At 33.9% G+C, this 115,343-nt stretch carries 101 protein-coding genes, 2 pseudogenes and 1 CRISPR repeat array (1 of these 104 running past the window's edge); of the genes and pseudogenes, 35 read left to right on the forward strand and 68 right to left on the reverse strand.

Going from position 1 to position 115,343, the window contains the following annotated elements:
• Positions 1 to 87: 87 nt before the first annotated feature.
• The 3 genes from D9R05_RS15520 to D9R05_RS11480 form a co-directional block, all read right to left on the reverse strand.
• Positions 88 to 240, reverse strand: a complete 153-nt coding sequence (locus D9R05_RS15520) for a hypothetical protein (RefSeq protein ID WP_162984965.1) — start codon at positions 238 to 240, stop codon at positions 88 to 90.
• A gap of 17 nt (positions 241 to 257) precedes the next feature.
• Positions 258 to 1,811, reverse strand: coding sequence for an IS1182 family transposase (locus D9R05_RS11475; protein WP_240463040.1), 1,554 nt, complete (start codon positions 1,809 to 1,811; stop codon positions 258 to 260).
• 229 nt (positions 1,812 to 2,040) lie between these two features.
• Complete coding sequence (locus D9R05_RS11480) at positions 2,041 to 2,535, reverse strand: hypothetical protein (protein WP_121667376.1); 495 nt, start codon at positions 2,533 to 2,535, stop codon at positions 2,041 to 2,043.
• A 192-nt stretch (positions 2,536 to 2,727) separates the two neighbouring features.
• Here D9R05_RS11480 and D9R05_RS11485 point away from each other — a divergent pair, with 192 nt between their 5' ends.
• Positions 2,728 to 4,305, forward strand: coding sequence for an IS1182 family transposase (locus D9R05_RS11485; RefSeq protein WP_240463042.1), 1,578 nt, complete (start codon positions 2,728 to 2,730; stop codon positions 4,303 to 4,305).
• An 80-nt stretch (positions 4,306 to 4,385) separates the two neighbouring features.
• Here the strand turns inward: D9R05_RS11485 and D9R05_RS11490 are convergent, their stop codons facing one another.
• From D9R05_RS11490 to D9R05_RS11510, 5 genes are all read right to left on the reverse strand, one after another.
• On the reverse strand, positions 4,386 to 5,228 hold the full coding sequence (locus tag D9R05_RS11490; RefSeq protein ID WP_121667377.1) for a hypothetical protein: 843 nt from the start codon (positions 5,226 to 5,228) through the stop codon (positions 4,386 to 4,388).
• Between the two features lie 174 nt (positions 5,229 to 5,402).
• Positions 5,403 to 6,026 carry a hypothetical protein gene (locus D9R05_RS11495; protein WP_121667378.1) on the reverse strand — a complete coding sequence of 208 codons (624 nt, stop codon included), beginning with the start codon at positions 6,024 to 6,026 and terminating at the stop codon, positions 5,403 to 5,405.
• A gap of 30 nt (positions 6,027 to 6,056) precedes the next feature.
• Entirely contained in the window at positions 6,057 to 7,013 is a 957-nt protein-coding gene (locus D9R05_RS11500; RefSeq protein WP_121667379.1) for a DUF1259 domain-containing protein, read from the reverse strand.
• A gap of 182 nt (positions 7,014 to 7,195) precedes the next feature.
• Positions 7,196 to 7,513: a type II toxin-antitoxin system RelE/ParE family toxin gene (locus tag D9R05_RS11505; RefSeq protein ID WP_121667380.1), complete on the reverse strand. Its 318-nt coding sequence runs from the start codon at positions 7,511 to 7,513 to the stop codon at positions 7,196 to 7,198.
• The gene (locus D9R05_RS11510; protein ID WP_113966733.1) at positions 7,513 to 7,746 is read right to left on the reverse strand and encodes a hypothetical protein; all 234 of its coding nucleotides are present in this window, start codon (positions 7,744 to 7,746) and stop codon (positions 7,513 to 7,515) included. Before D9R05_RS11510 ends, D9R05_RS11505 begins: the two co-directional genes overlap by 1 nt.
• 310 nt (positions 7,747 to 8,056) lie before the next feature.
• Here D9R05_RS11510 and D9R05_RS11515 point away from each other — a divergent pair, with 310 nt between their 5' ends.
• Positions 8,057 to 9,634, forward strand: a complete 1,578-nt coding sequence (locus D9R05_RS11515; RefSeq protein WP_205589288.1) for an IS1182 family transposase — start codon at positions 8,057 to 8,059, stop codon at positions 9,632 to 9,634.
• 78 nt (positions 9,635 to 9,712) lie between these two features.
• On the opposite strand, the gene D9R05_RS11520 is transcribed toward D9R05_RS11515, so the two are convergent.
• The 18 genes from D9R05_RS11520 to xerA form a co-directional block, all read right to left on the reverse strand.
• Positions 9,713 to 10,603, reverse strand: a complete 891-nt coding sequence (locus D9R05_RS11520) for an SIR2 family protein (protein ID WP_121667381.1) — start codon at positions 10,601 to 10,603, stop codon at positions 9,713 to 9,715.
• A gap of 164 nt (positions 10,604 to 10,767) precedes the next feature.
• Positions 10,768 to 11,298, reverse strand: coding sequence for a hypothetical protein (locus D9R05_RS11525; RefSeq protein ID WP_099545919.1), 531 nt, complete (start codon positions 11,296 to 11,298; stop codon positions 10,768 to 10,770).
• Positions 11,299 to 11,464: 166 nt separating this feature from the next.
• A complete protein-coding gene (locus D9R05_RS11530) occupies positions 11,465 to 12,019 on the reverse strand; it encodes a hypothetical protein (RefSeq protein ID WP_162984966.1) in 555 nt (184 codons plus the stop codon).
• Between the two features lie 173 nt (positions 12,020 to 12,192).
• Positions 12,193 to 12,783 carry a hypothetical protein gene (locus D9R05_RS11535; RefSeq protein ID WP_121667383.1) on the reverse strand — a complete coding sequence of 197 codons (591 nt, stop codon included), beginning with the start codon at positions 12,781 to 12,783 and terminating at the stop codon, positions 12,193 to 12,195.
• Between the two features lie 167 nt (positions 12,784 to 12,950).
• On the reverse strand, positions 12,951 to 13,877 hold the full coding sequence (locus tag D9R05_RS11540; RefSeq protein ID WP_162984967.1) for a carboxypeptidase-like regulatory domain-containing protein: 927 nt from the start codon (positions 13,875 to 13,877) through the stop codon (positions 12,951 to 12,953).
• A gap of 147 nt (positions 13,878 to 14,024) precedes the next feature.
• Positions 14,025 to 15,314 (reverse strand): hypothetical protein, encoded by a 1,290-nt coding sequence (locus D9R05_RS11545; RefSeq protein ID WP_121667385.1) that lies wholly within the window; start codon positions 15,312 to 15,314, stop codon positions 14,025 to 14,027.
• A gap of 231 nt (positions 15,315 to 15,545) precedes the next feature.
• Positions 15,546 to 16,748: a retropepsin-like aspartic protease gene (locus tag D9R05_RS11550; protein WP_121667386.1), complete on the reverse strand. Its 1,203-nt coding sequence runs from the start codon at positions 16,746 to 16,748 to the stop codon at positions 15,546 to 15,548.
• 455 nt (positions 16,749 to 17,203) lie between these two features.
• Positions 17,204 to 17,461: a PepSY-like domain-containing protein gene (locus D9R05_RS11555; protein WP_205589289.1), complete on the reverse strand. Its 258-nt coding sequence runs from the start codon at positions 17,459 to 17,461 to the stop codon at positions 17,204 to 17,206.
• A 132-nt stretch (positions 17,462 to 17,593) separates the two neighbouring features.
• Positions 17,594 to 18,961, reverse strand: coding sequence for a chromate efflux transporter (gene chrA / locus D9R05_RS11560; protein WP_121667388.1), 1,368 nt, complete (start codon positions 18,959 to 18,961; stop codon positions 17,594 to 17,596).
• Positions 18,962 to 18,984: 23 nt separating this feature from the next.
• Positions 18,985 to 19,707 carry a superoxide dismutase gene (locus tag D9R05_RS11565; protein ID WP_121667389.1) on the reverse strand — a complete coding sequence of 241 codons (723 nt, stop codon included), beginning with the start codon at positions 19,705 to 19,707 and terminating at the stop codon, positions 18,985 to 18,987.
• A 40-nt stretch (positions 19,708 to 19,747) separates the two neighbouring features.
• A complete protein-coding gene (locus D9R05_RS11570) occupies positions 19,748 to 20,323 on the reverse strand; it encodes a hypothetical protein (RefSeq protein ID WP_121667390.1) in 576 nt (191 codons plus the stop codon).
• Positions 20,324 to 20,454: 131 nt separating this feature from the next.
• Positions 20,455 to 20,799: a PepSY-like domain-containing protein gene (locus D9R05_RS11575; protein WP_121667391.1), complete on the reverse strand. Its 345-nt coding sequence runs from the start codon at positions 20,797 to 20,799 to the stop codon at positions 20,455 to 20,457.
• 73 nt (positions 20,800 to 20,872) lie between these two features.
• Entirely contained in the window at positions 20,873 to 22,135 is a 1,263-nt protein-coding gene (locus tag D9R05_RS11580) for a sensor histidine kinase (protein ID WP_121667392.1), read from the reverse strand.
• Complete coding sequence (locus D9R05_RS11585; protein ID WP_121667393.1) at positions 22,132 to 22,815, reverse strand: response regulator transcription factor; 684 nt, start codon at positions 22,813 to 22,815, stop codon at positions 22,132 to 22,134. Before D9R05_RS11585 ends, D9R05_RS11580 begins: the two co-directional genes overlap by 4 nt.
• A gap of 442 nt (positions 22,816 to 23,257) precedes the next feature.
• Complete coding sequence (locus D9R05_RS11590) at positions 23,258 to 23,686, reverse strand: hypothetical protein (protein ID WP_162984968.1); 429 nt, start codon at positions 23,684 to 23,686, stop codon at positions 23,258 to 23,260.
• Positions 23,687 to 23,845: 159 nt separating this feature from the next.
• A complete protein-coding gene (locus tag D9R05_RS11595) occupies positions 23,846 to 24,451 on the reverse strand; it encodes a hypothetical protein (protein ID WP_121667395.1) in 606 nt (201 codons plus the stop codon).
• A gap of 146 nt (positions 24,452 to 24,597) precedes the next feature.
• A complete protein-coding gene (locus tag D9R05_RS11600; protein WP_121667396.1) occupies positions 24,598 to 25,164 on the reverse strand; it encodes a DUF305 domain-containing protein in 567 nt (188 codons plus the stop codon).
• A gap of 77 nt (positions 25,165 to 25,241) precedes the next feature.
• The gene (gene xerA / locus D9R05_RS11605; RefSeq protein WP_121667397.1) at positions 25,242 to 26,393 is read right to left on the reverse strand and encodes a site-specific tyrosine recombinase/integron integrase; all 1,152 of its coding nucleotides are present in this window, start codon (positions 26,391 to 26,393) and stop codon (positions 25,242 to 25,244) included.
• Between the two features lie 80 nt (positions 26,394 to 26,473).
• On the opposite strand from xerA, the gene D9R05_RS11610 reads away from it, so the two are divergent.
• The gene (locus D9R05_RS11610; RefSeq protein WP_121667502.1) at positions 26,474 to 26,848 is read left to right on the forward strand and encodes a DUF2116 family Zn-ribbon domain-containing protein; all 375 of its coding nucleotides are present in this window, start codon (positions 26,474 to 26,476) and stop codon (positions 26,846 to 26,848) included.
• A 406-nt stretch (positions 26,849 to 27,254) separates the two neighbouring features.
• On the opposite strand, the gene D9R05_RS11620 is transcribed toward D9R05_RS11610, so the two are convergent.
• Positions 27,255 to 27,503 carry a helix-turn-helix transcriptional regulator gene (locus D9R05_RS11620; RefSeq protein WP_121667398.1) on the reverse strand — a complete coding sequence of 83 codons (249 nt, stop codon included), beginning with the start codon at positions 27,501 to 27,503 and terminating at the stop codon, positions 27,255 to 27,257.
• Positions 27,504 to 28,210: 707 nt separating this feature from the next.
• Between D9R05_RS11620 and D9R05_RS11625 the strand changes: the two genes are divergently transcribed.
• The 3 genes from D9R05_RS11625 to D9R05_RS11635 are packed head-to-tail and all read left to right on the forward strand — an operon-like array spanning position 28,211 to position 35,416.
• On the forward strand, positions 28,211 to 31,171 hold the full coding sequence (locus D9R05_RS11625) for a SusC/RagA family TonB-linked outer membrane protein (RefSeq protein ID WP_121667399.1): 2,961 nt from the start codon (positions 28,211 to 28,213) through the stop codon (positions 31,169 to 31,171).
• 10 nt (positions 31,172 to 31,181) lie between these two features.
• A complete protein-coding gene (locus D9R05_RS11630) occupies positions 31,182 to 32,564 on the forward strand; it encodes a RagB/SusD family nutrient uptake outer membrane protein (RefSeq protein ID WP_121667400.1) in 1,383 nt (460 codons plus the stop codon).
• Positions 32,564 to 35,416, forward strand: coding sequence for a M16 family metallopeptidase (locus D9R05_RS11635; protein WP_121667401.1), 2,853 nt, complete (start codon positions 32,564 to 32,566; stop codon positions 35,414 to 35,416). Before D9R05_RS11630 ends, D9R05_RS11635 begins: the two co-directional genes overlap by 1 nt.
• 85 nt (positions 35,417 to 35,501) lie before the next feature.
• Here the strand turns inward: D9R05_RS11635 and D9R05_RS11640 are convergent, their stop codons facing one another.
• Entirely contained in the window at positions 35,502 to 35,777 is a 276-nt protein-coding gene (locus D9R05_RS11640; RefSeq protein ID WP_121667402.1) for a DUF6520 family protein, read from the reverse strand.
• 91 nt (positions 35,778 to 35,868) lie between these two features.
• Positions 35,869 to 36,291 carry a MauE/DoxX family redox-associated membrane protein gene (locus tag D9R05_RS11645; protein WP_121667403.1) on the reverse strand — a complete coding sequence of 141 codons (423 nt, stop codon included), beginning with the start codon at positions 36,289 to 36,291 and terminating at the stop codon, positions 35,869 to 35,871.
• Between the two features lie 363 nt (positions 36,292 to 36,654).
• Here D9R05_RS11645 and D9R05_RS11650 point away from each other — a divergent pair, with 363 nt between their 5' ends.
• The 4 genes from D9R05_RS11650 to cas2 all read left to right on the forward strand — a co-directional run bounded on the left by D9R05_RS11650 (position 36,655) and on the right by cas2 (position 42,957).
• Entirely contained in the window at positions 36,655 to 37,023 is a 369-nt protein-coding gene (locus D9R05_RS11650) for a hypothetical protein (RefSeq protein WP_121667404.1), read from the forward strand.
• A gap of 475 nt (positions 37,024 to 37,498) precedes the next feature.
• Positions 37,499 to 41,614: a type II CRISPR RNA-guided endonuclease Cas9 gene (gene cas9 / locus D9R05_RS11655; protein WP_121667405.1), complete on the forward strand. Its 4,116-nt coding sequence runs from the start codon at positions 37,499 to 37,501 to the stop codon at positions 41,612 to 41,614.
• Positions 41,615 to 41,624: 10 nt separating this feature from the next.
• Entirely contained in the window at positions 41,625 to 42,524 is a 900-nt protein-coding gene (gene cas1 / locus D9R05_RS11660; RefSeq protein WP_121667406.1) for a type II CRISPR-associated endonuclease Cas1, read from the forward strand.
• Positions 42,525 to 42,609: 85 nt separating this feature from the next.
• Complete coding sequence (gene cas2 / locus D9R05_RS11665) at positions 42,610 to 42,957, forward strand: CRISPR-associated endonuclease Cas2 (protein ID WP_121667407.1); 348 nt, start codon at positions 42,610 to 42,612, stop codon at positions 42,955 to 42,957.
• Positions 42,958 to 43,077: 120 nt separating this feature from the next.
• A CRISPR array of direct repeats spans positions 43,078 to 47,223; the repeat unit is 46 nt; unit sequence GCTGTAAATCATGATTAAAAATACAATTCTGAAAGCAATTCACAAC.
• A gap of 808 nt (positions 47,224 to 48,031) precedes the next feature.
• Here cas2 and D9R05_RS11675 read toward each other — a convergent pair.
• On the reverse strand, positions 48,032 to 48,235 hold the full coding sequence (locus tag D9R05_RS11675) for a GldL-related protein (RefSeq protein WP_121667408.1): 204 nt from the start codon (positions 48,233 to 48,235) through the stop codon (positions 48,032 to 48,034).
• 171 nt (positions 48,236 to 48,406) lie between these two features.
• Here D9R05_RS11675 and D9R05_RS11680 point away from each other — a divergent pair, with 171 nt between their 5' ends.
• Genes D9R05_RS11680 through D9R05_RS11700 form a run of 5 tightly spaced genes read left to right on the forward strand, consistent with a single transcriptional unit; the run spans position 48,407 to position 53,218 of the window.
• On the forward strand, positions 48,407 to 49,300 hold the full coding sequence (locus D9R05_RS11680) for a MerR family transcriptional regulator (RefSeq protein ID WP_121667409.1): 894 nt from the start codon (positions 48,407 to 48,409) through the stop codon (positions 49,298 to 49,300).
• The gene (locus tag D9R05_RS11685) at positions 49,300 to 50,760 is read left to right on the forward strand and encodes a phytoene desaturase family protein (protein WP_121667410.1); all 1,461 of its coding nucleotides are present in this window, start codon (positions 49,300 to 49,302) and stop codon (positions 50,758 to 50,760) included. Before D9R05_RS11680 ends, D9R05_RS11685 begins: the two co-directional genes overlap by 1 nt.
• A 6-nt stretch (positions 50,761 to 50,766) precedes the next feature.
• On the forward strand, positions 50,767 to 51,606 hold the full coding sequence (locus D9R05_RS11690) for a phytoene/squalene synthase family protein (RefSeq protein WP_121667411.1): 840 nt from the start codon (positions 50,767 to 50,769) through the stop codon (positions 51,604 to 51,606).
• 1 nt (position 51,607) lies between these two features.
• On the forward strand, positions 51,608 to 52,060 hold the full coding sequence (locus D9R05_RS11695; RefSeq protein WP_121667412.1) for a sterol desaturase family protein: 453 nt from the start codon (positions 51,608 to 51,610) through the stop codon (positions 52,058 to 52,060).
• 12 nt (positions 52,061 to 52,072) lie between these two features.
• Positions 52,073 to 53,218: a lycopene cyclase family protein gene (locus D9R05_RS11700; RefSeq protein ID WP_121667413.1), complete on the forward strand. Its 1,146-nt coding sequence runs from the start codon at positions 52,073 to 52,075 to the stop codon at positions 53,216 to 53,218.
• A 60-nt stretch (positions 53,219 to 53,278) separates the two neighbouring features.
• On the opposite strand, the gene D9R05_RS11705 is transcribed toward D9R05_RS11700, so the two are convergent.
• The 6 genes from D9R05_RS11705 to D9R05_RS11730 form a co-directional block, all read right to left on the reverse strand.
• Entirely contained in the window at positions 53,279 to 55,543 is a 2,265-nt protein-coding gene (locus D9R05_RS11705) for an aconitate hydratase (protein ID WP_121667414.1), read from the reverse strand.
• A gap of 276 nt (positions 55,544 to 55,819) precedes the next feature.
• Complete coding sequence (locus tag D9R05_RS11710) at positions 55,820 to 56,398, reverse strand: hypothetical protein (protein WP_121667415.1); 579 nt, start codon at positions 56,396 to 56,398, stop codon at positions 55,820 to 55,822.
• 43 nt (positions 56,399 to 56,441) lie between these two features.
• Positions 56,442 to 57,395, reverse strand: a complete 954-nt coding sequence (locus tag D9R05_RS11715) for an AAA family ATPase (protein WP_121667416.1) — start codon at positions 57,393 to 57,395, stop codon at positions 56,442 to 56,444.
• 7 nt (positions 57,396 to 57,402) lie between these two features.
• Positions 57,403 to 58,842: a peptidylprolyl isomerase gene (locus D9R05_RS11720; RefSeq protein WP_317124599.1), complete on the reverse strand. Its 1,440-nt coding sequence runs from the start codon at positions 58,840 to 58,842 to the stop codon at positions 57,403 to 57,405.
• The gene (locus D9R05_RS11725; RefSeq protein ID WP_121667418.1) at positions 58,826 to 59,677 is read right to left on the reverse strand and encodes a peptidyl-prolyl cis-trans isomerase; all 852 of its coding nucleotides are present in this window, start codon (positions 59,675 to 59,677) and stop codon (positions 58,826 to 58,828) included. The genes D9R05_RS11720 and D9R05_RS11725 overlap by 17 nt, the downstream gene beginning before the upstream one ends.
• Entirely contained in the window at positions 59,670 to 61,571 is a 1,902-nt protein-coding gene (locus D9R05_RS11730) for a peptidylprolyl isomerase (protein ID WP_162984969.1), read from the reverse strand. The genes D9R05_RS11725 and D9R05_RS11730 overlap by 8 nt, the downstream gene beginning before the upstream one ends.
• Positions 61,572 to 61,758: 187 nt before the next feature.
• Here D9R05_RS11730 and D9R05_RS11735 point away from each other — a divergent pair, with 187 nt between their 5' ends.
• Positions 61,759 to 62,214, forward strand: a complete 456-nt coding sequence (locus D9R05_RS11735) for an SRPBCC family protein (protein ID WP_121667420.1) — start codon at positions 61,759 to 61,761, stop codon at positions 62,212 to 62,214.
• A 72-nt stretch (positions 62,215 to 62,286) separates the two neighbouring features.
• Here the strand turns inward: D9R05_RS11735 and D9R05_RS11740 are convergent, their stop codons facing one another.
• On the reverse strand, positions 62,287 to 63,219 hold the full coding sequence (locus tag D9R05_RS11740) for a peptidylprolyl isomerase (RefSeq protein ID WP_121667421.1): 933 nt from the start codon (positions 63,217 to 63,219) through the stop codon (positions 62,287 to 62,289).
• 116 nt (positions 63,220 to 63,335) lie between these two features.
• Complete coding sequence (recQ, locus tag D9R05_RS11745; protein WP_121667422.1) at positions 63,336 to 65,537, reverse strand: DNA helicase RecQ; 2,202 nt, start codon at positions 65,535 to 65,537, stop codon at positions 63,336 to 63,338.
• An 85-nt stretch (positions 65,538 to 65,622) separates the two neighbouring features.
• Here recQ and D9R05_RS11750 point away from each other — a divergent pair, with 85 nt between their 5' ends.
• The 5 genes from D9R05_RS11750 (at position 65,623) to D9R05_RS11770 (ending at position 69,081) form a co-directional block, all read left to right on the forward strand.
• Positions 65,623 to 66,585 (forward strand): KpsF/GutQ family sugar-phosphate isomerase, encoded by a 963-nt coding sequence (locus D9R05_RS11750; protein WP_121667423.1) that lies wholly within the window; start codon positions 65,623 to 65,625, stop codon positions 66,583 to 66,585.
• Position 66,586: 1 nt separating this feature from the next.
• On the forward strand, positions 66,587 to 67,435 hold the full coding sequence (gene tatC / locus D9R05_RS11755; RefSeq protein WP_121667424.1) for a twin-arginine translocase subunit TatC: 849 nt from the start codon (positions 66,587 to 66,589) through the stop codon (positions 67,433 to 67,435).
• A 1-nt stretch (position 67,436) separates the two neighbouring features.
• On the forward strand, positions 67,437 to 67,814 hold the full coding sequence (locus D9R05_RS11760) for a carboxymuconolactone decarboxylase family protein (protein WP_121667425.1): 378 nt from the start codon (positions 67,437 to 67,439) through the stop codon (positions 67,812 to 67,814).
• 12 nt (positions 67,815 to 67,826) lie between these two features.
• Entirely contained in the window at positions 67,827 to 68,567 is a 741-nt protein-coding gene (gene lptB, locus D9R05_RS11765; protein ID WP_121667426.1) for an LPS export ABC transporter ATP-binding protein, read from the forward strand.
• A 64-nt stretch (positions 68,568 to 68,631) separates the two neighbouring features.
• Positions 68,632 to 69,081, forward strand: a complete 450-nt coding sequence (locus tag D9R05_RS11770; RefSeq protein WP_121667427.1) for a hypothetical protein — start codon at positions 68,632 to 68,634, stop codon at positions 69,079 to 69,081.
• A 228-nt stretch (positions 69,082 to 69,309) separates the two neighbouring features.
• On the opposite strand, the gene D9R05_RS11775 is transcribed toward D9R05_RS11770, so the two are convergent.
• Positions 69,310 to 70,062, reverse strand: a complete 753-nt coding sequence (locus D9R05_RS11775) for a CDP-alcohol phosphatidyltransferase family protein (protein ID WP_121667503.1) — start codon at positions 70,060 to 70,062, stop codon at positions 69,310 to 69,312.
• Positions 70,063 to 70,195: 133 nt separating this feature from the next.
• Here D9R05_RS11775 and D9R05_RS11780 point away from each other — a divergent pair, with 133 nt between their 5' ends.
• Both D9R05_RS11780 and lnt read left to right on the forward strand, forming a co-directional pair.
• Positions 70,196 to 71,266: a putative type IX sorting system protein PorV2 gene (locus tag D9R05_RS11780; RefSeq protein ID WP_162984970.1), complete on the forward strand. Its 1,071-nt coding sequence runs from the start codon at positions 70,196 to 70,198 to the stop codon at positions 71,264 to 71,266.
• A 92-nt stretch (positions 71,267 to 71,358) separates the two neighbouring features.
• Positions 71,359 to 72,945 (forward strand): apolipoprotein N-acyltransferase, encoded by a 1,587-nt coding sequence (lnt, locus tag D9R05_RS11785; protein ID WP_121667428.1) that lies wholly within the window; start codon positions 71,359 to 71,361, stop codon positions 72,943 to 72,945.
• 1 nt (position 72,946) lies between these two features.
• On the opposite strand, the gene D9R05_RS11790 is transcribed toward lnt, so the two are convergent.
• The 8 genes from D9R05_RS11790 to D9R05_RS11825 form a co-directional block, all read right to left on the reverse strand.
• Entirely contained in the window at positions 72,947 to 75,706 is a 2,760-nt protein-coding gene (locus D9R05_RS11790; RefSeq protein ID WP_121667429.1) for a hypothetical protein, read from the reverse strand.
• Between the two features lie 18 nt (positions 75,707 to 75,724).
• On the reverse strand, positions 75,725 to 76,771 hold the full coding sequence (locus tag D9R05_RS11795; RefSeq protein ID WP_121667430.1) for a hypothetical protein: 1,047 nt from the start codon (positions 76,769 to 76,771) through the stop codon (positions 75,725 to 75,727).
• A 7-nt stretch (positions 76,772 to 76,778) separates the two neighbouring features.
• Positions 76,779 to 77,579: a fimbrial biogenesis chaperone gene (locus tag D9R05_RS11800; protein ID WP_121667431.1), complete on the reverse strand. Its 801-nt coding sequence runs from the start codon at positions 77,577 to 77,579 to the stop codon at positions 76,779 to 76,781.
• 61 nt (positions 77,580 to 77,640) lie between these two features.
• Complete coding sequence (locus D9R05_RS11805) at positions 77,641 to 78,189, reverse strand: hypothetical protein (protein WP_121667432.1); 549 nt, start codon at positions 78,187 to 78,189, stop codon at positions 77,641 to 77,643.
• Positions 78,190 to 78,239: 50 nt separating this feature from the next.
• Positions 78,240 to 78,779, reverse strand: a complete 540-nt coding sequence (locus D9R05_RS11810; RefSeq protein ID WP_162984971.1) for a hypothetical protein — start codon at positions 78,777 to 78,779, stop codon at positions 78,240 to 78,242.
• Between the two features lie 110 nt (positions 78,780 to 78,889).
• Positions 78,890 to 79,435 carry a hypothetical protein gene (locus D9R05_RS11815; protein ID WP_121667434.1) on the reverse strand — a complete coding sequence of 182 codons (546 nt, stop codon included), beginning with the start codon at positions 79,433 to 79,435 and terminating at the stop codon, positions 78,890 to 78,892.
• Positions 79,436 to 79,555: 120 nt separating this feature from the next.
• Complete coding sequence (locus D9R05_RS11820; protein ID WP_162984972.1) at positions 79,556 to 80,080, reverse strand: hypothetical protein; 525 nt, start codon at positions 80,078 to 80,080, stop codon at positions 79,556 to 79,558.
• A gap of 210 nt (positions 80,081 to 80,290) precedes the next feature.
• A complete protein-coding gene (locus D9R05_RS11825) occupies positions 80,291 to 81,184 on the reverse strand; it encodes a helix-turn-helix domain-containing protein (RefSeq protein WP_121667436.1) in 894 nt (297 codons plus the stop codon).
• Between the two features lie 310 nt (positions 81,185 to 81,494).
• Here D9R05_RS11825 and rffA point away from each other — a divergent pair, with 310 nt between their 5' ends.
• The 5 genes from rffA to D9R05_RS11850 all read left to right on the forward strand — a co-directional run bounded on the left by rffA (position 81,495) and on the right by D9R05_RS11850 (position 86,495).
• Positions 81,495 to 82,640, forward strand: coding sequence for a dTDP-4-amino-4,6-dideoxygalactose transaminase (rffA, locus tag D9R05_RS11830; protein WP_162984973.1), 1,146 nt, complete (start codon positions 81,495 to 81,497; stop codon positions 82,638 to 82,640).
• 41 nt (positions 82,641 to 82,681) lie between these two features.
• Positions 82,682 to 84,547, forward strand: a complete 1,866-nt coding sequence (locus D9R05_RS11835; RefSeq protein ID WP_121667437.1) for an ABC-F family ATP-binding cassette domain-containing protein — start codon at positions 82,682 to 82,684, stop codon at positions 84,545 to 84,547.
• A gap of 38 nt (positions 84,548 to 84,585) precedes the next feature.
• On the forward strand, positions 84,586 to 85,314 hold the full coding sequence (locus D9R05_RS11840) for an O-methyltransferase (RefSeq protein ID WP_162984974.1): 729 nt from the start codon (positions 84,586 to 84,588) through the stop codon (positions 85,312 to 85,314).
• A 299-nt stretch (positions 85,315 to 85,613) separates the two neighbouring features.
• On the forward strand, positions 85,614 to 86,300 hold the full coding sequence (locus D9R05_RS11845; protein WP_121667439.1) for an ABC transporter ATP-binding protein: 687 nt from the start codon (positions 85,614 to 85,616) through the stop codon (positions 86,298 to 86,300).
• 6 nt (positions 86,301 to 86,306) lie between these two features.
• On the forward strand, positions 86,307 to 86,495 hold the full coding sequence (locus D9R05_RS11850; RefSeq protein ID WP_121667440.1) for a hypothetical protein: 189 nt from the start codon (positions 86,307 to 86,309) through the stop codon (positions 86,493 to 86,495).
• Between the two features lie 96 nt (positions 86,496 to 86,591).
• On the opposite strand, the gene D9R05_RS11855 is transcribed toward D9R05_RS11850, so the two are convergent.
• A complete protein-coding gene (locus D9R05_RS11855) occupies positions 86,592 to 87,584 on the reverse strand; it encodes a helix-turn-helix domain-containing protein (protein ID WP_121667441.1) in 993 nt (330 codons plus the stop codon).
• Positions 87,585 to 87,684: 100 nt separating this feature from the next.
• Here D9R05_RS11855 and D9R05_RS11860 point away from each other — a divergent pair, with 100 nt between their 5' ends.
• The 7 genes from D9R05_RS11860 to D9R05_RS11890 all read left to right on the forward strand — a co-directional run bounded on the left by D9R05_RS11860 (position 87,685) and on the right by D9R05_RS11890 (position 98,879).
• Positions 87,685 to 90,114 (forward strand): TonB-dependent receptor, encoded by a 2,430-nt coding sequence (locus D9R05_RS11860; protein WP_162984975.1) that lies wholly within the window; start codon positions 87,685 to 87,687, stop codon positions 90,112 to 90,114.
• Positions 90,115 to 90,134: 20 nt separating this feature from the next.
• On the forward strand, positions 90,135 to 91,502 hold the full coding sequence (locus D9R05_RS11865; RefSeq protein WP_121667442.1) for a hypothetical protein: 1,368 nt from the start codon (positions 90,135 to 90,137) through the stop codon (positions 91,500 to 91,502).
• Positions 91,503 to 91,677: 175 nt separating this feature from the next.
• Positions 91,678 to 93,168, forward strand: coding sequence for an ankyrin repeat domain-containing protein (locus D9R05_RS11870; protein ID WP_121667443.1), 1,491 nt, complete (start codon positions 91,678 to 91,680; stop codon positions 93,166 to 93,168).
• Between the two features lie 56 nt (positions 93,169 to 93,224).
• Positions 93,225 to 93,671, forward strand: a complete 447-nt coding sequence (locus tag D9R05_RS11875; RefSeq protein WP_394340564.1) for a DUF2271 domain-containing protein — start codon at positions 93,225 to 93,227, stop codon at positions 93,669 to 93,671.
• A 6-nt stretch (positions 93,672 to 93,677) separates the two neighbouring features.
• Positions 93,678 to 95,876, forward strand: a complete 2,199-nt coding sequence (locus D9R05_RS11880; RefSeq protein WP_121667445.1) for a PepSY domain-containing protein — start codon at positions 93,678 to 93,680, stop codon at positions 95,874 to 95,876.
• A 1,933-nt stretch (positions 95,877 to 97,809) separates the two neighbouring features.
• Positions 97,810 to 98,670 carry an SPFH domain-containing protein gene (locus tag D9R05_RS11885; RefSeq protein ID WP_121667446.1) on the forward strand — a complete coding sequence of 287 codons (861 nt, stop codon included), beginning with the start codon at positions 97,810 to 97,812 and terminating at the stop codon, positions 98,668 to 98,670.
• A 35-nt stretch (positions 98,671 to 98,705) separates the two neighbouring features.
• Entirely contained in the window at positions 98,706 to 98,879 is a 174-nt protein-coding gene (locus tag D9R05_RS11890; protein WP_121667447.1) for an Arc family DNA binding domain-containing protein, read from the forward strand.
• Positions 98,880 to 98,946: 67 nt separating this feature from the next.
• Here the strand turns inward: D9R05_RS11890 and D9R05_RS11895 are convergent, their stop codons facing one another.
• The 20 genes and pseudogenes from D9R05_RS11895 to D9R05_RS11995 all read right to left on the reverse strand — a co-directional run.
• On the reverse strand, positions 98,947 to 99,807 hold the full coding sequence (locus D9R05_RS11895) for a class I SAM-dependent methyltransferase (RefSeq protein ID WP_240463044.1): 861 nt from the start codon (positions 99,805 to 99,807) through the stop codon (positions 98,947 to 98,949).
• Positions 99,800 to 100,150: a VacJ gene (locus D9R05_RS11900; RefSeq protein WP_121667448.1), complete on the reverse strand. Its 351-nt coding sequence runs from the start codon at positions 100,148 to 100,150 to the stop codon at positions 99,800 to 99,802. Before D9R05_RS11900 ends, D9R05_RS11895 begins: the two co-directional genes overlap by 8 nt.
• Positions 100,147 to 101,160 (reverse strand): virulence RhuM family protein, encoded by a 1,014-nt coding sequence (locus D9R05_RS11905; RefSeq protein ID WP_121667449.1) that lies wholly within the window; start codon positions 101,158 to 101,160, stop codon positions 100,147 to 100,149. The genes D9R05_RS11900 and D9R05_RS11905 overlap by 4 nt, the downstream gene beginning before the upstream one ends.
• Positions 101,161 to 101,226: 66 nt before the next feature.
• The gene (locus D9R05_RS11915) at positions 101,227 to 101,376 is read right to left on the reverse strand and encodes a DUF559 domain-containing protein (RefSeq protein ID WP_121667450.1); all 150 of its coding nucleotides are present in this window, start codon (positions 101,374 to 101,376) and stop codon (positions 101,227 to 101,229) included.
• A gap of 37 nt (positions 101,377 to 101,413) precedes the next feature.
• Positions 101,414 to 101,497: pseudogene (locus D9R05_RS15760) on the reverse strand (DUF559 domain-containing protein); the annotation flags it as partial.
• A 141-nt stretch (positions 101,498 to 101,638) separates the two neighbouring features.
• Positions 101,639 to 101,830 (reverse strand): annotated as a pseudogene (locus D9R05_RS11920) (type I methionyl aminopeptidase); the annotation flags it as partial.
• Positions 101,831 to 102,024: 194 nt separating this feature from the next.
• The gene (locus tag D9R05_RS11925) at positions 102,025 to 102,546 is read right to left on the reverse strand and encodes a virulence RhuM family protein (protein WP_121667451.1); all 522 of its coding nucleotides are present in this window, start codon (positions 102,544 to 102,546) and stop codon (positions 102,025 to 102,027) included.
• A 32-nt stretch (positions 102,547 to 102,578) separates the two neighbouring features.
• Complete coding sequence (locus tag D9R05_RS15630; RefSeq protein ID WP_240463045.1) at positions 102,579 to 102,779, reverse strand: hypothetical protein; 201 nt, start codon at positions 102,777 to 102,779, stop codon at positions 102,579 to 102,581.
• 115 nt (positions 102,780 to 102,894) lie between these two features.
• Positions 102,895 to 103,488, reverse strand: coding sequence for an acyl carrier protein (locus D9R05_RS15740; protein ID WP_121667452.1), 594 nt, complete (start codon positions 103,486 to 103,488; stop codon positions 102,895 to 102,897).
• A 63-nt stretch (positions 103,489 to 103,551) separates the two neighbouring features.
• The gene (locus D9R05_RS11940) at positions 103,552 to 104,259 is read right to left on the reverse strand and encodes a hypothetical protein (RefSeq protein WP_162984976.1); all 708 of its coding nucleotides are present in this window, start codon (positions 104,257 to 104,259) and stop codon (positions 103,552 to 103,554) included.
• 300 nt (positions 104,260 to 104,559) lie between these two features.
• Entirely contained in the window at positions 104,560 to 105,123 is a 564-nt protein-coding gene (locus D9R05_RS11945) for a DUF4256 domain-containing protein (RefSeq protein ID WP_121667454.1), read from the reverse strand.
• A gap of 22 nt (positions 105,124 to 105,145) precedes the next feature.
• A complete protein-coding gene (locus D9R05_RS11950; protein ID WP_121667455.1) occupies positions 105,146 to 106,462 on the reverse strand; it encodes a gliding motility protein GldB-related protein in 1,317 nt (438 codons plus the stop codon).
• A 446-nt stretch (positions 106,463 to 106,908) separates the two neighbouring features.
• Positions 106,909 to 107,196 carry a type II toxin-antitoxin system RelE/ParE family toxin gene (locus D9R05_RS11960; RefSeq protein WP_121667457.1) on the reverse strand — a complete coding sequence of 96 codons (288 nt, stop codon included), beginning with the start codon at positions 107,194 to 107,196 and terminating at the stop codon, positions 106,909 to 106,911.
• Complete coding sequence (locus D9R05_RS11965) at positions 107,183 to 107,440, reverse strand: type II toxin-antitoxin system ParD family antitoxin (RefSeq protein ID WP_121667458.1); 258 nt, start codon at positions 107,438 to 107,440, stop codon at positions 107,183 to 107,185. The genes D9R05_RS11960 and D9R05_RS11965 overlap by 14 nt, the downstream gene beginning before the upstream one ends.
• Positions 107,441 to 107,562: 122 nt before the next feature.
• A complete protein-coding gene (locus D9R05_RS11970; protein ID WP_317124600.1) occupies positions 107,563 to 107,793 on the reverse strand; it encodes a M48 metallopeptidase family protein in 231 nt (76 codons plus the stop codon).
• Positions 107,794 to 108,338: 545 nt separating this feature from the next.
• On the reverse strand, positions 108,339 to 109,019 hold the full coding sequence (locus D9R05_RS11975; protein ID WP_121667460.1) for a hypothetical protein: 681 nt from the start codon (positions 109,017 to 109,019) through the stop codon (positions 108,339 to 108,341).
• Position 109,020: 1 nt separating this feature from the next.
• On the reverse strand, positions 109,021 to 109,926 hold the full coding sequence (locus D9R05_RS11980) for a DUF5655 domain-containing protein (RefSeq protein WP_121667461.1): 906 nt from the start codon (positions 109,924 to 109,926) through the stop codon (positions 109,021 to 109,023).
• Positions 109,927 to 111,075: an AbiH family protein gene (locus D9R05_RS11985; protein ID WP_121667462.1), complete on the reverse strand. Its 1,149-nt coding sequence runs from the start codon at positions 111,073 to 111,075 to the stop codon at positions 109,927 to 109,929. It lies immediately after the preceding gene.
• Between the two features lie 89 nt (positions 111,076 to 111,164).
• A complete protein-coding gene (locus tag D9R05_RS11990; protein WP_121667463.1) occupies positions 111,165 to 114,269 on the reverse strand; it encodes a type I restriction endonuclease subunit R in 3,105 nt (1,034 codons plus the stop codon).
• Positions 114,266 to 115,343, reverse strand: partial view of an AAA family ATPase gene (locus tag D9R05_RS11995; protein ID WP_121667464.1) — the 3' portion only. The gene runs 125 nt beyond the window's last position; 1,078 of the gene's 1,203 nt are visible here — the last part of the coding sequence; its start codon lies off the right edge, out of view; the stop codon is at positions 114,266 to 114,268. Before D9R05_RS11995 ends, D9R05_RS11990 begins: the two co-directional genes overlap by 4 nt.

The following is a 115,343-nucleotide window of genomic DNA, read 5'->3' on the forward strand; positions in this document are numbered from 1 at the left end:
CCAGAAGAAGACATTCTTATTTAGGAAACAGAACCATTAAAGAATTTGAAATAGATATGTATAATCAAAAACTAGCAGCATAGTCACTCAACTTAAAGTCCAGTTTTTTGTTGCAAGTCCATTCCACTCAATATCATTTTCAGTTAATTTAGTTTCAAAGCCTTCTTGATAAATTACATCATCTATTTTTTTTAAAATATCCATTTTTTTCAAATTACTGGCAACGGCAGTCTGTCTCAAAACTACCTAATTTGTTTTTAAAAATAATTGAAATTAGGGGTAAAGCCAAAATTAGCATTAATTTTTGTTTGCTTTTGTATCAATGCCTTAAAAGTTCGTTTTAGTCTTATATGTGCTTTTATAAGCTTTCTGATGTTAAAAAAGAGGTTTAATAGCAGTTGCATCAGCTCTATTTTACTATTGAACAATCTCCTTAAATTATAGGCTAGGGCAATAAGTCCAAAGTCGGCAGAAGCTGCTTTGATACCTTTTTTTGTTATGATATGATCAAATCCCCATTGGCGCTTGATGGTACCATAGGGATGCTCTACCAAGGCTTGCCTTTTTTTGTAAAGTTCCCCGCTTTGTGCAATCCGCTTAGCATTCTGTTTAATATTTTGAGTGTATTGGCTACGCTGAATGACCTTTCCATTGATTTTTGAGGAGGTACAATTCTGGCGCACCGGGCATTGCTTGCAGGCCTTGGTTTTGTATTGTTTGAAGGAATAGTTTCTGGCTCTGTACCAAGAGCCGTTGCTCGATAAGGTATTCCCCTGTGGGCAGTTATAAGTATCATCATCAGTATTATAAACAAAATTTTCAGCATTGTATTTAGGATCTGGTGCCTGGCTTTTACGGCCAATTGCTGGGATGGCAACCAGGGTATTGATGTTTAGGCTATCTGCAATATAGAATTCGCTTCCGGTATGGTATCCTTTGTCATAAAGGGCAGTAAAGGTATTGTTTCTTAAAATAGTTTTTGCCCTTCTGAGCATTAGCCCCATTGCTTTTTTATCATTCTGATTAGTAATTTTGAAATCAATAAGGAATTTATTTTGTGCGTCTACCGTTGTCTGAGCTGTATAGCATACCTCGGTAACGGTACCGCGTACAATTTGATGCCGGCAATCGGGATCTGAAGTCGATCGTTGTGGGTTTTCAGAAGAAGTATCTTCATCAAGTTGTTTTTGTATCGCCTTGTATTTGTTTTTTTGCTGTTTGCGTGCTTTTATTTGATCTTCAATTTCTTCAGTTTTTTTCTGATCTCCATCCGCTGTGGCCAGTTGTTGGTTATGCTCTTCGAGTTTTTTATCGATATACTCTAAGTGGCGCTTTATTTTCTTTTTATTATAGTTGTTTTTCTTACTGTTCTGCGCCCTTAGCTTTGTAGAATCCCCTGCAATGAGGTTTCCCCCGATCAGGTTGAAGTTACGAGCAATAGCCACACTTTGACGGAATACCTTACGGATTGCTTTGGGATTTTCTTTTCTAAACCGGGCAATGGTATTATGGTCGGGTTTTAGGTTTTTGATCAGCCAGATCACTTCTATATTCCGGTGGCACTCTTTCTCCAGCCTTCGTGAAGAGCGCATACGGTTCATATAACCATAGATAAAGAGCTTGAGCAGGTCTGCCGGGTGATAGGGCGGTCTTCCCTGAGTGGCTATGGTCTGAAAGCCCATTTTTGATAAATCGAGCAAGTTTACAAATTGATCGATGAGCCGTACGCTATTCTCCCCAGGGATCATATCATCCAAACAGGTTGCGTAAAGGCTGAGCTGTTCCCGGTCTTGTCCTTGTTGATATTCCATACCTTAAAGATAAACATACCAAAGATCATATCCTGAAAAATGATCGGTAAAGATGGCATGGTTTTGAGACAGTCTGACGGTCTTGTATATGGTTTGTTGCGTGTGTTTTACATGTAAGTTACTAAATAATTACCGAATAGAAAATACGAGAGTATTTTCGTAAGTAAACCAGAACAAAGCAATAAATTATATACGGTGTTGCCACCCGTTTTTATTCAGATTATTAATTTTAAATATTTTCAATGATTTTATCAATCCATTTTTTTATCCTTTCGGCATTTAATAGTGCTGCTATTATTAGTAATGAAATTCCAACAACCCAAGGGTCTGAATATATTCTTTTAAACAGAGACTTCTTTTCGGGATTGTTATTAGGTGCTGGATTAGTTTTTTGTTTTATAGGACTTTTATCTAAAAAAGAATCTTGAATTAAAATACCGTTATTAGTTATACTTTTATTTCCGTTTTCAATTTTATTCAGATATTTCATTCCGCTAAATTCAATTTTCGCAAGAGTGCATTCTCTTTTAAAATTGTCACCATCTCCAAAACGAATATCAGTTCCGCCGTCAAATGAGATATATTTTTCAGGTTTTTTCGATAATGAAGATAGTTTTATTCTTAATAATTTTAAGTCAGAAATGAATTCAGACATATCAATATATTCGCCATTATCATTATCTTTTAAATGTTTAAGTATTTTATATTCTAAAGTATCTTCCATTTTTCAGAGTGTGATTAGTAAATGGGTGGCAACGGTTTTGTGTATGATTAGTGGCGTGTTTAAGCACCTAATTTAGTAAATAATTACCGAATAGAAAATCCGTGAGGATTTTCGTAAGTAGGCGAGAACTAGCCATTAATTATACACGTTGTGCTTGTTGCACAATTTACTAAAAAAGATTAATTTCATGGTATGCAAGGAAAAAAAGTATATCAAGAGCAGTTATTCAACAGTTTTCAGTTGAGTGAACGGGTACCGGCCACTAATTTCTACCGCCGATTGAAAGAAGCCTTAAACTTAGATTTTCTCTATGATCTTACTCGAGGTTTTTACGGCAGCAGCGGTCAAAAGAGTATAGATCCTGTAGTGTTCTTTAAACTCTGTCTGGTGGGCTATTTAGAGAATATCATCAGCGACCGCAAGCTTATCGAACATAGCAGTATGCGATTGGATATTCTCTATTTCATTGGTTATGATATTGATGAGGAGCTACCTTGGCACTCCACTATCAGTCGAACACGACAATTATTTCCGGAAGATGTGTTTGAGTCTGTATTTACCAAAGTCTTCAGCCTTTGCGTAGAAGCCGGGATGGTGAGTGGCCACACTCAAGCTATTGATAGTGCCCCGGTAAAGGCCAACGCTTCGATGGACACTCTGGAACTAAAAGTACCTGAAGAGGAGTTAGAATCTCATTTGCACAGAGTTCGTCATATTAGTGCGATGGATAAAGATCAGCCATTTCGTAAGAGTAAGGGTGATAAATCAGACAAAGGTCAACGCAGTATAACGGCTAATGAACAGGAACTCCAGGCGATCTCTAGTCGCAACAAGCGTTGGAGCAAAGATCAGGATCAGCGACCGGGGTCAGGAAATAAAGGCAGTAAGTATACCAGCAATAAAACGCATTACAGTCCTACCGATCCTGATGCCCGTATCAGTGTCAAGCCCGGCAAGGCCAGAAAGCTCAATTACCTGAGTCAGCTAAGTGTAGATACCGGTCATCACGTGATTACCGACATTAGGGCTTACCACGCTGATGGTAAAGACAATCAGCAATTGCCTGATATAGTTAAGCGCGTAAAGCGCCGCCTGTGGAAGCAGGGATTAGTTTGGGAGAATTGTGTAGCTGACACCGGATATAGCTCAGGAGAGAACTACGCATTTTTAGAGGCACAGGGTCTTAAAAGTTTTATACCTGCTCACGGTACTTTTAAAGGCGGTCGTGGTGGATTTAGATATGTTGAAGACCAAGATCATTACCTGTGCCCACAAGGTAAGATCATCCCCTTTACCAAGGAGTTTAACGATTACAGAACCGGAACTCGAAAGAAAGAATACCGCTGTCGCAAGCACGTGTGTATCGATTGTCCTATACGCAGCAGCTGTCTAGGAAAAAGCGCACAGGAAAAGAAGTTCAGCGTTACCTATTACCGAGCAGAATATCAGCGCAACATCGCCCGGGTAGAAAGCCCACAGGGCAGATATATGAAAAGCAAACGGCAAAGCACCGTAGAACCTGTTTTTGGTACACTCACTCAATTTGTTGGTCTGCGTAAAGTAAACACTATAGGCTTAAGACAAGCTAACAAGTGTATGCAGCTCTCAGCTATAGCCTACAACCTCAAAAAATACCTCAAGTTCACTCAAAACCGGGTGAAAAGTGGAGCAGGAATGTTCGCCTTGTTTTTTAAAGTTCACAATGACCTTAAATCGGGAGTATACGTCATTTTAAAAACACTTCATTCTTCTAATTTGCAAAGGATATAAAAACAAAAAACCTCCTAAAAGCGGTTTAAATAAGTGAGATTTTCTAAGAATTAAAGGCTTGTGCAACGGTTACCGTTGTTCTACGCAGTTTTTATTCGTTCGATTGCTTGTTTCAATTGCTCAATTTTCTTTGGTCCAAATCCGCTGATATTTTTCATTTCCTCAATGTCAATTTCCAAAACTTTTTTTGGTGTTGTGTAACCAAGTTCATAAACTTTGTCCACCATAGGAATTCCAAATTCCTGTAATTTTTCCTTAATCCATTCAATTCCGAGTTCATTTGGTTTAAGTCCGTGAAAAAATTCGTCAACAAATGGTTTATTCGATTTTCCAAACTCGTTTATCAACTCTATTTTTTCCTCGTATGTTTTTTCGTTGTCGTTTGTTATAATCTGAAACTTTGGCAAACTGTCAAAATACATTGGTTTTTTCTCAAATTCCTTTTCTATAAAGTCGTTCGCAGATATTTCAGTCCATTCGTATTCAGTTCCGCCAATTTCATTTCGTACAGTTTCATATTCCGCAATTGAAATGATTTTATACGCATTTTCGATTTTGTCTTTTGACATATTCAAATCCAAATCAGGAACGAACTGTCGATAAAGAATTTTGTCACTCGCTTTCCAAAAAGCATCATCGTAAATTCTGTATTTTTTTTCAATTTGTGGATTGTCAGTTTGACTGTTTTCGTAACTTTTTTCCGCTCGATTGAAGGCAGTTCGTAATTTTTTAAAATCCTCTATTGTTTTTACTTCGTCAACTAATTGTTGAACAGTCGGTAAAGTTTTATTTGTTCGATTTTGAGGTTTTTTAGTCGATTTAGACTCTTTCAATTTTGGGTTATTCTTTTCTTGAATAGTTCCAATTACTCCGAAAATCACAAAAATTCCGACTAATGCTAATATTATGTAAAAAATTGTCAATTTATTCTCTGGGTTTAATGGTTAGTCAAATTGCGTAGAACGGTCTTGTATAATTACCCAGCTAAGGGAATTTGAGAACTAAAGATAGTAAAAAGAACTGACTTTGACGCGTGAGCGTCTGTGTCCGCAGGACACAAAGCCTTAGTTGGAATTATACGTTGTTGGCAACAGGTTTTATTCAAATATCATTTCACGAGTCGTCTCTTCAGTTTCCAAAATATTTTTTACATCATAATCCTTAATTTTCGGATTAGAATCGAATATTAGTTCCGAATCTTTAAAATAGAGTTTTCTTTCAAAAGATTCATTCCTATTTTTTCTCCGATAATATGTTACATTTAGATTTAGGTAAATCAACTTTCCATTAGAATAATAAAACTCGTAGCTTTCATAAGTTTTTCTGAGTGCCAAATTATATCGAATTCTTAATGGAATAGAATCATTCTCTCGCAAATAATATGCTTCCCATCCACCATTTTTCTTGAAAATACCACTATAAATAATGGGTCCTTCCATTATTCCTTTTGGATATTTTTTTTCAGTTCTATTGGTTAATTCAACGATTGAGTCAATTTTATTCAGCTTGTTTTTTAATTCGGTTTTAAGGTTTTGTCCATAAGACAAAATTGGTAATAACAAAAGTCCAATTAAATATGTGATTTTCATTTTTTCAACTTGTTGCCAACGTTCCGCGGCTATGCGCCGGGCGGGGCTTTTACCCGGAATTGTTCTTTTGAAAACGAGCATTTCTCGCATCCGTAATCTGTCAACCGAAGACGGGTTTCCCGCCTGGCGCATAGCCGCTGTTGGGCGTTCGTATTTTTTATCCTACATTTTTTCATTTTTTACCCCTGTCTTGTCTAAGGCTTCTCTTAATCCTTTAGCCAATTTTTCTACGGGTCCAACACCCCAATAATGTAGAAAGAAAATTCTTGGGTTTTCGTGAACCATATGATTATGAAGAGCAACTACTTCAATATCATTTTCAATCAAAGCCTTTATTACTGGGGCTACTTCATCAGCAAGCATCGTAAAATCCCCTGCTACCGCTGCCTTTTCATTTGTTCCTTGCCAACTTGCCCAAGTATTAAAACCTAAAAATGTACTAACTGGTGCACCGTGTTCTTTTAAATTCACATCTGGCCGACCGATAGTGATTTTATATACTCCTTTATTCATAGTTCCGCTATATCCCAAAATGCTATCAATCAACTTTGTGTCAAGAGTATTTTGCACTGTTGAAATAGTTGCACTTGATGGATTAGCACCTCTTATTTCAGTTACTTTATCAAAAACAGCTTTGACACTTTTAGCTAATTTTTTTTCATCGCCCATTCCCCCAATATGCATATACATCACATCAGGCTCATTTCGGACAAAGTGATTGTGAATTGCTGTTATTGTTAACCCTTGTTTTATTATTTCTTGCTGTACTGGTTTTAAGTCTTTTTCCGTAACAACAATATCTCCCATAACCATAGGTTTTCCCGAAGTTGGGGCGAATGCAGCCCAGCTTCCTAATCCCATAGGAGGAATGATTTTGAAACCATCGACCATTACATTCAAGTCATTTTGAGGAACTGTAACTTTGAATTGTCCGTCTTTTTCTTTTCCTTCCATCCCAAACACCGATTTTAAAGATTCAATATCAAGCTCCTTTAATTCATCGTTATTTTCCAAAAGCTTTCCAGTCGATTCTTTTGAATCGTTTTTCTTTGTAGATTGTTCGCAACCAAAAGCAATTAAAGAGGTTACTACTATTAAATAAATGCATACTTTTTTCATAATTCAGTTTTTTTGTTAAAATTTCAGTTCTTTTCAATATGACGCCCAACGGTCTTGTATAACAATCAGTTGCGGATTGTTTAAAAACTAAGATAGCTAAAATCCCTGACTTTTATGCTTGCGCTGTTGTGTCCGCAGAATACAAAGCCGCAATTGTTGTTATACGTTGTTGGCAACTGGCTTTATTTTGTTTTTTTGATTTTTGTTGGGTTTTGTCGAGTATCGAAAACGTCAGCAATTTTTATAAATCCGTTTTGTTCATCAACCGAATATATCACTTTGTAGTTTTTGAAAACCAAATAACGATATTGAATTTCTCTATTTTTAAGTAATTCTTCTTCTTGTCCAATAAAGGACGCTTTGATTAGTTTTTCCGATTCTTTGATTATTCCAGTAACAATTTTAGTAGCAACTTTTAAACTAGCTTTCTTTTCGTAATATTCATAAATTTCGTCAAGTTGAGTTTCCGAAAAGTCTGACCAAATAATTTTAAAATTCATTATTCGTATTTGGCTAAAAGTTCAGAACTTGTTTTAAATCGATTGTTTTTGAAATCAGATTCTGATTTGTCAATTCGTTTGTTTAACTCATCAATGGTCATAGGCTTAAAAAGCCTTTCGTCAGAAGTATCTTTTTCCTTTTTCAATATTTTCTCAAGCTTGGAAATTGCTTCCTCGCTTTGAAGTTTTAGGAATTCTTGAATAAATTCTATTTTTCGAGCTTCTATATTCATTTCGAGTTTCTTTTTATCAAAGATACTAAATTATCAAATTCAATCAATATCTTTCTTTGTTTAACAAATTTTTCAGCTTGTTGCCAACGGCTCGTATATGAAACGTAGCGTGTAAATAGACGCTAACTTTTCGGATTATACACAAGCCGAATTTTTATGTTTTGTTTTTATCTTTTCTATTTTAAAAGCCAAATTTAAAAATTTGGCGACTTTGCAAATACGCACAAACCTCTCGTAAAGCCTATATTAGCTATGTTTTATATACATTGTGCTTGTTGCACAATTTACTAAAAAAGATTAATTTCATGGTATGCAAGGAAAAAAAGTATATCAAGAGCAGTTATTCAACAGTTTTCAGTTGAGTGAACGGGTACCGGCCACTAATTTCTACCGCCGATTGAAAGAAGCCTTAAACTTAGATTTTCTCTATGATCTTACTCGAGGTTTTTACGGCAGCAGCGGTCAAAAGAGTATAGATCCTGTAGTGTTCTTTAAACTCTGTCTGGTGGGCTATTTAGAGAATATCATCAGCGACCGCAAGCTTATCGAACATAGCAGTATGCGATTGGATATTCTCTATTTCATTGGTTATGATATTGATGAGGAGCTACCTTGGCACTCCACTATCAGTCGAACACGACAATTATTTCCGGAAGATGTGTTTGAGTCTGTATTTACCAAAGTCTTCAGCCTTTGCGTAGAAGCCGGGATGGTGAGTGGCCACACTCAAGCTATTGATAGTGCCCCGGTAAAGGCCAACGCTTCGATGGACACTCTGGAACTAAAAGTACCTGAAGAGGAGTTAGAATCTCATTTGCACAGAGTTCGTCATATTAGTGCGATGGATAAAGATCAGCCATTTCGTAAGAGTAAGGGTGATAAATCAGACAAAGGTCAACGCAGTATAACGGCTAATGAACAGGAACTCCAGGCGATCTCTAGTCGCAACAAGCGTTGGAGCAAAGATCAGGATCAGCGACCGGGGTCAGGAAATAAAGGCAGTAAGTATACCAGCAATAAAACGCATTACAGTCCTACCGATCCTGATGCCCGTATCAGTGTCAAGCCCGGCAAGGCCAGAAAGCTCAATTACCTGAGTCAGCTAAGTGTAGATACCGGTCATCACGTGATTACCGACATTAGGGCTTACCACGCTGATGGTAAAGACAATCAGCAATTGCCTGATATAGTTAAGCGCGTAAAGCGCCGCCTGTGGAAGCAGGGATTAGTTTGGGAGAATTGTGTAGCTGACACCGGATATAGCTCAGGAGAGCACTACGCATTTTTAGAGGCACAGGGTCTTAAAAGTTTTATACCTGCTCACGGTACTTTTAAAGGCGGTCCTGCTGGATTTAGATATGTTGAAGACCAAGATCATTACCTGTGCCCACAAGGTAAGATCATCCCCTTTACCAAGGAGTTTAACGATTACAGAACCGGAACTCGAAAGAAAGAATACCGCTGTCGCAAGCACGTGTGTATCGATTGTCCTATACGCAGCAGCTGTCTAGGAAAAAGCGCACAGGAAAAGAAGTTCAGCGTTACCTATTACCGAGCAGAATATCAGCGCAACATCGCCCGGGTAGAAAGCCCACAGGGCAGATATATGAAAAGCAAACGGCAAAGCACCGTAGAACCTGTTTTTGGTACACTCACTCAATTTGTTGGTCTGCGTAAAGTAAACACTATAGGCTTAAGACAAGCTAACAAGTGTATGCAGCTCTCAGCTATAGCCTACAACCTCAAAAAATACCTCAAGTTCACTCAAAACCGGGTGAAAAGTGGAGCAGGAATGTTCGCCTTGTTTTTTAAAGTTCACAATGACCTTAAATCGGGAGTATACGTCATTTTAAAAACACTTCATTCTTCTAATTTGCAAAGGATATAAAAACAAAAAACCTCCTAAAAGCGGTTTAAATAAGTGAGATTTTCTAAGAATTAAAGGCTTGTGCAACGGTTACCATTGTTATATGCCGTTTTTTATCCGTTCTATAATTCGTTCGTAATATTGGATTCTATGATTTCCTTGTAACCTTTCTGATATTGTTTCTACTCCGTTGATATTAAACATCTCAAGTTTGTGTCTTGAATTCTGTTCATACTTTTTTGGATAGAAGTAATAAATTTTATTTGTTACTGGAAATCTGTTTTCAACCATTACTCTTGCTCTATAAGTAATAAGCCACCATAAATGCATTTCGACAAAGTCTAGATTCAATCCGAAAATATATATGTCGTGCGTAAAAAATAAATCAATCCAGCTTTCATAGTTTACGTCACTATTTTTAATTCTTTTGGCAAGTGGCAGAAAGTCTTTCTTTTTATAATTTCCTTTTGTTCCAGTCGCTACATAATTCCGCATTTGCTGTAAAAATCCGCTGTACTGTTCATATCCCAAAGTAATTGTTTTAGGTACAGTTTGACTTCCGTGGATATGCCAAATCTTATGGTTTTGAGTTTGATGAAATCGGAACATATTATATAAACTCTCTTTTATAAATCCTTTATTCCGACAATTTTTAGGTTCAAGTCCAGCAGTTTTTTCAAATGATAAATCGTAATTAGTTGTAAGAATATTTTCGATACCTAAATCTAAAATGGATTTATGTAATTGGTTCGGATTCATTTTCCGTGTTTGTGAAGCGATATATTTTTTGAGTCGGCTTTCTGGTGTTTGATGAGCTCTTGCAGAATTCAAATAGATTTCTTCATAGAGCATTGGAAATGGTTTATTAACTTGATTTAATTTTCGGTCTATTTTTGCGTATTCAAGCAGTCCATTTATTAAGTCTAACCAAGAATAAGATTCGGTTGCATTATTTATATCATTCCCAATTAACAGGGCTTTTTCATTCATACTCGAGGTTTTTTTCAAATGGCATATAACGGTTTTGTGTATGATTAGTGGCGTGTTTGAGCAACTAATTTAGGAAATAAAAACCGAATAGAAAATCTGTGAGGATTTTCGTAAGTAGCTTGAACCAGCCATTAATTATACACGGTGTTCTACGCAGTTTTTATTCAGTATTTTATTTTTTCCAAGTTCATAATCTTGTCATATTCGTAAAGAATTCTGTCAGATTCAGAGAACGGAATTTGGTATAAATCACAAACGTTTCTCAATTCGGTTAAATAGTCCAAATATTGAATTATATTATCGTTTAAGTTCGTTTTTAATTTCAGTTCGGCTCCGTAAATCATTCGATAAACTCTTTGGTCGATAATTTGATAAATTCTCGGATTCTTAAATCTCAAAATGGTCGAAGCCATTGGTAAGCGAATTCCTTTGGTTTCGAGCAAATGCATTAAGATTTCGCCAGTCAGAGCAGAATCGATAAATTCCGATTTTCGGTCAATTTTATTTATCAAATTCAGCGTTTCGTTATTCAATTCAGCGTAACGATTGGTTTTCCACAACACAATTTCGTTTATCAATTCCTGATTAAAGTCAGTTTTAACGTTATCTAACTTTTTGGTCAGTTCAGGTTGAAAGTTATATTCCAAATTCAGAAGTTCGTCAGTAGATGGATTATGTTCTTGTATTTTCTTCATTTCGTTGGTTTGGTCAAATTGCGTAGAACGGTCCAGTATAACCGTCAGTTACGGGTTAAGTTAGCGATTATTTTCGGTTTGACACAGGCTTTAGCAATTCCGAGTGGATTCGGACGTAGTCGAATCCGCCGTAATTGCGGTTATACATTGTTGCCTACAGTTATTTTTATTCATTCTCGATTTTATTCAATTCCGCTATTCTGTTTTTATGCATTTCAAATATTATTTCAGGATTCCATTCGTCATCTTCTGTTTTTCCGTGTCCCAATGACATTAGTGAAACCAATTTTCCATTTTCTGCGTAAAATTGGCAAGTCCAAGGTTGCAGAGTGTAATGATTAATTGGCATATATTTTATTGATTCCTCTGCGTAAATAAGTTCTCCGTTTTGTTCGTAATAAACTTCTTCGTAAAGAACTGTTTCTTTGTGCGAGTCAATTTGTATAATTCTTTTCCCATTATCAGTTTCGCAAATCCTCCAGAATTCCGTTTTTCCATTAAAGTCAGTTACGGCATTTACATTTTGGGAACATTTGGAAAGTTCAGCCAAATATTGGTCGTTAATTTCAGACCTTAATTTTTCTTCTTTCTCTAATTCAGTTTCTGAATCAGAGGCTATTGTTTCAGATTCCGCCACATTTTTTTCAGTTGAGTTGCTTTTTTTCGATTCGCAAGCAGTCAATGAAATCAAGATTATTAATGTCAGCAGGATTTTTTTCATAATTGTAGGCAACGGTCTTGTATAACAATCAGTTGCGGATTGATTGGAAACTAAGATAGCTAAAATTACCGACTTTTATGCTTGCGCGGTTGTGTCCGCAGGACACAAAGCCGCAATTGTTGTTATACGGTGTTATATGGCGTTTTTTTCTTTTAATTAGCTTCGAATATTATCTATTTGTTTTTACTTGTTTCAAGTATCCACCATATTAATCTGTCTTTTCCGTCATCAAGTTGTTCTTTAATGTTGGTATCGCCTAGTATTGGTTTATCTTTTTGACCGTAAAGAAAGTTACTGCCATCACGTTTAATTTCATTTCTAAATTTAAATAATGCAGTGATATATCGCTCTTTGTCGTCTGGAACATTTTTATCAAAAGCATTATATTCATTCGTTGTATAAAGCTCTAAATCATTTTTATTTATAGTTCCATAGTTACTAATGACATTATATGTATTAACAATTTGTTTAATGGCTGTTTGCCTGCCTTGTTGTGGGTAAAAACGAACTGCAACTATTGTATTAATTACAAAAATTAAAATCCAACTAGCAATCTGTAATTTTAAATTCAATTTCTTAGTTAAGAATACTCCCAATATGATAATTACAGAACTGATCCCATATATAATTGGTAAAGCAACAATTGCCTTAAAACCTGGATAAGGGAATAGACTATCAAGTATTTTCATTTCTATTAGCAACAAAGCGAACATCAAGATCGGAAATGCAATATTTTTTCTGCTATATTTTGAAGATTTATTCATTCAATACCCGTCTCTTGTTTTTAATGCCATATAACGTGTTTGTGTATGATTAGTTGCGGAAAAAGACGCGAGTCATTTTCCGCTTAGACCTAAATATAATTAATAAGATTGGATTTCCGATCGGAAATTCAGCCGCAATTAATTATACACGTTGTTGGCGGTAGTTTTTATTTTGATAGTTCCAATCCAATATTTAAATTTCTCGATATTTCTCTTCCATTTGGATTTCCTTTTTTAATTATTTCATTTATTGGTATTAACTGTGCATTATTTTGGAATACGAATCGTAAGTAAGAATTTGATTTAAAGTAATCATTTGTTTTAGAGGTTAATTGAGGTCTAATGACAGAATTCACGCTTTCTTGCTCCTTAGAATCTAAATAATAGCCAATTAATTCAAGACCTATAAAGATTCCACTTTCTTTTAATAAAAGTACTTGTTCTGAAACGTCAAAAATAGCGATGTCTTTGCTGAATGAATTAACATCAATTGGTTCGCTACTGTATAACGGTTCCGATAACTTATTTTTATCAGAGTCGTAAATATGAATTCTGACGTAGGCTTTAACATTAGTGTTTTTTAATTCTTTTTTTTCTATCACTTTTGAAAATCGGATTGAAATTTTATTGATATAATAGTTTTTTGTTTTATCCAAAGGATAAACAGAAGTAATTATTTCGGATTTTGGTTGTAATGGCCAAGACCCAAAGGATTTTGCACCTTTCAATAATTTAATGCTTTTAGTTTCAGTCGGGTTTCCTGTTAATACAATTTCGTCGAGTTTATAGGACTGAGGTCGTAAAAATATTGTGTCTTGAATATTTGCGGTTATTATACTTTGGGTTTTATATCCTAATAGTTTAATTTTTATTGAATCAGACACTGCCGATTTCAAATCAAATTTACCATCAATTGAAGAATAGAATCCTGTATTATTAAATTCTACAGCAACAAACGACAAAGGTACTTTTGTAATGGAATCTACTACAATTACATTTTGAGATTCAGCTTTGTATGAACAGAAAAGAAAAAAATAAATTAAAAGATGTTTAAATATTTTACTGAAAATCATTTCTGCTTTTGTGTTTTTCAAATTACCGCCAACGGTCTCGGCTATGAGTAGTTGCGTGGGTTAGCACTTAACTTTGCAAGTACACACCAAGTTGGAAATTCCTCAGGAATTTCCAAAGTAGGCGAGAAAAAGCAATTACTTATAGCCATTGTTGTGCGTTCGTTTTTTTTAGTGTCTGTTATCACAAAGTATTTGTATTTCTGGTTCTGTTTCCTCTAAAATTGTGATTGACGGACATCCAAAACTATGACCTACAAATCCAAACACAACGCTAGCTTTGTTTTTTATTATTTCACCTGTCCATTGGGATTGCTGTATATCTTCTTCATTTTCACTTTCCGCAATTTTTAGTCCTGTTAGGTATGTCGATTCCCCATCGTAATAGTTTGTATTTAATATTTCTGATTTTGAAATTTTATCTACTATTACTAAATGGTAACTGCTTATATTTTCTGTGGGTTTTTGTAAATAATAATCATATTTTTCTGTCGCAAAAAAATAGGTACTCAAGTCAATTTTGTTCTTTAAGTCTTTAGCGATTGGAAATTGATTATTTTCAATTGTTGTCCAAACAATCGGTTTTATTTTACCTGTTTGAAAAGGATTTTCTTTACCTACATATACTAAATTCTCATCCCGGTTAGAAATATTCTTACCTAGATCAAATCCGAACATATAATCAAATTCATCGTTTCTATAGTCGCTTGAAGGTCCATAAGGGTTCATACAAGCTATTACAGGCAAGTCATTGACATTGTAAGTTTGTATTTTATCGCTTGAGATTAAATAGACAAATACTTTATCTGATTCTGATATATTTGAATACTTAAGAAATTTCTTCCTTTGACTTTTATTAAGTTTTATTGTGTCTTTTTCTAAATCACTTTCGGTAAAAATCGAATTTCTATTTTTATTACCGATTTGGTTATAAGCATCTTCAAAATAAGTTTCGGACAGGTTTAAAAACGCTGTTCTCGTTTTTCCGTCTTTTTCTTTATAGAAAGAAGAAGCGTAATATAATTTAATATCTGATTGAACAAAGGAATTTGATAAAAACCCATTAAATACATATACTGTATCCTTTTCTTTGCTAGAAAGCATCTGGCTTTGAACTCCAACCCATTTTCCAACAATCAATTTACCAGCGTCATTAATTGTGTCGGTGATTTTTGTGTACTCTACTAATCTTAAAGATGTGTTTAATGGAAATTTACCCAAAACTTTTCCATCTGGGGAATCTCTATAATTTAAACCTGACTTGGCAATCACGTATTTATGTTCATAATGTGTTGGTTGTACTTTCTCCTTTTTTTCTATGGAATCTTTTGGCTGTTCAAACGATTTTTTTTGTTCAACTTGTTCTTCAGTTCCTGTCGTTTGTTGGCCGCTTGTTTTTTCTTTACAACCAAAAGTCAAAAGTAGAATTGATAGAAAAATTAGTTGTAAATGAATTTTCATAATTGTTTCGTTCGGTTTTCAAAATGACGCACAACGGTTTTGTATATGGATCGTAGCGTGTAAATTAGCGATTATTTTCGAATTAAACACAAGCCGAATTTTTTAATTTTCTTATTATCTTTTTTTCTCAATAAGCCAAATTAAAAAATTTGGCGGACTTGCAAATATGCCTTAACTTTGATTAGGCAACTAATTAGCTATGAGCTATATACGTTGTTGGCAGTTGTTTTTTTATAATTGGCTTAATTCTAATTCTTTAATTTCTTTAGTATTTTTATCCTGAAAAGTTAATTTAGCTTTGGATTTATTCACTTTTAAAGTTAGATTTAGAATTTCGCAGTAATCCATTTTTTCATAATTAATAGTATCAAATTTTAAAATTTTATCTCCTAGGTTAATTTTACCTTTTAATGATTTATCCCATATTATACCAACTACAATTTCATTGTCATTATTTAGAACTGGTTCAATAGGCCACATTTTTTTAGATAATTCCATAGACTTTCCCTCATTAAAACTTTCTAACCAAAATCTTTTTTTTCTATAGTCTAAGGTAACTTTTCCATATTTCAATAACTCTGAGCCAATTCGAGAAGTTTCTCCATAAGTAGTTTTAGTAATTACATTTTTAAAATCTATATCTCCTATTTTTAATTTAGGAATTTTCAAGGCTAAATGTTCCTTTTCATTTGCAGTACCGAATAATCCCATACTAAATGTACCAACATTTTTTGCGAGAGTTTCAAAAATATCTACTTGTGATTGAAGTTGATGATAAGCTGTATTAGAAACAACATAAAAGTCATTATCGCCACTATCAAATAATACATATCCATTTCCTTCGTGTTTTTCTTTTATCAGTTTTATTGGGATGAATGGACTACTTTGAATTTTGTTAACTTTCATCTCGATTGCATCTCGTTTTTTCAATCCCAAATTCTTACTATTATCTGTTAGAATAATTTCATTTTTTTGAGAGTCAAATTGAATTGTTGAATTTCTCAATAAATTACTACCAATAATACCGTCAATTTTGAAACACTCAAAAATAGGATTTAAGCCCTTTTTTGAGACAAATGCAGGAATTTCTTTAAATTTTATTTCATTAATTATAATCTCTGGTATGGATACAACTTCTAAACTATCTGTGATACCAGACTGGTCTTTTATTTTTACACTTCCAAGTTTATTAGTTTTAATCAAATCGTATAAATTTTCTGATATTGCTGTTGTCGCACCAGTATCTAATAGAAAATCATATTCATTTTGGTTTATTAAAACTTTGATTATTATTTTTCCGTTTTTATTTTCATATTTCATTTTACTGAAATATTCTTTATTTTCCACAAAACCTTGATTAGCATTAATTGTTTGTTGCGAATAAGTTTTGATAAAAATTAAAAGCGAAACTATTATTAATAATTTACTGTTCATATTGTGTTCTTTTTAAATAACTGCCAACGGTCAAGTATAAGCGTAGTGCGGGAATTCGGAGCTATTCACTGTCCACCCGCCCAAAACTTTGATAAATCAAAATACTTTATTTGAGCCACTCAGACCGCATTACGCTTATACAATGTTGTAGGTAGTGCTTTCTTTTTCGTCCGTGTGTTGGGGCAGACACACTTATTGACAAGCTTGGTTTGTGCTGCTGGTGTTGAGCGGCTTGGTAATGTGTGTGGCTGTCAAGCGTTGACTTTTTTATTAATGTTAAAATAACCTGTCAATGTCCTGCCAATTACAATAAATACACTATCCGTTTTCTTAAAACCTAAAAATCCAAATCTCTTAAGATGTTTGATAAGAAGAATCCTGTCCATTAAAAAATTGTAACCGACAGAGTTTACAAGATGTAATAATTTTTAACCACATCTTGCTCATACTGCATGCTACTCTGTAGCTATAACCTTCCCTTGCTGGTCGAAGTAGATTTCGAGGTGTTTATCGTCAGGGCTTTCAACTTCCAGTTCATATAAAGTTCCCCTGTCGGTTTCAACTTTTTCTACTTCTTGTAATTCCCAGTCTTTGTATTCTGAACTCTGAAAGGAAGTCTGTACAGGCACTGGCAGATCACCATATTCAATTTCCTCTTCGCTGATCTCTTTAAAATTGTGGCTTTTGTTCTCGCAGCTTGATGTTATTGCCATGACCAACAAACAAGCTATTCCGAAACATACATTTCTAAGTCGCATAATATTCCTTTTTATTTTTTTACTAAAGCTCAATTCAATAATACGAGCTAATTCTGTAGAAATATGGGATTCGAATTAACCTCTACACTAAGAAAAAAAATAATAAAGGATACCGCATATCACACTGAAGAGTATGGTTTTTAGCATATCCCATTTGAGGATGAAGTAGGCAAAGGCAGCTATAAGTCCGATCACCAATGAAGGGATGTTTATTGTTTCCCATTCAGGGATTAACCACCTTATGCCAAGTGAATGGCTTTCGTCCACTTTTCCAAAAAGTGTATGGATGGTAAACCAAACACCAAGATTGAGTACTACACCTACAACCGCAGCGGTAATTCCTGACAAGGCAGTGGTCAGGTTTTTATTGCCTCTGAGGTATTCAATGTAGGGCGCCCCGGTAAATATGAACAAGAAGCAAGGAATAAAGGTAGTCCAGGTTACCAGTAAGGAAGCTAAGATTCCAGCCTGTAAAGGATCCATAGTGCCTGCAAAACGGTAAGCTCCCATAAATCCTACAAATTGTACAACCTGTATGAGTGGACCCGGTGTGGTTTCTGCCATGCCTAAACCATCCAGCATTTCTCCACTTTTCAGCCAGCCGTAATCTTCCACTGCTTTTTGAGCTATGTAGGCAAGAACTGAGTAGGCTCCTCCAAACGTAACCACTGCCGTTTTGCTAAAAAACACTCCTTCGCTAAAGAAGATGGAATCAACGCCAACCCATAATGCGATTAAAATTAACGGCAATGCCCACAAAGAGAGGTACAATAAAATCGTTTGGAGGGTCTTCTTGAATGAGGGTTTGACCTGCTGAATATGGCTGTCAATCAAGTAATCATTTTCCTGTTCTGCTTTATCATCATGGCCTTTAATGACATGAAATTTCTCCTCCCAAAATTTGCCTCCAAGAAAGCCTGTTATCCCTGCCGCTAGGACTATGTAAGGGAAGTCCACCTCAAAGAAGAAGATGGCAACAAATGCCAAGGCGGCCATAGTTACCATTACTTCATTTTTGAGGGCTTTCTTACCGATTTTTATAACCGCCCCAATGACAATGGCCAGTACCGCTGGCTTGATACCGAAAAATATGGCGTCAACGATAGCTACATCTCGGTAAGCCGCATAAAGAATACTCAGCACCAGTATGCAAATAAACCCCGGTAGGATAAACAGTAGTCCGGCAACCAGCCCACCCTTTGTTTTATGCAGTAGCCAGCCAATGTATGTGGCCAGTTGTTGTGCTTCAGGGCCTGGCAATAGCATGCAATAATTCAATGCATGCAAAAAACGGTTTTCACTGATCCATTTCTTTTCTTCCACCAGTATTTTGTGCATAACCGCAATTTGCCCTGCCGGACCGCCAAAACTATGGATGGCGACCTTTACCCAAACCTTCAGTGCCTCACTGAAGGGTAACTCTCTATTTTTAGTTGGATTGGATACACTTGACATTCCTTTGATGTGACGTTGCTTTGCTAGTTAATCTTTTTAGCATTTGCAAAACGCTCTGCTACATTATCCCAGTTGATGATTTCCAATATGGTGTCAACAAAATCACCTCTTTTGTTTTTATGCTTCAAATAATAAGCGTGTTCCCATACGTCTATTACCAAAATCGGGATTACGCCCCACTGGGTAAGCTTTTGATGATTTTCACACTGGAGAAGTGTGAGGGATTGTGAATAAGGTTGATAGCCTAAAATTCCCCAACCACTGCCTTCAACACTTTTGGAAACTTTTGCGATATATGACTTGAGTTTATCAAATGAACCAAAGTCCTTTTCTATTTGCTTTAAAAGCTCTGCTTTAGGCTCAGTTTTCTTATTGACAAGGTTTGTCCAGAAAATAGAATGCAGGACATGGCTTGAAAAATGATAGGCCAGTTTTCGCGTCCATAGATCAACCATATCCATTTCACCAGTCTCAAGGTTTTTCTTGATGTTTTCCAAATCCTTATTAGCTCCATTGACCGCACCTCCGTGGTGAAATTCATAATGCAGGTGCAGGGTTTCTTCGTCCATATGGGGTTCCAGAAACGTCTTGTTGTAGGGTAATGGTTTTTGAATGAAGTTACCATTACCATCTATCAATTTGTCAATTCCTCCTTCATTCACACTTTGGGAGAACACACTGTTGATAGGCAGAATTGTTGCCCCTCCCAGTATTGCTGAATTTTTTAGAAAATCTTTTCTGTCCATTTTTCTATGTTTTAATTGGTTTGAAAAATTATGTTGCTCATTAGAATAAAACGCCAAATTGAAATGCAAAGGTCGTTGAAGCCACATGGTCATTTCCAAATCGAAAAAGCATGGGCATTGCCAGAAAATAGGTAACCTTTTCTTGTTTGATAATAGGCTTGTTTATAACAGCTGTGAAGCCGTACCTGCCATTGGTGTTGAATGCCAGACGTGTCAATAAATTAAAGCCTGCTATATTTCTGTAAATAACCCCAGGGTGAAATAATAAACCGCTTACTCTACTCGTACTATCGTTTACTACAATAGAGGGGACAAACTCGACACTAAATGCAATTTTTCGGCTTTGAATGAAATTGATCCCTACGGGAAAACCCACCGTGTAACTATCACGAAAATTAAATTTATGTTCGCCACCTGAGAAGGTGCTGATGGGGTGAACAACGCTGAAGTACATCTTAGTAATAGGAAAACTATTTTCTGATATGGTTTGTGGAGTTTTCGGGTTTTCTGTATCCAGTTTAGATTGTGCATTACAATCCACATTACAGTAGCATATCACTATAATGCCGAGTAGAAAGCTCCGTTTATAAATATTCTTCATAATGTCTTTAATCATATTTTAGTAAGGCACATATTAAAGTACAGGATCATAAAAAGCTTTGAAATGTAAAAGCCATCAATCACTCTTTCCGGCATTTCCCAGCTCATATACCTGGTAAAAAATCAACTATACTCTTCATCGAAGTATTATCGATGATCGTAATCACCGTCCGAGTGGCTTTCCTCTCTTTTGAGTACCAATTCTCCTTTTGGATTAAAATAGAGTTCAAAATAGGTCTCATCCTCATTCTCGACCTCAAGCTCATACATAGTACCCTTATTGGTCTCGACCTTTTCTACTTCCTCAATCTCCCATTTAGCGTATTGTGAATTCTTAAAGGCATCCTGTACGGCCTTAGGTAAATCAGAAAACTTAATGGTCTCCTCACTTAGCTCCTTGAAATCGGATTGGGCCATCGCTGTAAAGGTACCCCCACCAATAAACAGAAGGGAAAATAGAACAATACGAAGAAACTTCTTACTTGCGTTCATAACATTAAAATTTAAGGTCAAACATTCAATTCACCTCAAATGTAGAGATCGATTCTGTAGAAATTTGGGCTAGTCAAAAATGAACGGTAAAAGTGTGAAGCGCATTTTTGTGACTGTAAGTTAGCTCCCAATTACTTACTTGTGATATTTTATAAGCGATAGCAAGCCCCAGCCCCCAAGATTCGGGATTATTGGAGGATTTGTAAAACCTCTGAAATAACTTTTCCTGATCTATTCGTTCATTGCTGGTGTTGGTAACAGTCAACCGTTGTTTGCTTGCTAAAACAGTGACCTGGCCATTTTTTAAATTATGCACAAAAGCATTTTTAAGCAGGTTTTGGATGAGTATTTCGGCTAAGGTATAATTACCCTGAATACTAGGATGATCCTCGATTTCTACCTCTACCTGAATGTTCAAAGCCTCCTTGTGTTCTTCAAAATATTCTAACGATCTGTGGATTATTTCTTCTACTCTGACCTCATCGGTCATCAAGAACTGCCGGTTTTCTATTTTGGAAAGGAGCAGGAGGGTTTTGTTGAGTTTTTTTATCCGTTGTGTGGACCCTATTATACTTTCTATGATGGTCGCTTGTTCTTCGGTAAGCTGAGTTTGACCAACCAGTGCCTCTAACTTCGATTGAATAATGGATAAAGGAGTCTGTAACTCATGGGAAGCATCTCCGATAAACTGCTTTTGGTTTTCAAAAACCTCCTTGTTTTTCCGAGTCAGTTCGGTCATCACATTATTTAATAGCTGAAATTCTTCAATTTTGGAATTTGGGAATACTGGTGTATTTGCATTGACAAGATTATAATTTTTGAGCTTGTCAAGCATAGTATAAAAGGGCTGCCATATTCTTCGAGAAAGCATTCTGTTTGAGAGGTAAAAACAGAAAACAAGTCCAAAAAATAGCCCTCCTAGCGTAATAGCAATCGTACCAATGATTTCAGTTGCTTCCAGGTGAGGCTTCACAATTTCCAGTTTGTAATAGCTGTCGTTTAATTCCACAAATGTTATCAGCTTCCGGTACTCATCTAGTTCGGCATCTATCGGTTCATAGATCAACGTGTCGGCATAGCTTTCTTTTCCGTCTTGAAACGTATTTATATCAATAGGGTAAAATGTAAAATCGTCCAGAGGGTAATCCTTCGCTATGGATATTTCCGGGTGCTTTTCGAGATAGGCAAGCAAGTTCATCTTACGGTTATTCAAAACCTCATCTACGTTTTGAAGTACATTCCAGCTTAGCACCAGATAAAACAAGGTCGAGAATATCCCAAACAGTAAAAGGAATGCGAATAATTGGATACGGGTCGTATAAGAAAGCAGCTTCATATTGTTTTTATTTGGTATCCCACACCGTAAATATTGGTTATTTCCACGTTGGCACCTGCTTCCTTTAGCTTGCGTCTCAAATTTCTGATTTGTGAAAACAAAAAATCAAAACTCTGTACCTCATCTACGTAATCGCCCCAGATATATTCTGCCAAAGAAACCTTGGTGATCACCCGTTTGTGATTGCTGATCAAGTGGGTAAGGATAGCATATTCTTTCTTTGTTAGAGAAAGTGGGCTTTCGAGATTATCAATTCCAACTATGTACTGATCTGGTTCTATTACCAGATTAGCATAGTGAACCAATCTATTTGTCTTGAATTGTTTTCTCCTTATAATTGCCTTTATACGGGCATTCAGCTCTGAAAAGTAAAATGGTTTAGTCAGGTAATCATCAGCTCCTAACCCCAAGCCTTTTAATTTATCGTCCAGGGAATTACGGGCAGAAAGGATGATTACCCCATCAGTTTTATCTTCCTTATGGAGAATTTCGAGCAGGTCAAAACCACTGCCATCCGGGAGGTTTATATCCAGAATGATACAGTCATAATCGTACAGATTAATGCGCTCTATACTTTCCCGAAAATTGCCAGCAGTATCACAGAAATAACCTTCATCCTTGGCAAAATCTTGTAGGCTTTTTAGCATTTCCGTTTCGTCTTCTATGATGAGCAGTTTCATGGATACAAAGTACAGAAATAATTCTGTAGAAATGTTGCACAATGGTTTATAGAAATCTTTGGTGTAACTGATACAATAAGTTTTTGAGAAAAGGATTTTTTGTAGTCCATCTATTATCTGTCAATTTGGGGTTTTGTTTTTGGGAGGAAACACGCTTGTCTTTTATCGAGTTTTACTTTCATTTATTGTAATTTCCAGTCCAATCGGAGGCAAAATTAGGCTCTTTTGGTTTTTTAGCGTTGACTTCGTGTGTCGACAAAAAATCAAATGTGCCTAATGTGCGGTGGGTTTTTTGCATTACCTACAACGGTCTCGTATAACCGTCAGTTACGGGATTAAAGTTAATAATTTTCGGTTAAGAACTGGCGTTAGCAATTCCGAGTGGATTCGGACGTAGTCGAATCCGCCGTAATAGCGGTTATACATTGTTGTGGTTAGTTTTTTATTCATTCAGTATTTCAGTCAGTTTTGGAAATTCCGATCCCATTTTTTTATTGTCCATTTTTCCATCGTAATCATTGTCTCCGTATTCAAGTCCAACTGCTATTAGTCCCTCAAATTCATTTCGTTCCGATTTTGGTATTTCTCTCAAAATATTAGCGAAGTCTTTTTCACCAATTCGGTAAATTATTTGGGTCAAGACATATCCTAAATCATAACTACTTGCTGCTCCGCCATTCGGAAAGTTTTTAATTTCGATAATAGCGCTTTTTTCTTTTTTCAACGCTTGGTAAATAAGATTTTCCATTTTCCGATTTTCAGTCAAGGATTGATGAACAAACAAAGTATCTCCAATAATAATTCCGTCAACTTTTTCCTTTTTACAGCTGACTAAAAATATTGTTAGTAATAGTAGGGTTATTTTCCTCACAAAGTTTGTTTTCAAATTAACCACAACGGTTTTGTATAAGATTAGTTGCGTGGGTTAAGCAACTAATTTAGCAAATACAAATCGAATAGAAAATCCGCGAGGATTTTCGTAAGCAGGCTTGCACTAGCAATTAATTTTATACGTTGTTGTAAAACGTTTTTATTCCACCATAATTGGTTTTGGCAATATTCCTCTATTCTCAAACATAAAGCCAAAATTAGGCTTATTTTCAATTCCATTTAATTCCTCAATTATATTCAAGAGTAGTTTTTCTGTTTCGTTTATATTTTTTGTGCTATCAACATTTATGCTAATTAGTTTTTTCTCGTTTTTAAGAGAATAATTTCTATCATTATTTGGATTAAACAAATGATTTGTCAAAACTGATTTTAAACTATCTATTGGAAATTTCAGGTCGAAACTTACAGTAATGCTATCCGTATTTACATAAAGTATTTCCCTTAATTTGTAATCAAATATACTTTCGCAAATCTGTAATGGTTGGATTTTATAAACTTTATCTTCAGTTTCCAATTTGAACATAGCATATTCATTTAAACAATCAGTCTCGTCCAAAATCTTTATTACTTCATTGAAATTTTTAAGTGTATCAATATCGTACTCAACTAATTCGTTATCAACCAATCGAAAAGTCATAAAGCGTTGAATTGGTTTTTCAATCGCAGTATGTTTATTTTCGTTGTTATTCTGTCCGCAACTCAATAGCAGACAGCTTAAAATTAGTATGATGATTGTTTTTTTCAAATGTTTTACAACGGTTAGTATATGAAAAGTAGGCGTTTTTGAAGCTCGAACCTTTCAGTTACGCACAAACTTTGATACGAGCCAAAGCCCTTGAGTTTATTACTATCTCGCCTATTTTTTATATACATTGTTAGCTGCTGGCTTTTTTATTCAATTTCAATATCTTTTGTTTCTTGGTCTAACTTTCCTTTAAAATTTGGAACTGGTCTCTCTTCTTTCTCTAACTCAGTTTCGACAATTCCGTTCTCTTTAATGTCTTTAATCAACCATTCCATTTCCATAATTTCTTTGCGTTGAGCTTTAATAATGTCGTCTGCAAGTTTTCGAACTCTAACGTCTTTTATTTTTGCTCTTTCGCTCGTCAATATCGCAATTGAATGATGTGGAATCATTCCTTCCATATAATCGGTATCAGTTACAGTTACCTGACTCCTTACCAACCAAATTGCTCCAATTATCATCAAAGCTCCCAATCCAAATATTGCAGTGTTAGCTTTTTTACTCTTATACATATTAAGCATATAGAGAAGCATAATGATTATCATTGAGCCACCCATAATAATGGTCATAAATAATCGAGTTTCACTAAACCAAAAGTGGTCGACTATTTGATAAGAATGAGTGTACATTAAAAAAAACATTGCAATCATTGAAGTCGCAATCATTGCAAAAAATTTCCCGTATTTCTTTTTACTGTTATGTTCGTTTTCCATTTTGTTTAAGTTTTGAGTTATTTTTTATTCAGCTTGCAGCTAACATGTGCATAAACGCTATAGCGTTTATTTACAATTTATCGATTATCCAAATATAGTGAATCTAATGGATTTTTTATTTTTTTTAATTGATGATTAGCGACGTGGGTATAAATTTCAGTTGTTTTTGTGGTCTTATGCCCTAAAAGTTGTTGAATATATCTTAAATCTACCCCATCTTCCAATAAATGTGTTGCAAAACTATGCCTTAGCATATGCGGGCTTACTTTTTGAGAAATTCCGGCACGTGATGCTGAACGTTTGACAATGGTAGCCACGCTTGTAGCACTATATTGATTGCCTGGCTTACCTTCAAAAAGAAACTTTTTTGGTTTCCACTCGCGATAGTATAATCTTAGATTAATAAGCGTCTTTTCTGATAAAAGTGTGAATCTTTCAGTATTCCCCTTCGTATCTCTTATGTTAATTAAAAAGCGTTTACTTTGAATATCATTTAATTCAAGGTTTAAAAGCTCAGATCTCCTTAAGCCGGCGCTATACAATAATTCAATTATACATAAGTGCTTAATATTATTGATTTGAGCAAGCATCAATTTTATATCGTTTTTACTAAGTACTTTAGGTAACTTTTTCTGTTTTCTAGGTCTTTCCAATTCATAAAATCGATGAGGCATGCCTAGTACAATTTCATAGTAAAATTTAATCGCATTGATATTCTGGTTAAGATAGGAAGATGACTTTCCTTCTCGGATAAGTTTTTGTAGGTAACGTCTTATATCTTGTTCATCCAAATGATCTACGTTACTAGAGGAATAATAGGACATAAACTTTTCAAAACAACTGATATAGGACTTGGCAGTATTAAGTGAATATCCTTTTAATTCAAGTTTGTGCAAAAATGAAGGCGGACATCGATACTTAGAGTTAGAGTCTGAATCAAGGTAAGCCTGATAACTAAACTTTCGGGAGGAAGCAGAGATAGGGCTGCTCTTGAAAAACTTGGAAGTATCTATCCAGGCTTTACCTTTAAAAACTTTAAAAATTAGTTTTAAATTCTCTTTGGAATTGAAAACATATCCCATCCCAAATTCACTAGACCATTTATAAAATGGAATATTTCTGCATAATTTTTCAATCCTTTTATCGTGTTGATGCCTTATCCCTATACAAGCTCGTCCTTCTATGAGAAGGTGAGAAATAATTATTACCTTTTTAGAATTCTTGATCATATGGTAAAATTCGACATATAATACTATTTAGTAGTCTATCAAACGTTTATTATACGTATATTAAACACAAAATAAATATGATGATAAAGAATTGTCCTGTGTGTGGAGAGAGTATAAAAGGAAGATCAGATAAAAAATTTTGTAGTCCCACCTGTAAAAGTAGTTTCCATTACGACCAAAGATTGCAATCAGAAAAGTTTTATCACCAGATAGATCGCCAATTGAAACTTAACAGAAAAATTCTAAAATCGTTAAACCGTAAAGGCTATAGTACTATTAATAAAAAAGATCTAAAAGAAGAAGGTTTCAATCCCAACTTTTTCACTCATTATTGGAAAAACAAACAGGGTGATGTATATTTATTTGTATATGAATACGGTTTTTTAGATTTATCAAAAAAATCTAAAAAGGCCAAATACCTAATAGTCAAATGGCAGGAATATATGGATAAGTAAAAAATCATTACCTTCCTTTTCATAAAATTTTCTGAGAAATTTCTCCGCTATAAAGTTGCATAACTTCTTATTTACAAAAAAATTAGTTTTGTTATGCTTTTCTGAAGGAGTCATTAGAAATTTTTTGATGTCGATCTTTTATATTATAGAGCGCGATCTGGCATAAAATCTTTTGGAGAGCAGTCGAGTGCTTTTGCAATAAGGTTTAGATGTAAAATGTTATATTTTGCTTTTTTAGAAGGAGCTTCAATCTTAGATATAATTTTAATGTTCTTTTCAATTGAAAGAGATAACTCTTCGCATATTAATCTATGAGGTTATTCTAATTATCTCATTTGGAACTATATAAATTTAAATTTCTTCTAATAACGTTTCATAAATAAGATTAAGTAAATAATTGATTTTGCTATCTAAATAATTCATCATCAAAAAATTCTTTCAATGTTATTCCTAATGCATTACAAATTCTATTTAGAGAATAAATTGAAATCCCTCTATTAGACTTTAAGTTTTCCCAAGGTTGAAAATTTTGTCTGTCGATATCAATATTTTTTGATAAATCACTTTTGGAATCACCCAATTCATTCCTAAGCTTAGATAGACGCTCTTTAATCTTTGTTTTTAATATTTCATCCTCTTTTCTCAATTTAGCCATAAGGCAATTTCAATATAATTGAATTTTTTACAGTAATGCACTTGCATTACATTTTATATTTATTATATTTGATTAATAATAATATATTTGCGAAACTTCTTTAAGTAAAATATTAGAAGCATTCGCTTTGAATCTCGCATTGAAAACTGGTAATTTTTATACACACGAGAGGAAAAGCAAGGATGCTCACGACCCGGGCGTGGGCTGCTTGTTGTGTGTAAGGTATACCAGTGCCTCAATGCGATAAGCTGAGACCTGCGCCTTTTTCTTTTTTTAATAAGAACAGGCCAAAAGGCAGTTAATAAAGCTAAATAAGTTACTACTTAATGAGCTGAATTACAAGACCTGTGTTTATTGTTACAGTAATCATCTTTTAAAAACTATTTGTAAAACTTTGTTCGTAAGAGAAAGTCTGGGATACTTCCTAGATACTCCATAGATAAGCCCATGGAATGTGCACGCTGTTTTTTATGAAAAACCAATTAAAACACATTTACACAGCGGTTTCATTTCAATCAATCGCAGTAATAATTATAGGTATGCATAAGTGCAAGAAGAGTACCTACGCCCGGGTCGGGTAAACTGTTTAAAACAAAAGCTTATGAGGTAAAATTATATTCATAAAAAAGCCCTCTCTATACTTTGGCGAGACAGAGAAGGCGTGTATTAACTAAACTCAAATATTTAACTAATAACATTTCAAAAATATGAAATTTTTATTCAGATCCTGCCTTAGGCTAAGTATTTTCTTAGTTCTGAGCAGCTGGGCTATTCCCTGCACGGGGCAACAGCAAATATCGGGTACCGTAACCAATACCGATAAGATGCCCATCCCCGGGGTAAATATTACCTTTAAAAATAAACCTGGTGGTACAAGCACTAATTTTGATGGGCAATATGAGCTTAACGCACAAGCACAAGACAGCTTGGTATTCGCTTATCTAGGCTATCAAACGCAAACGATTGCGGTCGCCAATCAAACCCAGATCAATATTACCTTACAAGAAGAAGAAAATTCTTTAGGCGATCTGGTGATCAATGCCGGATATTATACCACTACCGAGCGGGAACGCACGGGAAATATTGCTAAAGTTACCGCCGAAGAGATCGAGCTGCAACCTTTAGTTAGTCCGTTACAAGCTTTGCAAGGGCGAATGGCCGGGGTAGAAATCACTCCGGGTAATGATCTGCCGGGCTCCGCCCCTACTATTCGTATTCGCGGGCAAAACAGCTTACGAGCAGAAGGCAATTACCCCTTGTACATCATCGATGGGATGCCCATTAATTCTGCCCCGGTAGAGAGCAACAGTAATCTCAGCTTTACAGGTATAGACCCGTTAAGTACGCTTAACCTTTCCAACATAGAAAGTATTGAGGTACTAAAAGATGCCGATGCCACGGCTATTTATGGTTCTCGAGGCGCCAATGGGGTCATCTTAATTACCACTAAAAAGGGAACCCCGGGAGAAACAACGGTACAGGCACGTATAAGCACCGGCTTTTCTGAAGTTCCTAACCAAATTGAACTGCTTAACACCAACGACTATTTAAAAGTACGCCAAAGGGCATTTGAAAATGACGGAATAGCACCTAATGAAAATAATGCCTATGATTTATTGGTATGGGATCAGGAGCGGGATACCGATTGGCAGGAAGAATTTTTTGGAGGGCAAGCTGAGTTTACCCAAGCCAATTTATCTATTGCAGGAGGTAGCTCAACCACCCGTTATCGTATCAATGGCTCTTACTTAAATCAAGGTAGCGTATACCCCGGCGGGGCTAACTACCATAAAGCTACAGGAAATGCACAACTGAACCATAAAGGTAAAAATGATAAATTTTCTTTGGATATGTCGCTTACCTATGGTACAGACCGTAACTATACTGTGGGCATAGGCGCTGTTATACCACAAGTGTTCAGTTTGGCTCCCAATGCCCCCCGTATTTTTAATGAGGACGGGAGCCTGCACTGGGAAGAATGGAGCCAAGTGGGAAGGGAAAACCCTTTTCAGGGGTACCCCAATACCAGTGAAGTTAAAACCCACAATATGGTTACTAACCTTAACCTATCTTATAGGTTATTTGAAAAATTAGAACTTTCTACCAATTTTGGATATACCCATCTTAATAGTAACGAATTGACCAAACGACCCAAGGAGTCTTTTAATCCTGAGTATGCAGAGTTTATAGACCATGAATCTGCTCATTTAGAAGGACAACGTGCTTCATGGATTATCGAACCTCAATTATCCTATCAAAAAAACATAGGGAAATTAGGAATTAAAGCTTTAGCAGGGACAACCCTACAAGAGCAACTTAACCGCCAAACGGGAGTTACAGGTACGGGGTATGCTACCAGATCGATGATAGGGAATCTTGCAGCAGCCACTACCCTATCTAGGGGTATAAACCAAGAGACGAAGTACCGTTATATGGCATTTTTTAGCAGACTGGGGATAGATTGGGACACAAAATACTTCATTAATCTTACCGGAAGAAGAGACGGTTCATCTCGTTTTGGGCCTCAAGAACGTTTTGCCAATTTTGGAGCTATTGGGGCAGCTTGGATTTTTACAGAAGAAACTTGGATGGCTAAGCAACTCCCATGGTTATCTTTTGGGAAATTACGGGGCAGTTATGGAAGCACCGGGAACGATCAAATTGGTGATTATGGATATTTAGATATCTATGAAGCCACACAAGGCCCTGGAGGGCTTTACCCCACCCGTTTAGCCAATCCTTTCTACTCTTGGGAAATCAATAAAAAATTGGAAGCGGCAATTCAATTAGGTTTTTTAAAAGACCGCTTGCACCTTAATGTAAGTTATTACCAAAACCGTTCTTCTAACCAATTGGTAGGCTACAGTTTGCCAAGTATTACAGGTTTTTCTTCTGTACAGGCCAATTTACCCGCTACGGTAGAAAACAGGGGTTGGGAAATAGAAGCCAATGCTAAGGTCTTAAATACCCGGCATTGGAAGTGGCAAAGCGCCTTAAATTTAACGCTTCCTAAAAATGAATTGGTAAGTTACGCCAATTTAGAACAGTCTTCTTATGCCAACACCTATAGGGTTGGAGAACCTTTAAATATTGACTTGCTATATCAGTATGAAGGCATCGATCCAGAGACGGGCTATTACCAAATTGCTGATGTTAATGAAGATGGAAGGTTAGATTATGAAGACCGAGTGGTCGTTAAAGACCGAAACCCCGAGTTTTATGGAGGTTGGCAAAACACCCTACAATATAAAAATTTTAATCTTCAGTTTTTATTTCAGTTTGCCAAAAAAGAAGGGGAATTTGCACTATTTGATGCCGGAAGAATTGGTGCTCTGCGACAGGAAGACTATTTAGAGCTTGAAGGTAATGAATTTCAAGAAATTTCAACGCAGCTTAATGCGATTAGAGGCTATAACAATGTAACACAAACCGCCCTACCCTATACCGATGCCTCTTATATTCGTCTTAAAACCTTGTCTTTAAGCTACTCCTTACCCGTTACTCCGCTACAAAAAATTGGTATTAAAAATTGTAGCGTATTTGTGCATGGGCAAAACTTATTTACCCTTACCAATTATCGTGGAATGGATCCCGAAATGGCTCTTGGTCAAGGGACTGCATTTGGTGCTTTACGCACCTTTACCACCGGTATAGAAATTAACTTTTAAACTTTTACTGATGAAACTATATAAAAAAATAAGCCTTTTACTCTTCCTCTGTTTCTTGGGTTCTTCTTGTGAAGATTTTGTAGAAGTGGAGGCTCCGGACCATCAACTGCCTGTTGCTGTAGTATTCGAAAATGAAGAAACCGCACGCAGTGCCATGTTAGGTATCTATTATCAGCTTTTTAGAAGTGCAGCTTTCAGTAATGGCCATACGAGTAGTGTTACTGCCTTAGCGGGATTAAGTGCTGGCACTTTGACCCCTGTAGATGCTACGAACACGGTTTTTACAGAATTTTTACAGCATGAAGTACTTCCGCAAAATCCTAACAACTTCAACTTATGGTCAAGTGCCTATCAGACCGTATATATGGTCAATTCATTTTTGGAAGGGCTTGAGGCCTCAGACAGCATCCCCGAAGAATTAGCTAGCCAATTACGGGGAGAAGCCTTGTTTATAAGAGGGTTTACCTATTTCTACTTAAAACAGCTTTATGGAAAAGTTCCCTTAATTTTAACAAGTGATTATCGTCAGAATGCCTCGGCCGCTTCTAATACACCAGAAGAAATACTCACTCAAATTCTAACCGATTTGCAAACTGCAGAAAGTCTTCTTTCTGAAGCTTACCCGCAACAAGAACGTACAACTGTAAACCGCTACGCGGTAAAAGCCTTACTGGCTCGTATTGCTCTTTATAATGAAAATTGGGAAGCTGCTTTACAATACAGTAATGAGGTCATTGCACAAACTTCCCTTTATGGTCTAGAAGAAAATGTAAACGACGTGTTTCTGGCCAATAGCCAAGAGGCCATTTGGCAGATTTCACCACTAGGTGGAGGGAATATCACCACCAATACCCATGAGTGGACTATTTTCTCATCTGCTTTTCCACAATTACGGCTTACAGCTGGTTTTGAAACCAATTTTGAAACGGGAGATCTACGAAAGACCTACTGGCTAGAGCAACACCCAGAAAACAACACCTACCGCCCTTATAAATATAAAACAGGTAACACCAGTGATGTTATTACAGAATACTCTATGGTGCTCCGTTTGGCAGAACAGTATTTTATACGAGCAGAGGCACAAGCAAAACTAGGCAATATGTCGGCTGCCATAGCCGATTTAGATGATATTAGAGAAAGAGCAGGCATCTCCCTAATTGCACAAACCCAGCCTAATGTAACAGTAGAAGATTTTTCAACCCTGCTTTTAGAAGAGCGCCAAAGAGAACTCTTTGCCGAATGGGGGCACCGTTGGCTAGACCTGTGGCGTACCCAAAATGCAGCAATGGAATTTAGCGGAAGTGCTTTTTGGGAACCTACCGATGAACGCTATCCCATTCCAGAAGACGAACGCATAAAAAACCCCAACTTAACTCAGAACCCCGGATACTAATGAAAACAGATGATAATTTCCTCAAAAGCTTTTGCTTTATACTCCTAGTAGTTTTAAAGTTTGTCAGTTATGGTCAAGCACCAATGAAAGAAAAAGTGCTGCCTGTAGACCCAAGCATTCTACATGGGCAACTACCCAATGGATTAACCTATTATATTAAACCGCTAGATGAACCTACTTCTGATTTGGTGATGAATTTTTGGGTAAAAGCAGGAATAATGCAACAAGGAGTAAACCAACCTGACCTCGCTCATTTTTTAGAACATATGGCATTTAAAGCCAGTACTCATTTTCCAAAAGGATTAAAAGCAGATAGTTTACATTTAGCCAAAGCAGGCATCCGTAATTTAAAAGATATTCATGCGTCCAGCGGGTATTACAATACTAATTATCACTTTGCTGCCACATCAGGTAATCCCGAGGCGGTGCACACGGCCTTGCTATGGTTTAAAGATATTGCCCATGGCTTAAAACTTACCGATGAAGATATTGATAATGAACGGGGCGTTTTGTTACAAGAGTTTAACACACGGGTGCAAAATTTGTCTGAGCATCGTGCTAAATCAAAGATGTTGCAACACATTAATCCCTGCTTTTCCTCTTCAGATAATTTCTTCGACTACAATGCTCATTTTCCCGCAACAGAATTACGGGAGTTTTATAACACTTGGTATCGTCCTGATTTGATGGCGATAGGTGTTGTCGGTAATATAGAGCATCCAGAACAGCTCAAAGCAAAAATAGAACACATGTTTGGAGGTATCCCGATGCCTAAAAAGCCAAAACCACTCCCTGCATGTGAGTTGACGGGGCAACCTCCCTCTTGGATTAACATCACCCAAGGAGAAAAAAAGACTACACAAGTCAAAAACAACCGTAACCAATTTTATTTAGGCTTTAGAGATCCATCTACCCAAGAAAAAATACATCGTCTTGAAGGACTAAAACAACTTTTCCTTTGGCAATCCATGACACAACTTTTGCAAAACCGCTTGAATAAATTACAGCAGTCTTATGACATACATTTTAATTTTTTAAATAAGCATACCTACCGCTCACAAGTCGTTATGAGTTTTAAAGCACATAATGCCTTGATCGATTTCGAAGAGGGACACGGCGAAAAAGCTTTAGAGACCTTTATAAGTTACTTACACCAATTAAAAGAATTTGGAGTGCATCCTGAAGAATGGGAAGAGGTGGTAAAAAACCAACATCTTATTCTTGATTACCAAGACACCACCAGTACGAAATATTGGTCCAAAGAAATTTACCGGCATTTTGTGGCAGGAGAAGCCTTACCTGCCCAGAAAAAAACTTTATTAAAACAATGGTGGAACAAAATGAGTCTCACCCAATTCAATCAAGAACTCAAAAAATTAATCCAATTGGTACCAGAAGACATTGCCGTGATTGCCACAAAAGGAAGTGCAGCAGCCAATTATACGGAAGTGCAGGTAAGAAAGCTTATTCATAAAACGCTTCAAGAACCTGTCAAGCCTTACTTCCCTAAAACATGGGATGAGCCCTTGATAAGCAAAGAGATAAAAGCTTCTTTACTTCCTCAAAGAATTAAAGCAAAAGGAATAACCAAAAGCGGCGGGAAGCGATTTTCCTTCGAGAATGGCGCCCAATTGATTTTCCATAAAGACACCACTGCCCGTTTTAAAGGTAAAATAGAAATCGAGGGGTTTAGTCCGTGGGGTAGCCATTGTTTTTCCTACCCCATAATCTATGCCGCACAAAATGCAGCAAATATTGTACATCAGTCGGGTATGAGCTCTTGGGATAAATTTGATCTAGATCGATTTATAGCAAATCAGCCACGCCCCTTTGCCATTAAACCCTATATCGAAGCGAATGAATCGGGGATTCAAGGAAAGGCTTCGGCAGAAACTTTAGAGGAGTGGTTGCAAATGATGTACCTCTATATGACCCATCCCCGCTATGATGCTAAAGCATTTGATTATTGGAAGCGGCAGAAAAAGATAGAGTATTTTAAATCCCCCTATGATGTCTCTTTTTTTAATTTTAAAAATCGAGTTGATGAGTATATGGGTCGCAATAGCTATGAAAACGTAGGCGAAAAACTATGGACAGGAATTAAACAGACCAATTTAGATACAGCCTTCCAAAGCTATCAACAACTTTTTGGGCAAACCCATGATTTTACTTTTGTGGTGAGGGGGAACATAGAAGAACCCCAACTTCTTTTACTAGCCCAAAAATATATAGGCAACCTCCCTCAAAGCACCGCTAAATTTACCTGTAAACCTATTTCAAACAAAAAAAATAAAGCTCAAAAATACCCTATACTCAATAATATAGGGGATACGATAGAAAATTCAGAGAAAACTCAATATTTAATACGCTATGTACTGCCCGACATTCCACCGAATAGTCAAGAGTATTTAGGTTTACAGATGCTTAGTCGAATGCTAGGAGAACGTCTAATGGACTTGCGTTACCAAAAGAATTTTTCTATCTATGGGGTCAGCGCTCCTTTTAATGCCCTACCTCAATCTCAATCGTATGACTTTTCATTTTATATGGGCTGTAAGGCTAAAGAACTGTCATCGATACGCCAGGAAGCAAAAAATATAATAGAGGATATAAAACTGGGTAATATTGATAAAGAGGAGTTTAAAGCCGCCCAATCCTTTGTCATCCGCATGGCTTCAACAAACACCGCATACCAGAATCGACTTCTAAGTTATTACAAAGGAGAAAGGCCTTGGGTTAGCTTTGAAAGGATAGAAACAATGGTAAATACCATTACCCCAAAATTGCTTAAAAAAATAGCCAAACGCTATGTAAAAGAAAAATACTTGTATGAATTTGCTACTTATGAATAGGTTTATAGCTTAAGTCCAGAAATACATACTTGCATATTTAAAAAAAGAAGAAACCGGACGTACACCCGGTTTCTATTTTTAAGGATTAGTCTAAGGTTACCTCTCCTACCACATCCCCACTGCCGGGTTTGGGATCGGAGAAATTTTGTGAATCATAAATTGGGTAGTTCGTATTATCGGACAATACCCGTACCAAGCAACTTTGGTTCTGATTATCACAGCTCATCTCTGGGATGGCATGCCAACTCCCACTTGTAAAGACAAAATCTTCTGTAGGATTGGCTGAGGTTCTTGCCGTGGTAAACGACATCGCGGTTGTAAAAATTACCGCTAACAACGGAATTAAAAATTTACTTTTCATAATATTGAATTTTTAAATGAATAATATGCCTACTATTTTATACAGGTGTTCAGCTTCCTCCTGGTTTTGTCGCGCAACAAAACAGGTAATATTATTTTATTTTTAAACCTCGTAACTGTAATAAACCTATTAGAAATAAAAATAAGCTTAGTGTAAAGTATAAGTGACCATACCAACCTAGTAGCGGTAGAATAGTCCTACAGGTACAGGGTATTTCTTCTTGGAAAAATAAAAGATTGATCAAATATCCGCTATAGAATATTAATACTATCAAACAGGTATACAGACCAATATTTTTCTTAGGATAAAACAAAAGAGTTAAAGAGGTGATTATTTCTACAATAGGAATCCCCAAACTTAATCCTTCAATAATAAGCTGGTTTTCGATATTGATTGAATTCAGTAAGGTATGGTAAAAAAGATCTCCTTCCCATAATTTTCTTAAACCGGTATAGAGAAATAATATGCCTACTATAACCGGAGAAATTTTTAAGATGTACTTTTTGGTTTCCATAACCCTTTCTTTTAATGAGGTTAAAGTTAAGGAAGCAAAAATGTTCTTAAGGGATAAAAAACTGTCTATAAGGGATTTTTTCTTATTTAACCCTATAAAACACTAAATTTAATTATTTCTATTTCTTCACCTATCACTAACGTAGAATGTAATTCTCCAGAAAATTCAACTTTAGCTTATAACACAAATACCGTTACTGGGATACCCGGTGTAAGCCCCGGATTTTATTTTTGGGATGCAGATAATTAGGTAGCTCTTACTTCTATAGAAACTCTACGAACCAATGTTTTAGTAAATAATAATAGTTCTTTTTTAAACACTTCTCAAGCTTTCAATGATAATAATTCAGACACCGGTTCTACAATGATTTTGCATACAGAATCTATAACTTTAATAGAAGTTGCATTGGCTTATATAAATTTTATAGTACGGACTAGTATTACCACAAATCAAGGAAACTTGATTACCGACGGAACTCCAAGAGTATATGGGGCTTATATTACGGTCAATGAAAATAATTATGGAATTACATCTGGAGCTTACAGGAGAGATACATTTAATTCTACAGGAGTTACTAACCCTTTAATTTTAAATGGCTCTGGTTACATACCTCTTTCCGCAGGTACACATGATATAGTTATTAGAGGTTATGCATTTGCAGGAACACTAAACATGCGGGCTACTTTTGGGAATAGTGCGGACGACAGACTGCAAATTGTAGTGCAATATTAAATAAAATACAGAAATAAAAAACCAATCTAAATTTAAAATGATTTTTTATGTGGTAGAGATTAATATTTAGACCCAAAGTTTGCATAAGCTGAAAGCTTCATATCATTAAATTGCTTGATAAACTAGCGGAATGTTTTAAATAGAATAAAAAAGTTATATGAGCGTTTGTTGGAAGCTGAAAAGAAAAGATTGCTTATTTAGAAAAATTATTGGATAAATAATCAAACATCTTTTTAAACAGATAATAAAGCCATTAGCAGTAAAAAGTTAATGGCTTTTATAATTTCTAAAACTAAAAAAGGCGACAATAAAATTGCCGCCTTGAATGTTTTCACAACGGAATAATCCTTATTGTGAATTGCTTCAGAATTGTATAACAAATATAGAAAAACATTTTAAAAAAAATTTACGGATAACCGTAATCTGTCTAAAATTTTTATCTCTATATTTAAAAATGTTAAAATTTTAAAAGCATATGAAACGTATTTTAGGATTAGACTTAGGAACAACGTCTATCGGGTGGGCTTTTGTGAATGAAGCTGAAAAAGACAATGAAGAATCTTCTATAATAAAGACTGGAGTTAGGGTTGTTCCCCTTTCAACAGATGAAGAGAATGACTTTAAAAAGGGAAACAGCATTACGATTAATGCTGATAGAACTCTAAAAAGAGGAGCGCGGAGAAACAAATTTCGATATCAACTCAGAAGAAAAGCACTTATTAATCAGTTAAAAAATATAGGTTTTATAGATAAAAACTCTAAGCTCACTGAAACCGGAAATAACTCTACACACGAACTATTAAGGTTAAGAAACCAAGCAGTAACCGAAAAAGTAGAAAAAGATGAGTTTGCACGTATTCTTCTATCTATAAATAAAAAACGTGGTTATAAAAGTAGCCGTAAAGCTAATAGTAGCGAAGAAGGTGAACTTATAGATGCTATGGGCATCACTAAAAAGCTCTACGAAAAAAATTTAACGCCCGGAGAATTTTCATATCAGCTTTTAAAAAAAGGAAAAAAAGCCATACCCGATTATTACCGATCTGATTTAGAAAATGAGTTTGATAAAGTCTGGAAAAGGCAAAAAACATTTTACCCCGATATTTTAAATAAAATATTACGTAAAGAACTTGTTGGTAAAAATAAAAATCAAACTTGGAAAATATGCGAAAAACCTTTCGATATAGTAGGTATAAAGCTTGAAGGCAATAGAGATGAAAAAAAAATAGAAAAGTTTAGGCTTAGAAAAATAGCTCTAACTGAGCAAATTGACTTAGAACATTTAGCAATTGTACTCCAAGAAATTAATAATGAGATCAATAAATCGAGTGGTTATTTAAGCGAAATTAGTGACCGAAGCAAAGAGCTACATTTTAATAATTTAACAGTAGGACAATACCTATACAATCAAATTGCACAAAATCCACATAAAAGTTTAAAAAACCAAGTTTTTTATCGTCAGGATTATTTAATTGAATTTCAAAAAATTTGGGATAAACAGGCAGAGTTTTATCCTGCATTAACTGAAAAGTTGAAAGATAAAATTCAAAATGAAATTATTTTCTACCAACGAAGGTTGAAATCACAAAAAGGACTCATTAGTTATTGTGAATTCGAAAGTTGGGAGCAAAATGTCACTGTTGATGGTCAGGTAAAACATAAAACTGTAGGTCATCGTGTTATTCCAAAATCTTCTCCATTATTTCAGGAGTTTAAAGTTTGGCAAAATTTAAATTCTATCAGAATTATTCATATAAAAACCAATGAGGTTTTTCATATAGAAGAAGATTCGAATACTGAGTTATTTCAAAAACTAAACTGGACAGATAAATTAACGAATAAACAAGTTTTAAAAGAATTTAATTTAAAACCAGAGGATTGGAAAATAAATTTTCAACAAATCGAAGGCAATAGAACGAACTACAATCTTCTTGCAGCTTATAAAGAAATATTAAAGATCGAAGGTTATGACAATATCAACTTCTCCAATATTGAACCTGATGAACTGCAAGAAATCCTAGAGAAATGTTTTGGTGAAATTGGTATCGATAAGCAAATATTAGAATTTAATGCAACATTAGATGGAAATGAATTTTCAAAACAAAAATCCTATGAATTATGGCATCTACTATATTCATATGAAGATGATTTTTCAAGAACAGGAACAGAAGCCTTAGAAAATAAACTCAAAAATAACTTTGGCTTTAAAGATGAGCATTTACCTTATTTAATAAATATTCGTTTTCAGGATGATTATGGCAATTTAAGTGCAAGAGCTATTCGTAAAATAATGCCGTACCTTCAAGACGGAAAAATCTATTCTGATGCTTGTGAATTGGCTGGTTACAATCATTCTAATTCCGTAACCAAAAAACAAAATGAAAGGCGAGTATTAAAACCAAAACTCGAAATACTTAAGAAAAATAGTTTACGAAATCCCGTTGTAGAAAAAATCTTAAATCAATGCATCAACGTGATAAATACTATCATTGAAGATGAGAAAATGGGGCGTCCAGATGAAATAAGGATTGAGCTTGCTCGCGAACTCAAAAATACCAAAGAACAACGCGACCGGATGACCAAAGCCATTGGCAGAGCTACACGAGAACACGAGAAATACCGTGAGGAAATAAAATCTAAATTTGGATTACCACACGTAAGCCGAAACGATTTAATTCGATATAAACTTTATAAAGAATTAGAATCTAATGGTTACAGAACGCTTTATACAGACGAGTACATCAAACCGGAAGATTTATTTTCCAAAAAATATGATATTGAACACATTATCCCAAAATCCAGATTATTTGATGACTCTTTTTCAAATAAAACCTTAGAAACAAGAGAAAGTAATCTAGATAAAGGCGATGAAACGGCCTTAGATTTTGTTGAAAGAAAATTCGGTAAAGAAGGCTTAGACAACTATAGAAATCGAGTTGAAGAACTTTATAAAGCAGGAAAAATAAAAGGTTCAAAACACCAAAAACTTTTAATGTCATTAAAAGATATTCCTGCAGACTTTTTAAATCGGGATTTAGGTAATTCAGCATATATTGCCAAAAAAGCAGCCGAAATCTTACTTGATGTAACTAAACGAGTTAGCTTAACTTCAGGGAAAATAACCAGTAAATTACGAGATGATTGGGGTTTAATTCAAATAATGCAAGAATTGAATTGGGATAAATATGATAAAGTGGGATTGACCTATTATAAAGAAAATAAAGAAGGAAAAAAGCTACCGAGAATTAAAGATTGGTCAAAAAGAAATGACCATAGACACCACGCTATGGATGCTATTACAGTTGCATTTACTAAACCAGGAATGATTCAGTATTTAAACAATCTGAATGCGAAAACCAATAAGGAAATTTACAAACTTGAAAATACTTATACCTATAAAGATGATAGAGGCAAACGTAAATTTAAAGCACCCTTTCCTAAAATCAGAAAAGCATCCAAAAAGCAATTATCGCAAATTTTGATTTCGCATAAAGCCAAAAATAAGGTTACGACAAAAAATAAAAATAAGATTAATGTAAAAGGAAAAAATACGTTTGTTTATCAAACTGTTGAAACGCCACGTGGCCAACTCCACAAAGAAACCGTTTATGGTAAATCGAAATATTACGAAACCAAATTTGAAAAAGTCGGTGGAAAGTTTGACGAAGAACGCATTGAACTTGTCGCTAACCGAAGTCATAAAAATGCTCTGTTAAAACGATTGGAAGAATTCGAAAATAATCCTAAAAAAGCATTTACAGGCAAAAATTCACTAGCTAAAAATCCGGTTTATTTAAACGGCACTCAAGAAACCCTTCCGGAAAAAGTAAAGTTAGCTTGGTTAGAAGACCGATTTACCATTAGAAAAGAAATAACACCTGACTTGAAAATAGATAAAATTTTAGATCAAGGTGTAAAAAAAATAATAGAAGAAAGACTAAAAGAATTTAACAACAAACCTAAAGAAGCCTTTGCAGATTTAGATAAAAATCCCATTTGGTTAAATGAGGAAAAGGGCATAAAAATTAAACGCGTTAAAATTACAGGCGTTTCAAATGCCGAAGCCTTACATCATTCAAAAAATCATTTAGGTAAGCAGGTTTTAGATGATAAAAATAGTCCTATTCCAAATGATTATGTAAGTACAGGAAATAATCATCACGTCGCTATTTATGAAGACGAAAAAGGTAATCTACAAGAAGAAGTCGTTTCGTTTTATGAAGCAGTTGCAAGAAAAAAAGAAGGATTGCCCATCATTAATAAAAAACATGAAAAAGGCTGGATGTTTTTATTTACGATGAAACAAAATGAAATGTTTGTTTTTCCAAACGAAGAAAAAGGTTTTAATCCAAGCGAAATTGATTTATTAAATCCTAATAATAAAGTTTTGATTAGTGAAAACTTGTTTCGCGTGCAAAAAATAGCTACTAAAAATTACTTTTTCAGGCACCATTTGGAGACTCAACTAATAGATCATAAAAAAACAAGAACTATTACTTGGGAAAATATTAGAAGCTGTAATGGATTAAAAAATCTAGTAAAAATACGATTAAACCATCTGGGAGAAATAGTACAAGTCGGAGAATATTAAAATTTTTAAAATGATTAAACGTACCTTATTTTTCGGCAATCCAGCTTATCTAAGTACCAAAAATGAACAATTGGTGGTAAATTTCCCCGAAGAAGAAGAAAAAGAAGATAAAACAATTCCTATAGAAGATTTAGGCTTTGTAGTATTAGAAAATCCGCAAATAACCCTCACCAATGGGTTACTTATGAAACTAGTACAAAATAAAACTGCCGTTATTACTTGCGACAAGCAACACCTACCCTGCTCTTTTTTGCAGCCTTTGGTAGGTCATACAGAACAAACGGTACGCTATCGACATCAATTAGATGCGAGTGTCCCACTTAAAAAACAGTTGTGGCAACAAACTGTTATGGCAAAAATAAATAATCAAGCGATGCATCTTAAACGTTTAGGGAAATATAGCCTTAAACTAGAGCGGTGGGCAACAGAAGTTAAAAGTGGGGACACGCAAAATCATGAAGCCGTTGCTGCGGCTCATTACTTTCAAAATCTATTTGATTTAGAAGGATTCAGCAGAAATCAAAAGGGCGTGCCCCCCAACAATTTATTAAATTACGGTTATGCCATTTTACGAGCGATAACAGCCCGTGCCATTGTAAGTAGCGGGATGCTTCCTTCGGTAGGTATTTTTCATCACAATAAATACAATCCATTTTCTTTAGCCGATGACGTGATGGAACCTTACCGACCTTATGTAGATGCTTTAGTTAATGATCTGGTGCAAAGTGGTTGTAATCTAGAAGAATTAACAACGAAAATTAAAGGAGAACTTTTACAGATACCTGCTATGGATGTAGATATAGATGGTAAGAAAAGCCCGTTAATGAATGCCGTTAGCCGCACTACCAATAGTTTATATGAATGTTTTTATGGGAGTAGCCGAAAAATATTATACCCGGATTTTCAATAAAGCTTTAAGAATATAAATACGTTAGTTATAAAAAGAATAGAGTTAAATAAAAACTCAAGTGAAAACCATAAAATGGATTAATACTATGGAAAACTCACGTTTTTCAAGACTAAATCAATACAGAAGCATGTGGGTACTTGTATTTTTCGATTTACCAACCGAAACCAGAACCGAGCGGAAAGCTGCAACAAGATTTCGCAAACAACTTCTAGATGATGGTTTTGGAATGTTTCAATTTTCTATTTACAGTAGGTTCTGTGCTAGCCGTGAAAATGCAGCAGTACATATTAAACGAACAAAAAACAATCTACCCAAAAAAGGAAAAGTAGCCGTAATGCAAATAACCGACAAGCAATTTGGTATGATCGAACTTTTTCACGGAAAAAAAGAAATAGAGCCTGAAGTACCTCACCAGCAATTGGAACTTTTTTAATTAAAAAAATAGCATTAAAAATAACTTATCAAGCAAAGCAAAAAGCTTATTAAAAAGCCTATTTTTTTATTTCTAATTATACATTTAAAATACAGCATACCAGCTTTTTATCACGGGTATGCTGTAAATCATGATTAAAAATACAATTCTGAAAGCAATTCACAACCCTAGTGTAGCGATATGCTGACCCATTACAGCTGTAAATCATGATTAAAAATACAATTCTGAAAGCAATTCACAACCAAGAGATCACAAAACCCTGCAAAGTAACTGCTGTAAATCATGATTAAAAATACAATTCTGAAAGCAATTCACAACTTGTTATACGTTGTTGTGTGCCATTAGGGTGCTGTAAATCATGATTAAAAATACAATTCTGAAAGCAATTCACAACCTACCGTTTAATACTAATGATAACGAACCCGCTGTAAATCATGATTAAAAATACAATTCTGAAAGCAATTCACAACGCTCTAGCTTACTGACTTATTGCATTGATTGCTGTAAATCATGATTAAAAATACAATTCTGAAAGCAATTCACAACTATAACCGTCTTGTAATGCTTCCCAGTTTTGCTGTAAATCATGATTAAAAATACAATTCTGAAAGCAATTCACAACGGGTTCAACCTTTGGTATTTTGTTTTGTTGCTGTAAATCATGATTAAAAATACAATTCTGAAAGCAATTCACAACTGTATAACAGTAATTTGGCTACGTGATTATGCTGTAAATCATGATTAAAAATACAATTCTGAAAGCAATTCACAACAAAAGCATTTTGATTACCACGACACCGAAAGCTGTAAATCATGATTAAAAATACAATTCTGAAAGCAATTCACAACAGCCGTCACGCCCTATTATTTATTACTTTTGCTGTAAATCATGATTAAAAATACAATTCTGAAAGCAATTCACAACAATGAAGGCGAAGTACTTGCGAAACTTCAGGCTGTAAATCATGATTAAAAATACAATTCTGAAAGCAATTCACAACCTCTGTAATAAGACATAGTTATATTTTTAAGCTGTAAATCATGATTAAAAATACAATTCTGAAAGCAATTCACAACAGATAAAAAAATAAACTCATTAAAGCATAGCTGTAAATCATGATTAAAAATACAATTCTGAAAGCAATTCACAACCTGTAAGCGTACAATTTTTAACAGGCGGTTGCTGTAAATCATGATTAAAAATACAATTCTGAAAGCAATTCACAACACGGAACAGGAAACACCCAAGTGAATGAATGCTGTAAATCATGATTAAAAATACAATTCTGAAAGCAATTCACAACATTGCGTATGAGTGATAATTTTAAATTAACGCTGTAAATCATGATTAAAAATACAATTCTGAAAGCAATTCACAACACTAATCACATTTCCACTCTTATTTACTAAGCTGTAAATCATGATTAAAAATACAATTCTGAAAGCAATTCACAACCACCGCAAACAAGCTATCTCAATCGAGCGGCTGTAAATCATGATTAAAAATACAATTCTGAAAGCAATTCACAACAAATATAACCGTATCATCAAAAATTTTAAAGCTGTAAATCATGATTAAAAATACAATTCTGAAAGCAATTCACAACTGATTGATAACTATATTATATCGCATCCTAAGCTGTAAATCATGATTAAAAATACAATTCTGAAAGCAATTCACAACAGTCAGGGACACCGGAAACGACTCCCATAGGCTGTAAATCATGATTAAAAATACAATTCTGAAAGCAATTCACAACGTTTATTATTCAGGCGAAAAAGAATATAAGCTGTAAATCATGATTAAAAATACAATTCTGAAAGCAATTCACAACGCAGAATAACGGAAACGCCAAAAAACTTCCGCTGTAAATCATGATTAAAAATACAATTCTGAAAGCAATTCACAACCGTGGCGATTTAATGATCTCTAAAATTTGAGCTATAAATCATGATTAAAAATACAATTCTGAAAGCAATTCACAACATTTAATGTCTTTCTTGAATTCTTCGATTAGCTGTAAATCATGATTAAAAATACAATTCTGAAAGCAATTCACAACCTGCAGTAAGATCTTTAAATCTTGTTGCTTGCTGTAAATCATGATTAAAAATACAATTCTGAAAGCAATTCACAACTACATACGTGCGATGTTTAGGCAATTGCTCGCTGTAAATCATGATTAAAAATACAATTCTGAAAGCAATTCACAACAACTCCGAGCTGTTTCATTTTTCCAGCTCTGCTGTAAATCATGATTAAAAATACAATTCTGAAAGCAATTCACAACAGGGTTACAGATTTTATAAATGGAAAAAAGCTGTAAATCATGATTAAAAATACAATTCTGAAAGCAATTCACAACCGTATTAAGAATGTTATAATTTTCTTGAAGGCTGTAAATCATGATTAAAAATACAATTCTGAAAGCAATTCACAACAAATCTACCGGGAATGCGGTAGGCTTTACTGCTGTAAATCATGATTAAAAATACAATTCTGAAAGCAATTCACAACTTCAGGTTTAAAAACACCAATTGGAATGGGGCTGTAAATCATGATTAAAAATACAATTCTGAAAGCAATTCACAACGGAGAAATGTATTTCGTTATACATGAAGACGCTGTAAATCATGATTAAAAATACAATTCTGAAAGCAATTCACAACAATACATTAATTCGCCATTGTTCTCCAGCAGCTGTAAATCATGATTAAAAATACAATTCTGAAAGCAATTCACAACATATTGCTACCAATAAAAAAGAGCTTCAGAGCTGTAAATCATGATTAAAAATACAATTCTGAAAGCAATTCACAACTATTTAGTTTAGTTTGTGATATTACTGCTAGCTGTAAATCATGATTAAAAATACAATTCTGAAAGCAATTCACAACAGCAGAAGAAAAAACTAGAGATCGGGATTGCTGTAAATCATGATTAAAAATACAATTCTGAAAGCAATTCACAACTATAATACTCATCGTTTATAGTACCCTCTAGCTGTAAATCATGATTAAAAATACAATTCTGAAAGCAATTCACAACTTGTTTATTGATATTAGAATTACTCATACTGCTGTAAATCATGATTAAAAATACAATTCTGAAAGCAATTCACAACGGGGCGTTTTAGTAGTATTTCTATGATATGGCTGTAAATCATGATTAAAAATACAATTCTGAAAGCAATTCACAACTATAGATTTTCTTGTGGCGATTTCTTGATAGCTGTAAATCATGATTAAAAATACAATTCTGAAAGCAATTCACAACGCGGAGCTTCAACTGTAATTTTAGAAGCCGGCTGTAAATCATGATTAAAAATACAATTCTGAAAGCAATTCACAACGCTTGCATCAAATCTTTCCAGGTAATTACCGCTGTAAATCATGATTAAAAATACAATTCTGAAAGCAATTCACAACTATGACAAATATAAAATCAGACCTCAAGACGCTGTAAATCATGATTAAAAATACAATTCTGAAAGCAATTCACAACTACTATTTGCATAACATTGGTAATATTATAGCTGTAAATCATGATTAAAAATACAATTCTGAAAGCAATTCACAACCTCAACGATAAACTGAACAACCGCACTGGCGCTGTAAATCATGATTAAAAATACAATTCTGAAAGCAATTCACAACCAGCGCAAACACTACTAGCAGCGGAAAAGTCGCTGTAAATCATGATTAAAAATACAATTCTGAAAGCAATTCACAACCACAAATCAGATTATAAACAAATTGAAATGGCTGTAAATCATGATTAAAAATACAATTCTGAAAGCAATTCACAACAATGATGCTTTCGACCAAGGCCAAAGACGTGCTGTAAATCATGATTAAAAATACAATTCTGAAAGCAATTCACAACGCCAGCATTTCTCATTACGATCATACTTTGGCTGTAAATCATGATTAAAAATACAATTCTGAAAGCAATTCACAACTTCTGGAGTTATTTCTAATTGAAATTGTTTGCTGTAAATCATGATTAAAAATACAATTCTGAAAGCAATTCACAACGACCAGAAAATAAGAGAGCAAAAAAAGTATGCTGTAAATCATGATTAAAAATACAATTCTGAAAGCAATTCACAACAAGATTTTAAACTGGCTTTCTTCAATAACAGCTGTAAATCATGATTAAAAATACAATTCTGAAAGCAATTCACAACGCAAGTAGGGCAAAAAAAGCTTTGTATATCGCTGTAAATCATGATTAAGATTACAATTCTGAAAGCAATTCACAACGGGTAACATTCGTAGGCAAGTACGATCGATACCGTAAATCATAATTATACATACAATGTTAATTAAAATTAATTATAAAGTAAATAAGAATTTGTAATTATTTCTTATCTTAGTATAAATTAAGTCAAATAAAATGTGACCTATTCGGTTACCTCTAATTTACGAATAGACTTAAAATACTGAAATCACTAAGACTGCTGAAGTGTATTCTAGTTCTCTCATCCCGACTGAAACTATTACTATAAAATAGTTTTCAAAGACAATTAGTTGATTTTCAAATAATTGTCTTTTTTTATAAAGTATTAAGAAGTTTCTGAATAGGTCTAAAACGTGAGTAATTCGTGAGTTATACGTGAGTTCATTTTTAGTTTCTTATCTTCACATCACTTAAACAAAAGAGCATTTTGTGAATTTGCGGAATATAATAAGCAAGGTAATTCACCGTAGTGAATATAAATAAAAGACTGCAATCTAAATACTCAAAAATAGATCAATCTTAATTGGAGTTTGCGTAAAGATTAGGTTTGATTTTTTCCTTCCTTTAAACTGATCTCTAAACACGTTTATTAATTAAAGGGTTTTACTGAAGAATTTGTACTTCTATTGATAAAGTAATTCAGAATAGAAACGGAAAAAAGTTAAAGTAAATTTCTTGTCGCAATAAACGGAAGAAAAATTGAAGTACGGATTTGCTTCAAAGATTTAAGTAGATTAGTAGAAATTAAAATCACTTCATATCAATAAAATATAAAAAGGCATATCGAAAAATCATTCCATATGCCTTTTCGTAAGAAATAAAACTTTACCCCTACCTATTTAGAAAACTTTTAAAGCGCTCTGTTGTCAGTACCTTCCAAATTCCTAAAATCACAGCTAAAATTTTTACAGCAAATGCAATTGTAATAATTGTATTTCCGCCAGGCCAATGCATTATTTTAAAAAATGCTCCTGCAATTGTAAAAAGTACACCGATTAAAAAAATTGCAATAATATGCTTAACTTTTGTTTTCATGATCGTTTTTTTGTTATAAAAGCAAGATAATCAACTTATAGAAATATCTTTATAAACTTTTCAGAAAAAAACAACAACAAAAACAACTAATTTTTATTGTTTAATCTTTTAACTAAATTTTTAAACAAAATAAGTTTTCATGGTTTAATTTTGATTTTATAATTTTAAGTCATGTCTTATATCAAGCAACAATTTAATATAAAAGATTTAGAAACATTAAGCGGTATAAAAGCGCATACCATTAGAATTTGGGAGAAAAGATACAATATTTTAGACCCCAAACGCACGGAAACAAATATTAGGTTTTACGATGTTAATGCACTACAACGCATGCTGAATGTTGCTTTTTTAAATGAAAATGGCTATAAAATTTCAAGAATTTCTAAGCTTGATGAGAAAGAAATAAACGATTTAGTAAAAAGCATTTCTACAGTAAATAGTAACGAAAATAGAGCTATAAAAGCACTAAAGGTTGCAATGATCAATTTTGACCAAAATTTATTCATCAATACCTTTAACAGCTTATTAGAAACCAAAAATTTTCGTGAAATTTTTCAAAAAGTATTGAGTCCGCTTTTAGATGAAATCGGTTTATTATGGCAAACCGACACTATAAATCCCGCTCATGAACATTTTATTTCAAACCTAATTCGTCAAAAAATTTACTTAAATATTGAACGCCTTCAAGCACAAGAAACCCAAAAAAAAGATAAAACTTTTGTGCTCTTTTTACCAGAAGACGAAATTCATGATCTTGGTTTGCTCTACACTACCTACGAAATTTTGAGCCACGGCTATAAAACTATTTACCTTGGGCATAGCTTACCTATAGAAAATTTGCAATATTTAGCAGAAAATTATAAAAACATCTATTTTGTTAGTTATTTCACCATAAAACCAGATGATGTAGAAGATCATATTAAAACATTCGAAAAGGAAATATGTTTAAAATTAAACTCTCAATATTGGATTTTAGGAAGAAAAGCAGCTGAGATGAAACAATTGAATTATTCCAAAAGCATACAGCAGTTTGACAATATAAATCAACTAATTTTAAAATTATAATGAAGAAAAAAATTACAATTATTGGTTCCGGTTTTTCTTCATTGGCAGCCGCCTCTTATTTAGCTCAAAAAAAATATCAGGTCGAAATTTTTGAAAAAAACAACGATGTTGGTGGAAGAGCACGCCAGTATAAAAATGAAGGTTTTACTTTTGATATCGGTCCAACGTGGTACTGGATGCCTGACGTTTTTGAACGTTTTTTTGCTGACTTTAATAAAAAACCAAGTGAATATTATGAGCTTATAAAATTGAATCCTGCTTATAAAGTTTTCTTCGAAAAAAAGGACAGCATTACTATTGGCGATACGCTAGAGAAAATTTGCCAAGCCTTTGAAGAAATTGAGCCCGGTAGTGCTAAAACACTCCAAAAATTTATAGATAAAGCGCAAAGTAATTACAATATTGCTATTAAGGACCTAGTCTATAGACCCGGTGTCTCTCCGTTAGAATTAGTCACACCACAAACCGCAAAAAAAATCAATCAGTTTTTTAGCACCATTGCTAAAGACGTAAGAAAAGCCTTTAGCAATCCTAAATTAATTCAGGTATTAGAATTTCCGGTTTTATTTTTAGGCGCTAAACCCAGTGATACACCGGCATTTTACAGTTTTATGAATTTTGCCGATTTCGGTTTGGGAACTTGGCATCCAAAAGGCGGAATGTATCAAGTTATTTTAGCCATGAAAAATTTAGCCGAATCACTTGGCGTAAAAATTCATACTAATGCTCCGGTTGAAAAAATCCTAGTTCAACAAAATAAAGCCTGCGGAATAATTTCTAACGGTAAAGAATTCGAAACAGATATTGTGTTAAGTGGGGCTGATTATCATCATTCTGAAACTTTATTAGAAGAAAAATTCCGTCAATATTCTGAAAATTATTGGGAACGAAGAACCTTTGCTCCTTCCTGCCTATTATTTTATGTCGGTTTTGATAAAAAAATTCAAAACGTAAACCATCACACCTTATTTTTTGATGTCGATTTTGGCAAACACGCCAACGCTATTTATGATAACCCAAAGTGGCCAGAAAAACCGCTTTTTTACGCAAGCTTCCCTTCAAAAACTGACGATGATATTGCTCCGGAAGGAAAAGAAGCCGGTATATTTTTAATTCCGCTAGCCCCCGGATTAAGCGATGAACAGTCGTTAAGAGAACGTTATTTTGATAAAATAATATCACGTTTTGAAGGAATAACCGAACAAAAAATTAGAAAAAACATTATATTTAAAAAGAGCTTTTGCGTTAATGATTTTGTAGAAGAATATAACTCCTATAAAGGCAACGCATACGGATTGGCAAATACCTTATTTCAAACAGCATTTTTACGTCCTAAATTAAAAAGTAAAAAAGTAAACAGCCTTTATTTTACCGGCCAATTAACCGTCCCAGGACCCGGTGTTCCGCCCTCATTAATTTCAGGGAAACTGGTTGCCGATCTTATTGAAAAACATAATTAAGAAACTATGAAATCACTTTTTGACAACGTATCAAGACAATGCAGTAAGGCTGTAACCCAGTCTTACAGTACGTCTTTTTCTATTGCCACCAAGTTGCTTGCTCCTTCTATAAGGCAAGATATTTATAACATTTACGGTTTTGTTCGCTTTGTCGACGAAATTGTAGATACCTTTCACGATTACGATAAAGCTTATTTACTCGATAAATTTGAAGCAGATCTATATGAAGCTATCGATCAGAAAATTAGTTTAAATCCTATTTTAAACGCATTTCAAGAAACGGTTCATAAATACAATATTCAACCAGCATTATACAAAGCTTTTTTAAAAAGCATGCGTTTAGATTTACATAAATCGGTTTACCTTTCTGATGAGGAATACAAAGAGTATATATACGGTAGCGCCGATGTTGTGGGGTTAATGTGCTTAAAAGTCTTTGTAAAGGGCGATGAAAAAAAATATACCGATTTAAAGTATGACGCGATGAAATTGGGTTCTGCTTTTCAAAAGGTAAATTTCTTGCGAGATTTAAAAGCAGATTACGAAGAATTGAGTCGATCCTACTTTCCAAATGCAAATATTGAGCAATTAGACGAAGAGACTAAACAACAAATTATAGATGAAATTGAAGCGGATTTTAAGCAAGCCTTACACGGAATTGCTAAACTTCCGGTAGAAGCAAAATTAGGGGTATACACCGCCTATATTTATTATTCTAAGCTATTGCATAAACTTAAAAAAACACCATCTTTAGAAATTAGAAAAAAAAGAATTCGAGTGCCAGATTATCAAAAGGCAGGATTATTGTGTCGCTCTTATATATCATATCGATTAAAATTAATTTAATATGCAAACGCTATACTGGATCCTCATATTTTTAGGAACTTTCTGCTTTATGGAGTTTATGGCGTGGTTTACCCATAAATACATTATGCACGGTCTTTTATGGTCACTCCATAAAGACCACCACCACAAAGATCACAGCAGCTGGTGGGAACGTAACGATCTATTTTTTGTGTTTTACGCACTGGTAAGCATAGGTTGTTTTTTATTGTGGAAATATGAAAATGTTTGGTTTACACTGCCCATTGGCTTAGGAATCTTAGCCTACGGAATTGCGTATTTTACCGTGCATGATATTTTTATCCACCAACGTTTTAAACTTTTTAGAAACGCCAATAATTGGTATGCTAAAGGAATTAGACGAGCTCACAAAATTCATCATAAACATTTAGGAAAAGAAGATGGAGAAAACTTTGGGATGCTTTTTGTTCCGCTAAAATATTTCAAGAAAAAATAGTTTAATTTTTTGATGCAAAAAAATCATTTTGATTATATCATCGCAGGCAATGGTCTTGCCGGTCTTCAACTTGCCCTAGCCTTTGCAGAAGATGATTTTTTTAAAGTAAAAAAAATTGCATTAATAGATAAATCTCCTAAAATAGAAAATGATAAAACCTGGTGTTTCTGGGAAAAAGGATCCAGTAAATGGGATAAACTTGTTTTTAAATCATGGAAAAAAGGCAAATTTATAAGTGGTAAAAAAAATATAGGTTTATCGCTTCCCCCCTATTCGTATAAAATGATTCGGTCTTTTGATTTTTATTCCTTTGCTAAACAAAAGATTAAGCAAAACTCAAATTTCACTTTTATTTTAGACGAAATTGATAGCGTTGAGGAAGAGGAAAATATTAGTCTCCACGGAAAAGAAAACTCGTACAGTTGCAAACATTTATTTGACAGTAGAATTCCGAAAGATTTTTTTAAACCGAATAATTCTATCAGCATTCAACAGCATTTTAAAGGTTGGATGATTGAAACTGAAAAGCCTTATTTTGACGCTTCAGAATTCACCATGATGGATTATCGGTTACAATGGAAAGATTCTACTAGTTTTACCTATGTTTTACCAATTTCATCAACAAAAGCTTTTATAGAATTTACTTTTTTTACGCCTTTTTTAGTTGAAGATGAGGTCTACCACATAATGCTGAAGAAGTATATTTCTGAGATTTTAAAAATTAAGAACTTTAGCATTACCGAAACAGAAAAGGGAATTATCCCTATGACAACTTTTCCTTTTGAAAATTATAATACCAAAAAAATTACAAAAATTGGCACTGCCGGCGGTTGGGTAAAAGCGTCAACCGGTTATTCTTTTAAAGCTACCGAAAAAAAAGTGGGGCAGCTTATCGAAAACTTAAAAGAATTTAGAAGTCCGACGGAAAATTTATATGATAAAAAATTTCAGTATTACGATAAGATTTTCCTCAGTGTTTTAGCCCGCGAAAATCAAAAAGGAAAATGGATTTTTGAGCAATTTTACAGTAAAAACTCTCCGCAAGAAATATTCTTATATCTAGATGAAGAAACTGAAATTCCTCAAGATCTAAGAATTATGGGGTCATTATTTTCAATAGCATTTATAAAAGCATTTTTAAAAAATTTATTTAAATAACGTGCATAAAAAAACTCCTGTTGAAAAACAGGAGTTTTATATTTTCAAAAAGAATTAAAATTAAGCGTTTAACTTTTTAATCAAGTTAAGTGCAGATCCTTCTTTATACCATTCTATTTGATTGGCATTATACGTATGGTTTGCTTTAATTACATCTTTTGTACCATCTGCGTGAACGATCTCAACCGTAAGTGGTTTTCCTTCAGCAAAATCTTCTAAATCAATAAAGTTGAAGGTATCGTCTTCTTGAATAAGACCATAATCATTTTCATTATCAAACGTAATTCCTAACATTCCTTGTTTTTTCAAGTTTGTTTCGTGAATACGTGCAAACGATTTTACCAATACAACTTTAACACCTAAATGTCTTGGCTCCATAGCTGCATGCTCTCTAGAAGAACCTTCACCATAGTTATGATCTCCAACTACAACAGTAGGGATTCCTTTTGCTTTATACTCACGCTGTGTATCAGGTACGCCTGCATACTCTCCGGTTAACTGACTCTTTACAAAGTTAGTTTTTTGGTTAAATTCATTTACAGCACCAATCAAGCAGTTGTTAGAAATGTTATCTAAATGTCCGCGGTAGCGTAACCATGGTCCGGCCATAGAAATATGATCTGTCGTACATTTTCCATCTGCCTTAATTAGCAATTTAGCTCCCATCAAGTTTTTGCCATCCCAAGGCTCAAAAGGAGTTAATAATTGTAAACGCTCGCTATCTTCAGCAACATCTATTGAGACACCTGTACCATCTTTAAGTGGCTCTACATAACCGTTTTCTTTTACTTCAAAACCTTGCGAAGGTAATTCTAAACCTTGTGGTTCTTCTAACATCACTTCTTCTCCGTCTTCATTGATTAATTTATCACGCGTGGGATCAAAATCTAATCGACCAGAAATTGCAATTGCCGCAATCATTTCTGGCGAACCTACAAAAGCGTGCGTATTTGGATTTCCATCAGCACGTTTAGAAAAGTTTCTGTTGAAAGAGTGAACAATCGTATTTTTCTCTTCACCTTTACGGTCACTTCTATCCCACTGACCGATACAAGGCCCACAAGCATTGGTGAAAATAGTGGCATCAAGATCTTCAAAAATCTGTAATAAACCATCACGCTCTGCAGTGTAGCGAATTTGCTCAGAACCCGGATTAATTCCGAAGTCAGATTTTGGTTTTAATTTTTTATCTACGGCTTGTTTTGCGATTGAAGCTGCTCGTGTTAAATCTTCATAAGAAGAGTTTGTACAAGAACCGATTAATCCCCAATCTACATCAATTGGCCAGTCGTTTTCTTTTGCTTTTATACTCATTTCAGAAATAGGCGTTGCTAAATCTGGAGTAAACGGTCCGTTTAAATGTGGTCTTAATTCAGATAAATCAATTTCGATTACTTCATCAAAATATTGCTCAGGATTTGCATAAACCTCATCATCTCCTGTTAAATGCTCACGAACTTCATTTGCAGCATCTGCAACATCATTACGATCTGTTGCGCGTAAAAAACGCTCCATAGAATCATCATAACCAAAAGTAGAAGTAGTTGCCCCTACTTCTGCACCCATATTACAAATAGTTCCTTTTCCTGTACAAGAAAGGTTTTTAGCTCCCTCTCCAAAGTATTCTATAATTGCTCCGGTTCCTCCTTTTACAGTTAGAATTCCGGCTACTTTTAAAATAACATCTTTAGAAGCAGTCCATCCGTTTAATTCTCCGGTTAATTTAACACCGATTAAACGAGGAAATTTAAGCTCCCAAGGCATACCTGCCATTACATCTACAGCATCGGCACCTCCAACACCAACGGCTACCATTCCTAATCCACCTGCATTTACAGTATGCGAATCAGTACCAATCATCATTCCTCCAGGGAATGCATAATTTTCTAATACAACTTGGTGAATAATTCCTGCTCCCGGTTTCCAAAAACCTATTCCGTATTTATTAGAAACTGAACCTAAGAAGTCAAAAACTTCATTACTGGTCTCGTTTGCTCTTTTTAAATCTTGCGCCGCACCTTGTTTTGCTTGGATTAAGTGATCACAATGAACGGTTGTAGGAACTTCTACTTTCTTTTTTCCCGCTTGCATAAACTGCAATAATGCCATTTGCGCTGTTGCATCTTGACAAGCAATTCTGTCTGGAGAAAAGTTTACATAATCTTTACCTCGCTCATATTTTTGTTCTGCAGCTCCATCCCAAAGGTGAGAGTAAAGTATTTTTTCTGAAAGTGTAAGTGGTTTACCGACTAGCTCACGTGCTTTTTCTACACGCTCTGCCATTTGTGCATAAACCTTTTTAATCATATCAATATCGTATGCCATAGGAATTATTTTTTTTGAACAAATGCAAAATTACATAATTTTAATGAATTTTAAAAATAAGCATTTATTTTGCTTAATCACCTAAAAAAAAGCAGTCAAACATCAAATTTCTTAATTATAATGAATCCAAATAAGCGTTTTACTGCTAATTTTTAACGAATCAACAATTTTAAGTAACTCTACTAAGATTTTGATAAAAATTAAGTGAAATTTCTATTTTTTTAAAAGTGGAGGAGATGCTAGCTATTGAAACTAATACTTAAAAAATAAAGTAGATTAATTAACAAACCTACTAATATATTTTTCTTTTTTATTGAAATAACTATTAATAAGAATACTTGTTCCGTGAAAGCCTATTACTAAACCTATTGTACTCAACAAGCTAAAATTAACCCATTCTCCCAGTATTATTCCTGCAAAAAGCCCAGCAAAAGTCCCTATTAAATAGAAGAATATAATCGGTATCATCTTTTTCTTAGCGGAAGAAATTGCTTGCTGATTTTCTTCTTTAAAATCTTTCTTCGTCGCTATATACCGCTTAAGATTAATCAAAAAGGTTTCAAATAAATCGGCATATGCTACTGGTGTTATTTGCCCGTTTCCTTCAACAACATATTCAACAATTATCTTTTTACCTTCAATTAATTTCACTTCAATGTTTGCATTCCAGTTTAACGGATTAATTGTCCAAGCAGTTTTTAACAAAGATCTTTTTTTACTAAAATTAAATTCAGTTGAACTTTCTTGTGCTAACTGAAAATTGTAGGTGCTAAAATAATGCTGAAGCTTTTCTTTCAGGTTTTCATCATTGTTTGCATTAAACTCAATTGTTCTCGCAAAATCATCCAATTTCATAAATACTGTTGTGAAGTGATAAAATTTTCCGGAAACAATATTATTATAAAAGTTCCTTTATGATTTGTTCTTCTGAATATCCTTCGGCTTCGGCTTTGTAGTTTTTAATAATTCTATGGCGTAAAATACCGTAGGCTACTGCTTGCACATCTTCGATATCTGGTGAAAATTTTCCGCGCGTTGCTGCATTAGCTTTGGCTGCTAAAATTAAATTTTGTGAGGCTCTTGGACCCGCTCCCCAATCTACATATTCTTTAATAATTTCTGGAGCGTGCTCTCCTTTAGGACGAGTTTTAGTAACCAGTTTTACCGCGTATTCTATTACATTATCAGACACGGGAATTTTTCTAATCAGTTGCTGATATTTAATAATCTCTTCAGCAGTAAATAATGCATTTACATTAACCTGCTTGTCTGATGTTGTATTTTTCACCACATCAATTTCTTCTTGAAAACTCGGATATTGCAAAAATATAGAAAACATGAAGCGGTCTAATTGTGCTTCAGGTAAAGGATACGTCCCTTCTTGTTCTATCGGGTTTTGCGTAGCTAACACAAAATAAGGCTTAGAAAGTTGATAATTTTTCCCGGCTACCGTAACCGATTTTTCTTGCATGGCTTCTAGCAAAGCAGCCTGCGTTTTTGGTGGCGTTCGGTTAATTTCATCGGCAAGAATAATATTTGAAAAAATTGGTCCTTTTAAAAATTTAAAGGTTCTATTTTCATCTAAAATTTCTGAGCCCAAAATATCGCTCGGCATTAAGTCTGGTGTAAATTGAATTCGTTTAAAATCTAAACCTAAAGCTTGCGAAATAGTATTAACCATTAAGGTTTTTGCTAATCCAGGAACACCGATTAATAAGGCGTGCCCTCCAGAAAAAACCGATAATAAAATTTCATTAACTACACGGTCTTGACCGACGATTACTTTTGCTATTTCGCGTTTTAAATCAGCATATTTTTCTACTAATTCTTCTACTGCTTTTACATCAGACATATATGTTTTATTTTTTTTGCCAATTACTGTTAAACGTACATTCTTTGTAGTTTCCGTTAATTTTTATATAAGTTTCTGCAATGGTTTCACGTTGCCATTTTTCAATTGCCTTATATTTTTTCTCCCGCAAAGCTAACTCTTTAATCTTAGAGTAATCTTTTGCATAGTCTGCAATATGCTCTGGATAACGATTGGTAACAGTAATGATTTTAAAGAATTTTTTTCCTGTATTGGTTTGATCTGTTAAGGTTAAAGATACTTCATTTTCTTTTAGATTTACAACTTGATCATAAATGATCGGATCAACCTTTGTCAACTCAAAACGGGTATCTCCTGTAGTTGGATTTATCAGTTTTCCTCCGTCACCACGGGTTTCCTCTTCATCAGAAAGTGTACGCGCAGCTTTATCAAAAGAAATATTTCCTTTTACAATTTCTGTACGAATACTATCAATTTTCTTCTGAGCATTTTTTACGGTTTCTTCAGTAACTTCCGGTGTTATTATAATATGACGGATATCTAGTTTTTGCCCTCTAACTTTATCTACCGTTACAATATGATAACCAAATTCAGATTTAAAGGGTTTACTGATTTCTCCTTCGCGTAAACTGAATGCTATTTGTTTAAAATCTTTATCGAGTGGATCTTCGCGCGTAATTGTCAGTTTTCCTCCTTTAGAACTGGACCCGTCTTCTGAATATAATACCGCTTTGGTAGCAAAGCTGGCACCGTTGTTTATAATATCGTTTCTGATATCATTTAACTGGTCGATTACTTTTTGTTTTTCTTCTTGTGGAATTTCAGGCTCAATTACAATTTGTGCAATCTCTACTTCGTCTCCAAATTTTGGTCGCTCGTCCTTAGGAATTTTATTAAAAAAAGAACGTACTTCTTCTGGGGTAACCTCAACCTCTGCCACAATACTTTCTTGCATTGCATTGGCTAATTCGCGCTCTTTGTTAATTTTCATCAATTCTTCGCGTAAGTCTGCAACGCTTTCTTTACGGTAAAACTCCAAAAGTTTATCCATATTTCCGACTTGCTGCTCCATTCTGCTCAACTGCTGATCCGTCATTCCGCTAATTTGTGCATCAGAAACCATAATCATAGTATCTTGTTGTGCTTTGTGAGCGTACAGTTTATTTTCCATTAAACGCCCGGCAAGTTGACAATCGGTAATTTCTTGAGAAGACAAGCCTTGGTTTTTCATATCTTCTCTCATTTTTGTAATATCGCTCTCTAAAATTAAGTAATCGCCTATAACTGCAGCTACGCCATCTGCTTTAAATTTTTTAAAGGCTTTTACTGAATCTACTTTGGCAGTTTTTGCTAATTTTTCTTCTCCGGTAACTACTAGCGTACTATCTTTCAAATTGATTTGTGCATAGCTTTGTATACCTATAAAAAGGCTAAAGAAAAGTAGGCTGGTTTTAATTATAAATTTCAAATTTTTCGCTTTTAAGTGCATCTTTTGTTATTTCTTTTTCTATTTTTTTTGCTAATTCTAATTTTCTTCGATTAAGCAATATTTGTTTTATTGTTGGTTTTACATATTCCAACGGGGCTTTATCATTTCGCAAAAGTACGTCTTTAACTTTAACTAAATATACTCCTGTAGAATCTTGAAGTTGCAAAAATTTATCTTTTTGTAAAAACTGTTGTTTATCTTCTATGTCTAGGGGTTTTACCTCTTCATAAATATTTCTGGCACTTACCCAAATACTGTCATTTAAAGAAATTGAATTAAATTTTAACGATTCATTTTCTAAAAACTCCCGATCTTTTTGATTGAATCGATTAAAACGCTCTTTTATTTTATCTTTTTCAGGAAAATTTTCGTTTAAATGAATATACCGCAACTTCACTAAATCTTGATTTAGTTTAAAATTATTACGGTTTGCTTCAAAATAACTTTCAATAGCGGCTTCTGTTAAATTGGTATCTAATTGCTTTGAGATTATAATATCCTTATACGCCTCTGTATACAACTCCTTTTTATAGTTTGCTATTAATTGCTCAAACTTCTGTTGCTGTTTTTCGGGTAAATTTATTTTAGCCTGATCCATTAATAATTGCTCTGTTGCCCAACGCGTTATTATATTATTTACCAATAACAAACTATCTTCTTTTGCGATGTTTTTAGGCAATTCTTTTTGAATATCACCTTCAAATAAATACGCATTGTTTACACGAGCAAGTGCATTTTGAGGATCTTCTTGCTCAAAATACTGACAGCCAGTTAATACGATTAACGTAACAAATATGTATAAATATTTACTCAAATTTCTTCTTTGATTTTTCTACAACAACCTGATTTAACTCAATTTTATGCTGACTTCTTAATTTTGATAACCACTCTTTTTCTAATTTATTTTGATAATCTGTGATTACCGATCCCTTAGATTCTTTAAAACTCAATTGTCTTTCTTCATATTTTTCCTGAACGTCTACAACAAGAAATAAGCCATTGTTTTCATAAATTTTTGAAACACCTTTTTTCCCTTTAAAATCCTTTGGCAAGGCACTGGCAGAGTGTTTGTATTTACCTGAATTAATTAAAATATCTTCATTATTGTTTTTGATCGCTGATTGATCAACTCCTTTTTTGACTTGACGTCTAACGCTTTTAAGCACTTTTTTATCATCTCCAGAATATATAACCGCATCATAACTTTCTGGCGACTTATATTTTTCTTGATGCTTATTGTAATAATTCTGTAAAGCTAAACTATCTTCTTTTGCAGGATTCCATATTTTTTTCTGCATTAAATCAAACAGTAAAAGTCCGTTTTTATATTCATCTAACACCAATTTGTATTCTTGATTTACGGCTGCTAAATGTTTTTTATGATAATTTCTTAAAAATTCATTTCTAAATTCTGTGTATGCCTTACCTAATTGTAAATCGCTTAATTTATTTTTATCAACTTTATACTTTTCAATTAAAAAATCGGCAAAATCTTGATAGCTTTTTGCTTCATTTTTTATGGAAATAATAGTTTTCTCAGGAATTTCTATAGCTCGTTTTTTTGCAAGATACTTTTCAAAAAAATCAATCGCTTTTTTATCTTCTTTTACCGAGTACATTTTTTCAATGTCCTTAATTAAATTTTCATTGATGAGTTGAGAACGTTGATCTGACTTTATTTTACGTTGCAGCCTGTTTTTCTCATCTTCATAGGAGCTTATCGGATTTTTTTCTAATAATTTTATAATATGAAAACCATATTTAGTTTCAATTGGCTGACTAATATCACCGGAATCTTGTAAGGAAAAAGCAGTTTCTTCAAAACCAGTTGAGCCTAAAGTTCCACGAGTAAACGCATTCATTTTCCCGCCATTTAAAGCAGTGTTTTGATCTTGACTATATTGTTTTGCTAGATCAGAAAATTTGGCTCCATTTTGCAGTTTTTTATAAATCTTATTAATTTGGGCTTTTACATCTTCTGCTTCTTTACCTTTTGTACTCAACATAATATGAGCCACTTTTACCTCTCCATCATTTTTGCGTCGCTCATTAACTTTTAAAATATGATACCCAAAGCGGGTTTTAAAAATCTCAGAAATTTCACCTTCTTTGGTTTTATAAGCAGCTTTTTCAAAAGGATAAACCATTTTAAAAACACTAAACCAACCAACATTTCCGTCATTTTTGCTAACAGAAGGATCTTCTGAATATGCTTTAGCAATTTTCACAAAATCTTCGCCATTAATTATTTTATTACGTGCTTCTTCAATTTTCTTATAAGCTTCTAAAGTATCTTTTGCACTGGCTCCTTTTTGAAGTAAAATCAAAATATGACTTGCATTTATTTCTTCCTGTAAATGCTGATACGCCTCCTTAGTCAGCTTTTCGGTAACTTCACTTTCCTTTAAATATTTTTCGGCTAATTTGTTCTTATAAAGCGCGTACTCATTTTTAAAAGTTTTTAAGGTATCTAAACCTAAATCGTGCGCTGCGATGAGTTTCAATTTATAATCTATAAAAAGATCTATATAATTCTCTACTTCTTGGGATGAAGTTTTTACAAGTTCCAAATTTTTAGAGAATACTTGTTCAAATTCACTTCTATAAATAGGTTGATTATCAATAGTTAAAATAACCTCATCGGTTTGTTGAGCCTTGGCATTAAAAGCCAGACTAACAAAAAGTAATAATAACAATATTTTTTTCATGAAATACATTTCCTTAGCATGCGCCCAAAAATAAGAAAACAATTACTTTTGGCAAGCTATAGCTTAACGCAGATTGAATATTTTAAGTATCTTAGTGCTATTGAAAATTTTAAGACTATAATTCTGGAATAAAATTTAAGAGAATTTCAATTAAAAATAAAGCTTAAAAAGTAAATAATTTATTAGGATGAAATATACAACCGAAGTTCTTATTGACGCTCCCAGAAAAGAGGTTATTGAAAAAATGGACAACCTAGACAACCTTAAACATTGGCAGCAAGGCTTGCAAGAAGCTACACCAATTTCTGGAAATCTTGGAGAAGAAGGAGCTAAAATGAAGCTAAAATACAAAATGGGAAAGCGTGGTATGGAAATGATTGAAACCATTCAAAAACGAAATTTACCCGAAGAGTTTCACGCTACTTACGATACAAAAGGAGTCCATAATATTCAAGAGAATTTTTTTAAAGAAGAAGGGAGTAATCAAACGCGTTGGATTTCTCATAGTGAATTCCAATTTAGCAGTTTAGCTTTAAAAGTAATGGGGTTTTTAATGCCGGGCGCTTTTAAAAAACAGTCTTTAAAATATATGAATGATTTTAAGAATTTTGTAGAAAACGGCACTAGTGTAGCCGATAAATAATAAACTGATGATGAAATAAAAAAGCCTGTCAAAAAAATTGACAGGCTTTTTTTATAGTTAAAATTCAATTATCTAATTAACTGAAACTAATTCTACATCAAAAATCAACGTGGCATTTGGCGGTATTACTCCACCGGCTCCACGTTCTCCATAAGCTAAATGAGAAGGCACTACAAATTTTGCTTTTTCTCCTTCAGCTAACAATAAAATTCCTTCATCCCATCCTGCAATAACATGACCAACACCAACAGGAAACTCAATAGGCTCATTTCTTTTAAAAGAAGAATCAAAAACGGTTCCGTCTGCAAACATTCCACGGTAATGTACTTTTACCGTTTCGCCCTTATTCGGTTTTTTCCCGTCACTAGTATTAGTAATCTTATAATGTAAACCGCTTTCTGTTTTATCAAATCCTTCGGTTAACTTATCAATAAGTTCTTCTTGCTTTTTCTTTTCTTCAGCTTCTCGTTTAGCTTTACTTTCATTGAATTCTGCAAAAGCTTTTGGCGCATCAAAATTTTCTGCCGCTGCTCCTACTCGTTCTATTTCTAAACTTTCAATTTTGTCGTTTTGTTCAATCGCATCAACTACATCTTGCCCTTTTATCACTTCTCCAAAAACGGTATGTTTTCCGTCTAACCAAGGTGTTTCTACGTGAGTTATAAAAAACTGACTCCCATTTGTTCCCGGTCCGGCATTAGCCATTGAAAGAATTCCGGGTTTATGGTGTGTTAATTCCGGATGAATTTCATCATCAAATTGGTAACCAGGTCCACCGGTTCCTTTTCCTTGAGGATCGCCACCTTGAACCATAAATTCTGGAATTACCCGGTGAAAAATTATTCCGTCATAATAAGGTGCTCCGGCTGGTTTTGCTTCATTTTCTATTTTTCCTTCTGCTAAACCTACAAAGTTCCCAACCGTACCTGGAGTTTTATCATAAGTTAATTGAACTAAAATTTCACCTTTTGTGGTGTTGAATTTTGCGTATAATCCGTTTTCCATGATCTTATTTTTTGAAGCTGCAAATATACAGGCTTCTGCTGCTTCTTCCTAATTTGGTTTAAAAGGATTTTTTATTCCGCGGGAAAGCTGAATAACTTAAAAAATGACTAGACTGGTTAGTTAGCAACCTCACTCATAAATTTAATTCGGTAAAGTCTAATTTCTTCATCTTCAAATTCACCGTCAAATTCTTCCATAGCCTCATCAATACTATCATTTTCAGCTTCTAAAAAATATTCATGTAAATCTTCTTGCTGGTCTTCATCTAAAATATCGTCTAACCAATAGTTGATATCAAGTTTTGTTCCGCTATAAACAATAGCTTCCATTTCTTTAATGAAATCTGTCATTTCCATCCCTTTAGCATTCGCAATATCGGTTAGCGGTAATTTTCTATCTACATTCTGTATAATATATAGTTTTAAAGCAGAATTTGCTCCGGTAGATTTCACTACTAAATCATCTGGGCGAGTAATATCATTATCGGCAACGTAATTCTCTATTAGTTCCAAAAATTCTTTGCCGTATTTTTTAGCTTTTCCTTCGCCTACGCCATGAATATTGCTTAACTCATTACGGGTTATGGGATATTTTACCGCCATATCTTCGAGTGAAGGATCTTGAAAAACTACAAATGGTGGGACATCTTTTTTCTTGGCAACTTTTTTACGAAGATCTTTAAGCATTTTCATCAGCTTATCATCAGTAGAGTTACCACCACTTTTTCTAGGAACTACAATATTCTCGGCATCATCAGTTTGATAAACGTGATCTTCGGTCATCATAAAGGAAGTCGGATTTTTAAGGTATTCCTCTCCCCGTTTAGTTAATTTTACAACACCGTAAGTTTCGATATCTTTTTTGAGCATTCCACTCACTAATACCTGACGAATAAGCGCCATCCAATAATTTGCCTTTCTGGCTTTCCCTTTACCAAAAACTGGATTTTCATCAGTTCTATGTGACTTTATAAGTGCATTAGACTTTCCGGTTAATGTATTTACAACTTCCTTGCTCTTATATAATTGATTGGTAGCTTTTACTGTTTTTAAAAGCAATTCTACTTCTTCTTTTGCTTCGTGTCTTTTCTTTGGATTTTGAACATTATCATCCATATTAGCCCCATCACCTGTTTCAGAATCAAAATCTTCACCAAAATAATGAAGAATAAATTTTCTTCTAGACATAGAGGTTTCGGCATATGCAACCACTTCTTGTAAGAGTGCGTGACCAACTTCTTGTTCGGCAACGGGTTTGCCGCTCATAAACTTCTCCAGCTTTTCTATGTCTTTATAAGCATAAAAAGCAAGACAATGTCCTTCTCCTCCATCTCTACCGGCTCTTCCTGTCTCTTGATAATAACTTTCTATACTTTTAGGAATATCATGGTGTATTACAAATCGCACGTCAGGTTTGTCTATCCCCATCCCAAATGCAATTGTTGCCACTACAACATTCGCGTCTTCCATTAAAAACATGTCCTGATGTTTCCCTCTGGTTTTTGCATCTAAACCGGCATGGTAAGGTATTGCGGAAACACCGTTAACTTGCAATGTTTGTGCTAATTCTTCTACTTTTTTTCGACTCAAACAATAAATAATTCCGCTTTTGCCGGAGTTTTGTTTGACAAACCGAATAATATCAGCATCTACATTAGCGGTTTTAGGCCTGATTTCATAATACAAATTTGGCCGATTAAAAGAAGCTTTAAATGTATTTGCATCAGTTACTCCTAAGTTTTTCAGAATATCTTCCTGAACTTTTGGTGTAGCAGTTGCAGTTAATGCTATGATGGGAATATTATCTCCTATTCTCCCTATAATCCTTCTTAAATTTCGGTATTCAGGTCTAAAATCGTGTCCCCATTCAGAAATACAATGTGCTTCGTCTATAGCTAAAAAGGAAATCTTCTGACTTTTTAAAAAATCGATATGTTCCTCTTTTGTCAAAGATTCCGGAGCTACATATAGTAATTTTGTAATTCCATTTTCTATATCAGACTTCACTTGTTTAACTTCCGTCTTATTTAAAGAAGAATTCAGTACGTGAGCTACGCCGTTTTCGGAAGAAATTCCGCGAATAGCATCTACTTGATTTTTCATTAACGCAATAAGCGGAGAAACTACAATTGCAGTACCTTCTTTAATAAGAGCAGGAAGCTGATAACACAGCGATTTACCTCCTCCTGTAGGCATTATTACAAATGTATTTTCATCTGCTACAATACTTTTAATTACTTCTTCTTGTAATCCTTTAAATTGGCTAAAGCCAAAATATCTCTTTAATTCGTGGTGTAAATCGATTTCTGCCAAACTGATTTTTTATGTTACAATTTTACATACCTTTGTCATACTAAAGATACATATTTCTTTAGTACTTACAAATTCAAATATTACAAAATTAATGCTTCAAAACAACATAATTTCGGTTGCAAAAGAAACAATTTCCAACGAAGCAAAGGCTGTTGAAAACCTAAAAAATTTGCTTGACCAAGAATTTTCTGATGCTGTCGAGCATATTTATAACTCAAAAGGTAGGGTAATTATTACAGGAATTGGAAAAAGTGCGGTAATTGCTACAAAAATTGTTGCCACACTTAATTCTACCGGAACGCCTTCTATCTTTATGCACGCTGCAGATGCCATTCACGGAGATCTTGGTATTATCCAGGAAAATGATGTGGTAATTTGCATTTCTAAAAGTGGAAATACACCCGAAATAAAAGTATTGGTTCCCTTAATAAAAAATTTCAAGAATAAATTAATTGCTTTAACCGGAAACAAAAATTCATTTCTTGGGCAACAAGCAGATTATATCTTAAATGCCTACATTGAAAAAGAAGCTTGCCCTAATAATTTGGCTCCAACAACAAGTACCACAGCTCAACTTGTTATGGGTGATGCACTTGCGGTCTGCTTACTTCATCTAAAAGGTTTTACCAGTAAAGATTTTGCTAAATATCATCCAGGGGGTGCTTTAGGAAAAAAATTATATCTAAGAATTAGTGATATTACTGCTGAAAATAAAAAACCAAAAGTTTCTCCGGAAGCCTCTATTAATGAAGTTATCGTAGAAATTTCTGAAAAAATGTTAGGGGTTACAGCTGTAATTGATCAAGAAAAAATTGTAGGCATTATAACCGATGGTGATTTGCGTAGAATGTTAAGTGAAAATACAGATTTCTCTTCCTTGAAAGCAAAAAATATTATGGGAGAAAATCCTAAATTAATTAATAACAACGCAATGGCAGTAGATGCTATTGAGCTGCTTGAGACAAATGAAATTACACAATTAATTGCAGAAGAAAACGGAAAGTACGCCGGTATCGTACATCTCCATAATCTTATAAAAGAAGGAATATTATAATATGGCAAAAAAAGTTACAAAAAGCGCCGACGAAATGTCTTTTTTAGATCACCTTGAAGAATTAAGGTGGCACCTCATAAGAGCAACTGTTGCGGTTTTAATTGCTGCAGGAATAGCCTTTATGGCAAAAGGTTTTATTTTTGATGTAATTCTTTTTGGTCCTAAAAACGCCGATTTTATCACTTATGATATTTTATGTAAAGCTGCTCAATACCTTGGATTGAACGAGAGCTTTTGTTTTGATGAAATTCCCTTTAGAATCCAGAGTAGAACCATGGCAGGACAATTTAGCGCTCACATGTGGACCGCTATAACTGCCGGTTTTATTATTGCTTTTCCATATATTTTATATGAATTCTGGCGATTTATTTCGCCGGCACTTCACGAAAAAGAGCGCAGTGCTTCTAGAGGATTTATTATTATTTCTTCAATTTTATTTTTTATTGGCGTTTTATTTGGCTATTACATTGTCTCGCCTTTATCCATTAACTTTCTAGGAAGCTATCAAGTTAGCGAAGAGGTTTTTAATGATATTGATTTAAGTAGTTATATGGGGTTAGTCAGAACTTCTGCCCTGGCAAGCGGATTGGTTTTTGAGCTGCCTATTATCATATTCTTGCTTACCAAACTTGGCTTAGCTACGCCAGAATCCTTAAAGAAATATCGAAAATTTGCTTTGGTTGGTATTTTAATTGTTTCAGCAGTTATTACGCCTCCAGATATTGCCAGTCAGGTTATAGTTGCCATTCCGGTACTTATTTTATATGAAATAAGTATTTTCATTTCAAGATTAGTCCTAAGAAAACAACTAAAAGAAGAACGTGAAAATCAATTAACAAAACGTGATTAAGATGATAGATAAAGTAGATGAGTTTAATGCTTATCGCCAAAAAATGAACGATAAAATTTTAGGCGAAAACAATAAGGTACTCAAACGTATTTTCAACTTAGACACCAATTCTTTTACTGAAGGTGCGCTAGACAAAAAAACAAAAGAGTTATTAGGCTTAATTGCTTCAGTTGTCTTGCGTTGTGATGATTGCGTCCAATATCACTTAGAATCTAGTCATAAGTCGGGTGTAAGCCGAGAGCAAGTAGTCGAAACACTGAGCATTGGCACATTAATTGGAGGAACAATAGTGATTCCGCATTTGCGAAGAGCATTTGAATATTGGGAAGTTTTAGAAGCCAAAGCAGAAGGAAAAAAGGAAGTCAACAACCAAGCTTAAAAGTAAGACGCCATGAAATTAAGAGCCGATAATCTTGTAAAATCTTATAAAGGAAGAAAAGTAGTAAAAGGGATTTCTGTGGAAGTAAACCAAGGAGAAATCGTAGGACTTTTAGGGCCAAACGGTGCCGGAAAAACTACCTCTTTTTATATGATTGTTGGGCTTATTAAACCAAATTCCGGAAATATTTATCTCGATAAAACCGATATTACTAAATTCCCGATGTACAAACGAGCACAAAACGGCATTGGTTATTTAGCCCAAGAAGCGTCGGTTTTTAGAAAGTTGAGTATTGAAGATAACATTATGAGCGTATTAGAACTAACCAATCTTTCTAAAAAGGAGCGGGAAGAAAAAATGGAAAGTCTAATTGAAGAGTTTAGCTTAGGCCATATACGTACAAGTCGAGGTGATTTACTTTCAGGAGGAGAACGCCGTAGAACAGAAATTGCACGAGCTTTAGCAACCGACCCAAAATTTATTTTATTAGATGAGCCTTTTGCCGGTGTAGATCCGGTCGCGGTAGAAGATATACAACGAATTGTCGCTCAGCTTAAAAATAAAAATATCGGCATCCTTATTACCGACCATAATGTTCAAGAAACCTTAGCAATTACCGATAGGACTTATTTAATGTTCGAAGGAAGTATTTTAAAACACGGTCAACCCGAAGAGTTAGCCGAAGACCAAATGGTCAGAAAAGTATATTTAGGGCAGAACTTCGAACTTCGAAAGAAGAAATTATTTCAGTAAATAAGTTATATTTTTAGACAACTTTATTTATATTCACAAGATGAACCTTTAGATATAAATAAAAATGAAACTAAGTCCGCTAATATTTTTATTTTTTATTGGAATAATCTCAAACGCTCAAAACTACACCCCTGCTACGACATCTGAAAAACCAATTGTAATAATCAACAATACAGTACTTGCCGATATTAATTTTTTAAACACTTACTCTTCTAAAGATCTTAACAAACTCGATGTTGTAAAAGATAAACCTTTAAGTTCTAAATATCTTTTTATTGAAGACCAACATAAAAACAGTCTTATAAAAGCGGAAATTATAGGAGATTTTAAAACTAAATCACAAAAAGAATTAAATATTTTCTTTGGCTTAAAAGAAACAAATGATATTTATGTAAATGGTTATTTGCTTGAAGATAAATCTCGACAAATACTAACAAAGAGCATTAAGAAAATTGAATTAATTGAAGCTGATAAAGTAAGATTAAAAACTTCAATATTAAATATTACCATCTAAATTGAACGAATCCATTTTAATCTAGGTAGCAACCAATGCTTTCTTCTTTTGTTATATTCCTAGTTGTATCGCTTTTATCTAAATTTTAGAGATGATTTAAAAGCCGGTATAAAGATATGTTGGAGCTTTATAGTATTAGCTTTTCACCTATCTGGAACCATTGTATACTTTCTAAACAAAAAATTAAGTTGCAGTATAACTCTTCCAAAAACATGTAACATAATCGATTTAGGAGTCATCATGCTGTTTTCCGGAAAGCACTACCGACAATAAAATGTAGCTCAAGATAATAATAGGTAACGCAATATATTGGAGTAAAAGCAGCAATACAAAAGCAAAAAATAGAAAAGCGTAACGAAACCAATTATCTTTTAAATTCCAGGTTTTAAATTTTAAGGCAAAAAGCGCCAATTCAGCATTTAAAATAAGGGCACTAAATACAGTTAAACCAATTAAAAACCACTCATTTAAAATAATATTAACTACCCATTCTTGTGGTTGAAATGTCAAAATAAGCGGCAAGCTTAAAATTAAAATCGCATTTGCCGGAGTGGGTAAGCCTATAAAAGAAGTTGTTTGCCGATCGTCTACATTAAATTTTGCTAAACGGTAGCCCGACCCTAGCGCTATCAATAACCCAAATAAAGGGAAAACCGGTAAATCAAATGCAAGTGCTTGAGTAGACCAATTTGCAGAAGAAGCTTCAATTGTACTGCCGGTAGCATCATTTAACAACTGAACCATTACAATTGCAGGTACCAGACCACTGGTTATCATATCGGCTAACGAATCTAATTGTAAGCCAAGCTCACTTTGTACGTCTAAACTACGTGCAGCTAATCCATCAAAAAAATCAAAAAATATACCGAGCCCAACAAACAAAGCGGCGGTAATTAAATTATCTTGAACCGCTAAGAGTACGCCTATACTTCCGCAAAGAAGATTTAAAAGCGTAATGATATTGGGAATTTGTTTTTTCAGCATTCTTATATTGATTTTTTTTAGAGAAGCTAAAATACAAAACAAAGCTTAGAATTGACATTTTTGGGCAATATCTCGGTTTAATTAAAGTTATATTGTAAAATAATAAGATATTTGCCAAAAATTTCGGCTAGTGAGAAATGTATTCCTTTTACTTTTTTGTTTGAGTATTTCTGTTGCCTCTTCGCAGAGCGTCAGAAAATATTCCAATGAATTTTTAAACATCGGTGTAGATGCGGCTTCTTTTGGAATGGCTAATGCGGTATCGGCCACCACTTCAGATGTAAATGCAGGTTATTGGAATCCTTCAGGCTTAACGAAAATTAAAGACAACGAAATTGCCTTAATGCACGCCAGTTATTTTGCTAATATTGCAAATTACGATTATCTAGCAGGAGCTATGCCGCTTGATAATAAAAGTGCTGTTGGTTTTAGTGTTATTCGGTTTGGAGTAGACGATATTTTAAACACCACACAATTAATTGATGAACAAGGAAATATAGATTACAATAGAATCAGTCTTTTCTCCGCTGCAGATTATGCTTTTACACTTTCGTACGCTAGAAAACTCCCGTTAGATGGGTTTAGTTATGGAGTAAATGCAAAAGTAATTAGAAGAATTATTGGCGATTTTGCCACTTCCTGGGGGTTTGGTTTTGATCTTGGCATCCAGTTTGATGCCGGAAATAACTGGCAGTTTGGGGCGATGGCAAGAGATATCACCACTACGTACAACACTTGGACCATTAACGAAGATGAATTTGAAACTATACAAGATGCCGTGCCGGGAGAAAATCAAGAATTACCGGAAACTACCGAAATAACCTTACCCAAATTACAAGTCGGTATTGCAAAAACTTTTACGGTACGTTACGATTTTGATTTTAAAACTGAACTGGATTTAAACATGCGTTTTGCCCAAACTAATGATTTGATTTCAACGAGTGCGGTGAGCATTTCACCGGCTTTCGGATTTGAAGTTGGGTATATAGATTTGGTTTATTTGCGCGGTGGCGTGGGTAATTTTCAAAATGTAGAGCAATTTAACGGCGACTCTAGAGTTGGTTTTCAACCTGGTTTTGGAGTTGGTTTTAAATACCGTGGAATTCATTTAGACTATGCCTTTACAGATATTGGCGATCAAAGTGTTGCATTGTACTCTAACGTGTTTTCCTTAAAAATTGATTGGAGTATTTTTAGATAAATTCTTGAAATACTGCATTTTTCACATATTTATTTTTTCTACTTGAAAAACGAATAAGCTTTCTTATTTTTGAGTTCAATTCAATTCATCGCATGAAATCACTGCTTCTTGCCTTATTCACCGGAATTTTACTTGCCTTAGGCTGGCCGACTTACGGGTTTCCGGGACTTTTATTTTTCGCTTTTGTTCCTTTACTTTTGGCTGAATTTTATCTGCGGAGTAAAAAAGAAAAAAAAACAGGGACCGTTTTTTTACTCAGTTACCTTGCATTTTTTACTTGGAATATCATCAGCACAAATTGGCTCTATTTTTCAACGCCGTTTGGGATGTGGTTTGCCGTTTTGGCAAATTCGCTACTAATGAGTTTAGTTTTTTTAGGTTATCATTTTATTGCTAAACGTGTTAACTTTATAGCAAGCAGTACATTTTTAATCACCTTATGGATTTGCTTTGAAAAACTTCATCTTAACTGGGAGTTTTCTTGGCCATGGCTTAACTTAGGAAACGGTTTTTCTAGTTTTACTTCGTGGATTCAATGGTACGAATATACCGGAACTTTTGGAGGTACACTTTGGGTACTGTTAGTCAACTTAAGCATCTTTAAATTCACCTTACACTATATTCAACATAAAGAAAAGGGAATTATTTACCGCGGAATTTTAAAAACATTTTTACTGATTTTTATTCCAATAGGAATTTCATTGATGATTAAGAATGGGTATAAAATTGATACAAGCGATTCGTTAGAAGCCGTAATTCTTCAACCCAATATAGACCCGTATAATGAAAAATATAATACAAATGATCGAAAAATTGGAGAGCTGTTAGTCGATTTAGTCGAAAAAAAAGTAAGCAAAAATACCGGAATTGTTGTCGCTCCTGAAACGGTATTCGCTGATGGAACAAGGATTCAGAAATTTAATTCTTCTGATGCTTCATTCTTCTCAAACAAGTTAACTACAGAATATCCAAATTTAAATTTTTTAGGCGGTATTTCTTTCATTCAATGGATCAAGAACAAAAGTAATATTCAACCTCAGACAAATTTTTATAGGGAAGGCTTATGGTTTAATGACTATAATTCTGCTTTTTTAATCAATCAAAAACAGAACCCGCAATTATACCATAAATCTAAACTTGTGGTCGGGGTAGAAAATTTCCCATATCAATCTACCTTAAAACCACTTCTAGGAGATATTATGATTGATCTCGGCGGAACGGTTGCTATGAAAACAACGCAACCGAATCGAGAAGTATTTCAGTTAAATAACTCAAAAAAAGTTGCTCCTATTATTTGTTATGAATCCGTTTATGGAGAATATGTAACCGGTTATGTAAAAAATGATGCCCATTTTTTAGCTATAATCACGAATGATGCTTGGTGGGGAGATACACAGGGGCATAAACAACATTTAAGTTATGCTCGACTTCGGGCTATTGAAACAAGAAGAGATATTGTACGCAGTGCAAATACAGGAATTTCAGCAATAATTAATCAAAAAGGAGATATTGAGCAATCGCTTGGATATGAAAAAAGAGGAAGCCTAAAAGGAACCATCAATTTAAATAAAAAGCAAACATTTTATGTGCGTTTTGGAGATTATATTGCACGAGTTGCTCAATTTTTGTGTTTGTTTATTTTCTTGTTTGCCGTTGTAAAAAATAGAAAATCACTTTAGGCTAGAATCCGCTGGATTTAAACTTTTTACGCTCTACTTTTCGATCTTTTACGCGAAAAATAAAATTAATATTTTCTAAAGTTCCAGAAGTAGCCTTCACTTTTTGTCCTTGTCCGATAACTTCAACTCTGCTGGCACGATTATACATCTCTATGTTAGCAGTATAATCCCCTTCCGGAACATACACCCTAAAATAGCCGTTAGCATCGGTTTTTGCTTTAAAATGTTCTCCTTTGGCATTAATTAATGTAACGGTTAAACTACCTAATTCTCTTGGAACATTGTAACTCAATTCAGTGGATTTGTAACTTACCTTCCCTTTTATAGTTACCGTTTTATCCATATTAATCACCACTTCAGCATCATCTATTAAATCAATTTCTTGATCAGAAGCATACCAATCTTTTGTATTAAAAACTTTAATATCGTAATGATCTGCCGGTAAACGACGGTAACTTACCACCCCTTTTTCATTTGTTCTAAAAGCTTTATTATTAATCAATAATAACTGTCCGACTGCCGGAACTTTTTTCAGACTATCGTTGGTATTACGATAAACATATACCTTTAAATTATGACGCTTTTCTGTTACATCAATTTTAGAAAAGCGTTTGATTATACCCACTTGCATCGTAGAGGTATTGTAATAACTGGTAGAAAAATCACTTAAAAAAGTAGAAAAATAAACATTAAAATTTGCAGGAAGTTGATAATCTATTCGTCCATTTAATTGCAAATATTCATCGGTAAAACTGCTCTTAGAAAAAGAAACTCCGGTTCTAATTCGTAGTTTTTCATTAAAAAAATCTTTTTCTATGCTGGGTAAAATATTATACACTTCATACGCTCCTGAAGAAGCAAAACGAATTTTAGAGAATTCTTCCCCTAAAAAAAAGCTATTATATTGGTAATAAGCATTGAGATTGAAAAAACGCCAATTGTAATTTAAGTTCACTTTAAAATGTGGCGTTTCTCCTGCTTGAAGATCGGTGTTGTAAACCCCCCCTTCTAAATTTAACGAAACACTTTGCTGACTAATGATGTGATTATAACCCAAATTAGCAGTTAATCGTTTAGCTCGCATAGTAAATTCTTGCGCCTCTTGCCCAGAAAATAATAAGCTTGTTCTTTTTTCTTTATAATAATTTGGAACCAAGGAAACCGATAAGTTTTCAAATCGTCTGGAAATCCCGAAATTATACTGAGCGGTAGAAAAATTTTGCTGATTAATATTTTGGGAACTCAATTGTTTGGGTGCAAAACTTAAATAATTATATAAAACCCAAAAATTATATTTTTCTAAATTATACGATAATCGTTCCGTTAAATTTAACGCTCCTTGCCTGAGACCACTGTAATAAGCCGAACTATAGTAATTATTACTATTTAATCGAAAACGTCCCTTTTTTGCGAATACCATTAACTCACCGGCTCCGCCATTTTCAGAAGTACTTTCATCTGTATATAAACTGGTTTTACTTAAGGATGCTCCGGCTTTTACCTTTAAGTTTTCACGATCAATAACATTTGTTCTTCCGGTACCTATATAAGATTTATAATCCAAGGCTGGGTCGTCGTGATAGATTACGCTCGCTTCGTATCCATCTCCTAACCACCCCCCATTATGAGAAAAATTAGCCCAGCCGGCATTTCCGTATTTGTTGTCGGTGGTATTAATTAAAGAATAAGATTTATTCATTCCGCCAACCTCTATTCTATTTTGCTCATCTATATGGTAATAAGACTCTACACCTCTACCTATTAAATTCACAATATCTGACCTAAAAAGATTTCCGGCTTTTACCCCAAAGCGATTCGTAGTGTATTGAAACCACGTATTTCTAATATAAAGCGCATTGCTGGTTTCCCACCAATTAACATCTATATTAGATTGTATACTCCCTTGTTTTAAGTCTATCTGGTTGTTTGCATAAAAATAATATTGATAATTATCTCTACTTTTTCTTGCACTTAAGCTTACAATATTATCTTGAGTGATACTACTGGGATCATAATTTTTTAAATCTTTTTGAAAACGTCTAGCCTGCTTTACCGAATTTACTTTAAGTCTACTAGTTCCAAAAATATCCCCATTACTGTACAGTGTTTTTAAAGCTATACTAAAATCGTCTAACTTCATCATTTGCTCATCAACAATATACTGCAAAGTAAATGTAGTATCTTGAAAAGCTTCAATCTCCACAAGTTCACTAGAAAGTTCATCTTTTGTGGGGGATTTAGGAAACCTAGATAGAAGGCGAATGCGTTGCTTTGTATTCCCTAAATTATCTATCGTAACTTCATAAGCCAAGGTATCGCCAATATGCTCAAAGGTGAGGTTTTCTTCACTCATATAAAAGCGAACCATTTTTTTCTCGGTAATTGACAGGCTTAATACTTGAGAGCCTAAGGTTTTATTGTTAGAAGAAAATTTTGCAATGATAGCACTGTTTTTTCCGGCTATTGCTTTTCTATTAATAATCCCTTTTAAGGGGATAAATGTGGTATCATTAGCTGCTAAAGCATACTCAGATTTACCGGAAGCCAGTCGAACAGCATTTTTATCATATTCAAAATCTACATCAACTACAACTGGTTTGGCCTCATTGTTTATCATTTTTATATAAAAACTGATCACTTCTCCATTAGAAGCTTCCAACTGGTCTTCAGAAAACTGCACCGTTACATTTTGTGCCATAAAATGAAAAGGAACAAATGCGAAAATTAAAAAAAGTAAGCAAAAGCGGAGTTGCTTTTTCATACCAACTTATGCATTTAACTAATTAGGTGAAATGGTAAAAAAGACATAGGCCGAAAATGTCCCAGCTTCCTGAACATCGGTTGCTTGTAGCGTATTTGGCGGAATAAAAAACTCTAAATCATATACAAGTGTTTGTGGCCAAGTTGCCGTTCGATCAATCAAAACTTGGTCTGTAGTCGACATGCTTAACGGGCCATGTAACTGTACATTATTTTCCGGTGAACTTAAATTTACATTTACATGTAATTTTGAAACCGGGATGGTGGCCGAACTAGATGAAGAGGTAAAAACACTATTGGAAGTTTTTACCAAAACTTGATGATTATTGTAACTGGTTACTTTTAGCCCTTGAGGAATAGCAACCGATTTTCCATTGGTATAATCTGATGAACTTGAAAATTCAAGATTCACGAGATTCGCAGAGTTTTGTAACTGGATACTTTGCGAACCAAAATTACCTCCATAATTAATCTGAAATCTTGCGGTTTGTGAGGTGGTAAAACTATCTAGTAAATTATAATTAGCATTGGCTTTCTTTTTACCATAAATTTTAAACTCATAGCTCGCACGATATATATCATTAGGTATCGTTAATAAGTGCGTACCTCCTTCAATAAATAAATCAAAACTAAACGTTCGCTGGGTTTGGTTATTTAATGGAATATCGCTTTCTAATAACGTAACCTCATTAAACTTGCTGAGAGCCACAGGAACATTAGTAGGATTTATCAGCTGACTATTAGTACTGTTATTGGTCTCATGATTAAAAATTAATTTAGCGAAAGAAGCATCAACACTATGCGTACTATTCTGATTGTAAAAATCGTTTGTTAAACGCACGGTAAGCTTCCAAAACTTAACTGTATTAGCTCCATTATATTTTTGAATTCGAGTTCTAATTTGGTTCGGGTGGCTTTTACCGTTGGTCAATTCATTATTGGTATTAAATTGAACTTGCCCACCATCTTCTGCTTGCAAACTTAGCTGAGTATTTCCCTGAGCAAAAACTAGGGAAGTACTCAGTAATAGAAAAAATAATGTTATATGAAACCGCTGTTGAATCATGTTTTTTTTAAAGTGAAAAGTCTAGTTCGGCGATATTAATTGTATCGCTATCGCCATAGGTTAAGATTGCAGAAACCGTATAATCACCTTTTTCTAAATCATCCGGCAATTGTTGTTTTACAATTCTAAGGTCATCTGGCAGGGTATAAAACTCTTGCTGATCTAAGGTTTTGGTTTTTCCGGTATTTTTATTGAATACTTCCCAACTTACGTTTCCATTTACCCAAATATCACTCGTGTTTTTTACATTAATCTCAATCATTTTATGATCTTCTTCATCTTTGTAATTTTTAAAATCCACGATCTCTAATTCGCCTGCATTTTGTTTAGTAAACGAATGGTAAACTTTCACTCCCATTCTAACAGTAACTTGAATAGAAGCCCCTTTTTGATCTCTCGCATTTCCAGGATTTAATTGGGTAAAAAATATCATGGAAGTTCTTACAGGGGTTTCTTTTTTGGCGTTCTGAGGAACTTCCATAAGTACCTCCACTTCTTTTGTTTCTCCCGGATCTAACACAAAATAAGTATCTGGTAAAACTTGTATCCAATCGGCACAACTGTTGGGTAAAGTACCGGGATCTTGAATGTTATTATTCCCGTTTTCTAAATAATTCCAATCACTAAAAGAAACGCCAATTTCTAATTCAACATCTGTAGGATTGGTCACCTTTATAGTTTGCGTCCCATCAGTTCCTTCTGCAAGATTATAATAAACTCTACCAGGAGTTACTGCTATCCCGGCTTGTGCGGTTGCTTCAAGAGATATACCTAAAAGTAATAATGCTAAGAATAAAATATTTTTCATCGATATAAGTTTTTGTCTAATCTAAAAAAACAAAGTTACATTTTTTAGTTGAAGCAGTTTTTTATTGGGGGATTATTGTATAAATAACCGTTGTTTTATAATTTCCGGAAGGAAGATCTAAAAAATTAGCTACGGTATTAGTCGGGATGACATATTTTACATCGAACGCCTGACTAGTCTCCGGGGATACAGAGCTTAATAAATTCACCTTAGATGCATTCAACGCTACACTCGAATTTACGTTAATATCTCCACCATTTACATTTGGATTTAAATTTCCTACAGAAGCTTCTACCTGAATTGTACTTACGGGAAGTGACGTACTTAAGCCATTTAAGGTAAAATATTGATTCGTTGTAGAAACTGAAAGTGTATAATTAGATGTAGTGGTAACCCTGACGTGATTACTTTGTGTTCCAGAATTATTTCCAAAGCGAAAATGAGAAGGTAAATTCATATTAATCATAACCGAAGATTGCGCTACTTCTACCGACATTAATTCATTTACAATTAAATTTACTTGAGATTGCGCAGAACCAATTTGTGCTTTTACCAGCATAGGAAAAAACAGCAATAAAAAAAAGCTTATTATGGTTCTGAGTATTTTCAAATAAATCACTTTTTTTAGGTTGATTTCATTATATAAAAAATAAAACCTGATTAGTTTGCTACGATACTGTAAGTAATTGTTGTACTATACGTATCTGAAGGATGATCTTCTATATATTTTAACCAACTTGATATTCTATAAGACACGTCAAAAGATTTAGTAATTGCTCCTCGCGTAGATCTAATAATACTTTGCCCGTTGGTAGATAAAGAAACCGGAGAAAGGTATATCGTATTTCCTTCGTAATTTCCGATACCATTTCCTAAACTGGGAACAATACTTACCGTATTTACAGGAATGACGGTTTGCCTCCCTTGTAATTCTGATGATGCGACTACTTCTATTTGATATTCTGAAGTGCTAGTCACTTTTATATGGTTCACTTTCTTTAGCGATTGTCCATTCATCAATTCAGATAAATTATCAATAGATAAATTTACATTAAATTGCGATTGATTAATCTGAATGCTCCTTACATCGCCTATATAAGTAGTAATTTCTACTTGATTCTTTATTCGGTTTTGGCCAAAAGACTGGTAAACCATACAAAGAAACAACACCATATTAATTATGTGACTAACTCTTTTCAAAAGAAGTAGATGTATAAATTTAGACAAAAAAAGCCTAATCATTTCCCAGTACACTTTTAGGTACTAAGTCGATTAGGCTTAGACTTATATTATAAAAACATTATTTCTTCTTATTGAGGAACAATAGTATAAGTTACTGTAGTTGTGTAAGCCCCATCATCTAAGTTTAAGAAGTTTGCTGCATTAGCTGCAGGAATAGCGTAATTTACATTAAATCCTCTATTCAAATCTCCACCGTTAGCTGTAACCACATCTTGATCTGAGTTAGAAAGTGGTAAACCTGAAGCCTGACCAGAAAGTGTTGAAGGAGTTGTCTGATTTCCAGATAAATCTCCATTATCTGTCAACGTTAATTCTACATTACTTACATCTAGTGTACTTGAACCGTTTGGTCCGTTAAATGTAGTAGCTGAAGCTTTAGCAGTTACTTTATAAGCGCTACTTGCTACAACTTTAACGTGATCCTGTTGTGCTCCAGATTCATTACCGTTTGTAAAATGCGTCGGTAAATTCATATCTATGGCTACTGTAGATTGGCTGATTTCGATATCATAACTACTATCAACATTCACAGTCAAATCTGTATCTTGAGCTAAAGTTGTTCCAAAAGTTAATAATCCAAGAGTTACAAATAAAGTATTTACTAATTTTTTCATCGGTTGTATGAGTTTTAATTACAGTGCAAATATAAAGGCCATGTAAAGCAAATGAGCAGTAAAAATTTTCATTTCTATACTACTTTTTTACAAAACTCTGTAAACCAATCAGTTAAAATATTAATTAGGAACTATACTATAAGAAATAGTAGTTTTATAATTTCCTTTAGCTTTTTTTAATAACTCTTCTCCTCCTTTAATAAAGTAATCCATATTAAAAGAACGATCTATATCGCCTCCTGAAGAATCTATTATGGTTTGTTGCTGTGTAGAAAGCGCAACCTTAGAATAATTAATTTGTTTTGAAAATGAATTAATTGAGTTTGATGAAGGTGCTATCTGAATAATACCTACAGGCAATTCCCCTTGAGATCCAATTAATTGTGTAGATGAGGAAACATTAATTTCATATTGCGATGTACTTGTTACTTGAATATGATCTTGTTGTTGAATTGCTTTTCCTTCTAATACATCTTTTTTAGAGTTTAGTTCTACTCCAAGCTGACGTTGAGAAGAATTCACTACAATACTTTGAAAATCTGCCAAGTGAACACTAAACTGTACATCGGCTTTTTGCTGACAAAAGCTTGTTGCTACTGCAAACAAACTAAACAAAATAATATGAAATACGTTTTTAAATTGCACTTAATCGATAATTATAACTCTTAACCGATTCAAATATAGTTAAATTTATCGATTAAATGCAATAATATTAGATTAAATACACATTATCAAAACGTAAAATTCACAAAATACTGTTCTTCAATGAGTTAAAATATTTTATTTCTAAAACAAAAACGCTTTAGCGGAAACCTGCTAAAGCGTTAACTTTTTATTAACAACAACATATACTTCTTATTGATATTTCTCTCGAAAATTCATTGGACTCATACCGATGTTTGAGGTAAACAATTTAATAAAACTGTTGTATTCGTCATAACCTAAACGATAAGTGATTTCTTTAATGCTTAAGTCCGTAAATTTCAATAAGCGTTTGGCTTCTATTAAAACACGATCTATAATCATGCGCTTGGGTGAAGGCTTATTGGTAATTGTACAAGCTGAAGCTAAACTTCGTGAAGAAGTATTTAATTGCTCGGCATAAAAAGACACCCCCTTTTCTGTGGTATAATTTATAGCTATTAAATTCTGAAATTTCTTAACCAAAGAATATTCCTTACTATTAGACCGTATTTGATCAGAATTTTGATCACGCTGCACGTTCCATTCAGCAAACAATAACATTCGCTCTACTGTATTATGTGCTAATTGATAAAGTAGTTGACTAAAATCTTTGTAGTTTATTCCTTTAAAAAAACTTAAAAACCGAACCAAAATTTCTTTATACGGATCTTCTAGGTAAAGCTTAACAATACCTTCTTCGCTATTAAACAACCTACTTTGTTGTAAAAGTTCGATATCTAATTGCGTTCTCGCATAAAATCCTTCCGTAAAGTCGATGATGTAAGCATCAAAATGATCATAATTTTTTAATTTAAAGACTTGATTCTTTCCTATAAAAAGACAATGGTCTTTTGTTAAGGAAATAGAATTCATATCCAATTCTACAGAAACACTACCGCTACATACCCAAATCATTCTATAAAATGTAGTACGGTAAACTTTTGTGATTCTCTCTATATCTTTTTCGTATTCCACTTTACTTACACGAATTCCATAGGGGTACGTATTATTATCAAATCTAATGTCGTGTATGGGGTTGTTTTGGTTCTCAGTCAAGCAACTCATCAATTTAAATTTTGTTAAAAATATCGATTAAGATACATCCAAAAAACAGATTTTTAATATGTTATATATTATTATTATCTTTTTTCGTTTAAACACTTAAATATACGATAAAACAGCTTTTAAGGTTTTACAACTCATAAAAGATATGCTAATATAATATTAGATAATGTAAAGCCAAATCATTATTAATTAATAAATTATGAATTATACCAGAAATTAGAGTTTAAATTAAACCAATAAAAAATAGTTTTTTTAAAGTACTTAAATATACTATTTTTAGTCAAAAATAATTTTAGTGCTACCTGCGTCTATGAATATTGTTCCTTTTAATATTCCTCATACTTCTTCTAATGATTTATTTTATTTAGCAGATCTAATTCATTCTAAAAAGTTTTCAGGAAATGGAAAGTATACCCAAAAATGCCAAACTTTTTTTGAAGAAAAATATAATTTTAAAAAAAGCTTTTTAACTACTTCTTGCACTGCTGCTTTAGAAATGACAGCTTTACTCTTAGATTGTAAAGACGGAGATGAAATTATAATCCCCTCTTATACCTTTGTATCTACTGCATTAGCTTTTGTTAGAGAAGGAGCTAAAGTTATTTTTGCTGATTCTTGTTTGAACAACCCTAATTTAGATATTGAAAAGTTATCATCTCTGATTACTCCTAAGACTAAAGCAATTGTAATTGTTCATTATGCAGGAATAAGTGTAAACATGAATGACTTACTTAAAATCACTAAAAAATTTAATCTCGTTTTAATTGAAGATGCTGCACAGGCAATCCATTCTTTTTACCAAAAAAAACCCTTAGGAAGTTTCGGGCACTTAGCCACTTTTTCCTTTCACGAAACCAAAAATATTCATGCCGGAGAAGGCGGTTTACTAGTTGTAAATGATAAAAAATATATAAAAAGAGCTGAAATATTATGGGAGAAAGGAACCAACCGAATGGCCTTTTTTAGAGGTGAAATCCCTAAATATGAATGGATAGATAAAGGCTCATCTTTTTTACCTTCGGAAATCACAGCTGCATTTTTATACAGTCAACTTTTAGATATTGAAGATGTAACGCATAAAAGATTGGTAATATGGCAACATTACTATAATAGTTTATTGGTACTCAAAAATAAAAATCTCATTGATTTTCTAAATGATAAAAAAATAAATGAACATAATGCTCATATATTTTTTATTTTATGTAATTCAAAAAAAGAGCGGGACAACTTAATTAGCTATTTGAAAAATAAAGGTATTCAAGCTGTTTTTCATTATCAAGCACTTCACCAAAGTAAGTTTCACCTACAAAACAATTCCTACAAACCATTACCTAATGCTGAAAAATACTCAGATCGTCTTCTGCGTTTACCTATATTTTATTCACTTTCAATAAATCAACAAAATTATATAATAACAGAAATTTACAATTTTTTTAAATTTCCCTGCACCAACTAATTTCCTGAGCAATTTATTTTTTACTTTGCAAGAAAAACATCTTGAATTACGTTTCAGTAGAACATATTGCCAAAGCATACGGAGAACGCGTGCTTTTCTCAGATCTTTCCTTCGGAATTAATGAAGGACAAAAAATCGGCTTGATCGCTAAAAACGGAACCGGAAAAACTTCGCTTCTCAATATTTTAGCTTTAGATGATGTTCCCGATAGCGGCCAGGTAAATTACCGCAATAATCTAAAAACAGCTTTTTTAGCCCAAGATCCCAAACTAGATCCCAATTTAACGGTAGAGGAAACTATTTTTGCTTCTGAAAATGAAACCTTACGGATTATCGCTCAATATGAAAAAGCACTAAAAAATCCGCATGATACCGAAAACTACCAAAAAGCATTCGATTTGATGGATGCAAAACAAGCTTGGGATTTTGAAACGCAATACAAGCAAATTCTTTCAAAATTAAAATTAGAACAGCTTGACCAAAAAGTGAACTTACTTTCCGGCGGACAAAAACGTAGGTTGGCGTTAGCCAATACCTTGCTCGACAAACCGGATCTGCTAATTTTAGATGAACCCACCAACCACTTAGATTTAGAAATGATTGAGTGGTTGGAAGAATTCTTTAAAAAAGAAAACATCACGCTTTTTATGGTCACACACGACCGCTATTTTTTAGAGCGCGTTTGTAACGAAATTATTGAGTTAGATGAAGGAAACCTCTATAGTTACAAAGGCAACTACAGTTATTACTTAGAGAAACGAGATGCCCGTATAGAAAACGAAAAAACCAATACCGAAAAAGCCAAACAACTCTATAAAAAAGAATTGGATTGGATGCGCCGCCAACCCAAAGCACGTACCACAAAATCTAAATCTAGAATTGAAGATTTTTCTGAAATAAAAGCGCGCGCCTCTAAACGCAGAAACGAGCAAAAAGTTCAGTTGGAAATTAATATGGAGCGACTCGGAAATAAAATAGTCGAACTCCATAATATTTCGAAAGCTTATGATGATAAATTGCTGTTCAAAAGTTTCAGTTATAACTTCCAGCAAGGCGAACGTTTGGGAATTATCGGAAAAAATGGTACGGGAAAGTCTACTTTTCTAAATACCTTAATCGGAAGTCAAAAACCCGACAACGGAAAAATTGTAATTGGTGAAACCATAAAATTCGGCTATTATACGCAAAAAGGAATCGAAGTAAAACCCGGCCAAAAAGTAATCGATGTCATTCGCGAATTTGGTGATTATATTCCGCTAAAAAAAGGAAGACAAATTTCTGCACAACAACTCTTAGAAAAGTTTTTATTCAGCAGAAAAAAACAATACGATTTTGTTGAAAAATTAAGCGGTGGGGAGCGAAAGCGCTTATACTTATGTACTGTTCTCATTCAGAATCCAAATTTTTTAATTCTCGATGAACCTACAAACGATTTAGATATAGTTACCTTAAATGTACTTGAAAATTTCTTGTTAGATTTTCCGGGTTGCTTAATTGTGGTTTCGCACGATCGTTATTTTATGGATAAAATAGTAGATCACTTATTCGTCTTTAAAGGAAAAGGGGTTATTGAAGATTTTCCCGGAAATTATTCAGATTACCGCGCTTATGAAGCCAGTGCTCCGGCTGTTTCTTCAGAAAAAAAGGAAGAAACACCGGCTAAAAAAGATTGGAAAACTTCAGATAATGAAAAAAAACTAAGTTATAACGAACAAAAAGAATACAAAAAATTAGAACGGGAAATCGCTAAACTCGAACGCGAAAAGGAAACTCTTCAGCAGGAATTTTTAAACGATTTAGCCGAGGATGAAATCAATAAAAAATCGCAAGAATTGCAATTAGTTATTGATGAAATTGATACAAAAACTGAGCGCTGGTTTGATTTATCGGCAAAAATGGAAAGCTAATGCGGTGGTATCAACTAAAGTCTTACTTAAACTTTTTAATGAACGCCACCAATCAACATGGCGTTCATTCTCCTTTTGTGTATCAATTAGTTACTGAATGTTTTTACAATCGAAAAAACCGCCCCAATTACAAAAAAATAAGTGCTTATAGAAAAGATCTTTTTCAGCAAAAAGAACAAATCTCTATTCGCCCAAATTGCAGCACTTTTTTTAAAGCAAAAACCTATAGCCTCTCAAAACTGGCAAAAATTCATGGTACTTCTTGGAAAAGAAGTAAGTTCTTAAACCGCTTAACAGATTACTTAAACTTTAAAGACATTATTGAAATCGGCACTTTAGTCGGCATTAGAACTTCTTGTTTTGCAGCGCAAGAAAAATGCAGTATTATTACAATTGACAATTGCAGCGAAACCCAAAAAGTTGCCGAAAAAAACTTACAGAAGCACAATTTCAAAAATATCAACTTTATTAACGACGATTTTATAAACGGATTTAAAAAATGTGATCTAGAAAAAGTTGACTGTATTTATTTGAGTAATACTCGCCGACAAGATCTTACATTACAACTTTTTGAAGAAGTCTTAAAAAAAGTGCATAACAATTCAGTTATTATCATCGAAGACATACACTGGTCTAAAGAAATAAATGCTGCTTGGGAAAAAATCAAAAAAAATAAACAAGTTAAAGTTACGGTTGATACGTTTTACTTGGGCTTGATTTTCTTTAGAAAAGAACAAGCTAAAGAGCATTTTAAAATTAGATTTTAAGCTAAAAAAGACACAAGACCGCTTCGCTATAAAAAACAAGAGTCAAGACTTAACATTGACTATCATAAAAATTCTTAATTTTATTAAAAAAAAATCGTTTATACCTAGATTTTTTTGGTTCGTTTTTTTATCAATGGAAATCACTGATTCTCGAACACTTTTAAAGTAATAAAGCGAGTGATTAAAAAATGAACAAGTTAAATATTTAATACAGGATTGTTACTTTATCATTTTTTATAACACATCGTGTAACAACGGCTTATTAAAAACGTCTTACCAATAGAAAACTAGCTAGGCTTATGAGCAATGTAATCGATATTCAAAACATCACCAGAGATTTTCAATTAGGACAAGAAACCGTTCATGTATTAAAAGGAATAGATTTAATTATAGAAAAAGGAGAATATGTAGCCTTTATGGGTCCCTCCGGCTCCGGAAAATCTACCTTAATGAATCTTTTAGGTTGCTTAGATACACCAACTTCGGGGACCTATATTTTAAATGACAATGATGTAAGCAAATTAACCGATGATGAATTAGCAGAAATCAGAAATAAAGAAATCGGTTTTGTTTTTCAAACCTTTAATTTATTACCCCGCACTACTGCTTTAGATAACGTTGCTTTACCGATGATCTATGCCGGAAAATCTAAACAAGATCGGGAAGAACGCGCCAAAGAAGTATTAAAAAATGTTGGTTTAGGCGATCGGATGGATCATAAACCTAATCAGCTTTCCGGGGGGCAGCGCCAGCGTGTTGCCGTAGGTCGCGCCCTGGTTAATAAACCTTCGATTATTTTAGCCGATGAACCTACCGGAAATTTAGATTCAAAAACTTCGGTCGAAATCATGAAGCTTTTTAATGAAATTCACGCGGCGGGAAATACTGTAATTCTAGTTACCCACGAAGAAGAAATTGCCGAACACGCCCATAGAATAATTCGCCTACGCGACGGGATTATAGAAAGTGACGAACGGAATAAATAATAGTTTATGAATTATTTTGATAACCTCTCCCCTCTCACCCAAATCTTATTGGTATTTGGCGGGTTAGCTTTACTTTTTTTACTTGTTATAGCCAACAATAAACGGAACAAACAAAAACGTCCCGGAAGCAATACTCAAAGTTTTAAGGAACGTCTCGAAGAACGCAAGAAAGAACGAGAGGAAAAAGACATCTAATTAAGCTTTTCAAGCTACGACTACTGCATTTAGAGGGAAACTCATTGTTTATTAACGCTTAAGAATAGGGTATATTCTTTCCTCAAATACTGACTATTATATTAAGTCACTTCTTTTAGTTAACTGACTAGGCAAATAGCCTAGTTTCTTTTTAAATGCAACCGTAAAATGCTGAGGGTTCTTATAACCTACTTCAAACGAAGCCTGAGAAATGGTATAGTCGTGTTTTAAAATTAACTGGATAGCTTTTTCAATTCGTAAAGAGGTAATATATTTAAATACAGGCATTCCATAAACCTGTTTAAAATAACTTTTAAATTTAGAGGTATTAAATCCAGCTAACATCGATAGTTTTTCTATACTTAATTCTTCTTTTAAATGGGTTTTTATATAACTTTCTATTTGTAACAAATTTTCTCTGTCTGCTTCCTTTAATTTATTAGCGGCAGATGCTGAATAATTAGATGCTAAGGTGATTATTAACAATTCTGTTAATTTCACCTCTAAATAAGATTGTTTTACAATTCCATCAAAAGAACAATTTAGTAAGTCATTTATAATATCTCTTAGTTTTCTATTTAAGACTAGACCTTTATTAAAAAACGAAAAAAACTGATTTCCCTTTTTTGCCTGTTGATAGTTTTTCATTTTTTTTATAAAAAACTCCCCAATTTTATCTTCTATAAAAAATTCAGTAAAATAAATGTTTAAAATATGTTTCTCATCACTGAAATACGTTTGTGCAGATCCTGAAGCAGGTATATAAAATAAATTATACATGTTTTTATTTAAAACAAATTCTGTATAAATATTTCCTTTCGATGCTATTGTCACCTGTCCGTCAATTACAAATTGAAGTAAAAAAACAGGTTGATTTTGACTGACATATAATGTATGGTTTTCTGAGTTTTTATTGTTTTGCAGAAGTACAAATAAATTGTTTAAGTGAATTTCTTTTACGGTCCCCATCACACTTTCCTTAAAACCTGAGTACTCTTTCTCTAATAATACAGACGTCTCAAAGTCTTTATTAAATTCCTTTACCAACACTTCCTCTTTACATGCTGAACTTTCAAATCGAATTTTCATTTTTTCCTTTTACGTTATAATTAGTTCCTTTCGCGTTATTAAGAACCAATCTAAACAAAATACATTTGCAAAAATAATTATTTTTAATAAATCTAAATAAGTGCAGTTAAAATTATTTATATTATTATTTTTAAGTCTTGCAAATGGATCATTTGCATATTCACAGGGTTACCAAAATACTATCTCAGGAAAAGTATTAGATCATTTGGACCAACCCATCCTTGGGGCCACTGTTTCCATTGATAATAATTTACAAGCGACACTTACAGACAAAAATGGAATATATATCCTCAAGAACATACCTAAAGGAAAACATATAGTTAAAATTTCCTATATGGGATATGCCACCATCTTTAAAGAAATAAAGTTTACAAAAACAAGAACTAAAAAACTTACCCTAGACATTACTTTAGAAGAAGACATAAAATCCTTAAGTCAAGTTGTTGTTCAAGGAAAAACAGAAAAAGCAAAAATAGAAACGAGCGGTTTTGCTGTAAATGTTGTAAAAACAAAAGAAGCTAGCCTCAGAAATATTCAAACTAACGAATTATTAAACACTACGGTTGGCGTAAAGATTCGACAAAATGGTGGTTTAGGTTCTAATGTGGAATATTCTCTAAATGGCTTATCCGGAAGTGCTGTTCGAATTTTTATAGACGGAATCCCTATCGCTACCTATGGTTCTTCATTTAGCCTAAACAGTATTCCGCCTTCAATGATTAAAAATATTGAAGTATACAAAGGAGTGGTTCCCGGGTATTTAACAGATGATGCTTTAGGCGGGGCTATTAATATAGTGCTTCATAAAGGCGCAAAAAACAATTTAAATGCTTCCGTCTCTTATGGATCTTTCAATACGTTTCAAGCGAGTCTTAACGGTTTATATCGTTTTAAAAAATCAGGTTTTACCGTAAAAGCTTCTGCATTTCATAATTACTCTGATAATGATTATAAAGTTTCTGGAAGAAGTATTGTAGTTACAGGTTTAGGGGGTGTGCAAACACCTATTACAGCTAGAAGATTTAATGATGCGTATAGATCTACAGGGGGAATGGCTCAAATTGGCTTTACAAATGTAAAATGGGCAGATCAATTTTTAGTGGGGTTCACAGGATCTGATGATTATAAAGAAGTTCAACACGGAGCTTTTATGACAATTATGCCTTATAAAGGTCGGTTTTTAGAATCAGATGCTTTATTGGCAAACCTCATTTATCAAAAGAAAGATCTTTTTACCGAAGGACTAGATATATCGGTAAATGGCACCTACGGTAAAAGAAACCGCATGGTTAACGATACCGTTGCTTGGGCATACAGTTGGAATGGAGAGAGAGCAATTGACTTTAGAGGTAATGAATACCAATACACCTGGGGCTCCCAACAAGAAGGAGGGCCAACCTTAGCTAAAATTAAAAGAAATGTAGCCTCTATTAGAACAGGTGTTTCGTATGCTATCAATAATAATCATAAATTTTTAGTTAATCATGTGTATACTGGCATTGATAGAGAAGATAGTGATGAATTAAGATCTGTATTAGAAAATACATTTGTAGGAACACGAGATTTACATAAAAATATATACGCCTTAAGTTATGAATTAACTGCTTTTAAAAATAAATTAAGAGTCAGTTTATTTGGTAAACATTATCAACAAAAAACAATCAATATTGATCCTGTTATAGGAGAAGACTCAAATGGAAATAAGGTTATCGTTGATGAAGTGTTGAGTAGTAACAACAATTATGACGGATATGGATTTGCAAGTTCGTATGCTATTACTCCCGAAATCACTTTATTAGCTTCTGCAGAAAAAGCCATTCGTTTACCAAACGAAACAGAAGTATTTGGTAATGATGGAGATAATGTAGTAGCCAATCCAAGTATCAAGCCTGAACAAAGCGATAACTACAATCTAGGTTTTCGGTTTGGAAGGTATACCATACAAAAACACGGCTTTACTGTTTCAACCAATATTTTCACGAGAAATATTAAAGATAAAATTGGTTTACCCATTGAAACATCGCTAAATATTGATGATGAATTAATAGTATATGTAAATCAGGGAGGAGGAACATCTAAAGGTATCGATGCTCAATTCAATTATACATACAACAAGAATTTCGGACTCAATTTTAATGTCTCTCGTTTTGAGCTGAAAATTAAAAACAATGGAATAGAAATAGAAGCACCAAACACCCCATTTTTCACAATGAATGGTAATTTACGCTATTCGTTTAAGGACTTGATTCAGAAAAATTCTCGATTAAACCTATTTTACACCATGTATTTTACCGATGAGTTTTCATACCTCCCTCCTCAGGGAAAAAACACGGTAGGAGATGAGTTTTTTAAAGTACCTCAACAATTATCGCAAGACATTGGAATTAGCTACGCATTTCCTAATAAAAAGCTTGTGGCAAGTATTGATATCAAAAACATATTCGATGAACCTATTTACGATAACTTATCTGTACAAAAACCAGGAAGAGCTTTTTACGTAAAACTTAATTATTCAATAAATAAATTTTAATCTTTTAAATACAAACTAACATGAACAGCAAATTACTAAACATCAAAGCAATAACACTACTTGCATTATCCTTGGGACTAATGACAGCCTGTAGTAATGATGATGACAACGGAGGAAATACTAATCCAGATCCAGAACCAACTACTTCTAGATGGATAACAGTTGCTGCAGCTAAAATGGGAGAAGATCCAGGTGATGGAAACGGCGGAACATTACTTTACTCGGTAAGCAGTGAAGATGCTAAAGACCCTAACGTATCTATTGAAGCATTTGACAATGGGTTTATTGCGCCTTCAAACAGAACTGCACGATTACAATCTTCTGAAGATGGTAATACCATATTTAACATTAGCTACGCAGGAGATACCGGTGGTAACTATACTAAATATACGGTAGAAGGCGGACAAAATTTCACTCCTACAGGATCCCAAGTAAGTATTGCTCCTTACGTAGGGACTGCTCCAAGATGGATTAAATTATTTGATGGAGACAAAACAGGAGCTGCTGTATATGTATCTACAGAGCACGAAATAGATGATAATGATACGCCAAATGACACATCAGACGATACCTATCTGCGTACAGATGCTAAAATGGGTATCGTAACATTAGATTTAGAAAACTCGTTAATAAAAGAATTTCAAGAGCATAATATTATGTTAAGCCCGGAAGAAGAGGCTCAAGGTTACTATATAGGGAGAATTGACATGCCTGTTTTAAATGCTGCTGGAAACAAACTATATATTGGAGCTGATGTAAGAAAGGTAGATACGGAAACTTTAGAAAGAGAAAGAGATTACGAAATGCTTGGCTCTAAAACTATTGTATTAGATTATCCTTCTTTAACAAACCCTGAAGTAATTACTTCTACTGTAGGATACGGTAAGACTAACGGATACCGTAGCATTAATGCTTTTGAATACAATGGAAGTGTATATCAAGCAAATCAAAATGATCCCGAAGGTTCTCACATCTTAAAAATTGATGCCGATAATGAATATGATGATGCCTATGATTTCAATTTAGATGAAGCTTTAGGGGTAGAAGGAGCCTACATTCTTGCTTGGAGACCGGCAGCAAACGGAAAAGCTGTGTTGGCTTACCGTCATGATGGATCTGCAGAAGGGCTAGCTGGCGCTCAAGGATTTTTCGCATTAGTAGACTTGAATGCTAAAACCGCTCAAAAAATTACTGCTATTCCGTATGATCCAAACTTCTACTTATTCCAATATCAAGGTTTTGTAGTGGATGGAACAGAAATATATGTAACCCAAGCTCCTGTAGGACAAAACGGAAACATTTATGTTATCGAAACAGAAACAGGTGAAGTAACGAAAGGAGCTGAATTAATAAATGTACAAGGAAGCCACTTTATTGGTACTTTTTAATATAGCAAGAATAAAAATAATTTTAAGAGGCTATCTAAAAAGTGTTCAAATTTGTCATTCTGAATTTATTTCAGAATCTCACCCAATTGCTTCATCAAGCACTATGAGAACCTGAATCGAGTTTATGTTGACGAAAATCATTTTTTAGACAGCCTCTTTCCTAATAAGAATTGTAATGAAAAAATCACTCATTCTACTGCTGCTAACTCCAGTTTTTCTTTTTGCTCAAAAACAACAAAATGCTAATCAACTTCACGACAGATCTTTTTGGAAAACCCAACCCGATGTTGCTCTTGTAAAACAAAAAATAGCAGAGGGCAATGATCCTGTTACACTCAATGCAAGAGCTTTTGATGCGGTTTGTTTTGCTATTATGGCAAAAGCCCCTGTAAAAACAGTTGAGTACCTATTGTCTTTACCGGGAAACGATATCAATAAATCTACCCATGATGGAAGAAGTTATTTAATGTGGGCAGGTAATGCGGGTGATTTAGAAATTATGAAATTATTAATCCGTAAAGGAGCTGATACAAAAGTATTAGACAGCCATGGTTTCAGCTGGTTTACTTTTACGTTAAATGCAGGTCATGACAATACCGCTATTTATGATTTTATGAAGGAGAATGGCGTAGACTTAAAAGAAACCAACCGAGCTAGCGCTAATGCTATTTTACTATTAGCTCCACACAGTAAAGACGGAAAAATTATAAGGTATTTTCAGGAAAAAGGACTAGATATCCATGCAACGGATAAGTATGGGAATGATATTTTATTTTACGCTGCCAAAGGAGGTAATATCAATTTGATGAAAAAATACATCGCTCAAGGTTTCGATTATAACAAGATGAACACCGAAGGTGAAAATATCGTTCTTTTTGCAAGTCACGGGGGAAGACGCTACAGCAACCCCTTAGAAGTTTATCAATATTTTGACAGTTTGGATCTAGATATGACTTTAACAAACAACAATGGTGAAAATGCCTTGCATAACATTGCATCAACTACCAAAGATATTACTATCGTAGATTTTTTCATTAAAAAAGGAGTTGATATTCATCAAAAAGATAATGAAGGGAACACTGCTTTTTTAAATGCTGCTAAAGGAAATAATTTTTTAGTGTTAGAAAAATTAATTTCATCAACTAAAAACATCGATCAACAAAACAAAGAAGGCTTTTCTGCGATCACCTATGCTACTCAACATATAAATATAGATGCTTTTAATTTATTAAAAGAAAAAGGTGCCGATTTACAGGTGAAAGATGCAGATGAAAACAACTTGTTTTACCATTTATTTAATGCCTATAGCAAAAGAAATAGCGAACATGTTGATGCTTTTGTAAAGGCCTTAATCACGGCAGATGTTTCCTTTAAAAATGCTTCAAAAAACGAATCTCCAATACACATTGCTATTGCTAAAGGAGAAATGGAGTTAATTCAAAAAGCTTTAGAATTAGGTGCAGATATCAATCAAAAAAACAGTGATGGATTAACCCCTTTGCATTTAGCATCTATGAAAGCTACTGATGAAAAAATACTACACTTTTTAATCAATAAAGGAGCAGACAAAAGCATACGTACAGATTTTGATGAAAGTGCTTATGATTTAGCGCAAGAAAATGAATTATTACAGAATACAGAAATTATTTTTTTAAAACAATCTTAAATTAAATTTATATGAGGTTCTCTAAATATATTCTTTTGGTACTATGCCTTTCATTTATGGCGTTTACTACGGTAAAAAATACTGGGTCAACACAAAAGTACAAGTGTATGGTGCAGTTAAAAAATTACGAAGGTGAAGGAGCTTACGTGGTAGTATCTGTAATCGACAAAGACAATAATTATGTAAAAACTTTGCAGGTTTTAGGAGATGACGAAAAATGGTATCCGGACATCACTACCTGGTGGTCGTTTTTCGAGACGGCAAATACCCCTGATGTAAATGCCATTACGGGAGCTACCATTGCTGGAGGAGAACGTTCTATTTTCACTTTTCAATTAAATGAAAATGATTTACAAGCTGGTCATAAATTAAGGTTTGAAACCGCTGTAGAACAACAAGATTACCATGAAAAAGATTTAGAAACCTTGTTAGACAAGAAAAATCTTAAAAATAAATTTGAAGGAACAGGATACATCCGTTACGTTAGAATTCTAGCAAACTAATAACACATGCTTAGTAAAATTTGGAGATACAGTCATTTTTACCTGACTGTATCTTCTTTCTTATTTCTTTTTTTAGCCGCTGTATCAGGGGCTTTCTTAGCGTTTAAACCTATTCAAGAAAAAATACAAACGCAACATATCGAAAATTCTGAAGACGTTTCGGTAGCTCAACTAATAGATAGCTTAGAAAACAAATATGAAGAGGTGCTCGCTATTGAAGTTGATAAGAATCACTTTGTAAGCGCTAGTGTTTTTAGTATGGATGAAGATACTAATGGACAGTTTTATATTAATCCTTTTGACGGAAATAAAATTGGGGACATCCCTCCTGAAAGTGATTTTTTTAAATTTTTAACCAATTTCCATCGTTCCTTATTTTTGAAAACTCCCGGAAGAATTTTCATGGGTATCATCTGTTTTTTATTATTCTTAATCGCCATTACAGGCCTATTGTTAGCCATAAAAAGACAAGGGGGATTTTTAAAATTTTGCTCAAAAATTGTTAATGATAAATCTATACAATACAATCACGTAGCGCTAGGAAGATTATCCTTAATTCCTATTAGTATTATAGCTTTATCAGGAGTCTACTTGTCTATGGATCGGTTTTCTTTATTACCGGAAACCAAGGCTAGTAGTATTCAACAAAAATCGATTGCTGAGCATACCATCCCTTTTTCAGAATTTCCTATTTTTAAAAACACCACCCTAAAAGATATTCAAAAATTAGAATTTCCTTTCTCTACAGATGAAGAGGATTTTTTTATCCTGAACTTACACGATAAAGAACTTAAAATTCATCAAAAAACCGGAGAAATTGTAAAAACAACTTATTATCCGTTTACAAAAATTTTAGCGGCATTAAGTTTTAACCTACACACAGGAACAGGAAGTATTGTTTGGTCTTTGGTATTATTTTTAAGCTGCCTCTCAATTTTGTACTTTATGTATTCAGGAAGTATAATCACATTCAAGAGATTGCGTTCTAAAACCAGAAATAACTATAGCGCTAACCAAGCAACTATTATCATTTTAATTGGATCAGAAAACGGAAGCACAAAAAGATTAGGAAAAATATTGCAACAAGCACTGTTAAGAGCAAATAAAAAAGTGTTTATAGATGATTTAAACAACTATAAGAATTACCCTAACATTGAACAATTAATCATCATCACTTCAACTTACGGACAAGGAGAACCGCCTAGTAATGCTAATTTGTTTTTAGACAAATTAAAACAAACTAAAATATCCAAGCCTTTTACTTGTCACGTAATTGGTTTAGGTTCTTTTGCCTATCCAAAATTTTGTGAATTTGCTAAAGAAATTCACAGGCAAGTGTTGTTAAAAGATAAAATTAATGTGCTTTCAAAAAGCCCTCTATTAATTCATAACCAAAATTATAAACAGTTTAGAAACTGGGCATTAAATTGGGCTACTTCCTTAAATTTCAACTTAGAAATTCCAAAAGAATTATCCTCCAGAAAACAAAAAGAAACTGTTTTTAAAGTTATTGAAAAACAGAATATTACTGACGAATATGATGAAACCTTCAACCTCATATTAACAGCGCAAAGACGAAAAAAATTTATGCCTGGAGACTTATTGGGAGTTACTCCGCCTAACGAAACTTCAGAACGCTTATACTCTATTGGTAAAAATACTAGTGGCGATTTATTAATGAGCATAAAAAGACATTCGCATGGGGTTTGCTCAAATTATTTAAACGACTTAAAACCAAATCAAGAATTAAAAGTAAGCATTAAAAGAAATAAAGAATTTCATTTACCCAAAAAAAAGAAACAAGTAATATTAATAGCTAACGGGACTGGAATTGCACCATTTTTAGGTATGATTCATCAAAAAAGAAAAACCGCTATAACTTTATATTGGGGAACAAGAACTAAAGCTTCGGAAGAATTATACAAACCTCAAATTTTAGAAGCTATAGACAAAAAGACCTTACAACAGTATAATGTTGCTTTTTCCAGAGAGGAAAGCTCTTATAATTATGTTCAGGATTTAATTAAAAGAGATGAAAAAAATATAGCAAAAATACTTGCAAGCGGAGGCACTATAATGATTTGTGGTTCTATTCGCATGCGTGATGATATTTTTATACTCCTAGAGGAAATTTGTAAGAACAATAAACTTTCTCCTTTTGAAACATACAATACTAAAGGGCAAATTTTAACCGATTGCTATTAGCTCTTTTTTTGAATATCATATTTTGACTTATTAGATTAACTTAGATAGTAAGTTGAGTTAAATACTTACTAACCGGAAACTTTATCTTCCCGATAATTCAACATGAATAAAGGACGTGAGTAAAAAAATAAAAACATGTTTTGCACCTAAGAGTTTGATGAGATCCCGGATCAAGCCCGGGATGACAAATCGTTTTTTTTTTAAAGCTATAAGCCGTTCGCTGTATGCTTTATGCTTTATGCTGTATGCTGTAGGCTGTAGGCTGTAGGCTTTAGGCTTTAGGCTTTAGGCTTAAAATTACTAATAATAGTAAACTATAACATTAAACTTTAAACATTCAACATTGCACATTCAACTTTTAAACCTAGCTCATTGATGAGATCCCACATCAAGTCCGGGATTACAAATCGTTTTTTTTTAAAGCTATAAGTCGTGCGCAGTATGCTGCAGGCTTTATGCTTTATGCTTTATGCTTTATGCTTAAAGTTACTGAAAACCTAAATACAACATTAAACTTTAAACAGTCAACATTCCCTCCGGCCTACAGAAAAAAGAATTAAAATCTAGTACTGTCATCCAGAAGCTTTCGGCTTTACTCAAGACAGGCGACGCACAACGGAGTGAAAGATCTTTCCGTTTTGAAGAGGCAGATACTTCGACTCCACTTCGTTCGCTCAGTATGACACCTTAAATTTTAAAGCTACAGCATTCTTAATTTTACCCCCGGCCTATCGAAAAAAGAATTGAAAATCAAGGAAGCAGCGAAGCGATGGGATGAAAATCTGTTTGAGACCGACCGAAAGGGAGGTTGAGTTATTTTCATTCGTGGCGGTGGATTCCGTAAGATTTTCTTATACTTTTTTCGTAAGCCTAGATCTTTTTGTTACTTTTTACAGCAATGGTAAAAAGTAAATAATATTAGTTTCTTAAGCCTAGATCTTTAGTGCATCCGACGACCAAAAGGAGAGCAATGCATTTTTACAGCAATGGAAATCAACGATTCACGAACACTTATAAAGTAATAAAGTGGGTGAGTAAAAAAGTAAAAGCAACTCTTGGAAAAAGAATATATCACAAAAATATACTTCGACTCCACTTCGTTCGCTCAGTATGACAAGTTAAATTTTAAAGCTCTAGGCTTTATGCGATAAGCTTTAGACTATATGCTTAAAGTTACTGAAAACCTAAATACAACATTAAACTTTAAACATTCAACATTCCAAACCCCCGGCCTATCGAAAAAAGAATTTAAAATCAAGGAAGCAGCGAGGCGATGGGATGAAAATCTGTTTGAAACCGACCGGAAGGGAGGTTGAGTTATTTTCATTCGTGGCGGTGGGTTCCGTAAGATTTTCTTATACTTTTTTCGTAAGCCTAGATCTTTAGTGCATCCGACGACCAACGGGAGAGGAATGCATTTTTACAGCAATGGTAAAAAGTAAAAACATGGTTTAAACCTAGCTCATTGATGAGATCCCGCATCAAGTCCGGGATTACAAATCGTTTTTTTAAAGCTATAAGCCGTGCGCAGTATGCTGTAGGCTTTATGCTTTATGCTTTATGCTTTATGCTTAAAGTTACTAAAACCATCAACATTAAACATTTAACATTTAACAATCAACTATTAAACATTCAACTTTAAACCTTAGACCTTCAACTATTAAACATTCAACTTTAAACCTTAGACCTTCAACATTCCCCGGCCTACCGGCAGTTTTTATCCTAACCGACGACTGGAAGGAGAGGATGACGTGGGCAAAAAAGAACAAACATAATTATTGTTGAATAGGCAATTAGATATTAGGTAATTTGAAATTTGAGATATTAGAGCGTGCTTGCACACCCTCCAATATTTTTTTCTTCTAATTTTTTTAAATGAAATTAAAGTAATACTTTTATGATATCAATTTAATATCAACTAATAATCAATATTATGGATAAAGAAAAAGAGATTAAAGGTTCAAACGGTTATATAATGCTGTTTTTATTTCTCATTTTATTCTTCGGAAGTATTTTAGGCTTTGCATTTTTACATACGCCGTGGTTTATTGCCGGAATAATTATCGCCCTTTTAATATTACCCGGCTTAATCTTAGTAAACCCTAATGAATCACGAGTGCTGTTACTGTTCGGAGATTACCGAGGCACGGTAAAACAAAATGGCCTCTTTTGGGTAAATCCTTTTTATGTCAAAAAGAAAATTTCCTTACGAGCTAGAAATTTTGATAGTGAGCGTTTAAAAGTAAACGATAAACTGGGTAATCCCGTAATGATTAGCACCATACTTGTATGGCGTGTACTCGATACTTACAGAGCTTCTTTTGATGTGGATAATTTTCAAAACTTTGTTGTGGTTCAAACTGATGCTGCTGTAAGAAAGCTTGCCAGTATGTACCCGTATGATAATTTTGCTGATGAAGGCCTGGATGAAGATATTACGTTACGCTCCAGTATGAATGAAGTAAGTGATGCCTTAGAAAAAGAACTGGAAGAACGTCTAAACATTGCAGGTATTGAAGTACTGGAAGCTAGAATTGGTTATTTAGCCTATGCGAATGAAATTGCCAGTGCAATGCTTAAACGTCAACAAGCCACTGCCATAGTTGCCGCAAGGCATAAAATTGTAGAAGGTGCCGTAAGCATGGTAGAAATGGCGCTTGAACAATTAAGTGAAAAGAATTTAGTAGACTTAGATACCGAAAGACGTGCAGCCATGGTGAGTAATTTAATGGTTATATTATGCGGAGATAAAGACGCTTCACCCGTAGTAAATGCGGGAACCTTAAACCATTAAGAATTAAAATTGAAAAAATTTGGAAACGATATAGGATGAGCAATAAAAAAGCATTCGCCTTAAGAGTTAATGAAGAAATGTTCAAAGCCATTGAAAAATGGGCTGCTGATGAATTCAGAAGTACCAATGGACAAATTGAATGGATGCTAAATAAATCATTAAAAGAAGCTAAACGTTACCCAAAAAACAAAAAAAAAGAAGAAGACTAAAGAATCCGCTCCTTCACTAGAAAACTGTCTAAAAAGGCTCATTACTGTATAAGCAGCTGGTTCTTAATCAATTTTTCTTGAGCAAGTAAAAATTTTCATTTAGAATCAATTCCTTAGCTTGCTTAACGCTATGCTTATATGTTTTTGAAAGACTAAAATAATCTTGATGATCGATTACTTTATAATTTTTGATCGAATGGTAATAGCTATCCTCCATCGTTTGGTAATCATCTTCAGTGGTTTTTGATACTTTTTGATTAAAAAATCTCAATAAATTTTGAAAGGCTTGGGTTCCTTTTATGCTATCTTGAAAAGAAGCACTCCCAACATAATCCCCATTTTCCTGAATAGAATCAAAAAATTCAAATAAGTGATTGGTTTCTGCTCTCGTTAGAAAAAACAGCACCCCTTCAAGGAGAATAAACGTTGATTTATTAGCCTTTATAGACTGAATGCTAGCTAATAATTCTTCCTGATAGTTTTTACTAAAATCAACGCCAATAAAATGAATGTTTCTTTTGGGAAGTAGCTCTTGGTCTTGCCATTCTTGAATTTGATTCTTTTTATAATCAACGATCTCAGGCTTGTCTATTTCAATATGAACCATTTTTTCATGCAACAGAAAAGGATACATACTGAACCCGCTTCCAAAATTTATGACCACTTCAATTTCCTGTTGTTCGATTAAGGCTTTTAGGCTTTCTAAAAAATAACGGTTCCTCAAACAATGGGTAAAGGGTTCTTCAGGGGAAACTAAGGCAAGGTATTCCTTAATCCATTGAGTTGTTTTTGGGTTTTCCCATAGTTTAGCAAAATGATCCTGACTTAACTGTTCGTCAACTGCTCTAAAGCTTGACGTAACAAATGCCGTTTCGTGTATTTTTATATTTTCTTCTTTTTCATTCATTACTGCTTCTTTACTACTCATCATCCTGAATATAAAGCGGTTGACTTGTTAAATCGCTAACAATACTAGATTTGTAAAAATCAAACCACTCGTTAAACAACTTCCAGCTGAGTTTGGGGTAAGTACTTTCATCGATACATTGCCCAAAAAGCTCATTTATAAAAATCGATTTCCAGTATTTTGCTAGTTCTTTTTTAGGATCGTCCAAAAAGAGTTCGTCTTCCAAAAGGTAGCTGTTATAATCGCTCTCCTCAGAAGCTTGTTGCTTTTCCATATCTGGAAACAAAGCATTGCTCCAATCGTAAAAGGGCTGCTTAGGTACAATTAATATCAGACTGCGGTTGATGGTTGGAGGGAGTTTCATTGTTGTTTGTTTTTTAATTTTCGCTCCAGATCTTTTAATTCTTCCAAGTCTACACGATCAGCTTCTTTAGCATCAAACTTTTTTCTTTTGTCGTCAAAAGTTGCATAATGTTCACGCACCTTTTTTTCCATTTGCTTATGACTCACCTTTCCGGGATGATCTAAGACTTCAAAATCATTAAAAGCAATAATTTTATCCAGGTTTTCTTGCCAATAACGCATGGTAAGGTCTTTTTTATTTTTGGCGCGTAATTCTGCAGTTTCTAAAAAAATCACTACCAAACGATTAAGACTGTCTATTTCATCTTCGGTTAAGTAATTTTTAGAAATAGTAATGTCTTGCTTACGTACAACATTTCCCTTCCAGGTATTAAGCCCCATATTTAGCTTATTGGCATCCGCACGTTTTACAATAAGTTCAGCCGCAGTTTGCTTCGTAGTCGCATACAACAGTTTATTTTGAGCTTCAGCAAAAAACATTTGAGTTGCTTTATCGGTTGGATCATAGTCACTACTTAAGCTAAAAAGATCCCGTACCTTTTGATAGAAGCGTTTTTCACTGGCACGTATATCGCGAATACGATCGAGTAACTCATCAAAATAATCTACACGACCGTCCGGGTTTTTAAGACGATCATCATCCATTATAAAGCCCTTACGCATATATTCTGCAAGATTTCTGGTAGCCCATTGCCTAAATTGTACACCACGTTTGCTGCGTACTCGATACCCCACAGCAAGAATCATATCTAAGGAGTAAAAACTAACACTATAATCTTTACCATCAGAAGCAGTTATTAAGTAATCCTTAATAACTGAATTTTCATTTAACTCCTTGTCTTTCAATACACTTTTAATGTGCATGCTAATATTGGGTACAGAGGTGGCAAAAAGTTCTGCAAGTTGTTTTTGATTCATCCAGACATTACCATCACGAGCAAATAAAGCTACCGAGGCCTTGCCATCTTGTGTGGTGTAAATAATGATGTTATTCTGCTCTTGTTCTCTCATTTTTTATTTTGATCATTTTTAGAAACTTAATTAACTTCAAGCTTGCTATTTGCGTGCTCCCTAGCCCTAAAGGTTGTCATCACGCACTATTGAATTAATTTCAGCTACAACATTTTTATAATCAGTTAATACTTGCTTATTCGTAAATCGGGTTTCTACAATTCCCAAATCGCTTAGGTATTTTGTTCTTTCTAAATCTTTTTTCTGCTGTTCCAAAGTTAGGTGATAGCCCCATCAATTTCAGACATTTTAGCTTATGACAATAAAAATCTAAAATATATCCCCCTATTGGATGCTGCCTTCTAAACTTAAATCCAAAGTTTAATTTCGGGTTCAGTCATTTAAGCCCTTAACCTAGCCGCATTTTTAAATACCGAAGGCGTTGCCCCATCGTGCATTCCATTTATTTTTAACTTATCATTCTTCATTATTTTAAATAAAATAATATATCATTTTTTTTGAAAACCCACCCTTTAGGGCCCGGAAAAGCATAGGTTTCAAAAGGAGCCGATTTTGCGCCATAAGACTTTAAAATATCCTCGCCATATTCATCTAGTTCTTTCGTGGACATCCCTATATGTGCGTATGCTCTCATTAATTTTAGTGTAGTTCCCACCACTTCACTAATTTTTTGCATTCCTACCAATTCAGCTTCTTTTGTTATCGACATGGTTTTTCTTTAATTGATCCTATAAAATTTGCCACTACTCCTACCTACGAAATTACAACTTTTAAATGATGCCAGCCCAAGCCAGAATAAAATTCAGCACTTCCATCAACCCTCAACAGTATTCTTTTAACATGTGGATCAGCTTCTATCGGAAAATTCAAGGAAACTGATATTCTGTAAAAACCTGTAAAAGTTCATATACTTGCGTGGTACTTGCTGGGAACTTGCTCGGTTTTCTTATAAACCTCTTCTGCAGCAGTAAAATTCATTCGCAAAAAATTATCGGAAGTTTTACCTTGCTTTAAACGTTCATCATCTATGGCAAAACCTTTTATAATATATTCCTTTAAGGTCTTGGTAGCCCAAATACGAAACTGTGTGGCTTTGGTAGAATTCACCCGGTAACCTACAGAAATTATGGCATCTAAGTTGTAAAACTCAATGTTTCGTTTTACATCTCTGTCACCCTCTTTTTTAACTTGTGCATATTTTGCACTAGTTGCTTCTTTTTCTAACTCGCCCTCAGTAAAAATATTCTTAAGGTGCTTGGTAACAACCGATCGATCTACTCCAAACAACTCGGCAATTTTTTGCTGCGTAAGCCAAACTGTTTCATTTTTAACATAGATTTCAATTTTCACCTCGCCACTTGGGGCTGTGTAGAGAATTAACTCACTTAGCTCATCACTGGGTTTTATGTTATTGTTTTTTTTCATAGGCTTGTTATATCTTTAAAAAGGCGACCACCTTAGACTTTGTATGCTATGCGGTTGGTTTCTTTTATCATGCTATTTCTTTCTTTGTGGAGTGTTGTTTCCAATTTAGAAATAAACAGTTCTTTAATGGACATCCCTATTTGTGCGTATGCTCTCATTAATTTTAGTGTAGTTCCCACAACTTCACTAATTTTTTGCATTCCCTCTAATTCAGCTTCTTTTGTTATCGACATGTTTTTTTCTTTAATTGATCCTATAAAATTTGAAGACCCACTCCTAAAAGTTGAAATAAAGCCCTGTGTTTTATTGGTGATTCGAGTGCTTAAACTTTCACGTTGTATAACCTATTTAATCAACTCCTAAATCATTTACGAAAGAATGATGTACTTCAATTTCGCTTATCGGAACACCTATTCTATCTTCTGTTATTCCACAAATGATTCGTTCAACCTCATATTTACTTGCTATATTTTCAATATCGATTAGTTCATCTCGATTGAGAGATATTGTCCAATCGACTAATTGTCTGATTGTTCCTTTTGAAACTGGAGTTGTTCGCTTAATGGTTTTAATACCAAAAATTTTTACGTGAGAACCTGCACCCGGATTAAAATCGAGTGTTACCAACTCAGGTAATTCAAGTCCGAGTTCTGTTTTCAATTGACTCCATTTTTCTTCCAGTTCTGTTTTCGTGAATAATTCCGATATTTTCATATCAGGTCTTATTTCTTTTTCAGTTGAAATCAAAATTCTTAAGGCTTTTCTAATTCTATAAAACACTATTTGAGTCAGACACTTATCGGTTGGAGTTGAAATAATTTTACGGAAAACAATATCCGCAAATTCCTGAACCGTACGTATTTTTTCCGCTTCAGAATCCTCAATGCGTATTCCGAATTTTTCCTCAATTGTCATCACTAATTCTACTGAATCTAATCCCATTATCGATTTGATTTAAATGTTATAGGTGAACCGGAATGAACTATATCAGCTCTTGTAGCACCCTTAAAATTCCGGACATAAGTTTGTATTGGCAGGAGAATAGAAGCCTTTTTCAATTGCAATTTTATCATTCCCCATGCTAAAACAACATAAAAAGCCTCCGAGCCTAGCATTCGTTTGCCACGTATTAAATAAACCATAGGAAGCCCCTATTCCTTCATAAAAATATTGATCGTTGCTTAATTTGTATTGAGTCAAGTAATTCGTTCCTATTTTTATAGAATCAATTGCGCTTACCGTTGCGTTGTAGGTATTCCATTTATAATTTAATGTATCGCCAAGCTGAATATTAAAATCTGCATATACTTCTGCTGTACTTTGATTTGGAGCAATGTAAACCACTACATCAGCATTCTGTCGCATTGCCGCCACATAATTTATAGCCTTAAAAGTGGAGTTAAATTGTTGTACCCCACCGGAAATTGGCTGGTGATAGATAGAATCCAATTGTTTACTATACATTTTTTTGAATTGCAAACCATTAATAAGCGTATCACCTTCAAAATAGTATATTAATTTTCTTCTAATCTCTTTTATTATCCCATTGGCTTCGTCTAATTCTTCTAAACTTCCATTGATATACCATTGGTTAGCTTCAGCAACCATATCAATTGATTTATTCAAAACTGGCGGACGATCAGGTTCCGAATCATCCTTGCTAGAACAACCTATCAATACACATAATAAAAGGAAAACTATATTTCTTCTCATCATATCTTAGTTTAAATGCTTTTCACATATATAGCGCAACGCATTTATTCAGTTTAGCGTAAACTACCTCGAGGTATTCCACCCTTTGGCGGTATCAATAAAAAACCTTCACATCAAAAAAAAGAAGCGCTATACGGTGTTTTAAAGTTAGAGTTCCTCAATACAGTACTCACAAGCCAAGTAAACAAGTACACAGACTTGTAGGATCCTTCATTTTCATGGCCGGATTTATAAAATTACACTATTTCAATTAAACTCGCTAGTTGCAATTAGCAATGTTGCTTGCTGAGAAGGTAAGTTTTAAATTTTTACGACTCCTCGAAAGCCTCTTGAGGCATAATATGATTCTGCCCCGTTATGATAGATAAATACTTGCCCATAGCGGAAATCTCCAAAAATAGCTCCTCCTAATTTTCTAATACGTTCAGGGGTTTCCAGCCAACTGGATGTTTTCGTATCAAATTCATTTATCTCCTGTAATTTCCTGTACTGGGCTTCATTCATTAATTCAATTCCCATTTTCGAGGCGAGGTCTTTAACGCTGTCAGCGGGCTTAAATTTTTTTCGCGATTCTAAAGCTTGTCTGTCGTAACAAAGACTTCTCCTGTTTGTTGGACTTTCTTTAGAAAAATCACAGAAAATATATTCCTTATTACTTTTATTAAATTCCAATAAATTTGGCTCTCCCCCGGTCTTTTCCATTTCGTGAAGCGACCATAATTTATCCAACTGCTGCTCTAGCTTACTTCTTAAAGCTATCCAATTTAAATCCCCTAACCTATCTTGACTATTTTCAATTCTAGATTTTAAAACCTCAATTATTGATTCCGTTTCTTTTTCTGATAGATTTTTAATTGAAAACATAGTATATCAATTGTTAGTTTAATTAGTTATTTGCTGTTTTAAAATCAATAAGATAGGCTTGTAACGGAATGTCATTTTTTGTTCTAAAGTTATTTGAAACCAATAACTGATAACGCTTATTGGGCTCTAAATCTACCGAAATTGTCCAAGCCTTATGGTCTGCTGACCAAAACCTGCCGTTGATGTCATTTTTTGGAAAAGCCTCGGGGCCTAAATCTCCAAAATCAATGCCTGTATTGTGTCCATTAAGCGGTGCTGAAAACAGGATCGTGATTTGTTTTGTTGTCGGGTCAACATGCTGACTGTTGTTTTTAAATTCTTTTATTCCAACTACTTGAGGGCGCTTGTTTTCAAAATTTTGATAAAGCTCCTCTAAGGGAGCTGAAAAAAAGGCTGACTTTGCTACAAATTCTTCAATTTCAGCATCATTTGTAAAATCTAATTCGATCATTTTTGTAAGGGCTTCCTTCTTATTTTCTTCCTGTTGGTAATAATTTTCAGCCATTTGATAACCTATATAGTAGCCTAAATCTCTTACGCCAAACTCGTTGGGATAATCACTCCAAAACCATTTGGCTTGATTGTTAGGGTAGAACATTTCCGCCTCAAATTTAGCCCTTACTTTTTCGGCGTTTTCTTTCCCGTAGGTAATGGCAGGGGTTGCAGAAGCTACCTTCATGGCTAAGCTTGAAACAAACTCGGCTACACCTTCTCGTATGGCAATGGAAAGTAGGTTGTGCACCTGCGGATTTTGCTGGGTATGCACGTATTCGTGAAGGTTTAAAAGAACAATATCATCAATCGGGTTGCTGTTAAAATAAGTGCGCCTTCCATTTCTTATGTTTTCCGGAAATTCTTCAGAAATTGTGTTTTTATCTGCCATGGCTATTTCACTCCCTATAAGTACTAAACTGTCTAAAGTAGTTCCGCCGGTTCGTAAAGCCCCTATGGTAAAATATATTTTGGCGGGTTTGAGCGTAGGATAAAGTACACGCAATTTTTCAATTCCTGTTTCCAATTCCCTGCTAAATTGATCCGCTTTTAGAGTGTTTTCCTTCACCGAAGACCAAAACTTCGGATAATTATTGATAGCTGAAATATAATCTTGTGGCGTATAATTTCTCGCTTCTCTAATAGCTGCCAATCCCGGCGTTCCTTTTTGAAAATAAAGACTGTCCAGGTATTTATATTGTAAAATGGAATCTTGTGTCGAACGTATTTTATCGTAAGCTTTCCAAAAGTTTTGTATATCGGTGGTAACAATAGTTGAATGTTGTTTTTGGGATTGACAAGCTCCCAAAAGTATTGCAAAAGTCAAGAAGGCTAGAATTCTTTTCATGGCTTGCGATTTTTTTAGATTTATATAACTCCTCTGCCATCCCTGCTTCTATTTTCTTGAAGTAAGCTCATCGACGGACTCCCGCTCTCCACATAGAAAATAAAAATCACAGCACCTCAACCCGCATTTGGCATCTCAAATATACCAAAATTCCGGTTGAGAAAAGAGGGCGGTTTTTATTATCTATGGTATGGAGAGTCCCTTTTAATTTTCTTTAAAGAGCGCTTTCAGAAATTCAACTCGCTTATCTTCAGTCCAATTATCGGTTAACATTGAAAAGTTATAGGCATAATTGTTTTTTGCTCCATAGAGAAAAATCGTATTCACACGATAACCCACAGATAAAATGGTGTCCAGATTATAAACTATACGTTTTCTTTTAACTGATCTTTTTCCTTCTTTTTGAACTGGTAAGCTTTCCTTACAAGTTAGAGATAAATTTTCTATCAGTGCCTGGGAAAATCCCTGTGTTGCTCTAAAATTCTGACCACGAAAGCTTCATCTTCTGCCAGTGTAAAAAATATAATATGTGACTGATATTTAAAGCGGTATAAATCACGTGTAATGTATCCGGCTTTACGACTTAACTCTGGTCTGCTGGTCAGTACTTCAAGATTTCCCTCAAGTCCTTTAAGGTAAGTTTGTGCCTGCCTTATACCAAATTGTAATATTCCATACTCATAAATATCAGCAATATCCATTACCGCTTTAGTGGAAAGTTTATAGTTTGCCATTCTGGCTTAATCTTTTTTCTACACTCTCCATAATATCTGTTACCGATTGTGAGCTAACACCACTTTCAAAGCCTTCATCTATAGCAAGTTTTAATTTTGCAAGTTTATCATTTCTTCTTTGATCTTGTCTTACTAGATCCCGAATATACTCGCTATCATTGGTAAAATGACCTTCCTCAATCTGGGACTTAATCCATTTCTCTTGTTGCTCGGTAAAAGTAATTGATTTTCTTACTGTACTCATCACATTTCTATTTACGTAATACTATTGGTGCAATTTACAACTTTTTTGCATCACATCATAAATTATTTATAGTGCGTTCCAATAAAACGAATGTAGACCTTTTATGTTAGACCTCCCCCAATTTAAACCATTCTACGTTCCAGGATATCTTTCCACTTCTTCCAATTGGGCATAATCAAAGTTAGTGTATTGTAAAAAGCTTTGTTATGCTTTGGGAATACAAAATGACACATCTTGTGTACCATAACATAGTCAATACATTTTGAAGGTGCTTTTATGAGTTCCGGGTTGATCGTTATTATATCAATCGTATTACAACTTCCCCAACACTTGGCCATTCTTCTAATATCTATATGCTATTTTTCAATTTCGTGATAATCCAATATTTCTTCTATAAAGCAACGTCTTCAATAGTATTGTTACGCCACCAGTAATTTTCAAACTGAAGTCTGTCTTGCACCTGTGCCTTAGAAATTTTTTCAACCATTTTTAAGCTATTAAATACAAACAAATAGACAAAATTATTGCTCTTATTTTATCATTAAATTGCAATAAGAAAAATATCTATTGTTTTTTCTCTTAGCATGGCTTTATTAACATCGGTAGCCTATTTTTGGTAATAGGCGGATACTACCTTTTGCGCATTGTTAACGCGTGAACTCAGTGTTTGTATTTTTAACGCTGTATTTGCTTTTAACTTTAAACGATTTCATTTCTGATTGAATTGATGCACTGTCATTTTTCTTAATGCAAAATATAGCTCTTTTTTGCATCAAGAAGTTCACTAATGCAAAATATGGCTGTTTTTTGCACTAAGGCTTTGCTTAATGTAAATTATTACACTTTTTTACACAAAGCAATTAAGCGTTGCCCTAAAGTACTAACGTGCACTTAGCGTTTAACCTACTTTATTTTTTACGAAATTAATATGCCAAACTAAACGCTTAAACGAACCATTATCTAAAGCCCGTTGCCCTGTAAGCATACTGGTAAAAAAGAACGGATTATTTTTATAAGTATAGGTTCCTAATTCCTCATCCCAAATAAAATCATAGCCAATAAAATGAGTAGATTTTTGATCATTTTCCTCCTCGTGATAATCCCCTAAAAGATTTCTTGCTAAGGTATTGGTGACTACAAATATTCTAGGTTTATCCAAATCAATAATTTTATCTAATACTTCTTTCGTAATTTGGCATTGTTTGTAAATAAAATCTTTGCCTCTTTCTGTTTTTAATATCTTTTCAACTTTCTTCTGATTGGTTTCTCTATTATATAATATATCAATATGCCCCCAATCTAAATTAGTCTTTTTAGATACTTCAAAAAACTTTCTAAAATACCGATATTCCCCATTAGGGTCATTTGTGAGTGTATGAAACTCGCACTTAATATCATTTCTTTCTATTAATTTTTGTTCTGCTTTTTTATTGAGGGAAGGGTTTATCCCAATAAATAGTAGACCTTCCTCAGGCACTTGTGCAATGGAATGGGGTGAAAACCTACAAAACTCTTCTCCTTTAAATTCCTTCCATAGGCTATTCACTTTAGCTTCTACTGTTTCTCGAACATCTATCATGTTAAATTGCTTGTTTTATCAGGCTTAATATGTATTCTAACTTATCAGTATCCGTAATGATGGTATCGTAATCTCCATTTCCCCATTTTCCTTTTCCGGTAATATCGCGCATTATATTTTTAGGATCGTCTAATTCTCCTTTAGAGAGGTTTATATATAGTTTCAAGCCTTTTTTTAAGACAACTATATCGGTTATATTTTTCTTCTTTTTAAAAGCGATGTATTGTTTTTTGGGTTCTACTTCAATATCATCAGCTAAATTCAAAATAGCCTCTTTAAACGTCTCATAAAGTTCAATGATATCATCAGAATGTTTTGCAAGGTGATCTTCTTCCGTATAAACTTTTATTTCTTTATTAACGGCTTTTAATTTTTCATTTTGCTGAGTAATGGGTTTAATACTTTCGGCAGCTTTTCCTTTTCGAATTTGATTAATTGATAATAAGTTATTTTCGTATCGTTTCACTTCCCATAACTCAATAGCTATATCTTTAAAGTTGGTAGCTGTTTTTTGGTTTTCTGTAAAACTTGTAGAAACAAAAACGACTCTGGTTTGACTCCAGTCTACATCGGTACGTTTTAAATTAGGTTTTAAGGTTTCATTATATTCAATAATAAAATCTGCTTTGTTTTCAAGCATTAAACTTAAATAAGTAAAGCCTTGATCTACTACGCTTATATTTTTATTCCGTTTATATTCAATAATGATAAATGCCTTAGAAACAGGATCGTAAGCCAGTGTATCTATCCGCTTATTTTTAATGGAGAATTCAGATTTTACCAGTTGCAAGTCCATGATAGTCTCTAAATTAGACTCAAAAACCTCTTGAATTTCTTTCTCTAACTTAAAAGGCTTTTCTTTTATACTAGTCAATACTTGAGAGGTGGAATTTAAAAATAACTGCATTTAGAAATAGTTTTGAGGGATTGGGTGGCATAACTCTTTATTTACAACCTTCCGGCGCATTAAGGCCTTATCTGAAAAATGTCTTGAAATCTCCATTGTTTTCTCTAAAAAATCGTCTGATCCATCAGGTCTTTTGTAATAAAATACCTTTATAGATTTGCAATTTTTATGTTCAAAAATTTCTTTCAGCATTGTTCTGTCTGAAACACCACAAGAATGGCCGTAAATAAAGACCTGAAAATTAGCAGAATCAAGGAATTTAATTAAATGCTGGTAATTTTTAGTTTGAGAATATTTAAACGATTTTATATGTTCAAAAAAAGTATTTTTATTTAGATTTTCTATTCTTTGGTAATCTTTATCACTCTCATCTCCAAAACCAAATACAATAGGTGCATTTTTATTTCTAATTTGTCCGTGAATGGAATTCCATTGTGGAATGATTTCGCTCAAGTGATTCCAACTTTTTATGTTACGAGTTAAATTAAATAAAGACTTAGTGTAATTAAAATTAAGAAAATAAAGAACATCGGGTAATTTACCTTCACTTAACAAACTTTCATCTTCTAATTCATCCTTCCCTATTTCTCGGGTAAGTTGACTGCAAACAGTAGCTGCAAATTTCCGTTCTCCCTCTGGTAAATCATCAACTTCATATAGGTATAATTCCAGTTCCTTCGATAAAAAATCTAATTCATTATTAAGACGGTTTATATCTTCTTGTTTATTATTGATGCAGTTTTTAAGCTCCTGATAAAATAACGACTCGATATCAACCCAACCTAAATCATCACTATGTTTAATGATTTGATTAAGGAATTTAGATTTAATTTTATATTCGATCCCATATCTTTCCCATAAGTCCTTTATATCTTTAATTGATTCAATTTTAGATATTTCATTTTCATAAGAAACATTAGAATAATTATGCCGAATTCCTATCTCAAAAGTATCATTGTTAAGGTAACCGCCATTGAAGCTTCTTCTGTCACGGGTTACAGCTGCACTATTACTTAAAGTTAGAAAGAAATACTTTTTCAATAGCCAAAGTATAAAATCGTTGTATCCGGTTTTTAACCCAAGTGCAAGATCAAAACCATTCCCAACTAAAACAAGCCTATTGAATTCTGTTATTGTTTCTTTTTCCATAAATTAAAAATTCTCAACTATCTCAATTTCCTCTTGGTTAAACCGTATAACTCATAAACCATTTTTAGCAAAGTAGTTTATTGATGGATTTATATTTTGCCCCCCACCCCTTTAAACTTTTCTACAAAAGCTGATATTTTTTGAAATACAGTTTGCTTTTTGGTTAAATACTGAGGATTTAAAGGACTCATTTTTGGTAAAATAGAATTCAATTCTGTACCGTTTTCACTGGCGTATTCGCGTTTTAGTGAAGATAGCATATAGCGCTTCGCTGCGTCTTCATTTAAGTTATCGTCCTCTATTAATTCTTCGGCTTCTTTCTTTTGTTTCTTTTGAGCAAATTCAAAGAAAGCATCTATAATACTAGACTTGTCTTCTATTGCATCCAGGTCGGTAGAATTTATGAAATCTACGACTAAGCTTTCTTTGGCTCTATTCCCAATACTAGCACGAATTACGCGTCTTATTTCTTCTACTAAGTCTGCTTTACTTTTTGTTTTCTTATTATTCTCAAAAATCAATTCAAGAATATAGTCTAAGTTGATTTCTTGTGATTTTAATAAGTCTATTTCAAAAACTACATCATCCCAATCGATATTAGATTCTTCAGCCTCCTTACCTTGTTTTTCTCTTCTTAGCCAATCGCGAATATCGTTATAGGTAGAGCGATAGTCTTGGACGGTTCGTTCTTCCAGCACTTCAAGGCCTTGCATTTTTTCAATATCTACATCACTTAAGAAATTCTCCTCCTTAAACTCTTCAATTGCTTCTTTATCATCTTTATCTATTTTTTGGAGTTCTTGAAGGTGTGTAAATTCATCATAATTTTGCAAAATGTTTTCTACACGCAAGTATTCCCCAAAAAGTTTAGAAAATTCTTTTTTATCTTTTTCTGTTTCTATTTGATCTGGATTTGGGAACTTTTCATTCAACTCGTTTACAATTTCTATGTAACCGCGTCGCGCTTTGCCTGTGGCTATGTCTTCAAAGCCTTCTAAGTATTCTTTATAGCTTTTTTCTAAAACAACATTCTTTGTCTTACTATCACCAAATAGCGTAATCGCATCTACCGTAGCTTTTTCTAAATCTCTAAAGGTGACAATGTTTCCAAACGTTTTCGTGGCGTCGTAAATACGATTGGTACGTGAAAAGGCTTGCATTAAACCGTGGTAACGCAGGTTTTTATCAACGAATAATGTATTTAAAGTCGGTGCATCAAAACCGGTTAAGAACATCCCTACGACAATTAAAAAGTCGATATCCTGATTTTTTACTCTTTTGGCTAAATCACGATAATAGTTTTGAAATTCTTTGCTATCTACTCCAAAACTGGTTTTAAACATTTGGTTATAATCACCAATAGCTTTGGTTAAAAATTCCTTACCACTCATATCCATTGCAGCAGGCTCGAAGGTCTCATCCTGAATCTCACCTATTGCATTTTGTTCTTCATTGGCTGCAAAAGAAAAGATGGTTGCTATTTTTAAGGGCTTATCGCTCTCTTTTTGCAACTCATTCATCATTTCGTAATAGGACTTTGCTGCATCGATACTACTTACTGCAAACATTGCATTAAAACCGGTATTACCTCCTTTGGTTCTATGAGTTTTTTGCCTGAAATTATTTAAAATATATTGCGATATTTCTTTGATTCTTGTTGGATGTAATAATGCCTTTTTGTTTTCTGCGGCACTTAATTTATCTAAATCTTGTTCTGTTTCTATCCCTTTAAATTGAGGGCGAACATCGTTATAATCTACCTTGAATTTTAATACTTTTTCATCACGAATGGCATCGGTAATTACGTAGGAATGCAACTCCCTGCCGAATACGCCTGCCGTTGTATCTGCCCCTAACGCGTTTTCAGGAAAAATTGGTGTGCCGGTAAACCCAAATTGATAGTACTTTTTAAACTTCTTCTGTAAGTTTTTTTGAGCTTCTCCAAATTGTGATCTATGTGCTTCATCAAAAATAAAAACTACTTGCTTCTGGTATAAGGCTAAATTATTTTCACTTTTAATGAGGTTATTCAATTTTTGAATAGTAGTAACTATAATCTTATTATCGTCTTTCTCTATATTTCTTTTTAACCCGGCAGTATTTTCTGAACCGTTTACACTATCAGGAGAAAAACGTTGATACTCCTTCATTGTTTGAAAGTCTAAATCTTTCCGATCTACAACAAAAAATACTTTATCTATAAAATCTAATTCTGTTGCAAGCCGTGCTGCTTTAAAACTGGTAAGGGTTTTACCGGAGCCTGTTGTATGCCAAACATAACCACCACTTTCTGTAGTAGCCCATTTTTTAGCTTCATAGCTGCTTTTAATTTTCCATAAAATCCTTTCGGTTGCAGCAATTTGATAAGGACGCATTATCAATAAGGTGTTACTTATATCGAACACCGAATAATTAAGCAAAATATTGAGTAAGGTATTTTTCTCAAAAAAAGTAGCAGTAAAATCTTTTAAATCCCTGATGAGTGAATTGTCAGATTTTGCCCAATTCATCGTAAAGTCGAAACTGTTTTTATTTCGCTCTACGGTATTTGCAAAGTATCGGGTATCTGTACCGTTTGAAATTACAAAAAGCTGTAAATATTTAAACAGTGAATTTGTAGTATTAAAACTTTCTTTGGTATAGCGGTGTACCTGGTTAAAGGCTTCACGAATGGCAATACCTCTTTTTTTAAGTTCAATTTGTACGAAGGGTAAACCATTGACTAAAATCGTGACATCATAACGATTGGCGTGTGTGCCTTTTTGCTCAAATTGTGAAATGACTTGCACTTTATTACGCGTCATATTCTGTTTATCTACTAAATAGATATTTTGGATATGCCCATCGTCAAATACAAAATCATAGATATAGTCGTCGTGTACCTTTCTTGTTTTATCAGTACTATTATCGCTGGGTTTGTCTAGATACTCTACTACAAAACGCTGCCACTCTTTATCGGTAAATTGCATATCGTTTAGATTTTGCAATTGTACCCGCACATTGGCCAGCATTGATTGTTGATTAAGCTGCGGAAGCACTTCGTAGCCTTGATTTTTTAGATCTTGGATAATCTCTCTCTCTAAATCTGCTTCGGTTTGATAGCTTACAGGGGCTTCATTAACTTCTGAAAACTTTTTATACTTGTCTAAAACAATAAAGTTTTTTGACTCAGCTATGGGTTTATATTCTTTCATAAAATTATTTCTTCAGTATCGACATTAAACTGATATGTTGACGAAATTTCTTTTACAAGTCGTTTAAAAATAAGTTTATCGCCAGTGGTTACAATATTCGCCTCTTCTCCCGAGTGTTTAGAATGACTGGATGCGTTAAGTATCCGTTTTACGTAAGGTTCTTTATCTCCTAAATTTGTTTTTGTTATTAGGTTACCCCAATGTTTATGACCAAGAAAAGTAGCTGTTTTCTCTAGAATATTTCGAAGTAAATTGAAATGAAATTTTTCAATATTATTGGATAAAGCAACATCCTTTAAAATAGACAAAAGATGTGTATGGTAGGAAAATGGAGAATCGTTTTGATTGTTGGTAAGTTGAAGTGTACCATCATCAAACTTTTCTAATAAATATTTCTCCAGTTTAGGTTTATAGTTATAACGAGCGTCTTTGTTGTTAAGTTCGTTATATATCACATTATAAAATAACGGATTGTGAGTTGTAATAATAAATTTTATATCAGATTGGCAGGATTTTATTAAGGTTGCAATATTTACTGCTAGCTCAATTAAGTGCGTATCGTCTAATGAGCTTACTGGATCATCAATAAATACATATTCTAATTCATCAAACTGATCTGTTTCACGCTCATCAGGTTCTGGTGTGTTTAATACCTCAATCACCTGATCTAATAAGCTGTAGAATACACTCCAAATAAAACAACTCTCTTCTCCTTTTGAAATTTTTATATTTCTTAAACTATCATCATCACCACTTTCTATTGAAAAGGTTACTTCTGAATAGGCTTTTACCGTAACATTTTTATTTTCTCTATTCTTAAAGGTGTACTGTTCGTTAAAACGTGGGGTAATTTTTTTTGAGGAATAATATTGAAAATTATCGATAACGTCCACTCCTTTACCTTGATCTGCAAGTATCCAATCTGTAAAACGATTTGATTGTATTTTTAGCTTTCTGTCTAAATCTCCCTTTAAATCATTATCCCAATAAAATAGATCTTCTGTAAATGCATTATAATACATGATTTTAACTTTAGTCTCTTCTTCTTGATTCTCTTGATCTATTTCTTTAGGC

Source organism: Mesonia aquimarina, assembly GCF_003667275.1.
Classification (GTDB): domain Bacteria; phylum Bacteroidota; class Bacteroidia; order Flavobacteriales; family Flavobacteriaceae; genus Mesonia; species Mesonia aquimarina.

Coding starts and splice junctions, on each gene's coding strand:
- D9R05_RS11475 (WP_240463040.1), bottom strand. CDS start 1,811: ATGGAATATCAACAAGGACAAGACCGGGAACAGCTCAGCCTTTACGCA.
- D9R05_RS11480 (WP_121667376.1), bottom strand. CDS start 2,535: ATGGAAGATACTTTAGAATATAAAATACTTAAACATTTAAAAGATAAT.
- D9R05_RS11485 (WP_240463042.1), top strand. CDS start 2,728: ATGCAAGGAAAAAAAGTATATCAAGAGCAGTTATTCAACAGTTTTCAG.
- D9R05_RS11495 (WP_121667378.1), bottom strand. CDS start 6,026: ATGCGCCAGGCGGGAAACCCGTCTTCGGTTGACAGATTACGGATGCGA.
- D9R05_RS11500 (WP_121667379.1), bottom strand. CDS start 7,013: ATGAAAAAAGTATGCATTTATTTAATAGTAGTAACCTCTTTAATTGCT.
- D9R05_RS11505 (WP_121667380.1), bottom strand. CDS start 7,513: ATGAATTTTAAAATTATTTGGTCAGACTTTTCGGAAACTCAACTTGAC.
- D9R05_RS11510 (WP_113966733.1), bottom strand. CDS start 7,746: ATGAATATAGAAGCTCGAAAAATAGAATTTATTCAAGAATTCCTAAAA.
- D9R05_RS11515 (WP_205589288.1), top strand. CDS start 8,057: ATGCAAGGAAAAAAAGTATATCAAGAGCAGTTATTCAACAGTTTTCAG.
- D9R05_RS11520 (WP_121667381.1), bottom strand. CDS start 10,603: ATGAATGAAAAAGCCCTGTTAATTGGGAATGATATAAATAATGCAACC.
- D9R05_RS11525 (WP_099545919.1), bottom strand. CDS start 11,298: ATGAAGAAAATACAAGAACATAATCCATCTACTGACGAACTTCTGAAT.
- D9R05_RS11530 (WP_162984966.1), bottom strand. CDS start 12,019: ATGAAAAAAATCCTGCTGACATTAATAATCTTGATTTCATTGACTGCT.
- D9R05_RS11535 (WP_121667383.1), bottom strand. CDS start 12,783: ATGAATAAATCTTCAAAATATAGCAGAAAAAATATTGCATTTCCGATC.
- D9R05_RS11545 (WP_121667385.1), bottom strand. CDS start 15,314: ATGAAAATTCATTTACAACTAATTTTTCTATCAATTCTACTTTTGACT.
- D9R05_RS11550 (WP_121667386.1), bottom strand. CDS start 16,748: ATGAACAGTAAATTATTAATAATAGTTTCGCTTTTAATTTTTATCAAA.
- D9R05_RS11555 (WP_205589289.1), bottom strand. CDS start 17,461: ATGGCAATAACATCAAGCTGCGAGAACAAAAGCCACAATTTTAAAGAG.
- chrA (WP_121667388.1), bottom strand. CDS start 18,961: ATGTCAAGTGTATCCAATCCAACTAAAAATAGAGAGTTACCCTTCAGT.
- D9R05_RS11565 (WP_121667389.1), bottom strand. CDS start 19,707: ATGGACAGAAAAGATTTTCTAAAAAATTCAGCAATACTGGGAGGGGCA.
- D9R05_RS11570 (WP_121667390.1), bottom strand. CDS start 20,323: ATGATTAAAGACATTATGAAGAATATTTATAAACGGAGCTTTCTACTC.
- D9R05_RS11575 (WP_121667391.1), bottom strand. CDS start 20,799: ATGAACGCAAGTAAGAAGTTTCTTCGTATTGTTCTATTTTCCCTTCTG.
- D9R05_RS11580 (WP_121667392.1), bottom strand. CDS start 22,135: ATGAAGCTGCTTTCTTATACGACCCGTATCCAATTATTCGCATTCCTT.
- D9R05_RS11585 (WP_121667393.1), bottom strand. CDS start 22,815: ATGAAACTGCTCATCATAGAAGACGAAACGGAAATGCTAAAAAGCCTA.
- D9R05_RS11600 (WP_121667396.1), bottom strand. CDS start 25,164: ATGGAAAACGAACATAACAGTAAAAAGAAATACGGGAAATTTTTTGCA.
- xerA (WP_121667397.1), bottom strand. CDS start 26,393: ATGATCAAGAATTCTAAAAAGGTAATAATTATTTCTCACCTTCTCATA.
- D9R05_RS11610 (WP_121667502.1), top strand. CDS start 26,474: ATGATAAAGAATTGTCCTGTGTGTGGAGAGAGTATAAAAGGAAGATCA.
- D9R05_RS11620 (WP_121667398.1), bottom strand. CDS start 27,503: ATGGCTAAATTGAGAAAAGAGGATGAAATATTAAAAACAAAGATTAAA.
- D9R05_RS11625 (WP_121667399.1), top strand. CDS start 28,211: ATGAAATTTTTATTCAGATCCTGCCTTAGGCTAAGTATTTTCTTAGTT.
- D9R05_RS11630 (WP_121667400.1), top strand. CDS start 31,182: ATGAAACTATATAAAAAAATAAGCCTTTTACTCTTCCTCTGTTTCTTG.
- D9R05_RS11635 (WP_121667401.1), top strand. CDS start 32,564: ATGAAAACAGATGATAATTTCCTCAAAAGCTTTTGCTTTATACTCCTA.
- D9R05_RS11640 (WP_121667402.1), bottom strand. CDS start 35,777: ATGAAAAGTAAATTTTTAATTCCGTTGTTAGCGGTAATTTTTACAACC.
- D9R05_RS11645 (WP_121667403.1), bottom strand. CDS start 36,291: ATGGAAACCAAAAAGTACATCTTAAAAATTTCTCCGGTTATAGTAGGC.
- D9R05_RS11650 (WP_121667404.1), top strand. CDS start 36,655: ATGATTTTGCATACAGAATCTATAACTTTAATAGAAGTTGCATTGGCT.
- cas9 (WP_121667405.1), top strand. CDS start 37,499: ATGAAACGTATTTTAGGATTAGACTTAGGAACAACGTCTATCGGGTGG.
- cas1 (WP_121667406.1), top strand. CDS start 41,625: ATGATTAAACGTACCTTATTTTTCGGCAATCCAGCTTATCTAAGTACC.
- cas2 (WP_121667407.1), top strand. CDS start 42,610: ATGGAAAACTCACGTTTTTCAAGACTAAATCAATACAGAAGCATGTGG.
- D9R05_RS11675 (WP_121667408.1), bottom strand. CDS start 48,235: ATGAAAACAAAAGTTAAGCATATTATTGCAATTTTTTTAATCGGTGTA.
- D9R05_RS11680 (WP_121667409.1), top strand. CDS start 48,407: ATGTCTTATATCAAGCAACAATTTAATATAAAAGATTTAGAAACATTA.
- D9R05_RS11685 (WP_121667410.1), top strand. CDS start 49,300: ATGAAGAAAAAAATTACAATTATTGGTTCCGGTTTTTCTTCATTGGCA.
- D9R05_RS11690 (WP_121667411.1), top strand. CDS start 50,767: ATGAAATCACTTTTTGACAACGTATCAAGACAATGCAGTAAGGCTGTA.
- D9R05_RS11695 (WP_121667412.1), top strand. CDS start 51,608: ATGCAAACGCTATACTGGATCCTCATATTTTTAGGAACTTTCTGCTTT.
- D9R05_RS11700 (WP_121667413.1), top strand. CDS start 52,073: ATGCAAAAAAATCATTTTGATTATATCATCGCAGGCAATGGTCTTGCC.
- D9R05_RS11705 (WP_121667414.1), bottom strand. CDS start 55,543: ATGGCATACGATATTGATATGATTAAAAAGGTTTATGCACAAATGGCA.
- D9R05_RS11710 (WP_121667415.1), bottom strand. CDS start 56,398: ATGAAATTGGATGATTTTGCGAGAACAATTGAGTTTAATGCAAACAAT.
- D9R05_RS11715 (WP_121667416.1), bottom strand. CDS start 57,395: ATGTCTGATGTAAAAGCAGTAGAAGAATTAGTAGAAAAATATGCTGAT.
- D9R05_RS11730 (WP_162984969.1), bottom strand. CDS start 61,571: ATGAAAAAAATATTGTTATTATTACTTTTTGTTAGTCTGGCTTTTAAT.
- D9R05_RS11735 (WP_121667420.1), top strand. CDS start 61,759: ATGAAATATACAACCGAAGTTCTTATTGACGCTCCCAGAAAAGAGGTT.
- D9R05_RS11740 (WP_121667421.1), bottom strand. CDS start 63,219: ATGGAAAACGGATTATACGCAAAATTCAACACCACAAAAGGTGAAATT.
- D9R05_RS11750 (WP_121667423.1), top strand. CDS start 65,623: ATGCTTCAAAACAACATAATTTCGGTTGCAAAAGAAACAATTTCCAAC.
- tatC (WP_121667424.1), top strand. CDS start 66,587: ATGGCAAAAAAAGTTACAAAAAGCGCCGACGAAATGTCTTTTTTAGAT.
- D9R05_RS11760 (WP_121667425.1), top strand. CDS start 67,437: ATGATAGATAAAGTAGATGAGTTTAATGCTTATCGCCAAAAAATGAAC.
- lptB (WP_121667426.1), top strand. CDS start 67,827: ATGAAATTAAGAGCCGATAATCTTGTAAAATCTTATAAAGGAAGAAAA.
- D9R05_RS11770 (WP_121667427.1), top strand. CDS start 68,632: ATGAAACTAAGTCCGCTAATATTTTTATTTTTTATTGGAATAATCTCA.
- lnt (WP_121667428.1), top strand. CDS start 71,359: ATGAAATCACTGCTTCTTGCCTTATTCACCGGAATTTTACTTGCCTTA.
- D9R05_RS11790 (WP_121667429.1), bottom strand. CDS start 75,706: ATGAAAAAGCAACTCCGCTTTTGCTTACTTTTTTTAATTTTCGCATTT.
- D9R05_RS11795 (WP_121667430.1), bottom strand. CDS start 76,771: ATGATTCAACAGCGGTTTCATATAACATTATTTTTTCTATTACTGAGT.
- D9R05_RS11800 (WP_121667431.1), bottom strand. CDS start 77,579: ATGAAAAATATTTTATTCTTAGCATTATTACTTTTAGGTATATCTCTT.
- D9R05_RS11815 (WP_121667434.1), bottom strand. CDS start 79,435: ATGAAAAAATTAGTAAATACTTTATTTGTAACTCTTGGATTATTAACT.
- D9R05_RS11825 (WP_121667436.1), bottom strand. CDS start 81,184: ATGAGTTGCTTGACTGAGAACCAAAACAACCCCATACACGACATTAGA.
- rffA (WP_162984973.1), top strand. CDS start 81,495: ATGAATATTGTTCCTTTTAATATTCCTCATACTTCTTCTAATGATTTA.
- D9R05_RS11840 (WP_162984974.1), top strand. CDS start 84,586: ATGAACGCCACCAATCAACATGGCGTTCATTCTCCTTTTGTGTATCAA.
- D9R05_RS11845 (WP_121667439.1), top strand. CDS start 85,614: ATGAGCAATGTAATCGATATTCAAAACATCACCAGAGATTTTCAATTA.
- D9R05_RS11850 (WP_121667440.1), top strand. CDS start 86,307: ATGAATTATTTTGATAACCTCTCCCCTCTCACCCAAATCTTATTGGTA.
- D9R05_RS11855 (WP_121667441.1), bottom strand. CDS start 87,584: ATGAAAATTCGATTTGAAAGTTCAGCATGTAAAGAGGAAGTGTTGGTA.
- D9R05_RS11865 (WP_121667442.1), top strand. CDS start 90,135: ATGAACAGCAAATTACTAAACATCAAAGCAATAACACTACTTGCATTA.
- D9R05_RS11870 (WP_121667443.1), top strand. CDS start 91,678: ATGAAAAAATCACTCATTCTACTGCTGCTAACTCCAGTTTTTCTTTTT.
- D9R05_RS11875 (WP_394340564.1), top strand. CDS start 93,225: ATGGCGTTTACTACGGTAAAAAATACTGGGTCAACACAAAAGTACAAG.
- D9R05_RS11880 (WP_121667445.1), top strand. CDS start 93,678: ATGCTTAGTAAAATTTGGAGATACAGTCATTTTTACCTGACTGTATCT.
- D9R05_RS11885 (WP_121667446.1), top strand. CDS start 97,810: ATGGATAAAGAAAAAGAGATTAAAGGTTCAAACGGTTATATAATGCTG.
- D9R05_RS11890 (WP_121667447.1), top strand. CDS start 98,706: ATGAGCAATAAAAAAGCATTCGCCTTAAGAGTTAATGAAGAAATGTTC.
- D9R05_RS11895 (WP_240463044.1), bottom strand. CDS start 99,807: ATGAGTAGTAAAGAAGCAGTAATGAATGAAAAAGAAGAAAATATAAAA.
- D9R05_RS11900 (WP_121667448.1), bottom strand. CDS start 100,150: ATGAAACTCCCTCCAACCATCAACCGCAGTCTGATATTAATTGTACCT.
- D9R05_RS11905 (WP_121667449.1), bottom strand. CDS start 101,160: ATGAGAGAACAAGAGCAGAATAACATCATTATTTACACCACACAAGAT.
- D9R05_RS11925 (WP_121667451.1), bottom strand. CDS start 102,546: ATGAAAAAAAACAATAACATAAAACCCAGTGATGAGCTAAGTGAGTTA.
- D9R05_RS15630 (WP_240463045.1), bottom strand. CDS start 102,779: ATGTCGATAACAAAAGAAGCTGAATTAGAGGGAATGCAAAAAATTAGT.
- D9R05_RS15740 (WP_121667452.1), bottom strand. CDS start 103,488: ATGGGATTAGATTCAGTAGAATTAGTGATGACAATTGAGGAAAAATTC.
- D9R05_RS11940 (WP_162984976.1), bottom strand. CDS start 104,259: ATGAGAAGAAATATAGTTTTCCTTTTATTATGTGTATTGATAGGTTGT.
- D9R05_RS11945 (WP_121667454.1), bottom strand. CDS start 105,123: ATGTTTTCAATTAAAAATCTATCAGAAAAAGAAACGGAATCAATAATT.
- D9R05_RS11950 (WP_121667455.1), bottom strand. CDS start 106,462: ATGAAAAGAATTCTAGCCTTCTTGACTTTTGCAATACTTTTGGGAGCT.
- D9R05_RS11960 (WP_121667457.1), bottom strand. CDS start 107,196: ATGGCAAACTATAAACTTTCCACTAAAGCGGTAATGGATATTGCTGAT.
- D9R05_RS11965 (WP_121667458.1), bottom strand. CDS start 107,440: ATGAGTACAGTAAGAAAATCAATTACTTTTACCGAGCAACAAGAGAAA.
- D9R05_RS11975 (WP_121667460.1), bottom strand. CDS start 109,019: ATGATAGATGTTCGAGAAACAGTAGAAGCTAAAGTGAATAGCCTATGG.
- D9R05_RS11980 (WP_121667461.1), bottom strand. CDS start 109,926: ATGCAGTTATTTTTAAATTCCACCTCTCAAGTATTGACTAGTATAAAA.
- D9R05_RS11985 (WP_121667462.1), bottom strand. CDS start 111,075: ATGGAAAAAGAAACAATAACAGAATTCAATAGGCTTGTTTTAGTTGGG.
- D9R05_RS11990 (WP_121667463.1), bottom strand. CDS start 114,269: ATGAAAGAATATAAACCCATAGCTGAGTCAAAAAACTTTATTGTTTTA.